Annotated in this window: 83 protein-coding genes and 4 tRNA genes (2 of these 87 cut by a window edge); 44 read left to right on the top strand and 43 right to left on the bottom strand. The window is 62.1% G+C overall.

What is annotated here, in order from left to right:
- Together C1878_RS16790 and C1878_RS00965 are read right to left on the bottom strand one after the other, a co-directional pair.
- Nucleotides 1-2,021: the 5' portion of a carbamoyltransferase HypF gene (locus C1878_RS16790; RefSeq protein ID WP_241963553.1), read on the bottom strand. Its footprint begins 709 nt before the window's first position; only the first 2,021 of its 2,730 coding nucleotides appear in the window; the start codon lies at nt 2,019-2,021; its stop codon lies beyond the left edge, outside the window.
- A gap of 18 nt (nt 2,022-2,039) precedes the next feature.
- A complete protein-coding gene (locus tag C1878_RS00965) occupies nt 2,040-3,752 on the bottom strand; it encodes a glucose-6-phosphate isomerase (RefSeq protein WP_114599839.1) in 1,713 nt (570 codons plus the stop codon).
- Between the two features lie 292 nt (nt 3,753-4,044).
- Here C1878_RS00965 and ngr point away from each other — a divergent pair, with 292 nt between their 5' ends.
- Nucleotides 4,045-4,791 carry a nigerythrin gene (gene ngr, locus C1878_RS00960; protein WP_241963552.1) on the top strand — a complete coding sequence of 249 codons (747 nt, stop codon included), beginning with the start codon at nt 4,045-4,047 and terminating at the stop codon, nt 4,789-4,791.
- 310 nt (nt 4,792-5,101) lie between these two features.
- Here ngr and C1878_RS00955 read toward each other — a convergent pair whose 3' ends face one another.
- The 3 genes from C1878_RS00955 to C1878_RS00945 form a co-directional block, all read right to left on the bottom strand.
- The gene (locus C1878_RS00955) at nt 5,102-5,815 is read right to left on the bottom strand and encodes a LytTR family DNA-binding domain-containing protein (RefSeq protein ID WP_080144027.1); all 714 of its coding nucleotides are present in this window, start codon (nt 5,813-5,815) and stop codon (nt 5,102-5,104) included.
- Between the two features lie 157 nt (nt 5,816-5,972).
- On the bottom strand, nt 5,973-6,854 hold the full coding sequence (locus C1878_RS00950; protein WP_114599837.1) for a tyrosine-protein phosphatase: 882 nt from the start codon (nt 6,852-6,854) through the stop codon (nt 5,973-5,975).
- Between the two features lie 171 nt (nt 6,855-7,025).
- On the bottom strand, nt 7,026-8,438 hold the full coding sequence (locus tag C1878_RS00945) for a Sapep family Mn(2+)-dependent dipeptidase (protein WP_114599836.1): 1,413 nt from the start codon (nt 8,436-8,438) through the stop codon (nt 7,026-7,028).
- Nucleotides 8,439-8,747: 309 nt separating this feature from the next.
- On the opposite strand from C1878_RS00945, the gene C1878_RS00940 reads away from it, so the two are divergent.
- A tRNA-Leu gene (locus tag C1878_RS00940) sits at nt 8,748-8,830 on the top strand.
- Between the two features lie 157 nt (nt 8,831-8,987).
- Here the strand turns inward: C1878_RS00940 and C1878_RS00935 are convergent.
- The 6 genes from C1878_RS00935 to C1878_RS00910 form a co-directional block, all read right to left on the bottom strand.
- Entirely contained in the window at nt 8,988-10,232 is a 1,245-nt protein-coding gene (locus C1878_RS00935) for a Fic family protein (protein ID WP_114599835.1), read from the bottom strand.
- Between the two features lie 311 nt (nt 10,233-10,543).
- Complete coding sequence (locus C1878_RS00930) at nt 10,544-14,308, bottom strand: phosphoribosylformylglycinamidine synthase (RefSeq protein ID WP_114599834.1); 3,765 nt, start codon at nt 14,306-14,308, stop codon at nt 10,544-10,546.
- An 11-nt stretch (nt 14,309-14,319) separates the two neighbouring features.
- Nucleotides 14,320-14,970, bottom strand: a complete 651-nt coding sequence (locus C1878_RS00925; protein ID WP_114599833.1) for a hypothetical protein — start codon at nt 14,968-14,970, stop codon at nt 14,320-14,322.
- Nucleotides 14,971-15,044: 74 nt separating this feature from the next.
- Nucleotides 15,045-15,917 (bottom strand): phosphoribosylaminoimidazolesuccinocarboxamide synthase, encoded by an 873-nt coding sequence (locus C1878_RS00920; protein ID WP_114599832.1) that lies wholly within the window; start codon nt 15,915-15,917, stop codon nt 15,045-15,047.
- An 85-nt stretch (nt 15,918-16,002) separates the two neighbouring features.
- Nucleotides 16,003-17,592, bottom strand: a complete 1,590-nt coding sequence (locus C1878_RS00915) for a cell wall metabolism sensor histidine kinase WalK (RefSeq protein ID WP_241963551.1) — start codon at nt 17,590-17,592, stop codon at nt 16,003-16,005.
- 54 nt (nt 17,593-17,646) lie between these two features.
- Nucleotides 17,647-18,357, bottom strand: coding sequence for a response regulator transcription factor (locus C1878_RS00910; RefSeq protein WP_015539178.1), 711 nt, complete (start codon nt 18,355-18,357; stop codon nt 17,647-17,649).
- Between the two features lie 154 nt (nt 18,358-18,511).
- Between C1878_RS00910 and C1878_RS00905 the strand changes: the two genes are divergently transcribed.
- Nucleotides 18,512-20,104, top strand: a complete 1,593-nt coding sequence (locus C1878_RS00905) for a Tat pathway signal protein (RefSeq protein WP_241963550.1) — start codon at nt 18,512-18,514, stop codon at nt 20,102-20,104.
- Between the two features lie 85 nt (nt 20,105-20,189).
- Here the strand turns inward: C1878_RS00905 and C1878_RS00900 are convergent.
- Nucleotides 20,190-20,266 (bottom strand) — tRNA-Met (locus tag C1878_RS00900).
- Between the two features lie 252 nt (nt 20,267-20,518).
- On the opposite strand from C1878_RS00900, the gene C1878_RS00895 reads away from it, so the two are divergent.
- Complete coding sequence (locus tag C1878_RS00895) at nt 20,519-21,310, top strand: amidohydrolase family protein (RefSeq protein WP_114599830.1); 792 nt, start codon at nt 20,519-20,521, stop codon at nt 21,308-21,310.
- Between the two features lie 129 nt (nt 21,311-21,439).
- Here C1878_RS00895 and C1878_RS00890 read toward each other — a convergent pair whose 3' ends face one another.
- From C1878_RS00890 to C1878_RS00870, 5 genes are all read right to left on the bottom strand, one after another.
- Nucleotides 21,440-22,771: a hemolysin family protein gene (locus C1878_RS00890; RefSeq protein ID WP_114599829.1), complete on the bottom strand. Its 1,332-nt coding sequence runs from the start codon at nt 22,769-22,771 to the stop codon at nt 21,440-21,442.
- Nucleotides 22,772-23,183: 412 nt separating this feature from the next.
- Nucleotides 23,184-24,632, bottom strand: a complete 1,449-nt coding sequence (locus C1878_RS00885; RefSeq protein WP_114599828.1) for a uracil-xanthine permease family protein — start codon at nt 24,630-24,632, stop codon at nt 23,184-23,186.
- Entirely contained in the window at nt 24,629-25,207 is a 579-nt protein-coding gene (locus C1878_RS00880; protein ID WP_114599827.1) for a xanthine phosphoribosyltransferase, read from the bottom strand. The genes C1878_RS00885 and C1878_RS00880 overlap by 4 nt, the downstream gene beginning before the upstream one ends.
- Before the next feature lie 268 nt (nt 25,208-25,475).
- Nucleotides 25,476-26,669 carry an acyl-CoA dehydrogenase family protein gene (locus tag C1878_RS00875; protein ID WP_241963549.1) on the bottom strand — a complete coding sequence of 398 codons (1,194 nt, stop codon included), beginning with the start codon at nt 26,667-26,669 and terminating at the stop codon, nt 25,476-25,478.
- A gap of 85 nt (nt 26,670-26,754) precedes the next feature.
- Nucleotides 26,755-28,848, bottom strand: a complete 2,094-nt coding sequence (locus C1878_RS00870) for an NAD(P)/FAD-dependent oxidoreductase (RefSeq protein ID WP_147272879.1) — start codon at nt 28,846-28,848, stop codon at nt 26,755-26,757.
- Between the two features lie 291 nt (nt 28,849-29,139).
- On the opposite strand from C1878_RS00870, the gene C1878_RS00865 reads away from it, so the two are divergent.
- The 3 genes from C1878_RS00865 (at nt 29,140) to C1878_RS00855 (ending at nt 33,112) form a co-directional block, all read left to right on the top strand.
- Entirely contained in the window at nt 29,140-29,916 is a 777-nt protein-coding gene (locus tag C1878_RS00865; protein WP_114599825.1) for an electron transfer flavoprotein subunit beta/FixA family protein, read from the top strand.
- A 63-nt stretch (nt 29,917-29,979) separates the two neighbouring features.
- Nucleotides 29,980-30,963 (top strand): electron transfer flavoprotein subunit alpha/FixB family protein, encoded by a 984-nt coding sequence (locus C1878_RS00860; RefSeq protein ID WP_114599824.1) that lies wholly within the window; start codon nt 29,980-29,982, stop codon nt 30,961-30,963.
- Between the two features lie 91 nt (nt 30,964-31,054).
- Nucleotides 31,055-33,112, top strand: a complete 2,058-nt coding sequence (locus C1878_RS00855) for a heterodisulfide reductase-related iron-sulfur binding cluster (RefSeq protein ID WP_114599823.1) — start codon at nt 31,055-31,057, stop codon at nt 33,110-33,112.
- A gap of 40 nt (nt 33,113-33,152) precedes the next feature.
- Here C1878_RS00855 and C1878_RS00850 read toward each other — a convergent pair whose 3' ends face one another.
- From C1878_RS00850 to C1878_RS00840, 3 genes are all read right to left on the bottom strand, one after another.
- Nucleotides 33,153-33,803, bottom strand: a complete 651-nt coding sequence (locus C1878_RS00850; protein ID WP_114599822.1) for a TetR family transcriptional regulator — start codon at nt 33,801-33,803, stop codon at nt 33,153-33,155.
- A 107-nt stretch (nt 33,804-33,910) separates the two neighbouring features.
- Nucleotides 33,911-34,942, bottom strand: a complete 1,032-nt coding sequence (locus C1878_RS00845) for an MBL fold metallo-hydrolase (RefSeq protein WP_158539644.1) — start codon at nt 34,940-34,942, stop codon at nt 33,911-33,913.
- Between the two features lie 183 nt (nt 34,943-35,125).
- On the bottom strand, nt 35,126-36,391 hold the full coding sequence (locus tag C1878_RS00840; protein WP_114599820.1) for an MFS transporter: 1,266 nt from the start codon (nt 36,389-36,391) through the stop codon (nt 35,126-35,128).
- A gap of 249 nt (nt 36,392-36,640) precedes the next feature.
- Between C1878_RS00840 and C1878_RS00835 the strand changes: the two genes are divergently transcribed.
- From C1878_RS00835 to C1878_RS00820, 4 genes are all read left to right on the top strand, one after another.
- On the top strand, nt 36,641-37,789 hold the full coding sequence (locus C1878_RS00835) for an acyl-CoA dehydrogenase family protein (protein ID WP_114599819.1): 1,149 nt from the start codon (nt 36,641-36,643) through the stop codon (nt 37,787-37,789).
- A 32-nt stretch (nt 37,790-37,821) separates the two neighbouring features.
- Nucleotides 37,822-38,427: a gamma carbonic anhydrase family protein gene (locus tag C1878_RS00830; RefSeq protein WP_114599818.1), complete on the top strand. Its 606-nt coding sequence runs from the start codon at nt 37,822-37,824 to the stop codon at nt 38,425-38,427.
- A 176-nt stretch (nt 38,428-38,603) separates the two neighbouring features.
- Nucleotides 38,604-39,398: an enoyl-CoA hydratase/isomerase family protein gene (locus C1878_RS00825; protein WP_114599817.1), complete on the top strand. Its 795-nt coding sequence runs from the start codon at nt 38,604-38,606 to the stop codon at nt 39,396-39,398.
- A 68-nt stretch (nt 39,399-39,466) separates the two neighbouring features.
- Nucleotides 39,467-40,885, top strand: coding sequence for an NAD(P)/FAD-dependent oxidoreductase (locus tag C1878_RS00820; RefSeq protein ID WP_114599816.1), 1,419 nt, complete (start codon nt 39,467-39,469; stop codon nt 40,883-40,885).
- A 525-nt stretch (nt 40,886-41,410) separates the two neighbouring features.
- On the opposite strand, the gene C1878_RS00815 is transcribed toward C1878_RS00820, so the two are convergent.
- From C1878_RS00815 to C1878_RS00805, 3 genes are all read right to left on the bottom strand, one after another.
- Complete coding sequence (locus C1878_RS00815) at nt 41,411-42,976, bottom strand: class I adenylate-forming enzyme family protein (RefSeq protein WP_114599815.1); 1,566 nt, start codon at nt 42,974-42,976, stop codon at nt 41,411-41,413.
- A gap of 141 nt (nt 42,977-43,117) precedes the next feature.
- A complete protein-coding gene (locus C1878_RS00810) occupies nt 43,118-43,693 on the bottom strand; it encodes a nitroreductase family protein (RefSeq protein WP_114599814.1) in 576 nt (191 codons plus the stop codon).
- A gap of 63 nt (nt 43,694-43,756) precedes the next feature.
- Nucleotides 43,757-46,156 carry a CaiB/BaiF CoA-transferase family protein gene (locus C1878_RS00805; protein WP_158539643.1) on the bottom strand — a complete coding sequence of 800 codons (2,400 nt, stop codon included), beginning with the start codon at nt 46,154-46,156 and terminating at the stop codon, nt 43,757-43,759.
- A gap of 295 nt (nt 46,157-46,451) precedes the next feature.
- On the opposite strand from C1878_RS00805, the gene C1878_RS00800 reads away from it, so the two are divergent.
- Complete coding sequence (locus C1878_RS00800; RefSeq protein WP_114599812.1) at nt 46,452-47,411, top strand: hypothetical protein; 960 nt, start codon at nt 46,452-46,454, stop codon at nt 47,409-47,411.
- Between the two features lie 64 nt (nt 47,412-47,475).
- Here C1878_RS00800 and C1878_RS00795 read toward each other — a convergent pair whose 3' ends face one another.
- From C1878_RS00795 to menB, 3 genes are all read right to left on the bottom strand, one after another.
- Nucleotides 47,476-49,035: a basic amino acid/polyamine antiporter gene (locus C1878_RS00795; RefSeq protein WP_241963548.1), complete on the bottom strand. Its 1,560-nt coding sequence runs from the start codon at nt 49,033-49,035 to the stop codon at nt 47,476-47,478.
- A gap of 101 nt (nt 49,036-49,136) precedes the next feature.
- Nucleotides 49,137-51,950 carry an o-succinylbenzoate synthase gene (menC, locus tag C1878_RS00790; RefSeq protein ID WP_114599811.1) on the bottom strand — a complete coding sequence of 938 codons (2,814 nt, stop codon included), beginning with the start codon at nt 51,948-51,950 and terminating at the stop codon, nt 49,137-49,139.
- A gap of 57 nt (nt 51,951-52,007) precedes the next feature.
- Nucleotides 52,008-52,847 carry a 1,4-dihydroxy-2-naphthoyl-CoA synthase gene (menB, locus tag C1878_RS00785; RefSeq protein WP_114599810.1) on the bottom strand — a complete coding sequence of 280 codons (840 nt, stop codon included), beginning with the start codon at nt 52,845-52,847 and terminating at the stop codon, nt 52,008-52,010.
- Nucleotides 52,848-53,107: 260 nt separating this feature from the next.
- Here menB and C1878_RS00780 point away from each other — a divergent pair, with 260 nt between their 5' ends.
- Together C1878_RS00780 and C1878_RS00775 are read left to right on the top strand one after the other, a co-directional pair.
- Nucleotides 53,108-54,133 (top strand): hypothetical protein, encoded by a 1,026-nt coding sequence (locus C1878_RS00780; RefSeq protein WP_114599809.1) that lies wholly within the window; start codon nt 53,108-53,110, stop codon nt 54,131-54,133.
- A 139-nt stretch (nt 54,134-54,272) separates the two neighbouring features.
- On the top strand, nt 54,273-54,830 hold the full coding sequence (locus C1878_RS00775; RefSeq protein ID WP_114599808.1) for a TetR/AcrR family transcriptional regulator: 558 nt from the start codon (nt 54,273-54,275) through the stop codon (nt 54,828-54,830).
- A 63-nt stretch (nt 54,831-54,893) separates the two neighbouring features.
- Here the strand turns inward: C1878_RS00775 and C1878_RS00770 are convergent, their stop codons facing one another.
- The 4 genes from C1878_RS00770 to C1878_RS00755 form a co-directional block, all read right to left on the bottom strand.
- Nucleotides 54,894-55,844, bottom strand: a complete 951-nt coding sequence (locus C1878_RS00770; protein WP_114599807.1) for an alpha/beta fold hydrolase — start codon at nt 55,842-55,844, stop codon at nt 54,894-54,896.
- Nucleotides 55,845-56,166: 322 nt separating this feature from the next.
- The gene (gene menD, locus C1878_RS00765; RefSeq protein ID WP_114599806.1) at nt 56,167-58,101 is read right to left on the bottom strand and encodes a 2-succinyl-5-enolpyruvyl-6-hydroxy-3-cyclohexene-1-carboxylic-acid synthase; all 1,935 of its coding nucleotides are present in this window, start codon (nt 58,099-58,101) and stop codon (nt 56,167-56,169) included.
- A complete protein-coding gene (locus C1878_RS00760; RefSeq protein WP_114599805.1) occupies nt 58,098-59,372 on the bottom strand; it encodes an isochorismate synthase MenF in 1,275 nt (424 codons plus the stop codon). The genes menD and C1878_RS00760 overlap by 4 nt, the downstream gene beginning before the upstream one ends.
- Nucleotides 59,373-59,402: 30 nt before the next feature.
- Complete coding sequence (locus C1878_RS00755; protein WP_114599804.1) at nt 59,403-59,753, bottom strand: TIGR04076 family protein; 351 nt, start codon at nt 59,751-59,753, stop codon at nt 59,403-59,405.
- A 211-nt stretch (nt 59,754-59,964) separates the two neighbouring features.
- On the opposite strand from C1878_RS00755, the gene mscL reads away from it, so the two are divergent.
- Complete coding sequence (mscL, locus tag C1878_RS00750) at nt 59,965-60,426, top strand: large conductance mechanosensitive channel protein MscL (protein ID WP_114599803.1); 462 nt, start codon at nt 59,965-59,967, stop codon at nt 60,424-60,426.
- A 27-nt stretch (nt 60,427-60,453) separates the two neighbouring features.
- Here the strand turns inward: mscL and C1878_RS00745 are convergent, their stop codons facing one another.
- On the bottom strand, nt 60,454-61,938 hold the full coding sequence (locus tag C1878_RS00745) for a helix-turn-helix transcriptional regulator (RefSeq protein WP_114599802.1): 1,485 nt from the start codon (nt 61,936-61,938) through the stop codon (nt 60,454-60,456).
- A gap of 420 nt (nt 61,939-62,358) precedes the next feature.
- Between C1878_RS00745 and C1878_RS00740 the strand changes: the two genes are divergently transcribed.
- Nucleotides 62,359-62,739, top strand: a complete 381-nt coding sequence (locus tag C1878_RS00740; protein ID WP_114599801.1) for a response regulator transcription factor — start codon at nt 62,359-62,361, stop codon at nt 62,737-62,739.
- 209 nt (nt 62,740-62,948) lie between these two features.
- Here the strand turns inward: C1878_RS00740 and C1878_RS00735 are convergent, their stop codons facing one another.
- Complete coding sequence (locus tag C1878_RS00735) at nt 62,949-64,187, bottom strand: hypothetical protein (protein WP_114599800.1); 1,239 nt, start codon at nt 64,185-64,187, stop codon at nt 62,949-62,951.
- Nucleotides 64,188-64,540: 353 nt separating this feature from the next.
- Here C1878_RS00735 and C1878_RS00730 point away from each other — a divergent pair, with 353 nt between their 5' ends.
- Complete coding sequence (locus tag C1878_RS00730) at nt 64,541-66,214, top strand: amidohydrolase (protein WP_158539642.1); 1,674 nt, start codon at nt 64,541-64,543, stop codon at nt 66,212-66,214.
- A 72-nt stretch (nt 66,215-66,286) separates the two neighbouring features.
- On the opposite strand, the gene nhaA is transcribed toward C1878_RS00730, so the two are convergent.
- On the bottom strand, nt 66,287-67,786 hold the full coding sequence (gene nhaA / locus C1878_RS00725) for a Na+/H+ antiporter NhaA (RefSeq protein WP_114599798.1): 1,500 nt from the start codon (nt 67,784-67,786) through the stop codon (nt 66,287-66,289).
- Nucleotides 67,787-68,266: 480 nt separating this feature from the next.
- Between nhaA and C1878_RS00720 the strand changes: the two genes are divergently transcribed.
- From C1878_RS00720 to msrB, 5 genes are all read left to right on the top strand, one after another.
- Nucleotides 68,267-70,831 (top strand): molybdopterin-dependent oxidoreductase, encoded by a 2,565-nt coding sequence (locus tag C1878_RS00720; RefSeq protein ID WP_241963547.1) that lies wholly within the window; start codon nt 68,267-68,269, stop codon nt 70,829-70,831.
- Nucleotides 70,828-71,535 carry a 4Fe-4S dicluster domain-containing protein gene (locus C1878_RS00715; protein ID WP_114599796.1) on the top strand — a complete coding sequence of 236 codons (708 nt, stop codon included), beginning with the start codon at nt 70,828-70,830 and terminating at the stop codon, nt 71,533-71,535. Before C1878_RS00720 ends, C1878_RS00715 begins: the two co-directional genes overlap by 4 nt.
- A 4-nt stretch (nt 71,536-71,539) precedes the next feature.
- A complete protein-coding gene (nrfD, locus tag C1878_RS00710; protein ID WP_114599795.1) occupies nt 71,540-72,799 on the top strand; it encodes an NrfD/PsrC family molybdoenzyme membrane anchor subunit in 1,260 nt (419 codons plus the stop codon).
- A 178-nt stretch (nt 72,800-72,977) separates the two neighbouring features.
- Nucleotides 72,978-73,664: a Crp/Fnr family transcriptional regulator gene (locus tag C1878_RS00705; protein ID WP_080144059.1), complete on the top strand. Its 687-nt coding sequence runs from the start codon at nt 72,978-72,980 to the stop codon at nt 73,662-73,664.
- A 134-nt stretch (nt 73,665-73,798) separates the two neighbouring features.
- The gene (gene msrB, locus C1878_RS00700) at nt 73,799-74,968 is read left to right on the top strand and encodes a peptide-methionine (R)-S-oxide reductase MsrB (RefSeq protein ID WP_114599794.1); all 1,170 of its coding nucleotides are present in this window, start codon (nt 73,799-73,801) and stop codon (nt 74,966-74,968) included.
- A gap of 112 nt (nt 74,969-75,080) precedes the next feature.
- On the opposite strand, the gene C1878_RS00695 is transcribed toward msrB, so the two are convergent.
- From C1878_RS00695 to C1878_RS16785, 7 genes are all read right to left on the bottom strand, one after another.
- The gene (locus tag C1878_RS00695) at nt 75,081-75,350 is read right to left on the bottom strand and encodes an ACT domain-containing protein (RefSeq protein WP_114599793.1); all 270 of its coding nucleotides are present in this window, start codon (nt 75,348-75,350) and stop codon (nt 75,081-75,083) included.
- 26 nt (nt 75,351-75,376) lie between these two features.
- Complete coding sequence (gene folE / locus C1878_RS00690) at nt 75,377-75,946, bottom strand: GTP cyclohydrolase I FolE (RefSeq protein ID WP_114599792.1); 570 nt, start codon at nt 75,944-75,946, stop codon at nt 75,377-75,379.
- A 166-nt stretch (nt 75,947-76,112) separates the two neighbouring features.
- Complete coding sequence (locus C1878_RS00685) at nt 76,113-76,970, bottom strand: exodeoxyribonuclease III (protein ID WP_114599791.1); 858 nt, start codon at nt 76,968-76,970, stop codon at nt 76,113-76,115.
- A gap of 657 nt (nt 76,971-77,627) precedes the next feature.
- The gene (gene rlmH / locus C1878_RS00680; protein WP_114600098.1) at nt 77,628-78,098 is read right to left on the bottom strand and encodes a 23S rRNA (pseudouridine(1915)-N(3))-methyltransferase RlmH; all 471 of its coding nucleotides are present in this window, start codon (nt 78,096-78,098) and stop codon (nt 77,628-77,630) included.
- Nucleotides 78,099-78,310: 212 nt separating this feature from the next.
- Nucleotides 78,311-79,141 (bottom strand): arylamine N-acetyltransferase, encoded by an 831-nt coding sequence (locus C1878_RS00675; protein WP_114599790.1) that lies wholly within the window; start codon nt 79,139-79,141, stop codon nt 78,311-78,313.
- A gap of 1,121 nt (nt 79,142-80,262) precedes the next feature.
- Nucleotides 80,263-81,840 carry an LCP family protein gene (locus C1878_RS00670; protein ID WP_199519256.1) on the bottom strand — a complete coding sequence of 526 codons (1,578 nt, stop codon included), beginning with the start codon at nt 81,838-81,840 and terminating at the stop codon, nt 80,263-80,265.
- A gap of 143 nt (nt 81,841-81,983) precedes the next feature.
- The gene (locus C1878_RS16785; protein ID WP_241963546.1) at nt 81,984-84,341 is read right to left on the bottom strand and encodes a MurT ligase domain-containing protein; all 2,358 of its coding nucleotides are present in this window, start codon (nt 84,339-84,341) and stop codon (nt 81,984-81,986) included.
- A 793-nt stretch (nt 84,342-85,134) separates the two neighbouring features.
- On the opposite strand from C1878_RS16785, the gene C1878_RS00655 reads away from it, so the two are divergent.
- The 3 genes from C1878_RS00655 (at nt 85,135) to C1878_RS00645 (ending at nt 88,297) form a co-directional block, all read left to right on the top strand.
- The gene (locus C1878_RS00655) at nt 85,135-86,256 is read left to right on the top strand and encodes a polysaccharide deacetylase family protein (protein WP_241963577.1); all 1,122 of its coding nucleotides are present in this window, start codon (nt 85,135-85,137) and stop codon (nt 86,254-86,256) included.
- A 151-nt stretch (nt 86,257-86,407) separates the two neighbouring features.
- Nucleotides 86,408-87,682 carry an ArsB/NhaD family transporter gene (locus tag C1878_RS00650; RefSeq protein WP_114599788.1) on the top strand — a complete coding sequence of 425 codons (1,275 nt, stop codon included), beginning with the start codon at nt 86,408-86,410 and terminating at the stop codon, nt 87,680-87,682.
- Nucleotides 87,683-88,221: 539 nt separating this feature from the next.
- Nucleotides 88,222-88,297: transfer RNA gene (locus C1878_RS00645), tRNA-Thr, on the top strand.
- A 246-nt stretch (nt 88,298-88,543) separates the two neighbouring features.
- On the opposite strand, the gene C1878_RS00640 is transcribed toward C1878_RS00645, so the two are convergent.
- Together C1878_RS00640 and C1878_RS00635 are read right to left on the bottom strand one after the other, a co-directional pair.
- Nucleotides 88,544-89,755, bottom strand: coding sequence for an NUDIX domain-containing protein (locus C1878_RS00640; RefSeq protein WP_158539641.1), 1,212 nt, complete (start codon nt 89,753-89,755; stop codon nt 88,544-88,546).
- A gap of 294 nt (nt 89,756-90,049) precedes the next feature.
- Complete coding sequence (locus C1878_RS00635; RefSeq protein WP_114599786.1) at nt 90,050-90,547, bottom strand: HsmA family protein; 498 nt, start codon at nt 90,545-90,547, stop codon at nt 90,050-90,052.
- Nucleotides 90,548-90,795: 248 nt separating this feature from the next.
- Here C1878_RS00635 and C1878_RS00630 point away from each other — a divergent pair, with 248 nt between their 5' ends.
- The 8 genes from C1878_RS00630 to C1878_RS00595 all read left to right on the top strand — a co-directional run bounded on the left by C1878_RS00630 (nt 90,796) and on the right by C1878_RS00595 (nt 98,284).
- A complete protein-coding gene (locus C1878_RS00630) occupies nt 90,796-91,629 on the top strand; it encodes a stress response protein nst1 (RefSeq protein ID WP_114599785.1) in 834 nt (277 codons plus the stop codon).
- A 190-nt stretch (nt 91,630-91,819) separates the two neighbouring features.
- Nucleotides 91,820-92,305, top strand: coding sequence for a universal stress protein (locus tag C1878_RS00625; protein ID WP_114599784.1), 486 nt, complete (start codon nt 91,820-91,822; stop codon nt 92,303-92,305).
- Between the two features lie 219 nt (nt 92,306-92,524).
- Nucleotides 92,525-93,223 carry a response regulator transcription factor gene (locus C1878_RS00620; RefSeq protein ID WP_114599783.1) on the top strand — a complete coding sequence of 233 codons (699 nt, stop codon included), beginning with the start codon at nt 92,525-92,527 and terminating at the stop codon, nt 93,221-93,223.
- Entirely contained in the window at nt 93,220-94,986 is a 1,767-nt protein-coding gene (locus C1878_RS00615; protein WP_114600095.1) for a HAMP domain-containing sensor histidine kinase, read from the top strand. Before C1878_RS00620 ends, C1878_RS00615 begins: the two co-directional genes overlap by 4 nt.
- A gap of 57 nt (nt 94,987-95,043) precedes the next feature.
- A complete protein-coding gene (locus C1878_RS00610) occupies nt 95,044-95,859 on the top strand; it encodes a TVP38/TMEM64 family protein (protein ID WP_114599782.1) in 816 nt (271 codons plus the stop codon).
- A 195-nt stretch (nt 95,860-96,054) separates the two neighbouring features.
- The gene (locus C1878_RS00605; protein ID WP_114599781.1) at nt 96,055-96,426 is read left to right on the top strand and encodes a demethoxyubiquinone hydroxylase family protein; all 372 of its coding nucleotides are present in this window, start codon (nt 96,055-96,057) and stop codon (nt 96,424-96,426) included.
- A gap of 164 nt (nt 96,427-96,590) precedes the next feature.
- Nucleotides 96,591-97,403, top strand: coding sequence for a family 1 encapsulin nanocompartment shell protein (locus C1878_RS00600; RefSeq protein WP_114599780.1), 813 nt, complete (start codon nt 96,591-96,593; stop codon nt 97,401-97,403).
- Nucleotides 97,404-97,456: 53 nt separating this feature from the next.
- Nucleotides 97,457-98,284: a hypothetical protein gene (locus C1878_RS00595; RefSeq protein ID WP_114599779.1), complete on the top strand. Its 828-nt coding sequence runs from the start codon at nt 97,457-97,459 to the stop codon at nt 98,282-98,284.
- 87 nt (nt 98,285-98,371) lie between these two features.
- On the opposite strand, the gene C1878_RS00590 is transcribed toward C1878_RS00595, so the two are convergent.
- Nucleotides 98,372-100,150 (bottom strand): AarF/ABC1/UbiB kinase family protein, encoded by a 1,779-nt coding sequence (locus C1878_RS00590; protein ID WP_114599778.1) that lies wholly within the window; start codon nt 100,148-100,150, stop codon nt 98,372-98,374.
- 122 nt (nt 100,151-100,272) lie between these two features.
- Between C1878_RS00590 and C1878_RS00585 the strand changes: the two genes are divergently transcribed.
- From C1878_RS00585 to C1878_RS00535, 11 genes are all read left to right on the top strand, one after another.
- A complete protein-coding gene (locus tag C1878_RS00585; protein WP_114599777.1) occupies nt 100,273-101,250 on the top strand; it encodes a DMT family transporter in 978 nt (325 codons plus the stop codon).
- Between the two features lie 314 nt (nt 101,251-101,564).
- Entirely contained in the window at nt 101,565-102,863 is a 1,299-nt protein-coding gene (locus C1878_RS00580) for a DUF3662 and FHA domain-containing protein (protein ID WP_114599776.1), read from the top strand.
- Between the two features lie 55 nt (nt 102,864-102,918).
- Nucleotides 102,919-103,332, top strand: a complete 414-nt coding sequence (locus C1878_RS00575) for an FHA domain-containing protein (RefSeq protein ID WP_080144081.1) — start codon at nt 102,919-102,921, stop codon at nt 103,330-103,332.
- Entirely contained in the window at nt 103,332-104,588 is a 1,257-nt protein-coding gene (locus C1878_RS00570; protein ID WP_114599775.1) for a Stp1/IreP family PP2C-type Ser/Thr phosphatase, read from the top strand. The genes C1878_RS00575 and C1878_RS00570 overlap by 1 nt, the downstream gene beginning before the upstream one ends.
- On the top strand, nt 104,585-107,350 hold the full coding sequence (locus C1878_RS00565) for an FtsW/RodA/SpoVE family cell cycle protein (protein ID WP_114599774.1): 2,766 nt from the start codon (nt 104,585-104,587) through the stop codon (nt 107,348-107,350). The genes C1878_RS00570 and C1878_RS00565 overlap by 4 nt, the downstream gene beginning before the upstream one ends.
- Before the next feature lie 90 nt (nt 107,351-107,440).
- On the top strand, nt 107,441-109,426 hold the full coding sequence (gene pknB / locus C1878_RS00560; RefSeq protein ID WP_114600094.1) for a Stk1 family PASTA domain-containing Ser/Thr kinase: 1,986 nt from the start codon (nt 107,441-107,443) through the stop codon (nt 109,424-109,426).
- A gap of 184 nt (nt 109,427-109,610) precedes the next feature.
- Nucleotides 109,611-110,312 carry a LemA family protein gene (locus C1878_RS00555; RefSeq protein ID WP_114599773.1) on the top strand — a complete coding sequence of 234 codons (702 nt, stop codon included), beginning with the start codon at nt 109,611-109,613 and terminating at the stop codon, nt 110,310-110,312.
- A gap of 339 nt (nt 110,313-110,651) precedes the next feature.
- Nucleotides 110,652-111,770, top strand: coding sequence for a C40 family peptidase (locus C1878_RS00550; protein WP_114599772.1), 1,119 nt, complete (start codon nt 110,652-110,654; stop codon nt 111,768-111,770).
- Between the two features lie 122 nt (nt 111,771-111,892).
- Nucleotides 111,893-111,968, top strand: a tRNA-Arg gene (locus C1878_RS00545).
- Nucleotides 111,969-112,360: 392 nt separating this feature from the next.
- Nucleotides 112,361-114,352 carry a putative Ig domain-containing protein gene (locus tag C1878_RS00540; protein ID WP_114599771.1) on the top strand — a complete coding sequence of 664 codons (1,992 nt, stop codon included), beginning with the start codon at nt 112,361-112,363 and terminating at the stop codon, nt 114,350-114,352.
- Between the two features lie 336 nt (nt 114,353-114,688).
- Nucleotides 114,689-115,343, top strand: the 5' portion of a protein-coding gene (locus C1878_RS00535) for a hypothetical protein (protein WP_114599770.1). The gene runs 71 nt beyond the window's last position; the window shows 655 of its 726 coding nt (coding positions 1-655); its start codon is at nt 114,689-114,691; the stop codon falls past the right edge of the window.

Genomic DNA, 115,343 nt, shown 5'->3' with positions numbered 1-115,343 from the left:
TGCTCGCCCAAAGCCGCCAGCGTATCCGCCGCAGCCGGGTGCTCCAGCAGATCGAACGCCCAAAGCGCACCGTAGGCCATGCGCTGCGGGTGCTTCACGCACGCCGCGCCGCCGGGCATGGGCACGTAGGCGAAGTTGGCGAAACGCTCGTACGCGCGCAGGTTGCTGACAAGCACCTCGCCGCCCCAGATGGCACCGTCTGCGCCGTAGCCCGTGCCGTCGAAGGCGATGCCGCATGCGGGGCCGGACAAGCCGTGCTCTCCCATGACCGAGACGACGTGCGCATGGTGGTGCTGCACCTCCGCCACAGGCAGTTCCTGCTCATGGGCCCATTTCGACGTGAGATACTCCGGATGCAAGTCGCAGGCGACCAACGCGGGCTTGATTTCGAACAGGGTCTCGTAGCGGTTCTTCGCGTCGAGCCACGCGTCGTAGGTCTCGGCGTTCTCCATATCGCCGATGTGCTGAGAGACGAACGCCTCGGCGTCGCGCGTGAGCGCGAACGTGTTCTTCTGCTCGGGCCCGGTTGCGAAGATAGAGGCCCTGTCATCCTGAGCGGAGGCGCAGGATCGGTCTCTGTCATCCTGAGCGGAGGCGCGAAGCGCCGTAGTCGAAGGATCCCGTTTGGCGTCAGCCAAAAGCGCCCCCGCTGGCGCCGCACGGGATCCTTCGACTCGCTGCGCTCGCTCAGGATGACAAGCAGGCTGCTCCACTCGCTCAGGATGACAAGCAGACTGCTCCGCTCGGTCAGGGTGACAGGCGACCGGCAACGCCAGCGGCAAGGGGGCGTAGCCGCGGGCTCGCCGCACGAACTGGACGGCTTCGCCGGCGCTTCCCGCGGCGATGACGCGCACGACCGAATCGTCGTAGCGTGCGCGGATGGCGCGGTTGTGCCCGAGAAAGGCGTCGGCCACGCCCGCCAGCTTCTCGTACGCATCCTCATCGTCGATGACGATGGGCTCGTCGTGGATGTTCCCCGAGGTCATCACCAGCATGCCGCCGCCCCCGGCCGCAATGAAGTCGTGCAGCAGAAGGTGCTGCACCGGCGTGTAGGGCAGCATGACGCCCAGCTCGGGCAGCCGATCGGCCAGTCCGGGCGCGAACGCGGCGCCGGGAAGCTTCCTCAGCAGCACGATGGGGCGCTGCGACGCCTCGAGCACCGAGCGCTCAATCTCGTCCACCGAGCACACGCAACGCACCGCCTTCGCGTCGGCCATCATCACCGCGAACGCCTTGCCCTCGCGTCGCTTGCGCGCACGGAGCTTCGCCAACGCCTCGGGGTTCTCCGCGTCGCACACCAGATGGAAGCCACCCAGCCCCTTCACCGCCAGAATGCCGCCCGTCAACAGCACCTCCACGGCGCGGGTGAAGATGGCGTCACTTTCCTCGCGAGTGGAGCCCCAGCTCGTGGGAGCGAGCGGCGCTTCGATATCGCCGCCCTCGTGCTCCCTCCAACTAATATGGGGGCCGCATTCGAAGCAGGCGTCGGGCTGCGCGTGGAAGCGGCGGTCGAGCGGGTCGCCGTACTCGCGGGCACACCGCTCGCACATGGGGAAGTCCTTCATCGATGTGCTTTTGCGGTCGTAGGGCAGCTTCTCGATGATGGTGAAGCGCGGCCCGCAGTTCGTGCAGTTGATGAACGGGTAGCGGTAGCGTCGGTCGTTCGGGTTGAACAGCTCGCGGGCGCAGTCGTCGCACGTGGCCAGGTCGGGCGACACGAGCGTGGTCTTCTCCACGGCGCCCGCGTCGGAGAAGCGTATCTCGAAGGTGTCGAAATCCTCCAAGGGCACCTCTTTGAGCGTGATCTCGTCCACCTGCGATGCGGCCGGCGGATTCTCGGACAGCTCGATGACGAACTCGTCCAGCAGCTTCGCCTCGGCCTCCGCATGAATGAACACGCCGTCGGTGGCGTTCAACACCCATCCGTTGACCAGGTACTTCTTCGCCAAACGATAGACGAAGGGGCGGAAACCCACCCCTTGTACGATACCTTTGACCTGTATGTCGAGCGCTTCTATCATGAACACGCCTCCCCGAGCCTATCGCGCGTCAAGTTCCTCCAGAATGCCGGTGACCACCTCGGCCAGCGCACGCAGGGTCACGCCCGAGTTGTCGGGCAGGTGCAGATGCACGCAGCGCCGCCCGCGTTCGGCCAGCGTCATGAGGTCGCCCGATGCCTGGGCCTTCGCCAACGACCCCAAACTCTCGGCCTCCTGCCCCAGCGGAATGTCCTTCAACTCGTCGGCCGAGAGGATGAGGAACACGCCGCAGTTCGGGCCGCCCTTGTGCAGCTGTCCCGTAGAATGCAGGTACCGCGGCCCCACCTCCAGGCACGATACCACGCCGCGCTTGTCGGCCACGCCGTGGCGGATGGCTTCGAGCGCCTCGCGCCGGCCCTCGCCGGTGAACGGCAGGAACGCGTTGAGCGCGAAGAAATCGCCCGGCTGGATGCTGCCCAGAAGAGCGCGCAACGCGCCGTAGATGTCCGTGCAATCCTTGAAGCACGGCGCCAGGCGCACCTCGGCCTCGCCCATGAGCACGTCGCCGATGAAATCCTGCACGAAATCGGGCTCAGGCTGGCCCTCCTTCAAGATGTCGAGCACGACGGCCTTGGCCGATGCCACGTCGGGCTGGTCGAAGGGGCACACGCGCATGAGGTAGCCGCACATGGCGATGGCGTACTCCCACATGACGAAATGCTCGGCCAGCTCCTCGACGGAGTCGATCCGGTAGTTCTGGCGCGGGATGGCCGGATCGATGTAGGACAGGCTCATCTCGAAGTTGCGGCGCTCGTCCCATAGGTCGGTTTTCGTGAGGTAGGTGATGACGCTGCGATCGCCCGGATCCTTCGTGAGCAGCAGCGTGTCCACTTCGATGTTCGGCAGGATGCCCTGGCCCTCTTTGCCCAGGCTCTCGGCCACCAGCTGCTCGATCCATAGACCAAGCACGCGCCCGCGCTTCTGCGTGAGGAACGAGAACTTGTTGCGTCCCTGCAGGTAGTTGTCGTACAGGAACGCCGCCAAGACGATGGCGGGATTGTCGATGGCGTCTTCGCTGCAGCGCCGTTCGGCCTCGACGGCGTGCTCCATGAGCTCCTCGAGGTCGATGCCCACGAGCGCGGCAGGCAGCAAGCCGAACACCGACAGCGCGGAGAAACGGCCGCCCACGGACGACTCGCCGGGCAGCACGGCCGCCCAGCCTTCCTCGCGCGCCTGCCGTTCCAAATCCGAGCCGGGATCGGTGATGGCCACCAAATGCTCGGCGAGTTCCTCGTCGGTCATCGCGTCGCCCACCGCATCGCGCACGGCGCGCAGGGCGAGACGCGGCTCGATGGTGCCGCCGCTCTTCGACGAGATGATGAACAAGGTGCTCTCGGGCCTCGCCTCGGCCAAGATTGCGCGCACGCGGACGGGCGAGTCGGAGTCGAGCGTCTTGAACGTTATCTTCGACGAGTCGGGCTTGTTGTACTTCGTGATGGTCATGGGCGCCTGGGTCGAACCGCCCTGCCCTATGAGCACCACGGTGTTGAGGCCTTGGGAGATGATCGAATCGGCAAACGCCTGGATGTCGCGCAGCGGATACGGCGGATTGCTGGCAAGGTCCGTCCAGCCCATGTAGCGCTCGGCGCACGACTGCGCTTGTTCGGAGAAATCGTACAGGCTCGCGTCCTTGGCGTGGACGCGGCTGGCAACGCATTCCTTCACGAGCGTTTTCGCGGAGGGATACAGTTTTTCCATATCACCGGAAATCATGGAACCTTCTTTCAGGGTAGTTCCGCTCATTCTAGCAAACGGCGAGAAGAAGCGCCCGCGATTGCCCCAGCTTGTGATGGAGTTGTGTACGTGCGGTCGTTAAGCGGCGCTTCAAAAATATCATCATTTTGCTGGTATTTCTTATTGATTTTTATTACTAATTAATATATTGTATCAAAACATAAGCGAGCGCGTGAAACGAACGCTCGAACGGATTGCCGATGCGCGCGACGAGGCGGGCATCGCAGGAACAGGAGGGGTTTCCATGTCCGACATCTCCAGGCGAAATTTCATGAAGAACGCCGTCGTGGGCGCTGCCGCCGTCACGTCGCTCGGCCTGCTGGCCGGCTGCTCGCCCAAGCAGGAAGAGCCCGCGCAGGCGAACGCCGACACCGCCATGGGTGACGACACCATGTCCGCGACAGCGAACGTGCTCGACCCGAAGACGATGCCCGACGCCGCCACGGCCAGCAACTTCAACGTGGTTGAGGAAAGCGCCACCACGGTGGGCACCACGCTCGACAACCTGAAGACGGCCATCACGGGCGAGACGGGCGCCACCACGAAGTACGCCGCTTGGGCCAAGGTTGCCGAGAAAGCGGGTTACGACCACATCGCGCGCCTCTTCAACTGCACGTCCGATGCCGAGAAGATCCACATCGAGCTGGAATACAAGCTGGCCCAGAAGCTGGAGCCGGGCTACCAGAAGCCCGAACCGCCCGAGGTTCCCGAGCACACGGTCGACCTCAACCTCATCGCCGGCGCGAACGGCGAGATCTACGAGACGTCGGACATGTACCCCTCGTTCATCAAAGTGGCCCAGGAAGAGGGCAACAACGAGGCCCTGCAGGTGTTCACCCGCGCCAAGCTGGCCGAGGCGTACCATGCCGAACGCTACCTGGACGCGTACAACACCATCGACACGCCCACCGACGACAAGTACTACCTCTGCCCCATCTGCGGCTACATCCACAAGGGCGAGAACTTCACCGCCTGCCCCATCTGCCTGGCCCCGAAGTCTTCGTTTACGGAGTACTAGGCGTTTCAATTCCCTCCACGGGATCTCTCCTTCGAAGGACCGGCTGCGTGAACGCGCAGTCGGTCCTTCCCATGCGAACGGATGTTTCACGTGAAACATCCGAGGTCGAGAAACGATTGGCCACGGACTGTACCCGAAAACGATTGCCTGCTGGGGCAAGCATGGAAACAGATTGCCCGAAATTCATGACTGAAAAAACGATCGCCCCGAATTCCGGGGCGATCGTTTTTTCATTGCGCGTTTTTCGCTTGCACGGGACGGGGTTTCTCGCTGCCCAGCATACAGGCAGGCTCGCATGCTGGACGCGAAGCTACAGCCCCAGCGCCTTCTTCAGCGCGGACACGCGGCGACGGGAAACGGGGATCTTCTCGTCCACGGCGTTCAGCGTGAGCAGCAGCGTGCCGCCGGACACCGATTCGATCTCCTCCACCATGGACAGGTTCACCAGGTAGCCGCGGTGCACGCGGAAGAACCCGTGGCCGTCCAAGCGCTTCTCCAGCTGGGCCAGGCTCACCGTGGAGAAGTAGCGGTCCGTGTCGGTCTGGAGGTACGCGTAGTCGTCGCGCGCCATGACGAAGCGGATCTTGTCGATGCCGATGAGTATCTTCTTCCCGCCCTTCTCGACGGGGATGCGCTCGGACTTCTGGGCGGCGACGTGCAGCGACACGTGCTCGCGCACGCGCGAGATGGCCTGCGACAGACGCTCCGTCTCCACCGGCTTCACCAGGTAGTCGATGGCGCTGACCTTGAACGCCTCAAGCGCGAACTCGCTGTACGCCGTGACGAACACCACGGCGGGCGGGAACTTCAGGTGCTGCAGCGCCTCGGCAAGCTGCAGGCCGGTGGCTTCCGGCATGTTGACGTCCAAGAACATGACGTCGACCGGATACTCTTTCAGCTTCTCGATGGCCTCGCGCACGCTTGCGGCCTCGGCCACGACCTCGGTTTGCCCCAACTCGTCCAGCAGGAACTTGAGTTCAGAGCGCGCAGGAGCCTCATCATCGACGATCATGGCTTTCAACACGTGAACCTCCTCGTTTTTCCGAACCCCTCATACTTGAGCCTCATTCGAAGCCATTATAAATCAAGCGAGCCGGAAACAGCGGAGAAGCCCGAATATAGAAAGTAACCAAACCGTTTTCTTGCGCGAACGCAACGAAAAGCATCGAAAACGGCTTCGACTACCCCTGCGGATCGTCGGTCAAGTACTGCTCCCGCAACGAAGCCTTTTTCTCGCCGGAGACGCCGACTGCCCGTTCGACATAGGCGTCCAGCCCCCCGTACTCCTTTTCGATCGCGTCAAGCGCCGCCTGCATGAAGCGCGGATCGGCGGAGTTTATCACCTGGATGCTGGCATCCAGCTTGCCCGCCAGATGGTAGGTGGCAAGCGCGTTGGCGATGTCCTCGGTGCGCGATGCCACGTAGCGGTTCGTAGCCTGATAGTCTTTCATGATGTCGTCGCGCGAGGCGCCCAGCACATGCAGCATCAGCATGGTGGCCAAACCCGCGCGATCCTTCCCGATGGTGCAGTGCCACAGCACCGATCCCTCTTCGGTGGCCAGCACGTCGTCGAAGAACGAGGCGAAACCGCGCTGGCTGGCCTCGTCCAGCACCATGCGCTCGTAGATGTCCATCATGATCTGGGCGGGGTTGTCCTGCACGGCGCGCAGCATCTTGAGCGCGCCCTTGATGCCGCCTTCGCGCGTGACGCCCAGCGTGGAGGTGTTGAGCACCGGCGCGTTCTCGAAGCGAACGCCCATGAGCTCGTCCTCGGGGTCGGGCTTCTCGCGCCGCTCCTCCTCGGTTCGCAGGTCGACCACCGTGCGCAGATTGTAATCGTCCGCGAGCACGGCCAGGTCGCGCGCCGTGGCGCCATCCAGCGCGCCCGAGCGCAGCAGGCGCGCGTGCTTCACGTAACGGCCGTCGGCTGCGGGGATGCCGCCGATGTCGCGGGTGTTCGGCAGCCCCTCGAGCTCGATGCGGCCGTCGGGCGCATCCTCGAGCCCCTCGGCGTCGGCGATGCCGAGGACAGGCGAGAAATCGTCGGGCACGGTGTCCACCATGGTGGCCTTCCTTTCGATGGTGCGGAAACGGCGCGCCCGCCGTGCTCCCGGCGGGCGCTAATAGTCGTACGGGTTCGAGTGCGCTCGCCGCGCGGTTGCCTTTGGCGAAGGCGAGCGCACCGGGCGGGCAGCAGCCCGCCCCTACGGGGATACGCCCCGCAACGATGAGCCCTACTTCAGGTCGAGCCCCATGAGCTTGTCGATGGTGAGCGCGTAGATCTTGAAGGACTGCTTCAGCAAATCCTCGCTCACGCCCTCGTCCGGGCCGTGCATCATGCCCACCCACTCGGGATCCTTGATCCACGGCTTCTCGGGGCCGAAGCTCGCGCCGCTCTTGAACTCGCGGGCGTACGTGCCGCCGCCCATGGTGAAGGGCTTCGCGTCCTCGCCGGTGGCCTCGTTGTAGGCGTTCAGCAGCGCTTGGATGACCGGGCTGTCCGGCTTCACCAAGAACGGCTCCATGAGCAGCGTGTTCTCGAACGTGCCGCCGATCTCGTCGGCGAGCTGCCGCAGGCGCTCCGTGATCTCGTCGGCCGTGATGGACGTGGGGAAGCGGCTGTCGAGCGTCTGGACGAAACGGTCGCCCTCCAGCTTGATGGTGCCGCCGATCACGGTGAGCGGGCCGAAGTACTCGTCGGCGCTTTTGATGCCGACGCCGCTGCCGTCCGTGTGGTTGAGCAGCTTCTGGTCGAGCTCGAAGAAGGCGCGCTCGTCGGCACCGCACAGGCCGTTCTCCAACAGATAGTCCACGATGAGGCCGATGGCGTTGATGCCCTCGTCGGGCGTGGAGGCGTGCGCACCCTTGCCGGCGGCCTCGATGCGCGCCAAACCAGGGCCGGCCTCGGTCACCGTGATGCGCTCGGCGGCCGGCAGCTGCGCGGCGTCGGCCTTCACCACGGCATGCGCGATGCCGGGCACCGCGTTCGTGGCCGCGCCGCCCTCGAACTCCGCCACCACGCGCGCGCACTCCGCGATGGGCTTGCTGGCGAGCGTGCCGTCGTAGCCGCCCTTCTCGCCGTAGCACACGGGGAACTCGGCGTCGGGCGTGAACAGGAAGGCAGGGTCGTCGTAGTGCTCGTGGTAGTACGCCACGTCGGCCATGCCCGATTCCTCGTTCGCGCCGAACAGGAAGCGGATGGTGTAGGGGAACTCGGCTCCCTGTTCCTTCCAGAACTTCATGGCATGCAGGGCCATGACGCTGGGACCCTTGTCGTCCAGCGTGCCGCGGCCCATGAGGTAGCCGTCCTTGCGCGTGACGTCGTAGGGTTCGAACGTCCAGCCGGGGCCGGCCGGCACGACGTCCATATGGCCGATGATGCCGATCTGCGTGTCGCTTTTGCCGGGGAAGTCGGCGAAGCCGATATAGCCCTCGGCGTCATGTGATTCGAAGCCCATGTCCTCGGCCATCTTGAGCGCAGCCGTGAGCGCGGCCTTGGGGCCGGGGCCGAACGGGGCGCCGTCGGCCTTCTTGTCGTCTTCTTGGAAGCTGGGAATGCGCACGAGCGTGGCGATGTCCTCCACCATGGCGTCCCAGTTGTCGTCGAGGTACGCGTCTATTTTCTTGGTCAGTTCGGTTTCTTCCATACGTGACTCCCGCCTCTCGGTTCGAGCGTGCGTTTGCGGGTCGCAGCGGCGGCGTTTCCGCCCCTTGGCGACGTTGGATCCATTATGCGCCAAGCGGCATCGGCGCGCCAGATCATCATATATATGTTAACCGGCCGTCGCCCGTGCGGGGCGCTCGAGCCGGGACGCTTCTTCGCGAAGCGAGGACGAAAAGTCCGGCCGGAGTTCGGATGCGGCGGAAACTCCCATGCGGAAGATCGGATTCGAAGCGCGGATGCTGCGTTTTCGTACTCGACGGCGCGCGGGGCATCCGGTATACTTTCTTTTTGCGCCCGAGTGGCGGAATGGCAGACGCGGCGGTCTCAAAAACCGTTGTCCTAGACGTGCGGGTTCAAATCCCGCCTCGGGCACCATCCGCAAACAGTTCGAACTCGCCGAGGAGATCTTCGCTTTGGCGAGTTCGTTGCTTTTCTCCGAAAATTCGTCTTCCCCCCTATTGGAAGTTTCCTATTCGATATCAGGGTGCAATATAAGCGAGCGCCCGCACCAGCCATATCATCCAGCGGCGATCTAAGCCGTGATCGGCAGTTCCAAATCCTTCACGGCCGCATCGCTCAAGGTGAACTTGAGGGGCCGTTTCGAAACGATGGCAACAAGGCCCCCCTCTTCCAGATCTTTCAGATACTTCCGAGCCGTCTGCACGCTCACCTCCGCATGCACTGCCACGTCCTGCAAAGGGACCTCGGGAAAGGCTCCGAACAAGTAAGTTTGAGCCATCATGAAGAGTGCGGTCATCGCCGTTTCGGCAAACCCGTGCTGCGACGCAAGCCCCTTGATGCGCGCCCGCGCTTCATCCAATTGAACCTTCTTGAGTTCAAGATCATCGATGAGCGAATCTTGGGCAAGTCTGATCAACTCCATGATCTGCATGACGAAGAACGTCGCCTCCGCACGGTTCTTCGGCCGCTCCGTTGCATCGAACGCTTTGTAGTATTTCCCCTTGTTCTCGGCGATCACCCGAGACAACGAGAGCACCGTTGGTTTGGACAGCGGCTCGCTCAGATACAGCGCCAGCAGATACCTCCCCGTTCTTCCGTTGCCGTCGTAGAAGGGGTGGATGTATTCGAACAAGAAGTGCGAGACGATGGCCGCGTAAACCTGGGGCATCTCGGGAGACTCCACCAAGCGTATCATTTGGTTGATCATCTCTCGTATGCGCGCCTCGGGAAACACTCCTTTATGGAGCGTTCTCTGACTTGCCGATTTCACCTCAACCGGTTCAGTCCTGAAAAGAGCCCCATCGGGAAGATCGCCTTCGTTGATGGCCCCGGCAACCACCTTATCGTAGATGCTCCGAATATCAGCCGGTGTCTGGGGATACACGCGATGCACGTTCGTCAGCTCAAGATACAGGCTGGCGAATTCCCGAAACAGCTTTGCCTCTTTCGTTGGCCTCTTCGCCTCCGCGCTCTCCAGCGCCTCCTCGATCTGTCGCCGGGAACTGTGCACGCCCTCCATTTCGTTGGTCGACACGATCTCGTCCATGATCAGATTTCGCACGTAAGCCCACTGCGCGATACCGGGCAAATCGCGCCATAACCGCGAAACTTTGCGCTCGACGCGAAGCATCTTCTCATTGAGCACGGACAGTTCCCGAGGCGTAGCGAGAAAGAGCTCTCCCGTCTGCGTCTCGATGCCCGTTCTGAAGGTGGAGGGATTATCGAGACGATGTTCGGCTTCCTCGCTCACCCGCTCTTCACGATCGGGCGACGTGTCCGAATAAAAGAGCTTTTCCAATGGCAGGTAGTCGCTCATGCGCGCTCCGATCCGGCAAGAGTATCAAGTAGGTTCTTCAGTATACTCTCTTATTTATAAAAATCGCTATTTTTATAAATAAGAGAGTGGTATTCGTTCCCTTATTGATAAATATTTCAACACCTGTCGCACAAGCACCATGGCAGGCAGAGCATCGTCGCCCGGAACGGTCGCTTTCGGCGCAGATTCCGACCGCTTCGGGCGACGATGCGCTTGCCGACGCGGCGAGCGCGCCCCATCCATGCTGCCACGCAAAACGCGGCGCACCCGGAGGTGCGCCGCACGGAGGCAACGGGCTATGCGATGCTCACCTAGTCCGTGAAGTAGCCCACGCCGCCTTCGAACAGGGGCTGGAACAGGTTGCCGGGGACGTTTTTGTACAGGCCGTAGCCGCGGCGCTCGCTGTGGCCCATCTTGCCCAAGATACGGCCGTCGGGACTCGTGATGCCCTCGACAGCCCATGCGGAGCCGTTCGGGTTCACGTCCAGGTCCATGGACGGCACGCCCTGCTCGTCGACGTACTGGGTGGCGATCTGGCCGTTCGCCTTCAGCTCGGCCAGCAGCTCCGGCGATGCGACGAAGCGGCCCTCGCCGTGGCTCACGGGCACCGTGTGGATATCGCCCACCTCGCAGCGGCTGAGCCACGGCGACAGGCTGGACGCCACGCGCGTGCGCACGAGGCGGCTCTGGTGGCGGCCGACGTTGTTGAACGTGAGCGTGGGGCAGTCCTCGTCCATGGAGCGGATGTCGCCGTAGGGCACCAGGCCCAGCTTCACGAGCGCCTGGAAGCCGTTGCAGATGCCCAGCATGAGGCCGTCGCGGTTCTGCAGCAGGTCGCGCACCGCCTCCGTCACCGCCGGGGCGCGGAAGAACGCCGTGATGAACTTGGCGGAGCCGTCGGGCTCGTCGCCGCCGGAGAAGCCGCCCGGCAGCATGACGATCTGGCTGTTGTTGATGAGCCGCACCAGCTCGGCCGTGCTCTCGGCCACGGCGTCGGGCGACAGATTGTTTATGACGAACGTCTCGGCCACCGCGCCGGCGGCTTCGAAGGCGCGGGCGGAATCGTACTCGCAGTTGTTGCCCGGGAACACGGGGATCACCACGCGCGGGCGCGCGATGGTTCCGTTGTACGTGAGCGGGACGGCGTCGGCGCAGCCGACGGCCTCCACCTTCTCGCCGGTACCCCTATACGGGAACACGGGCTCCAGCTGGGCTTCCCAGGCCTCCTGCAGCTCGGCGAGATCGATAACCTCGCCGGCGGCGGCGAATTCGTAGGCCTCGGTGGTCTCGCCCACCTCGTCCACGCGCAGCACATCGGTTGCCGCAGGCGGCTCCACGCACGGTGCCAGCTCCACGAGGAAGCTGCCGTACGCGGGTGCGAAGAGGCCATCGGCTATCGCCGCACGGGATCCTTCGGCTCGCTCCGCTCGCTCAGGATGACAAAGCGCCGCATCGTCCAAGCGCACGCCGATGCCGTTGCCCACGCACATCTTGAACAGCGCCTCGGCCGCGGCCCCGTAGCCCGGCGTAGACACGGCCAGCGCGTCGCCGCCGCCGATGAGCCGCTCCACGACCGCAAGGGCCTCCAGCAGCCCGGCGGCATCGGGCAGCACGCCGTCGTAGGCAGCGGGCGCGATGCGCACCACGCGGCTGCCCGCCTGCTTGAACTCGGGAGACGTCACGCGATCGACCGGGCCCACCGCCGTGGCGAACGACACCAGCGTGGGCGGCACGTCGAGCTGCTCGAAGCTGCCCGACATGGAGTCCTTGCCGCCGATGGAGCCCACGCCTAGATCGATCTGCGCCTTGAGCGCGCCCAGGATGGCCGCCGCCGGCTTGCCCCAGCGCTCGGGCTCGTCGCGCAGCTTCTCGAAGTACTCCTGGAACGTCAGGTACATGTCCTCGCGCTTGAAACCGGCGGCCGCCAGCTTCGCTACGCTCTCCACCACAGCCACGTACGAGCCGTCGAACTGGTTGGCCTCGGTGAGGTAGGGGTTGAAGCCCCAGGCCATGCCGCTCACCGTGGTGGTCTCGCCGAACACGGGGAGCTTCGCCACCATGGCCATGGCCGGCGTGAGCTGGCGGGCGCCGCCGAACGGCATGAGCGCCGTGGCCGCGCCGATGGTGGAGTCGAAACGCTCCGACAGGCCCTTGTTCGAGCACACGTTCAAGTCGGTGACCAGCGCGTGCAGGCGCTCGCCCAGCGTGTCGCCCGCCCACGTGCGCTCGTAGGAGCCGCCGCGCAGCACGTGCACGTCCTGGTGCTTCGCCGCGCCGTTGCTGTTGAGGAACTCGCGGCTCACGTCCACGATGGTCGTGCCGTTCCACTCCATGCGCACGCGCGCCTCTTCCGTGACCTCGGCGATGGGCGTGGCCTCGAGGTTCTCCTCGTGCGCGAGCGCGATGAACGCGTCCACGTCCTCGGCCGCCAGCGCCACGGCCATGCGCTCCTGGCTCTCGGCGATGGCCAGCTCCGTGCCGTCCAGGCCCTCGTACTTCTTCGGCACCTTGTTCAGGTTCACGAACAGGCCGTCGGCCAGCTCGCCCACGGCCACGGACACGCCGCCCGCTCCGAAGTCGTTGCAGCGCTTGATCATGCGGCACGCGTCGCCGCGGCGAAACAGGCGCTGGATCTTGCGCTCCACCGGCGCGTTGCCCTTCTGCACCTCGGCGCCGCAGCTTTCCAGCGAGTCCAGGTTGTGCGCCTTAGACGATCCCGTGGCGCCGCCGATGCCGTCGCGGCCCGTGCGGCCGCCCAGCAGCACGATCACGTCGCCCGGCGCGGGCGTCTCGCGCCGCACGTGGTCGGCCGGCGTGGCGCCCACCACCGCGCCGATCTCCATGCGCTTGGCCGCGTAGCCGGGATGGTACAGCTCGTTCACCTGGCCGGTGGCCAGGCCTATCTGGTTGCCGTAAGACGAATAGCCCGCCGCGGCCGTGGTCACCAGCTTGCGCTGCGGCAGTTTGCCGGGCAGCGTCTCGCTCACCGGCACCAGCGGGTCGGCCGCGCCGGTCACGCGCATGGCCTGGTACACGTAGCTGCGCCCGGAAAGCGGGTCGCGGATGGCGCCGCCCACGCACGTGGCCGCGCCGCCGAAGGGCTCGATCTCGGTGGGATGGTTGTGCGTCTCGTTCTTGAACAGGTACAGCCAGTCCTGCTCCTCGCCGTCCACGTCCACCTTCACCTTCACCGTGCAGGCGTTGATCTCCTCGGACTCGTCGAGCCCGGTGAGGACGCCCTTCGCCTTCAGGTAGCGCGCGCCGATGGTGCCCATGTCCATGAGACACACCGGTTTCTCGTCGCGCCCCAGCTCGTGGCGCATGGCCAGGTACTGTTCGAAGGCGGCGCGCACGGCCTCGTCGTCAATGACGATGTTCTCCAACTCCGTGCCGAACGTGGTGTGGCGGCAGTGGTCGGACCAGTAGGTGTCGATCATCTTGATCTCGGTGATGGTGGGGTTGCGCCCCTCCTCGGCGAAATAGCGCTGGCAGAACGCGATGTCTGCCGCGTCCATGGCCAGGCCGCGCTCGGCGATGAACGACGCCAAGCCCGCCTCGTCCAGATCGAGGAAGCCCTCCACCGTCTCCACCATGGGCGGCACCGGCTGCTCCATCTTCAGCGTGTCGCGCGGCTCCAAGGAGGCCTCGCGCGCCTCGATGGGGTTGATGACGTAGTGCTTGACGGCGACCACGTCCTCGTCGGACAGCGTGCCCTTCAGCAGGTACACCTTCGCGCTGCGCACCTCGGGGCGCTCGCCTTGGCTGATGAGCTGAATGCACTCGCTGGCGGAATCGGCACGCTGGTCGAACTGGCCGGGAAGGTACTCCACGGCGAACACCGCCGCACCGTCGGCCTCCGGCAGCTCGAACGCGGCCACGTCGGACTGCGGCTCGCTGAACACGGTGGGCACGCATTGCTCGAACAGCTCGTCCGATATGCCCTCCACGTCGTAGCGATTCACCAAACGCAGGCCTTCGAGCCCTTCGATGCCCAGAATGTCGCGCAGCTCGTGAGCGAGCTGCTGCGCCTCCACGTCGAAGCCGGGCTTCTTCTCCACATACACGCGAGAAACCATGGGTGCCTACCTTACTTCGTCGAATCCTTCTCGGTCTTCTCGGCGCCTTCGCCGGCTTTCGCCTCCTGCTTCTCGGCCTTGGCCTCCTCCGCCTTCGACAGGCGGAAACCGCTGCCGAACAGGCCGCGCTTCTTCGGCTTCTCCTCTTCGGCGGGAGCCTCGGCCTCGATCTTCTTGGTTTTCTGGGCGGCCTTCTGCTGCTTTTCGATGGCGCGCTGCTCCTTGGTCTTGCGGCTTTCCATCTCTTCCTGATAGGCGCGGCGCACCTTGCGGATCTTCGAGAAGTCGACGTAGAGCGCGCCGATGATGCAGATGTAGGCCAGGCCCAGCATGACGTAGCTCACCGGATCGGGGAACCACGAACGGCCCAACCACGACAGGGCGGTGGCCGCGATGGCGCCGATGAGCAGCGCCCACCATATCTTGCGCAGGCGCTTGTACTGCGGCGTGGGCGGGTTGTAGTACTTGCGGTCGAGCTCGTTCTGCTTTTGGCGAACGACCTTCTTCTCGGCCTTCTTCTGCTGCTTCGTCTTTTCCTTGGGCTGAACGCGCACCGTCGCGGCCGCCTTCGATTTCGGCTTCATGGACGCGGCGCTCTTGCGGGTCTGGCCCTGGTGCTCGTCGGTCTGGTACCGGTCGTTCATGGGGTTGCGTTGGCTCATGGGTTATTGCTCCTTCAACGACGGAATGCGCGCAGCCCTCTCGGCCGCACGCATTCCGCTGACATGCACTGGTATTAGTACGCGAACTTTCTACCAGTGATCTTCTCGTAGGCCTGGATGTACTTCTCGCTCGTGCGGTCGATGACGTCCTGGGGCAGGCGGGGCGGGTTGCCCTGGCGGTCCCAGTTGGCGATGAGCCAATCGCGCACGAACTGCTTGTCGAAGCTGGGCTGGTCCTTGCCCTCGGCGTACTCGTCGCCCGGCCAGAAGCGGGACGAATCGGGGGTCAGCACCTCGTCGGCCAAAATGATCTGACCGTTCAGGCGGCCGAACTCGAACTTCGTGTCGGCGATGATGATGCCCTGCTTCTCGGCATGGTCGCGCGCCGTGGTGTACACCTTGATGGACAGGTCGCGCAGCTGGGACGCGTCGTCCTCGCCTATGATCTCGACCAGGCGCTCGTAGCTGATGTTCTCGTCATGGTCGCCGATCTCGGCCTTCGTCGAGGGCGTGAAGATGGGCTCGGGCAGCTTCGACGAGTTCACCAGGCCCTCGGGCAGCTCGATGCCGCACACCGTGCCCTGCTTCTGGTACTCCTTGAGGCCGCTGCCGGCCAGATAGCCGCGCACGATGCACTCGGCGGGGAACATGTCGGCCTTCTTCACCAGCATGAAGCGCCCGCGCAGGTAGTCGGCGTACGGCTGGAACTGCTCGGGCAGGTCGGCCACGTCGGCGGAGATCAGGTGGTTCTCCACCACGCCGTCCAGAAGCTCGAACCAGAAGCATGACAGCTGAGTGAGCACCGCGCCCTTGTGCGGGATCTCGTCTTCCAAGATGTAGTCGAACGCGGAGATGCGGTCCGACGCCACCAGCAGAAGCCTGTCTCCCAAATCGTAGAGATCGCGCACTTTGCCTTGCGCGTCGGGCTTGATGTCCATTCCGGTCATGGTCTGCTCTGTCCTTTCATCGACACGCCGCGCGCCCCCCGGCAGCCGGCGTTTTCCATACGCGCTTCATTATCGCGCAGTTTGGCTATTTGCGCCCCTTGGGCCGCGACTTTTGCGGCTTTTCTTTCGCCCTCGGCACCTTCTGCTGCTTCTGCTGGCGCACCTTCGGTTGACGGCCTTCGTCGTACAGCGGAATATGGATGGTGAAGCAAGCGCCTTCGTCCTTGCGGCCCTCCACCTGCACCCAACCGCCGTGTCGGTCCACGATCTCCTTCACCACGGCCAAGCCGATGCCCAGGCCGCCGCTCTCGCGGTTGCGGCCGGCGTCGGCGCGCCAGAAGCGCGAGAACACCATCTTCGCCTCCTCGGGCGAAAGGCCGATGCCCGTGTCCCGCACGGCGATGGACGCCATGAGGTCGCCGCGCTTCACCTGCACGGTGATGTGGCCGCCCTCGGGCGTGTAGCGCACGGCGTTCGAGATGAGGTTGGCCGTGGCCTGGCGAATCATGTCCGCGTCGCCCAGCACGCGCACGTCGTCGTCCGCCTGGTATTCCAGCGTGAGGCCCGAGTCGGTGACGAAGGCGTCGTGCGTGGCGATGATGCCGGAGATGAGCTGGCCCACGTCCACGATCTCTTCCTTCATGGGGTTCGCGCGGTTCTCCAAGCGCGACAGCTTCAGCAGCGAGTCCACCAAACGGCTCAGGCGCTGCACTTCAGAGTTCACGGTTTCCAGATGCTCGGGGTCGGCCTCGAACACGCCGTCGACCATGGCCTCCACCGTGGACTGGATGGCCATGAGGGGCGTGCGCAGCTCGTGCGCCACGTCGGTGGTCAGGCGCCGCTCCAGTTCGCGGTCCTTCTCCACCGAGTCGGCCATCTCGTCGAACGTCTCGCCCAAGCGCGCGATCTCGTCCTCGCCGTGCAGGTCGGTGCGGGCGGACAGGTCGCCCTCCTTGATGGCCTTCGCCGTTTTCGTCATGCGGTTGATGGGGCCCACCAGGTTGCGCGCGAACAGGAAGCCGATGCACGACGCCAAGAGTATGGCCATGGCCGCCGCGAAGAACATGGCCTGGTAGGATTTGTTGCGGAACTCCTCGTCGGTCGAGCGCAGCAGCGTGTCGGAGCCGAGCACCCACACGCTCACCGACCCCACCGCCTGCTCGTCGTTGTTGATGACGATGGGAACCGTGACCATTTGTTCGGGCTTCGCCTGTTTCGGAGCCAGCGAAAGCCCGCCAACCGCCCCGTCGCCCTCTTCGTTCTCTATCCGCGAAGAGTCGTAAGGGACCGACTCCTTGCTGTCGGGATCGAAGGGCACGAGGTTGTTCGTGACGCGCATGCCGATGCTCGGCGTGGCGCTCACGGTGTAACGGGCGGGTGCGAGCGTTTGCTCGTCGAACATTCCCGTTTCCTGATAGTTCTCCGCGATCTTTTCTGCCGTCGTCTCGGCCACGCTCAACATGTTGTCGCGCGTGTAGGTTTGGAAGTGCTGTTCCCACACGAACGAGACCACGCCGATGGCAACCAGCGCGGTCATGGCCGCGATGAAGGCGAACGCCGCCGTCACGCGGGTCGTGTACGAAAGGTTGTCCCAGCCCGGCCGCTTGTGGGCGCGCGCGTCCGCGTCGTCCGCGCCCGCCTTGCCGATGGGTCCGGTCGTCGCCGAGTCTTGCACGCTTCGATCCTCCTGCACGGTTACGCGCTCACGCTCAAGGCGTTCACGCGATGCTTACTGCTGGACTTTGGTCGGGTCTTCGAAGCGATAGCCCACGCCGTGCACGGTGTGCAGCCACTTCGGGCTGCGCGGGTTGTCGCCGATCTTCGCGCGCAGGTTCTTCACATGCGAGTCGATGGTGCGCTCGTAACCTTCGAAGTCGTAACCGAGCACCTTCTCCACCAACTCCATGCGCGAGTACACGCGGCCCGGGTAGCGCGACAACGTGGTGAGCAGCTTGAACTCGCTGGCCGTGAGGTCGATCTCCTCGCCGTTGACGAGCACCTTGTGGCCCGACACGTCGATGGTGAGCTCGCCGAACTCCAGCACTTCGCGCTGGGGCTCCGAGTCGGCGTGCACGCGGCGCAGCAGCGCACGGGCGCGAGCCACGAGCTCGCGGGGGCTGAAGGGCTTCACCAGATAGTCGTCGGCACCCAGTTCCAGGCCGATGATGCGATCCTCCACCTCGCCCTTGGCGGTGAGCATGATAATGGGCACGTCGGAGTTGTCGCGGATGGCGCGGCACACGCGCTCGCCCGGCACGCGGGGCAGCATGAGGTCGAGGATGACCAGGTCGAAATGATGCTTCGAGAACTCTTCGAGCGCCTCTTGGCCGTCGCCGACCGCCGTGACCCAGTAGTTCTCGCGCTCCAAGTAGGCCGTCACCGCGTCGCGGATGGCCTTTTCATCTTCAACAAGCAGTATACGTCGCGTTTCGTTGCTCATGGATACCACCTCAGGTCGTTACCGGCTCGGATTCTTTCCCGGACGCGTATCCTATACGCGCTCCCTTCCGAGCGTTCAGGTCGTGTTTGCGTTTATTGTAGCAATTACCCTCGAAGCAGCTGGAACCCGTGCGGGAAATGACACAATATCCACCATGGTAACCCGCAGATCAACACATGCTAACCACGCTAAACCCGGTGGCGCGGCCAAGCGCAGCGCACAGCGGCGCGGCGCCGCCTTGGGAGGCGGCACGTACGTCGGCGGCAAATCGAGCACGCGCGGCGGGCACGTGGGCAACGTCGGCAGCTTCGGCGGCGACCTGGGAGGAGCGGGCTCCTCTCGGCCGACGGCGCGCAGAGGCGCGGCCGGTTCAGGGCGGACCGGGCAGAAAGCCTCCGTGGGGCCCGGCAGCGTCTTGGACTCGGGCGGCGTGCATCGGCGCGGCGCGTCGAACGGCGGATCCGGCGGCGTTCGCGTTCCCACTCCGAGCGGCGGAGAGGTGCTCCTCACCCGCCGCCACTTCCTGTTCGGCGCCGCCGGCGTTGCCGCGCTCGCCGCTGCGGGAGGCGCGGCGTCCGTGATCATCAAGCAACGGGAAGAGGCCGCCGGCGACGTGACGGTGCTCGAGGTTCCCTCGTCGTCGGTGACCACGTTGAACACCGCCGACACCGAAAGCTCGTTCACCTTGATCGAAGACGCCGCCGCCCGCATGAACCTGGTCACGCGCTTCGAGCTTCCCTACGGTTCGCTCGTTTGGGCCAGCGGCGACAGCGTGGCCGCCTGCCTGCTGCCCACCGACCAAGGAAGCCCGCTCGCGCAGGTGGCCCTGCTGTCTCTTGGCAGCGGCACCCAGGCAACCGTGCTCGAGCAAGCCGTGGGGCAGGACGAAGGGTTCGACATCTACGACGTGCGCGCCACGGGTTCGGGCGTCGTATGGACCGAGGCCGACATCCTCGACGGCGTTTGGCGCGTGTACACCGCGCGCTCGGACGGTGCGACCCTCGGCGAGCCGCACCTGGTTGACGAAGGCGACAGTCAATGGGAAACGCCCACCATCGCAGCGGCGGGCCCCTACGCTTTCTGGCAGGTCATGCCGAAGCTCGACGGCGATTACAGCGCCGAGGACTCGCTCGTGAAGCGTGCGACGATGGCGTCGGGGGCAGCCGAAACCGTCTACACGTCTCACGGCAGGCTGTGCACGCCGCCCTACGCGCTGGACGATTCGGTGGTCATCACGCCGCGCGCGGAAACGACGGGAACGTACTATCAGCTCACGCATATGGACGCGGCCACGGGCAACGTTCTGGACACCATGGTGCTGCCGCGCTCGATGAGGCCGCTCGAAGCAGGATACGGCGACAACGGGTTCTCGTTCTCGTTCGACGCCTGGTACACCTACGGCGACGGCATCGCCAACATCGGCACGTACACGCCCGCCTCTCGGGTGACGGACGGAAACTACAGCGGCGCGCCGTGGTTCTCGTTCGGGCTGTCCCCTACGGCGGCACCGGCCTGGTGCGGCGGCTACTTCATCGTGAAATCGAAGCGCACCGTGTGCGGCATCGACTTGGCAACGAGCGAGTACTTCGCCCTGCAGCCCGAAAACGGTTCGGACGATTACGGCGAGTACCTGGCATCCACCGGATCGAACGACCTGGTGGTCACGTACGCCAACATCGACGACAAGCCCATCGACGGCGAGCCGAAGAAGTACTGCCTTGTAAGGGTTTGGTCGCCGACGAGCTAAATCATGCTTGCATTTCCCCATCAGCCTCCAACACCTGCTTGAACGAAAAAGGCCGGAAGCGAATGCTTCCGGCCTGTAAGTTTCATGGTCGCGGGGGCAGGATTTGAACCTACGACCTCCGGGTTATGAGCCCGGCGAGCTACCAGACTGCTCCACCCCGCAACGTTTGCGCCTGCCCCTCCTGTCCGGTATACAGCAAACAGGAAAAGCGGCAAGATTGAATAATACCTGCGTTCATCAGCGCGTGCAAGATTTTTCTTCCCCTCCACAAAACGTCCTCATATCAACAAAACGAATTCTCGCTTAGCCCAACAGGTTGCTTAGACTGATTAACGCATGCGCAACGGGGATGCAGTACAATCGGAAGCGAAACCATACGCACTGCGCATTGAAAGCAATTGAGGAGCGCCCACTATGACCGTCATCGACGTGCATGCCCATATCTATCCCGAGAAGATCGCCGAGCGGGCGGTCGATGCCGTGGGGGACTTCTATCTAATCGATATGTACGGCGAAGGCACGGCGGCGCATTTGCTGGCATCGCAGGAGCAGGCGCCCATCACGCATTTCGTCGTGCACTCCGTGGCCACGAAGCCCAGCTCCGTGGCCACCATCAACGACTTCATCGCCGAGCAGTGCCGCATCCATCCCGAGTTCATCGGCTTCATGTCCATGCATCAGGACCTCGAAGACCCCGAGACCGAAATCGAGCGCGCCATCGGCCTGGGCCTCAAGGGGGTGAAGCTGCACCCCGACACGCAGAAGGTGAACATGGACGATCCTCGGCTCATGAACGTGTACGAGGCGATCGCGGGACGCCTGCCGCTCATCGTTCACACGGGCGACTATCGCACCGACTTCTCGCACCCGCGTCGCCTGAAGAACATCCTGCACACCTTCCCCGACCTCGTGGTGGACGCGGCGCACTTCGGGGGCTGGTCGGTTCCCGAGATCGGCTACGACGTGTTGCACGACGAGAACGTGTTCATCGACGTGTCCAGCTCCATGACCTTCGTGGGCAACCGTCGCACGAAGGAGCTCGTGGGCATGTGGGGAGCCGACCGTGTGATGTTCGGCTCCGACTTCCCCATGTGGGATCCCGCGCGCGAGTACGACACGTTCACGTCGCTCGGCTTCTCCGACGACGACCTGGAGAAGATGCTCTGGAAGAACGCCGAGCGCTTCACCGGCGTGAGCGTTTCCTAACCCGTCGACCCGGCAAAACCGGCGAGGAACACAGCCGCTGAAGATCCTTCGACTGCGCTCACTGCGTTCGCTTCGCTCAGGATGACAAGCCGGAAGCTTTCGGATTCGCTCGGACGGCATCCCGAGGGACTAGCGGTCCTTGTCCGCGCTTTCCCCTTCAGGCTCTGACTCCAGAACCACGCGCACCTTGTCGATGCGGTGGCGGTCCATGTCCACCACGGTGAACGTTGCCTTGCGGTCGTCGTGCTCGACGGTCACGGAGTCGCCCTCGGCGGGAATGCGGTCGAACAGCGACAGCAGCAGGCCGCCGGTCGTCTCGCACTCGGAAGCTTCCTCGGGCTCGAAGCCGATGAGCTCCTCCACGTCGTCGATGGGCATGGAGCCGTCCACCAGGTAGCTTCCGTCGTCCAGCTTCACCACGTCGTTGGCGTCGCCGTGCAGGTACTCGTCGTCGATGCGGCCCACGATCTGCTCCATGATGTCGCTCATGGTGACGATGCCCGACGTGCCGCCGTGCTCGTCGATGACCACGGCGATCTTCGTGTGCTTCGCCTGCAGCGTTTGCAGCAGCTTCGCGATGGGAATGCCCTCGGGCACGGCCTCTATCGTGCGGATGCGCAGGTCGTCCACCGTGCTGTCAGGCGGCATGGTGTACAGGTCCTTCACGTGCACGAAGCCGACGATGCGGTCTTTGTTGCCCCGGCACACGGGATAGCGCGTGTACTTGTACTGGGTGATAAGCGCCATGTTCTCTTCGAGCGAGTCCTCCAAATCGAGGCAGATGACGTCGGTGCGCGGCGTCATGATGGCCTCGGCGTCCTTGTCGCCCAAGTCGAAGATGTTGTCCACGTACTCGTTCTGCTCGGGGTCGATGAGACCGCTTTCGGTGCTCTCGTCGATGAGCAGCATGATCTCCTCGTCGGTATACACCTCGTGCTCGTTGGCGATGTCGTGCCCCAGCAGCTTCATGACGCCGTTCGTGATGGAGTTGAACAGCCACATGATGGGATACGTTATACGGTAGAACCACACAAGCGGCGTGGCCGTGAACAGGGCATAGCGCTCGGTGGAGAAAATGGCGAGCGACTTGGGGATCAGCTCGCCCACCACGATATGCAGGGCAGTGATAACGACGAAGCCGATGACGATGGCGATGCCGTGGATAGCCGCCTCGGGTAGGCCGAGAAGCAGAAGCGGGTCTTCGATAATCTGGGATACAGCCGGCTCTCCCAGCCAGCCTAGAGCAAGCGAGGCAAGCGTGATGCCCAGCTGGCAGGCGGAAAGGTAGGCGTTGACGTTGTCGGCAACGAGCTTTGTGTACTTGGCGCCGGAGCGACCCTCGTCGACAAGGATCTCCACTTGGGACTTTCGCACGCGCACGAGCGAGAACTCGGCGGCAACGAAAAAGGCGTTCATGAGCAGGAAGAACAGGACAAGTACAAGGCTTAACGCAGGGTGCATTAAAGCAGGTCTCCTTAGGTTCGGTTGTCAAGGCCTGCCGATGCGGATTGCCGTGCCGCGTACAAGGTGGCAGGTTTTGGCTGTCCTTGTAATTTGTACCATCCCTCAAGGCCACAGCCGGGAAAAACTACTCTATATACAGAAGTTGACACCGTTTTGCAACGTTGCCATCGAACCCCGGCAAACCAACGACAAGGCCAACGTGACGCGAACGTAAGCGAAAGCAAAGGCGCGTGCAAGGTTGCCGCAAGGTGCAGCGGGTATGGTGGATATCGAACGTAGCCCCCTGCGAAAGGAACCCTTTATGAAGAAGATGCTCGTGACCTTGGCAACGCTGGCCGCGATGGGAGGCCTGTTCGTCTACGTGGCCCTGCAAGCGCCGCGCTTGGAGAAGGTCCGCTAGCAAGCGGGCCTAGGCGCGCGCCAGATCGCCCTCTTCGACCCCCGGCGCGGGAACGTCCGTCGACGGCGCGGGATCCTTGCGGTCGTTCGCCGACACGGCAGCAGGCCCTCCGCCTTCCCGATCGCCCGCGTGCGCTTCCGCCGGCGCGTCGCCGGCTTCCGCGTCGCGCGGCAGCACGAGGTTCGCCACCACGGCCACCAGGAACACCACGGCCACGCAGTTCTCGGCGAACACGCTTTGCACGATCTCGGGGAACACGGCGAACAGGGCCGACGCCTGCGTGAAGCCGATGCCCACGGCCAGCGACAACGCCGCGATGGTGATGTTGCGCTGCGTGAAGCCGGCCCGCGCGATCATCTGGAAGCCGCTCACGATGATGTTGCCGAACATCATGATGGTGCAGCCGCCCAGCACCGCCTCGGGCAGCGACGAGAACAGCACGCTGATGACCGGCAGGAACGCCGCCAGCACCATGATGACGGCGCCGGTGGCGATGGCCTTGCGGTTCACGACCTTCGTCATGGCCACCAGGCCCACGTTCTGCGAGAACGACGTGATGGGCAGGCAGCCGAAGCACGCGGACAGCGAGCTGACGAAACCGTCGCAGGCGATGGAGCCGGTGAGCTCCTTCTCCTTCACCTCGCGGTTCAAACCAACCATGGCCAGCGCCGAGGTGTCGCCGATGGTCTCGGTGGCCGACACCAGGAAGATGAGCGTTACCGACACGATGGCACCCACGTTGAACTCGGGCGTGAACGGCATGAGCTGCGGCAGGGCGAACAGCTGCAGGCCCGCGAACCCGCTGAAGTCCACCGCGCCCAGGCACAAGGCAACCGCATAACCTATCACCAGGCCGAACAGCACGGAAAGCTGCTTGGTCTTCCCCTTGGCGAGCACCTGGAACACCAGGCACGACACCAGCGAGATAGTTCCCAGCACCAAGTTCTGCGGCGATCCGAAGTCGGGCACGCCGCTGCCGCCGCCGAACGACGTGGCGCCCACGCCCAGCAGCGAGAAGCCGATGGACGTGACCACGACGGCCGCCACGATGGGCGATATGATGCGTCGCCAGTACTTCGCGAACAGGCCCAGCACGCCCTCGATGACGCCGCCCACCATAATGGCGCCGATGGCCGTGCTATACCCGTAGGTGGCCACGATGCCGCACAGCACCGTGACGAACGTGAAGCTGATGCCCATGACGATGGGTAGCCCCGAGCCGATGCGCCACAGCGGGAACAACTGGATGAGCGTGCCGATGCCGGCTATGAGCATGGCGCTTTGGATGAGCGTGCCCGTTTGGTCGGCCCCGAGCCCGGCCACGCCGGCCACGATGACGATGGGGGCGAGGTTGGCAACGAACATGGCCAGGATATGCTGGATGCCGTAGGGAACGGCGCGCAGCAGGGGGATGTCGCCGTCGAGCTTGAACAGCTCCTCGTGCTTGAACTGCTTCATCGGCGAAACTCGATCGCGCCGGTTTCCGGATCCATGGCGTCCACGATGGCGAGCGACTCCAGCCGGTAGCCGCGCTCGCGCAGCTCCGCCCCGCCGGGCTGGAAGCCCTTCTCGACCGCGATGCCGATACCCTCGACGGTCGCTCCGGCCTCGTCGACGAGCTCGATGAGCCCGTTGAGCGCGCAGCCGTTCGCCAAGAAGTCGTCGACGATGAGCACATGGTCGTGCGGCCCCAAGAACTTCTTGGACACGATGACGTCGTACACGCGGCCGTGCGTGAACGACTGAATGCGCGTGGTGTACATGTCACCGTCCAGGTTGATGCTCTGCGCCTTCTTCGCGAACACCACGGGCACGCCGAAGTGGCGGGCGGCCACACAGGCGATGCCGATGCCCGACGCCTCGATGGTGAGGATCTTCGTGACAGGCGCGTCGGCGAACAGGCGCTTGAACTCGGCGCCCATCGCGTCGAACAGGTCGATGTCCAACTGGTGGTTCAGGAAGCTGTCAACCTTTAGAACGCCTCCCGACTTCACCACCCCGTCGCGCCTGATGCGCTCCTCCAGCAATTCCACGTTCTGCCTCCATCCCCTTTATCATCCTGAGCGAAGAAAGCCGAAGGGCCTTTGCGCTTGCGTTAGATTCCTTCGATGCTTTTTCGCCGCACGGCAAAACCGCGCGAAAACCCCATGCCGAACAGTGTAAAGGACGCGCGCGTTGCTGAAAACGGCAAAATGTCGTTCACCGAGAGAAACAATTCCGCTATCGCAGGCAAAAGAAGGGTCCGGCACCGTTGCCGAACCCCTCGAAGCCGTCTCGCTTTGTGTTTTCGTTGCGAACGAATCAGAATTCGTACTCCGCCCTGCCTTCGTCCTCGGCCAATTGCGCATACTCCTTGACGATCGGACGGTTTGCTATATGGCTCATGATCTCACGAGTTCCTCCGCCCAGCTGGTAGCCTCGACAATCGAGGAACGCACGGCCAACGCGCGTTTCAGTGGTAAACCCATGACCGCCAAAAATCTCAAGAGCATCGCTCGCGACCTGCGTGAGCGTTACCGAGCCATAGCGCTTGAGCAAAGCCGCATCGGCGTTGATAGGTAGGTTGTTGTCCATCTTCCAAAGCGTCTTATAGAGCATTTCGCGCGTCGTGCGCAAACCCATCTCCATATCAACGAGCATCTCCTGGACAGCTTGATAGCGCGCGATGTTCTTTCCGAAAGCCATGCGCTGATTCGCGTACGCAGCAGCATCCTCCAAGGCGGCTTGAGCCTCTCCGAGAATCATGGCGATGATGACGCAGCGTTCGAACTCGAAGTTCTTCATCAGGTTCATGAAGCCTTGGCCGCGCTCACCGAGATGCTGGCTTGGATCAAGCACAACGTCGTCAAAATGGATGCGAGCAAAAGGAGATATCTGATTGCCGATCTTGTTGAGTTGAGTGACCTCGATGCCAGGGACATCCTTGGGGGTGGTCCACATCGAAATGGATTTGTTTTCGCGAGAAGGATCCTCTTCTTTAGCAAGAACGATGAGGTGAGGGAAATGCTCGCCATTGGTCACAAACGTCTTGTCGCCAAACAGGTGGATCTTTCCGTCGATCTCCTTGGTGTAAGTGGTCATGCCGAAGTTGTCACTGCCACCGACAGGCTCCGAAATAGCAAGGGCGTAGGGCGGACGACCGGTCTCGTAATAGGTGTCCATGCAGAATTTGATCTGCTCAGGGCTGCCGAATTCGAGAACATCGAAGATGATCAGGGTGCTCGAAACGAACGGGACGGTCGTAACCGTAGAGTGGCACAGCTCCTCCATCATGACTCCCAAAGTCACGAAGTCGCAGGGAATTCCGCCGTATTCCTCTGGAATACCCAGTCGGACGAAATCTGTCTGGGCCCACGCTTTGTAAACCTCGTCGTCCATACCGCGTTCTTCATGCCAGCGAATCACCTTCTCTTCGGGCATGTGCTCTTTCGCCCATTCGTGAATGTCCTTCTTGAGTTGAATCTGCTCATCCGTAAACGAATAGTCCAGTGCCATTGTTCCTCCTTAAAGAATTTACCGCTCGTTGTTCCGCGTTATCGCCAGCTCCTCAGACGCATCGCGCCAAAGGAGCCTATGGCCCCTAAAGCCCCATCCCCACATTGAACCCATCGCGAACAGCCTCGCGGATTCTACGCGCGAGCTCCCACTCCGGAACAGGGCGTTCGCCCTCTTTCGCCTCGGGAGCCGGCTGCGCGCCAGCACCGTCGCCGATGAGGTAAACGCTTTCGAACTCCTTTGATAGCTCATTGAAAAGCGTCGTGTTCTCCTGCACGCCAAGCGACGGCATGACGGTGTCGGCGGAGACTTTAATTTCTTCGCCAGTCTTGGTATTGACGGCAAGAACTCCAGTCGGGAGCACTTCTTTGACCACAGTGTCGGTCATGATGGTAACGCCGCCTTTTTTGAGCAAATCCAGCTGCGTCCCCTTGGTCACCGGCCCCATATCCCTCAACGGCCGTGAACTCGGTTCGAGTACGGTCACGCGTCGACCTTTCATCATCGAATGCGCCACCTCGCAGCCCGCAAATCCGCCGCCAATAACAACAACGTTCTTCTTTACCGGCCAGGGCAAGGACATGCCCCATCTCATGAATTTCTTATTGTTGCCGAACAGACCGGTTCCCACTGCCGCGCACTTCCACATAAGTCCCTTTTTCGGAGCCTTTCCGGCAACAAGACCTTTTAGCTCGACCGATCCGATAATATTTTTACCATCGATACCGGGAATATCCGGAACTATCGCTTCACCGCCGGGAGACACAACGACAGCATCCGGTTTCAGGCTGCCGACAAGAGCGGCGGAAGCTTCTGTTCCGAGCATTGTCGTAACAGAAAGATTGCGAAGCTGAAGCGCATACCAGTCAATCACCGGCTCCAAAAACTCATTCAACACAGCCGCAAGATTGAGAAGTCCGCCGAGATGCTTTCCCTTATCAACGAGCGTGACGTCATGCCCTCTTATTGCTGCAACGCGCGCCGCTTCCATACCTCCAGGACCCGCCCCGATAACAACGACCTTCTTCTTTTTCTCAGCCGGACTCCTTTCCGGAAGACCCAGATCAGAAGCAATGTCGGCGTTCATTGAGCACGTCAACTTTCGCCCCACGAACGTGCTGTCCAAACAGCGGCAGCAGCATATGCAAGGCCGTATATCTTTTTTGTTGTTCGACTCCATCTTGCCGACAAAACAAGGGTCCGCCAAAAGAGCTCGACCCATGCCGACGATATCGGCCTTGCCGGAGGCGATGATTTCTTCACACGTATCCGCCCTTGCAATGCGATAGCCCGCGATCACGGGAACGTGCGCGAGCTTTTTCAACTCATAAGTCATATCGATAAGAGGGGCCTCAGGCACGAACTGGTTGACAAGTGGACGCGTTGCTTCATGGAATCCAGCCTGAATACTGAACGCCGCCACGCCGCATTTCTCGAAAATCGAAATAAGAGCCTTGGCATCATCCATGGTGTTTCCGCCTGGCATGTAATCATCCGCGTTGAAACGACACACTATGGGGAAGTCTTCACCCGCCTTCTTTCGACAGTTCTCGATAACCTCGCACACGATGCGCGCCCTGTTCTCGATTGAGCCGCCGTATTGATCGGTCCGACGATTCGAAAACGACGACAAAAACCTGCAAAGGAGATACCCTATACCTGCATGTATCTCCACCAGGTCAAATCCTGCTTCTTTGCATCTTCTGCAAGCGTCTCCAAATTGCTCGACGATTAAATGAATCTCGTCAATTGTCAGCTCTCGCAGCTTTTTGACAAAGGGGCCTCCCGGTCCATCCGAAGGGCCGACGGCCTCGAATGGCTTACTTCCATCGGCCCTCCATTCATAGTGAATGTCAAGCTGCGCACACGACAAAGCGCCGCCTTCACGAATGCCGTCTGTCAGCTTCTTGAGTCCCGGAATGAAGTCATCGCTCCAAGCGCCAATAGAGTGGCTTCCAGCAGGATACTGATGGGACACGTTGCTGCAATCGCACGGTATGACTCCCCCGACCGTGATCATGCCGATACCGCCCTTGGACATTTGGGAATATAGATCGACGAGCTTATCGGACATGTAATACTCGTCCACCTCCATGCCCATGGGCAGCAATGCCGTTCTGTTTCGTAGCTGCTTATTCCCAATCATGATAGGTTCAAAAAGCATATCTTTTTCTGCCACGAAGCCTCGTCTCCTTACATCATCCAGTGCGATTTATGCAGCAGTCCTCACACCAGTCCCTAAATTTTCTTAAAAATAGTCAATGGGACGGAGCGGGAGAATGCTCAAAACAAGAATGTGTGGCTATGCGACGGGGTAAACCCTCAATCATAGAAACTGGGGTCTGCAAAATCTGCTCACATCGAAAGAGTGTTGGTTCGATCGGCTTCTACAACTCAATATCATTGTTGAACAAAGAATAGGGAAATTGGACTGACGCTCAACGCTCGTTCGCCGACAGGAGGTTATCGTATGAGAATTGTTGTCTGCATCAAGCAATGCATCGATGCTGAAGCGATCACGAAAGTCGACGACCACGGCCAGGTGATTAAGGAAGGCCAGTCGCTGGTCATCGACCCCTATAGCGAGTTCGCTGTAGAAAGAGCCTTGCAGGCAAAAGACTGCGGTGAAGCGGAAACCATTGCGCTGGCGATTGGCGGCCAGGAAGTTATGCCGACCATCCGCCACGCATTGGCCATGGGCGTAGATTCCGGCTGCCTCGTCGACGACCCGGCTATAGACCTGGACGACCCTGTTGAAAAATCCATCGTGCTCGCCAAAGCGCTGACCAAGCTCCAGCCGGATCTCATCATGGGAGGCTATAAATCTGGCGACACCTCCCAAGCACAAGTAATCCCAAGGTTAGCCACTTTTTTGAAGATACCCTACGTTGGCATCGTCACCCATCTTGAGATCGGCGAACATGCGGTAGAGGCTACGCACGAAACCGATGACGGCTTTGAAATCATACAGGTGGAACTTCCGGCGGCCATCGCAGCGCAACAAGGACTCGCAGAACCGCGATACCCGTCCGTGCGGGGCATCATGCAATCCAAAAAGAAACCTGTCGAGATATATAACTTGGAAGATATCGGCCTCTCGCCATCAGAACTTGACCACCCAAAGCCATGCGTCCTCCCGTGTCGCCCGAAACCAGCACGCAAGGGGGGACGCATTATGAAGGGCGAGCTGTCTGTTGTGATTTCAGATGTGGTTGCCGCCTTGAAATCCGATGGTGCTATCTCGTAACGACCTTGTCGCAAATATCTCCACGGCAAAGAAGCGTGGGGATGGCCAGAATGGAGGAGGAGCATGTCTGATATCTGGGTTTTTTCTACATATAGGAATTCCACGTTCAATAAGGTTTCGTATGAAATGATTGCCAGCTCCCGAAAGCTAGCGACTTCTTTGGGAGGCAGCACAGCATCAATCGTGTTCGACAGCATCGTGCATGAAGCCGACCTCGTCCCTTTGGCCTATTACGGTGCCGACGATGTTTTGATTCTCGAGGATCCCAGCCTGTCTCCCTATACGACAGACGCCTATGCCAATGCGCTAACCGCTCTCGCGGAGAAATACAAACCCTTGGCTATCTTTTTCGCAAATGACGCAGTCGGCCTCGATATGGCCCCTGTCGTCGCGCAAAATATCGGAGCGCCTTTACTGACCGACGTCATGGATATGACGGTCGAGGGCACCAAGCTTTTGCTATCTCGCGAAGCCTATTCCGGCAAGATCGTCCAAGAGTTCGCCCTCGACCCAGGGCGGCATCCCCTCATAGCCACGATCCGTGCCGGGGCTCTTGAAGCGGCGCAATGCGACGAGACTCGTCCCGTCCACGTCACCAGAACACAGATTGAGGACTTCGGCACGATACGACAAGTTGTAAAGGACGTCGTCAGAAAAACCTCTGCACGCGTCGATTTGACCGAGGCGCGTTGCGTCGTCGGAGGCGGGCGGGGCATTAGGGGCGAAGCAGGGGTTAAGCTCATCGAGGATCTAGCCGACGTCTTGGGCGCAGCAGTCGGAGGCTCACGCGCCGCAATCGACGAGGGGTGGATTGAAGGTCAATATCAAATAGGACAGACCGGAAAATCCATTGCTCCCGATCTTTACATAGCATGCGGCATATCGGGCACCATCCAGCATATGTCAGGCGCTTCGGCGGCTAAATGCATCGTCGCCATCAACAAAGACGAGGAGGCAGATATTTTCAAGGTTGCCGACTACGGCATAGTCGCTGATCTCTTCACTGCAATTCCCCTTTTGATAGAAGAGCTTCGACTGCAAAACTGACTTCGCGCTTTTCGGAAAACCACGTTTCCTCGTTTTCCGATCGAGAATTCACCAAACACGACTACAAGCAGAGCACACAACGGGAGATGGTATGGAAGCAGCCAGCGCAACTCGCGAATATCTATGGAACATCAACCAAGAATGGATCATGTATCCGTGTTTTGTTTTCGCCTTGGCAGTCAGCGTCTATTTTTTTTACAGACGATATCGTCTTTGGAAGGTCGGACAGCCGGAAAACCGTTCCGACCATCGAGGCCAACGTTTGTCGGGTGTGATTAAAGATGCTTTTCTCCAGCTGAAAGTCTTGCGCGTCAAAGGAATCGGCATCGCTCATTTGGGGATGTACGCGGGCATGGTCATATTGCTGATAGCAACCGCATCCATCGCCGCTCAAGTGGATCTGGGCCTCGACTTTGCCCATGGCTACTACTACCTCATCGTCATCGCCCTCGGATCCGATTTTGCCGGCCTTGCCTTTTGCCTGGCAATAGCATTCTGCATTATCCGGCGCATTGCAAACAAGAAGCTCGACACAAAACCGAGCGATATCGTTGTGCTCGTGCTCCTTCTTACTGTTGGCGTGGGCGGTTTTGCCGTCGAAGGGCTTCGCATCGCTGGGGCAGGAGATCCTTGGCGAGACTGGTCGCCAATCGGCAGCCTCGTTGCTCTTGCTTTCGAAAACCTAGACGCCAACCAGATCGCCACCGCGCACCGAGTCCTCTGGTGGAGCCACATGGCGCTTGCTTTCGCCTTGATCGCATATTGGACTTATTCGAAACTGGTTCATGTTCTGCTGATTCCCAGCAGTATCTATCACCGTTCGCTCAAGCCGGCATCCTCGCTTCCTTTCGTGGATTTCGAAGACGACAACCTGGACACCTTGGGTGTGGGATGCCTTGAAGATTTTACCTGGAAAGACCTTTTCGACACCCAAGCATGCATTCGGTGCAACCGCTGTCAAGAGAACTGCCCAGCCTATCTGAGCGGTAAGCCGCTCTCCCCAAAGGCGCTTATGGACGACCTGGGAGCGCATCTTGAAGAACGCGGTGCGCTTATCCTCGACATGCGGGCAAAGAAGAAGGGCGCCCTGACGCAAGAGGAACAGGCAACACGGAAGCCAACCGATGAGCAACGTGACATCATGGCCAAAACCTTGGTCGGCGACACCGTCAAACCAGACGCCCTCTGGGCATGCACCACCTGCGGTTCCTGCATGGAGCAGTGCCCGGCATCATTGGAGCACGTGCCTAAAATCGTGAAAATGCGCACGTACCAAGTTTGCACAGAAAGCGTTTTTCCGTCGGAATTGCATTCAACTTTTCGCAACATGGAAACAAACGGCAATCCATGGGGGCTTGGCTGGGAAACGCGAAGTGAGTGGATGGGCGATTGCGATCTTCCCTTGATCGATGGCAACCCGAATGCAGAATACTTGTTCTGGACAGGGTGCGCAGGCGCGTTCGACTCTCGAAACCAAAGGGTTTCCAGGGCATTTGCCCAGATTATGAGTCGGGCCGAAATCGATTTCGCCATTCTAGGCAACAAGGAGCGATGCTGCGGCGATGCCGCGAGAAGGTTGGGAAACGAATATCTTTATTACACGCTCGCCAACGAAAACATAGAAACGCTAAAGCGCTATAAATTTAAAAAAATAGTAACGACGTGCCCGCATTGCTACAACGCCTTCAAAGTCGACTACCCTCAACTTGGAGGATGCTTTGAAGCGGTGCACCACACCGAGCTCATCAAAGAGCTGATCGAACAAGGTAGAATCGCACCTCGTTCCCTTGAACCGGAAATGCGCTCTTCGATAACCTATCAAGACTCATGCTATCTTGGCCGTTATAACGGCATATACCAAGCCCCCCGAAAAATACTCTCATCTCTTCATCTCGATATCGTAGAGATGAAGAAGTCGCAACAAGACAGCCTCTGCTGCGGGGCGGGCGGTGGCCGTATATGGTTAGACGAGCAGGAAACGCAGCGTGTCAGCACCCTACGTACAGCGCAGGCGCTTGAAACGAGTCCGGAGATCGTCGCCACGGCATGTCCCTATTGCCTCACCATGCTCTCAGATGGCATGAGCATGAGAGACGCGCCGACGCCAGTAAAGGATGTTGCCGAGATCGTCTTGGCTCATATCGGATAAGTAATTGTGCGTCGCAAAAATATTATGATCTGATCTGCGATTATTTATTTACGATAGCACTAACGGTTCCTTTAACGCTATCGTAAATAAGGTTATAGCAGTTGCTCATCAAATCTTTCGGAACGTTTTTTGACGAGTTGAGGACGCAGTCAAATATCCATAAGACGGAGTTGTTCGTATAAAACGTTGCCAGCCAATTGAGCGTTTCGGCATTAAGATAGCAGTTGCTTTCCTGAAAAAGGCTTTCGATATCCTTGCGCAGGGCAGGGCGATAAATAAGCAGCAGATAGCGCCTAAAGTTTGAATATACTTCCTCGGTGCTCAACTTTCGATAGAACTCCCGATACCCCATGAAATACTGCCCCATGGACTCGAAGAAATCACCTTGCTTGAAGCCCTTTTCAGACTTGGTGAAAAAGGGCATATAACGGTATTTGTCGTCCTCTATCTGCGTATCGCAAATCAACCGATCACCATTGAAACGCGCTTCGAGATGCAGTGCAAACGTACTGCGAAACACATATTTCACCAGATCGCTTTTGCCGTAGAAGTGATAGTAAAAAGTTTTTCTATTGATTCCCACAAGGTTTACAAGATCATGTACGGTTATTTTATTGAACGGCACATCCTCCAACATCTCGAGAAACGCGTCTACAATTAAATCCTTTGTATGTACTTTCGAATCCTTCATTCAATCACGCTCCCAATCCGTTTCAAATGTTTGTCGGATGTGGTAAAAAGTCGATTCAGGATTATTGACAGCTACCTGGAGCCGCTCTCCGCGATTCCCGCGTTCTTCTAGGTATGGTAGTAAAGCGCCGTGCCCATGCCGTCAATTCGGCGTGAAACGCGTTTATTGTCATACAGATATTCGCAATACGAGAATATTTTTATAGCCCTCCTTCCTCGAGAATCCATACTCTTCGAATCCGTATCGCTATAGTAAAGTTTCTCAATATCGACAACGCTGCATGCACCCGATGCGGCGCAAAGCGTCTTGAATATGTTCTCGATTTGTCGATTTTGATATGCCCACGCATCTTCGAAGGCCCGCCGCGCGGCATCGACGCCCCAAAGTGGAAGCATATGACTCGAGAAAAGCGATAGGGGAGCCATCTGGGCCATCTTTTTCAGAGATCTTCCATACGAGACCATCGCATGGGCGTCGATGTCGTCCGCACAACATATTGGAGCGTATTTTTCGAGCACCATATCGCCGCAGAACAAGATCCTCTGGCTTCTCTCAATCAAACCAGAATGCTCGGCAGCATGGCCGGGAAGGTGTACCACTTCAAGCTGATAGCAATCGAGATCGAAGACAAATCCATCTTCGACCTCGATTGCCGGATAATCAATGTTGCATGACGCTTCGAATGTTGCGAGATAACCAGCATATGAACCGTTCAGGCATGCCGCGCAGGCACCCGATAAATAATGGAATCGAGCAATATTGGATTCGTCATACTTGATTCGCCCCGCCGTGCTGTAGACCGGCACGCCCTTTTTATAAAATTCTCGCGCGAACCCGCAGTGGTCACGATGAAAATGAGTAACGAAAAGCGCCGCATTATCCCAAGAGAGGCCGTATTCATCAAGCATCGCCTGAAAGACTCGAAAATTCGTCACTTCGGGGCAGCCTGCGTCTATGAACAGAACCTTCTTGTCTGACCGCACCGCATAAACTTCCAGCTCGTCGAAAGCCCATTCCGCACCTGCCTTGAACGAGGTCCTAAAGATATTGGGCAGCACCTCGAGGTTAAACACTCCCACATTGTCTTCCGCTAGCGCGCGATCATCGAACCGGTAGGCTGTAGAATAACCGATCGACATAGTATTGCTCCCCATCAGGAAAAAGCCGTCAATGCCAAGAAAAACTTGCCGTTTAAAATCGTGCTCTCATAAGGCTAGGAACCTCCCCGTGGTTCCTAGCCTTCTTATCGGGCATGCTCAAAACAGAGAAATAAGATCTCGAGCCACACCAGCATCATGAAACGTGAATGACGCACATGCGGTTCACTCGGTCCATTCGAACTTCTTTCCTGCCTTAATGGCATAAGCACCGAGCAGCCATACAAGAATCGCCAGCGCGATGCCAATGATGAACACCAACGAGAAGCCAGTCGCATCGATGATGAAGCCCCAGATAGTAGCGGCAAAAGCGGCGCCGAGAGAAGAGACCATCGATATTCGGGAATAGATGCTGCTGTATTCACGCTGACCGAACACCGACGCGGTGAGAATCGGCATTTGCACGGTAGCAGACGCATAGTAGATGCCAAAAACGAAGGCGCCGATCATCATCACAACCACCTGCGAAGGGACCAACCACATGAGAACCAAACCGATGATGCCCGAGATGACGCCAACGCTCAATCCCAGAAGAACGCCCTTGTCGTTGATCCCGCCCAAGGCTATCTTTCCAAGCGTCTGTCCAAGCATGGCGGCTGAGGCCAAAGTCGCAGCCATCGCGGCGACCGTTGGAGCTATTCCCTCCAAAGAAACGGCATACGAAGGAATAAACTGGTAAATCACCGTATCGAACCCGATGAAGCCCGCCACGATGGCAATCGCGTAGAAAACGGGAGAACGCATCGCCACGGACGCAGACACACCGGTCGGGGCTGCCAGCTGCGTCGCTTCACCAGAATTCGTCTGGGACTCTTCGTACCCGTAAGGAAGCAGGCCCTTGTCGGCGGGATAGCTACGAATAACGAATGCCGTGAACGGAAGCGCAAGGACGAGGGCAATGATGCCAAACACTAGGTAGCCCATTCTCCAACCTTCGGGACCGGAGGCAATCAAGCTCCCGCCCACCATGTTGAAGACGATACCGCCAACGCCAGTGAAGGCCATGCTCAGACCAATAAAGAAGCCGTTGCGCTTTTTAAACCACCGATTGATCAGAGTAGGTGTAGCGAGGTACAGCAAAGCAGAATCTCCGCATCCCATAAGTGCGCCGGAAATATAAAACTGCCAAACCTGATCGTAAAACGACATCGCGATCAAACCCGCGCCTACCAGACACGCAGCTACCGACAAGACCACGCGTGCATCCCTTTTGTCGATGAGCTTGCCCATGAACGGCAAGGAAACGGTCATCGACAGGCACAAAATGGTCATATAGATGGCAAAAACGCCTTTGCCAACACCCAGATACTCGCTCACAGGCGCGTAAAAAATACCCGCACAGCTAAACGTCAATGCGCACGGGCCAAAACAACAGGCAATGCATGAAGCAACGATCAGAAAACCGTAGTGGAACTTGCCTTTTCCAGCCAACGTACCCTCCTATCCGTCACCCTGGCAGTTCGCCGATCCGGCTTCTGCAAAAGCGTTAGGGTAACTCGTCCTCAACTGAACCCCGAAACGGCTTTTTGCCCAAATCCATATTTACTTTATAAATTAGCAGCCGGAATGCACATGCCCATACTCTGATTCTGTTGGTTTATCGAGGAGTCTGAAGGACGATAGAATTTGAAAATATGTGCAGTCGCCTGTCACGAAAACCGAGCGTAACGAGGTGTCAAAATGTATGATTTCACAAAAGAAGAGCAGATGATCCTGAGTATGGTAGACGATGTCTGCCACGATAGGATCGGCCCTGTTGCCGCAGAGGTGGACGAAAGCGACTCTTTTCCTTGGAAGCTGCAGGAGCTGTTGGCCGAAAGCGGCATCATCTCGATGCTGTTCGAAGAGAAGTACGGAGGCGCAGGGGTAAGTCTGAATTGCTGGCTTCGCTGCATAGAACGCATTTCTCAGGAATCCTGTTCGGTAGCGTCCATCGTGACAACGGCAACCATGGGATCGAGGCCCCTTTTGCTGGCCGGCTCCGAAGCCCAGAAAGACCGATTAATTCCTGACATTGCCAGCGGAGATGTTCGAACCTGCTTTGCCCTCACCGAACCGCAAGCCGGAACGCATGTTGCGAATATCGCCACCACGGCCACAAAAACGAATGATGGCTACGTCATCAATGGAAGCAAGGTATTTGCCACAGGAGGATCCGTTGCCGACATTTTCACGATTTTTGCCCAAGTCGAGGAATCCGGAACCAAGAAGCTGACTTGCTTTTTGGTTGACAGAGACGCCGACGGCCTTTCCATAGGGCGAGACGAGGATAAGATGGGCATGCGAGGATCCGCATCGTGTCCGCTCTACTTCGACAACATGGAAGTGCCGGAATCTGCCGTCGTAGGGAAAGTCGGAGATGGATTCGATATCGTATATGGCACTTTGTACGGCGGGCGTCTATGCGCAGCAGCATTTGGCATCGGGCTTTCAAAGAGAGCCTACGCCGAAGCCTTGGCCTATGCGAACAGCCGTGTCCAGTTCTCGCAAACTATTGGAAACTTCCAGGCAATCAGGCTCAAGCTTGCCGACATGGAAATTGGCATAAAAGCGGCCGAGCTGCTTATCGACCACGCAGCAACTCTTTATATGAAGAACGATCCCGAGCTGAGAGCATACTCGTCGTGCACAAAAATCTTTTGCGCGGAGCTAGCCAACAAGGTGACTGCAGATGCTATCCAGATATTTGGCGGATATGGCTATTGCAAGGACTATCCCGTTGAAAGACTGTACCGGGATGCGCGCATTTTGACCATCTTCGAAGGCACCAGCGAGATACTGCGCACCACACTCGCGAAAGCCGCGCTCAACGAAAACAGAAAAGCATAGCTTTCCCTTTCCCAACATCAAAGGAGACTGCCATGGATTATTTCCAGGTGTCCGTTGAAGAATCCGCACGCATCTCGCCCCGAGCTTCAATCGCGGGAAACGTTCGCATAGGCAAAGACTGCACCATCTTCGACAATGCAACGATCAGGGGAGATTATGGGTCATTCATAACACTGGGAGATAAAAGCAACCTGCAAGAAAATTGCTGCATTCACGTGTCGGACGACGCTCCGGTCGTCATAGGATGGGGCGTCACCATAGGACATGGAGCCATCATCCACGGCTGCACGATAGGCGATGAAACCCTGATCGGCATGGGAAGCATCATTATGGATCATGCCTGCATCGGGAAACACTGCGTTATTGGCGCAGGCGCGGTCGTCACCGAAGGCACCGTCATTCCCGATGGATATATGGCGTATGGCGTACCGGCAAAACCCAAACGCCCTCTTACCGAGAAGGAAATACAAGATATTTGCATACTCGCCTGGCAAGACTACGAAACAATTGGCGTCGACATGGCTCGACAGGGCCTTATGTATTCAGGCGATAGCCTTCGCGCGCACAGCGGAATAGCACTGAGAGAGCCCGCCTCTCTCGATACCGTCAATGGCCGGGTTTGTGGTAGTGCCATTTAAAAGCTCATCCGTAAAATAAGAATCAGCTTTTTGCTCCAAATCCATCTTTGCACGACCCGACAGGGTCACACCTTGAATCTCTGCAAAAGAGTTTAAGGCTGCCTCTACCGGGCTTATCAGACAAGCCCCATCTTTGTGATAGCGGGCAACCGAAAATCGAAAGGAGACGGTGTTTTATGGATCTTGAGCTTACCTCAATGAAGCTCGGCTTCCAATCCGGCCTCGCAACAATTACTTTCACGCAGGCCAAACGTGGTAACCCGATTGATGCAACATTCTGTACCGAAATGAACCAGGTGGTTCAAAGCCTGGCAAATCTCGAAGGGCTACGCGCCATCCTCCTCCTCGCGGAGGGCAAGAGCTTTAGCTTCGGCGGAGACCTTGTAGGTTTCAAGCAAGCCGGCGACCAGCTTCCTGGGCTCGTCCGTTCGATGCTGGCTGACATGAACGTTGCGCTTTCTCGTCTCTACCGGCTTCCCGCTCCGACGGTAGTCGGTATCCAGGGATTCTGCATGGGCGGAATGATCGGCCTGGTGGCAGGGTGCGACTACGTCGTTGCAGGAGAGTCCACCAAACTCGGCGCAGCGTTCTCGGGAGTGGGCTTCAGCATCGACACGGCGTCGAGTTCGACCCTCACCATGCGCATGGGAACGGCACGCGCGCGCAGGTTCGAGCTTATGGCGGAAATGCTGACAAGCTCGCAAGCAGCCGAAGCCGGCCTCGTCGACGAGATCGTTCCCGACGACGACGTCGTTGCAAAGGCAACCGAAGTGGCGACTCGTCTTGCATCAGGACCGACTCAAGCATATGCCGGAATCAAGGAGCTTTTTCTGGCCTCCAGCGGCATCCACCTTGAGCAGCAAAGCGAGCTCGAAGCGACCATCCTCGCAAAGGTCTCCTCGTCCGAGGACTCCAAAGAGGGCGTCAACGCAATGTTGGAAAAGCGCAAGCCGTCATTCAGCGGCAAGTAAGCGGCAAAGCGCTCTACACCATCGCGTAAGCAAATGAAGCACTGGGTAAGTATCGAAAGGAGCTTATAATGGCAGAAAAGTACGATGCAGTAGTTATCGGCGCAGGCCTTGGCGGGTTGGTTTCCGCCGCACTCCTCGCAAACGAGGGCTACAAGGTCGCCCTCGTCGAGAAGATGAAGGGTCTTGGCGGCGCAGCCGTTGCCATCCCCATTATGGACATTGAAACCGAGTTCGGTTTCCACGGGGTTACCAACGGGGGCAGCCTCGTTCGCGTCCTTGACGCGCTGGGCCTGTCCGAAGCGTGTCCCATGATCACCCTTTCCCCCAACTTCGCCATTTATCGCGACGGCACGATCTATGACGCTCCGAGCAAAATCGAGGATTACGCAAGCTTTGGCTATATCCCCGAAGCCGACCGTCCGGAGCTCATGAAGATCCTCGAAGAGATCAAGGCGACCAAGTTTAGCGACTGCGAAGCCTACGACCTTACCAGCTGGCATGATTGGGTCAACAAGCGCACTCAGAGCCAGGCCGTTAAGGATTGGCTGGGGATCCTTGCGAACATTCCCCTGACCGAGGAGCATCTTTCGAACATCTCGGCCGGCGAAGCGCTGCGTACCGCCGGCGATGCTCTGCGCGTGGGCGAATGGTCCGTCTATCCGAAGAACGGCTCTCTCAACGAGATCCATCGCACGCTTGGCAAATTCATCCAGGAAAAGGGCGGCGACATTTTCCTGAAGACTTCCGTGCAGGAGATCAAAATTAAAAAGGATGTCGCCTGCGGCATCATTGCAAGCAATGCGAACGGAATCCTCGACATCGACGCCGACATCGTCGTCGACACGCTCCCCGTTTGGGAAGTTCTTCGTCTTGTCAACAGCGAGGTGTTCCCGCGTTGGTTCGTTGAGCGCCTGCACTTCCTTGAGGACCATCTTCAGGATGCCCCCAGTGCCAGCTTCGGCATTACCTGCGTCTGCAAGAAGCCTCTCAACGAGTACAAGACCTCTGTGCTGCTCGACGGCACCGAGACCACTATGGCCGCCGCACCGAGCTATCTCCGTTGGCTCGCGTGTCCGACGAACTGGTATCCCGAGGAAGCCCGCCATGGACTGCATCTGTGGCAGTACGGTCCCGTTACTCCTCGCTCCTATGTTTCGTTCCTGCGTCAGCGTCCTTCCATCTTCGAGAAGGAGAAGGCGAATCTTTGGAAAGAGATCTACACCATGTTCCCCGATTTCAAGGAAGAGGACATTGTCTGGAGCGGTGGCGGCCTGATCGCCCGCACCGATTGCACGCTGAAGTTCCCGGGCAACGCCTGGAACCAGCGTATCGATGTTGAAGCTCCTTTCGTCCGCAACCTTTACTTCGCCGGCGACACCGTGCGCGGTTGGGGCGTAGGCATGGACTCCGCCGCCTCTTCGGCCATTCTCGCATCGCAGCGCATCACCGGCAAGGATCTTGGCCTCTGGGTCGTTCCCGAAGACTAAGCTGCAATCCCGCCAAGGTCTGACAAGCTGGCAACTACTCAAGCGGCTACAACAAAGCAACTTGAACAGGGCGAGGTCAAATCGACCTCGCCCTTGTTTTATAGGGGTTTGGAATAAAAGCCTGCCGTGCGCAAAGCGGATGCGCAAGCATCACGCTTCGCCCGTGTCGACCCGCGGCAGGGTCGACAACCAGCACTGCGGTTTCGTCGGATGAGAAGCTCGACAGCGATGCAGCCATCTGCCGTTAAGCCAAATCGACATGCCCCTGCACAGCGCCTGATGCCGATCCGACGCTGCACGGTCCGAACAGGCTTATGCGGTTTTGGATTAATGGATGCGGCCGCAAAAAATGGAGGCAACCAAGACCGTCTGGTGCCTGACCATGCATGAATTGAACCATGTCCGTCGATCCGGTCAAGCTGAACGGACACGAGGAACATGTATGCTATAGCGTGCGCTTTTGGCACGCAAAGGCATCAACAGTCGAACGGCTGCCGATGCCTTTGCCCCACCCATACCCACCGGTCACGAATTCGCTTGCTCCGCTTCGAGAGACTGGCGCAGCGAAACGATATCGTGCTTGCCGCTTGGCAGTTCGGGGATTTTTTCAAGTACGACGACTTTATCGGGAACTGCGAATTTAGGAACCTTACCTCGCGCATATTCGCGAAGCTCTTCGGAATCCGATTCAACATGATCCTCGAGAACAACGTAGACGCAAATCGCCTCGCCGAACTTCTCATTGCCATATCCGACAACGCAAACATCTTTGACATCGGCCCGATCTAAATAAATCTTCTGCAGATCCCGAGGGTCAATATTGTTGCCTCCTCGAATGATCAAGTCTTTTATGCGACCGTGTATCGTGATATATCCTCGCTCGTCCAGGGAAGCCAGATCGCCCATATGAAGCCAACCCTCTGAATCGATTACGAGATCCGTCTCTTCTGGCATGCGGTAGTAGCCGAGCATGGTGCCATAACCTTTGTACGCCAACTCTCCGCTCTCTCCAAGCGGCACAGGATTGTTGTTGGCATCTACGACACGTACCTTGTTTCCATCGAACACCCGTCCAACCGTGCACGTACGACTTCGCAGATCGTCTTCAGGCAACGTAGTGCTTATCGAAACAGCTTCGGTTGAACCGTATCCGACTAAAACATCGATACCCATTTCATCGCCAATGCGAATCATGAGATTCTCAGGGCAGAAAGCTCCCGCGACCATGCCTGTCTTCAATGACGAAATATCCGCTTTCTTTTCCTTTTGAACATCGAGTTCGTAAATAAACATTGTCGGCACACCGTAGATCACCGTAGCATGCTCTTTTTCTATAAGCTGCAAAATTAGAGAAGGACTATATCGTTTAGGCAAGACGATGCGCGCCCCGAATAACAAGGGCAACAACATGCCTACGACAAGCCCGAACATATGTGTAACCGGAAGCGGCACGACGAACACATCCTCTGAGCTCACATGCATTCGATAGCCGATATTCCGTGCAGCCCGGAAGATGTTCTCGGCTGTCAACATCGCGCCCTTGGGATTTCCCGTAGAACCGGATGTGAAGGCAATGAGGACAGGATCTTTCGTAGCGTCGTATTCGCAGCAACTCACGCTGCTGGCATCAATTTTCCCAACAGCAAGAACATCTTCCAAGAAGAACGTGTTTTCAGTAACCGGCTCGCTCCCCTCCTTGGAAAAGACCAAGGTTGCCGATACGCTTTTGAACTCTTCGGCTCTGCACAACTCATTTGCTTCCGAGAATACCGCAATTTTGGGACACGAAAACCCAGCTCTCGATTTGACAAGCTCCGGCTCTATCGCCGTATCGCAGGCAATGAACACCGCCCCTATCCGAGTAACCGCAAAAAACAGAGAAACAAAATCAACCGTGTTCCCTAGAACAACCAGAACATTGTCGCCTTTTCGAAGGCCTTTATCGACGAGAAAAGTCTGCAGTACTTCCGTTTCATGACATAGCTCGCCATACGACAATCGCCTATCCGCACCATCGAACACCGCTTCTGCATTTGGGGTGAGACCCGACCAATAGTTTAAAAGACTCAAGTAGTCTTTGCCTGCATACATTTTCCCCTCCTCTTATCGCAACTGATTGAGCGCTCAACAAACAAGGCCAGCGCAATCCAAATAAAAGGCGTCCACACAAGCCAAGATTCATCTTGCCTGAATGGACGCCTCTGCTTTAAAAAGCAGGATCAAGCCTTTCGTTTACCTGAACGTGACACGCCCATCTTTTCTTCGAACATCCCGAGAGGCTTCCTCCGGATAACCCAAAGTGATGGCTGATATCATGAACCCGTGATCGGGAGCGAAAGCATGCTCCATTTCAGCCGAAACGCGCAAAGGAGCAGTCATCCAACACGAACCTATTCCCTTGTCCCAGGCAGCCAAGATCAAGTTTTCGCATGCTGCGGCAGCACTCTGGATTACATCCCATTCCCAATCTTTTCGGTACTCTGCCGAATATGCAAAGACAAGAACCAAGCAGGGAGCTCCTCCGAACGCACTCAAAAACGTCATCGTTTCATCTACGATTTCCGGATTGTTTACAAATCTTTCAGCGAGCTCCCGTTTCATCGTTGCAGAACATCCCTGCATTATTCGGGAAGCCTCATTCATTTCTTCGCCGTCAGTCAGAACCACGAAATACCAAGGTTGAAGATTCTTCGCAGACGGAGCGCTAACCGCCGCGCTCATAATCTCGTGCAGCTGATCCATCGGAATAGGATCGGACTTGTACTTCCTTACGCTTCTCCTGCTTTTTAGAACCTGCAGCAGCTCCATTTCACCCTCCCATTCATTAACGGGGCGCGCATGCGCGCGCTACGCGCCCCGCCGAGGCCGACCTTAAAGCACTGCGTTCTCGTTTCGAAGACGACTGAACTCTTCTTGGGATTTGCCCATCATGCCAATTAGTATCTTCCCGGTATCCTCCCCGAGCTCAGGAGCGGGCTTCTTCACGCGACCGGGAGTTTTAGATAGCTTGACCGGAGTATTCAATGTATAGACAGGGCCCAGGCCGGGAATCGGATGAATAAACTCGAGGTGCATCTCCCTATCCGCAAATGCCTCATCATTGAGGTGCGCAACCAAATCCACGGGAACTGCGGCAGGAACGCCGTGTTCATCGCACAAATCGGCAACGTCCTGGGCCTTTTTATCTGCAACCCATGAACCGATGGCATCGTCAATCATTTCGCGATGAGCAAAGCGATCCGACGGCTTCTCGATGACCGCGCGAAGACCGTCAGCAGCCGGCCCCATGACATCAAGAAGAGCAAGCCATTGATCGTCGCTCATGACACCGATAACGACCATATCGTCCAACGCATGATATCCGTTGTAAGCAACCGCGAACGGGTAGGTGTTCCCATAATGGCTCAGCACCTTCCCTTCGGTGAACCACGCGGGCCAAGCGGAATACGTCAAGAACGTATCCACGTCTTGCATTGCCGCGTCCATGTACTGACCTTTACCGGTCTTGCGACGATAGCAAAGCGCCGAAAGTATCCCGATCATCGCTACGCGAGGAGTGACCGTGTCAGAGAACGAATCAGCTGTTCTCGTAAACTTCCCCTTCTCCCACCCACTCAAGCTTAGAAGGCCGGACTCGCACTGAACTTGCTGGTCCATGGCGAGTAGATGCGACTTCGGACCGGTTTGCCCATAGCCGGATAGAGAAGCGTAGATCAAAGCGGGATTCTCTTCCTTCAACTCACGGTACGTGCAGTGGTACTTCGTCATAACGGATGTGGAGTTGTTCTCAATGACAACGTCGAACGTGCTCTTCACCAAATCATGGACAATTTGCTGAGCATCTTCGTGGGCAAGGTTCAAAGACATGCATCCCATGCCTGCATCCAAGAGGTGGAAAATATAATTTCGTGTTCCGCCTTCGACATACGGAGGCTGAAGCGTGATAGCGTCGCCCGCAGGAGGCTCGACCTTCACCACGTTGGCCCCGTAAGCGGCCAAGTACACACCGAGCAAAGGCGCGGCCAGGTAGCGGCCGAAGTTCAGAACGTTGAGCCCCGACAAAGGACCCTCGCCAGGACGCTTTGGATGCTTTTCCGCGGGAACTACCGGAACATGATTGCCGAAGAAGTCCTCTGCCTTGGCTTCTGCGAATTTCGGGGCAGGCCCCCTCACCACACCGGGCGTCTCGGACAGCGAGAACATGGATCCGGGCAGGTACACCTCCCCTTCGTCGGTCGCGAATTTCGTAATCATACCCCGCCCGATAAGCTGCTCATCGTTGACGACCTGATCGATATAGTTGACCGAACCAGCGGCAAGCTTGTACTCCGTCAGCATCGGGACCAGCTCTTCGTTGGTCTTGTCAGCCATCCAGTCAATAACTTGCTGATTTGTGAAGTCTTGGTAATTGTTAATACGATCGTAGACCTCTGCGGTTCGAGGATCGTCGATCAAGTCCTCGCGATTCATGCATTTGCACATGAGAGCCCACTGGGGATTGCCTGAAACCCCCGTGGCAATGTAGCCATCCTTAGTCGGAAACACACCGTAGGGCGTCGAGGTGGGATGCGACGTGCCGCTGCGCAGAGGTCGCGTGCCCTTCGCCAGCATCCACTGCCAGGTATTCCCATTGGTAAAATCGAACGAATCCATTGCGGACACTTCGACTAACTGTCCCTCCCCGGAATCGAGGCGACTATAGTATGCCATCACGCTACCCAGAGCCGCATCGAGCGCAAGCACGTATTCGGAATAGGAGGCACCCGATTTTGTTGGAGGATCGCTCTCGTACCCCATCATGTACATCGACCCTCCGCGCGCTTGGATGGCGATATCGCTCCAAGGTTTGTTCGCGTAAGCGCTGTTCACGCCGAAACCGCTTATAGACGTGTAGATCAGTTCGGGGCACATCTCGGAGATGGTCGGGTAGTCCAACCCAAGTTCAACGACAGTATCGAGTCGCTGGTGGGCCTCGATGAAGAAGTCGGCAGATTCGATGAGCTTGATAAGCTTATCGTTGTCTTCCATTTTGCGGACATCCAGGGTGATGCTGCGTTTCCCCACGTTGAGCATCTCGAAAAGATAGCTCGTGCCAACCTCTCCGTCTTTCGATGGCTTAAGAACAGGGGGGATGCGGCGAAGACCGTCCCCTTTTGGGCCCTCGACCTTAATGACCTCGACCCCCAGCTCGGCAAGATACCGACCCGCAAGCGCCAATCCCTCACCTTCGCCGAACTCGATTGCCCGTAACCCCTGCAGAGCTGACTCCATAACGCACATCCTTTCGTCAAAATCCCTCGATTACTAAGACCGACCACGAAGAAAATGAATACGACCACGCATGGATATTTGACTGAAGTATAGAGTCTGGCTTACTAACCGTACCTACCACAAAGAAGTCATCTGTTGGGTGACGTAGGAAGGGTTTTTTCGATATTGTTAATTTTTAGCATTAACGGCTGAGCAGCTCGAAAAGCAATTTGCATGATCCGCAAATGAAAGAGCGGCCTGTTTTGGATTGATCGCGGCATCGCCGCCAAACGAGAGAACGCAGGAGAGGAAGGGCATGTCCGGCTCGAACCAGCGCAAAGCTTTCTCAATAGATAGGGCAGCATTACTGAAAACCGGCAAAGTCGAATTAGGGTTATGGACGGACGCCTATATTGATGCATTGTCGAACAGCCTTGATAACCTGTCCATCCTAACAGGCTGCGAGCCCCTTCAAAAGGGCCGCGTTATCGCAGTGAGGCAAACAGATCAGGGGCGTCTGTTCAGCGCGTTCAAGTCTTCCCTGTATCATGGGAAATACGACGACATGCAAAATATCGACCGCTTTCTCACTAAAATCGTACCCGCCCACCACTCCTATGAACCCATCAGGGGAGAGACCATCCTTTTCTTGTTCGTAGGAGTAAGCAAACTCGTTTACGACAACCTTGTCACATTCACAAGCGGCAGACCAAGCCGCATTGCCGGCGGTCGGCACCACACTGTTCCCTGGGGTATCGAGGCTCCCTGCAAATTGGCAAAAGATGATGTCTACATCCGGGAGAATATGCAACGTGTTCAAAACGTAGTCGATCTCATGCAGTCTGGAGACTTGACAAAAGACAAAAAGATCCGACTCGAGATGGCAATTAACGAGCTTCCCGTAAATCATATCATGGCACCGTTTATGTTGGAGTTTTCTGAAGAAACACTCGTCACTAAGGTTTTCAAGCAGAGGCTATGGGAACGCGCATCTCACAAGAGGGCTTCTTTCGACATCGTTCGCAACATGTGGGAGTGCTGTCTAGAATTGGATGCGGCAAAATATCAGACGCTCTACGATTACCATGGCCCCCAAAATACAATATGGACAGATTTGATGCGCACCCTGAGAAACGAGCAGACGACTCTGTACGATCTGCTTGTAAAGCAAGACATCCCATCGACCGTCGAAAATGGAACGATATCGGCTGATTGCTCCTTGAAGGTGTACGAACTATTGATGATGTATGCAGAGAAATCAGTCGACGGAATCTGAACGTCTTTCCTAGAGGAAGGTGCGCACGTAGTTAGATGCGGACGCGCATCGAAATAGCGGCGACCTACAGCACGACCTGTCCGGTTGCGATGAGCACGATCGACGTCACGGCGGCGATCAGAATGATGGCGACGACGACCTTGTCCAGCGTGCTGCGAAGGTACGGCTCGTTGCGCTCCTTCTTCCCCTTGACGTACATGAGGATGCCCGGCGCGTACAGCAGCGACATGATGGTGAGCCCCACCGCGCCGCTGGCGAACGCCAGGAAGAAGCTGTAGACCACGCCGAATATGCCGAACACGCGCCAGAGCGCGATACTGCCGCCCAGCTTGCCCTTGAACGCCTGCGGCTCCGTGAACGTGAGCTTGGCGAAGTACGCCGCCGACAGCAGGTACGGCAGCAAGATCATGCCGGCCGAGATGGTGTAGAAGAACTGGTAGGTGCTGTCCGAGAACAGCATGACAACGAGGAACGCCTCGATGATGATGTTCGTGACCACGAGCGTGACGATGGGCGCGCCCTTCTTGTTCGTCTTGGCGAACGCCTTGATGAACACGCCCTGCTCGGCCGCCTCGTAGGGCGATTCGCTCGACAGCACCGTATAGCCCAGCATGGCGCCCACCAGCGACAGCACCACGCCGCAGTTGATGAGGACGGCCCCCCACTGTCCCACGGCCGCCTCCATGACGCCCGCCAGCGCCGGATTGCCCAGCTGAGACAATTCGGACAGCGGCATAACGCCCATGGACAGCACGCTGACCAGCAGGTAGATGGTGAGCACGCACACGAACGCGATGACCGTGGCCTTGCCCACGTCGCGTTCCTTCTTCGCGCGGCCCGAAATGGCCACCGCGCCCTCGATGCCCACGAACACCCAGATGGTGACCATCATGGTGCCGCTCACCTGATCCCAGAACGGCAGGCTGGGATCGGCGCCCGTGGTGAGGTTCGCCATGAAAATGCCGAGGTCGAACTTCTGCAGTAAGATGATGGCCGTGATGGCCACGAAGATGGGAACGATCTTCGAGATGGTGATGACGGCGTTGACGCCGGTGACTTCCTTGATGCCGCGCGACACGAGGAACACGTAGAACCATATAAGGCAGCTGGCCCCGATGATGGAGGGAAGGTTGTTGCCCCCGCCGAAGACAGGGAAGAAGTACGACAGCGCGCCGAACAGCAGCGCCGAGAAGCTCACTGTGCACAGAAGGGCGCTGATCCAATAGCCCCAGGCGCTGTTGAAGCCCAAAAAGTCGCCGAAACCGGTGCTCGCGTAGCTGTAGATGCCGCCCTTGAGCTGCGGCTTGATGCGCGTGAGCGCGAAAAACGTGAGCACGAGGCACAGCACGCCCACCGCCGAGATGCCCCATGCCGTGAGAATGGCCGCTCCGCTGGCACCGCCCGCCGCCTGGTCGCCGGCCAGCGTGAACACGCCGCCGCCGATGATGAGCGTGATAACGGTGGTGACGAGGCGGAAGATGCCCAAACCGCCCTGGGGGCGGGGAATGTCCGGAGAACCGGAGCCCGGTTCGGCGACAAGACCGCCTTCCGCCGATGCGGCCGACATGGCCGCAGGGGCCGCCTGGGCCGTCGATGCGGATTGGTGCGATGCGGAAGCGCTCATGAAACCACCGTTCCTCGTCGGGTTGACCGCACCATGATACCCCACCGACCTGCATTACATCAGAGCGTTATGCAATATTTTGAATGCCGTTAACGAGGGCGTCAGCGTTGCCGTTCGACGACCCTGCGGTCCACCAGAACGCCGGCCAGAGAGGCGCGGTTGAGGTCGCAGCCGAGACCGTGCGCATGGCCTGCGCGGTTGAGCGTGACCACGCCGCGCTCGGCCGTGTGCGGCGGGTCGGTGACGTCGACGAAGAAGTAGCGGGCCGTGGCCCCGATGTCGCCGGGAGCGTCGATGCCCTCCAGCGTTTCGAACGCGGCGTGCAGGCGCTTGGACACGCCGGTGTCGTACATGCCGCCCATCCACACGGCCAAACCGCGCGAGCGTGCAAGACGCAGAAAGTCGAGCGACGGCTGAACACCGCCCATTTTGGCGATTTTGAGCGCGTAGCAGCGAAGTTCGGGGCGTTGCAGCGCGCGGACCAGGTCGTGCGGCCGGGCGATGGACTCGTCCAAGCAGATAGGAGTGCTCAGGCTGCGCTGCAGACGGGCAAGACGGTCGAACACGTCGGTCGGTCCGACGCCGGGCGGGCGATGCGGATCGAGCGGCTCCTCGATCCAAGCGGCTCCGCACTCGTCGAGCGCGCGAAGCTCGTCCATATCGCGTTCCGCAAAGCTCTGGTTCGCATCCAGCGTGATCATAAGCTGCGGATAGGCGGCGCGCACCGCCTGCACGGCGGCCAGCGAACCTCCGGGGGCGACCTTGAGCTTCACGCGCCGGTACCCCGCCTCCACGCTGCGATGAACGGCGGCCACCGTCTCGGACACGGTGCCCATGCCCACCACGGCGCCGGCGAACACGGACGCCTGTCCGGCCGCAGGACCCCGCGAAGCCGTTCCTCCTATGAGCTGCCAGAGCGGTTTGCCCACGATCTTGCCGTACAAGTCCCACAGCGCCGGTTCGAGCGCGCCCTGCGCAAGCGGAAGCGACGCGGCTTCGGCGCACGAGGCGAACGAGGCGCTGACCTCGGACGGATGCAGGTAGACCTCGCTCAGCACCAGGGGCGCGAGCGCGCTTTCGATGGCATGCACGTCTTGGTCGAGCGTTTCGGGCAGGTACCAGTCCGTCGAGAACGCGACGCACTCGCCCAAGCCCACGCGCCCGGCGTGGTCCTCCACCTCCACGATGACGGACTCGCGATCGCGCAGGAAGCCCTTCGCCGTTTTAAACGGGCGCGTGAACGGCAGGCGTACGCGGTACAGCGTCACGCGCACGACCTCTATCCGCTGCTCGTAAAGCGCCTGCAACGCGGCGCGGTCGATCTTCCCGACGCCCGTGCGCGGGAACTCGTCGAGCACGCAGATGCAGCGGGGCTGGTAGAGCTTGGACAGGCGCGTGCCCAAGCTGGCGCGCACCGTGGCGGCGAACTGCTGCGGCGTGTCGATCGCCGAACGGGGCGACCCGGCGGCGCGCTCCCGTTCGACAAACGCCACGGGGCGGCGCCCCCAAACGGCATCGGGGGCGCCGAACACATAGGCCTCGGCCACGCCGGGCACCCGCACGAGCTTGTCGCGGATCTCCGCCGGATAGACGTTCTCGCCGCCCGACACGAACATGTCGGCCGTGCGCTCCTTCACGTAAAGCCGCCCCGCGCCGAGCGCCGCCGTGTCGCCCGTAAGGAAGAACCCGTCCACCGTGTAGGCCGCCCGCGCGTTCAGGTATCCCTCGAACACCCCGGGGCCCTTCACGGCCAGGCGGCCGAAACCCTGCGCGTCGGGGTCGACGATGCGCACCTCGTAGCCTGGCAGCAGCCGCAGACCGCCGTCGAACGATGCCGTGACCTGCGCGTGGGCAATCTGGCTCGACGTCTCCGTCATGCCGTAGCTCGCGTACACGCGGGCTCCGACCGCCGTGGCGCGCGCGAGCGTGTGCGGGTTCGACGCGGCCCCGCCCAGCAGGATGCAGCGATAGTCCTTCAGCGTGCCCGCATCGTCCTCGTTCAGCAGGTCCTGCAGCATCTTGTCGACCACCGACACGTGGGTGACGTGGGAGCGCGCCGCGTCGGAAAGCAGGCGCGCCGCATCGAAGCGGCGATAGAGTATGAACGGCACGCATCCCAGCAGGCTGCGCACGATCACCTGGAACCCGCCGATATGGTACAAGGGCAGCGCCGCTTGCCACATCCCAACTCCCGGGCTGTTGAGCGCGGCGTTCGACGCCTCGGCGGCGCGGCAGAGCTGGTCCCAGGAAAGGGGCACGGCCTTCGGCTTGCCCGTCGTGCCCGACGTGAACATGACCAGCGCCCGCGTTTTCGCATCGAACACGTGCGCGGAACGTTCGGCGAAATGGATGATCTCCTCGAGCGCGTCCTGTCGCTGCGTCTCGTCGCGCCGACGGCGCGCCGCGCGATTGGAGGTCACTCGGCCCAGACCGCGCGATGAGCGCGGCGCCGCCGTTGCGGCCGCTGCCCGCGCGGTGAAGCTCGGGCGCGCCGCGTGGGCCGCGTTGGCGTCGTACCGGTCCTCGCCCGCGAGCAGCGCGGCGGCACGTTCGAGCAGCCTTTGCGCGTCCCGCTCCTCCACGCGCACGGCGATACGCGCGCCCAGGCAACGCTCCAGCTCCAGCAACCGGCTGAGCTTCTCGTTCGAGGTAAGTCGGTTGTTCACAGCCACGATGGTGAAGCTGCCGTAAGCTGCGGCCAGGATGAGCAGCACGTACAGGGGGCAGTTCGGCAGATCGACCGCAATGCAGTCCCCGCGCTGCACGCCCCTCGCCTGCAGATGGCGGGCGAGCGCCGCCGCGAGCATGCGCACCTCGCGGTACGAGTACGGCGCCTCCTCGCCCGCTTCGTCCACGTACGTGAAGCACGTCCTTTGCGGGTATCGGCGAACCATGCTTTCGAATGCGCTGATCATCGCCTGTCTGCTTCTGCCTTCCAGCGCGCCCGTTCGAACGAACGCGCGATCTAACCCTTAGGGGAACTTCGGGAACTGCGTGAAGTCGGGCGCACGCTTCTCTTTGAACGCGTCGCGGCCCTCCTTCGCCTCGTCGGTGGTGTAGTACAAGAGCGTCGCGTCGCCGGCTAGTTGCTGGATGCCCGCCAAGCCGTCGGTGGCGGCGTTGAACGACGCCTTCATGAAGCGCAGCGCCGTGGGCGACAGCCGCAGCATGTCGCGCGCCCAGCTCACGCACTCGGCCTCGAGCTGCCCGAACGGCACGACCTTGTTCACCAAGCCCATGTCCAGAGCCTCGGCGGCCGTGTACTGGCGGCAGAGGTACCAGATCTCGCGCGCCTTCTTCTGGCCGACGATGTTCGCCAGGTAGCCCGCGCCGTAACCGGCGTCGAAGCTTCCCACCTTCGGGCCCGTCTGGCCGAACTTGGCCGTCTCGGCCGCGATGGAAAGGTCGCACAGGATGTGCAGCACGTGGCCCCCGCCGATGGCGTAGCCGTTCACCATGGCGATGACGGGCTTGGGCACCACGCGGATGAGGCGCTGCAGATCCAGCACGTTGAGGCGCGGGATGTTGTCCTCGCCCACGTAGCCGCCGTTGCCGCGGATCTTCTGGTCGCCGCCGGAGCAGAACGCCTGGTCCTCGGGCTGACCGTCGTGGTTGGCGCCGGTGAGGATGATGACGCCGATCTCCGCGTCGTCGCGCGCGACGGTGAACGCGTCGTACAGCTCGTTCACCGTGAGCGGCGTGAACGCGTTGCGTCGCTCGGGTCGGTTGATGGTGATTTTGGCGATGCCGTCGCTGGTTTCGTACATGATCTCGCGATACGCTTTGCCCGCCTGCCACGCGGTTTCGCCCATGGCCGTCCTTTCATCGCGCGCCCGAACGTCCGAGCACGCCTGCTATGGAAGATGTTCGGTAGGATGAGCATATACTACCGCGACGCGCGGCCAAGAGCTACCGGGCGCAGAATATTCCCGAAAAGAAACGAGGTCAGTCAACGAAAATGCGATGCTGCCGATCGGTTCGTCCTTCTTTTCGAAACATTTTATAGTCTCTTGTTTATTTAGTAACATTAGTCTATAATATAAGACAGGGCGACGACCGTAGGAGGTCGACGATGGATGCAACTGCAACGCTGACGCGTACCTGCCTTGGCCGATCGATAAAGCTTCGCTGCTTCTCGCAGGAGCGCGGTTCGTATTTCGACTATGCGGATGTCGGGAACCTGGGCCTGTACGTCCACGTCCCCGAGGAGGCGCCCGAACGCTCTCGGCACCGGCGCCTCCCCTCGTCGGACCGACGCGATGCGGCCGCTTGCCGCGAACTGCTCGTTCGCGAGATCGAGGCCGTAGGCTCGACCTCCTGGCGCAACCCCATCAGCCTCTCAGTGCGGTCGACCTTGGAAAGCGGCTCGTTCCGCACGCGCGGTGCGGAAATCGCAACGAAGAAGCGCATCACCACCCTCCACTTCGGAGGAAGCACCGCCCAGCTGTTCGACGGCAACCTGGTCGAGCTGGTGCAAGCGGCCGAGCGGCACTTCGAGATCGCCGAGGGCATCGGGTTCGAGCTGCAGGTTGCCGACGCGACGCAGCGCAACCTGCGCGCGCTGCACGGCGCGGGCGTGCGCCACCTCGTTATCATGGCAAACGGCATTTACGACGCAAGTTCCGGTTCCGCTTCGACGGCGCGCGAGCTGGAGCGGGCGCTCGCAACCGCAGGGAGCGTGCCGTTCGAAACCGTGTCCGCAGCGTTCGCGTTCGGAGCCCGATCCCAAACGGTCGCGCGGCTGCAACAAGACATCGACCGAGCCTTTGCCTGCGGAGCGAACCATGCGTCCATCCGGCCCTGCGCGCCCCGCATCGCTTCGCGGGGAAGGCGCCCCGAACGCGGTCGCGATCGGGGCGAAGCGGCGCACGTCGCATACGGCTGCTCGGCGACGGCGTTCCTCGAGGGTCGGTTCGAGGTTGCCGCGTTCTCCCTCGCGGAATACGCCGAACTTGTGCATCAGAGGCGCGCGCCGGCGGCGCTCACGCTCAAATTTGTCGAGCGCGAACGCGTCTTGCGCTTCCTTGCATGGGCGAACCGTCAATGCAGGGACGTCGTGGCCCGCAAGCGGCCGCGCTTCTCCATCGCCCGACCTTAGTGGGCACGCAGTCAGAGGCAGAGGCTGCGATCTTGCGAGAAAGGTCGGCTTTTTGCACTGCCGCCTGGAGGAAAAAGCTTGGGAAGCCGTACAATAATGCTCGATACCGCAAGCGCGACCGCCCGAGCGAGGAGACCCGATGTACGTCGAACCGAAGGATTCCCGGCAACGCTACACCAAGCAATGCCTGTTCGCATCATTCGAACGCGCGCTGCAGGACAAACCGGTTTCCGGCATCACGGTGAGCGAGGTCTGCGACGACGCGGGCATCTCGCGCAAGACGTTTTACAAGTACTACTCCGATCCTTTCTCCCTGCTGCGCGCCATGCAAGACGACCTGTTCGCGGGCCTCGAGCAGCGTTTGGCGACGCTCCCTCCCAACGTGTACGCCATCTCGTCGGCCGTCATCGACTTCGTGGCCGAGCATCGCGTGGTGATGAAGGCGGTGTTCGAGAACCGCGGCGAAGGGAACCTCGTCGACCGCGTGCTCGACCAGCTGTACGTCACGTACCACGAAAGCTGGGAGCAGGCCAACCCGGACATGCCGAAAGAAGACGTGGAATTCCTCTTCCACTATGTAACCTCGGGCTGGGTCGGCATTGTCAGGCTCTGGCTGTTCAAGCACCCCGGCATGGATGCCGAAGAGGTGAAGGCGCAGGCCGACTCCCTCATGAAGCTCACCACGCCGCGCGCCTGAACCGAGACGGCGACCGCACCCCCGTCTCGCCGGGCTCAACATGCTCCCCGAAAGGGCTCGAAGCTACGCGCGGGCGAGAAACTCCTCGAGTATGTGCGCGTAGGTTGCAGGGTTTTCGAGATGCACGTTGTGGCCGGCGCCTTCGACGATGCGAACCGGGCAGGTTCCGCCGTCGCGCAACCGCTCTGCGAGGGAGCGGTACTTCTCATCGTGCGACCCAGCGAGGTAGAGCACGGAGGCACCGCCACGTGCGAGGGACTCCAAGGCCTCGAGCACCGTCTCGCGATTCGGCATGGCGTGCTGGCCGGCACCCTCGAACGTGAGCGCCAACGCCTCCGCGTCGTTGTCCAACCGACCGGCGCGCAGGCGGGCGCGCGTCGCCTTCGGCAGATCGCGTTGCGAGGCGAACAGGGGAAGCCGCTCCCAGGCGTCCATGAAGGCATCCAGACCGTCGTTGCGCAGGGCCGCCGCATTGCGCGCGTCGCGCTCGGCCGATGCCGCCCGCTCGCGCTCGTCCGTCGGGCCCAAGCCGACGCTCTCCAGCACAAGGCCGCCGAACGCCCGAGGGTTGCGGCAGGCTGCGGCAAGCGCGACGCGGCCGCCCATGGAGTACCCTACGACCAATGGCTCCGGGCCTTTCACGCCGGGCTTTTTCGCTTCCTTCGAGCTAGGCGCGCGAGAAGCGCCGAGCGAGCCGGAGCCCTGCGCGTCGAGCGCACAAGAATCACCGCACGCCACGAAGGCGAGGAATGCGAGCAGCGCCTCGGCTTGGGCTTCAAGCGCGTAGGCCGCCACGTCGTCCGGCTGATCGCTGCCGCCATGGCCGACAAGGTCGAGCGCGACAACGGAGCGCTCGCGGCATAGAAGCCCGGCGACGCCGTCCCAGCTGTCGGCGCTCTGTGCGAAACCGTGCAGCAGCACGACGGGCGCAGCTTTGGCGGCGTTGCGCTCCCAGGTAAGGAATCGGTAGCGCACGCCGTCGTGTTGGAAGAATCGTTCCTGGTTCGCCATCATGCGGCCTTTCTTCGCTGCGGTGCGCGTGCGGACAAGAGGCAGTGGACAAAACACGAGGCTATGGTAAAAAACTCTCGCGATACTTGCGAAGTTTTGCCGCCTGGCGTTTCAGAGCAAGATGAAATACCAGATCAGCGGATTGCCTTCTCATTCTAAGTGTATTCCCTTTGAAAAAACTTTCCATATCCTTCGATTTTGTCCATGATGATATAACTTATATATTAGCATCGCCCCGTTTCCGGGAACCCACGGCCAGCAGAGCACGAAACCGCAGGACGCGAGCGGCGCTTTGCGGAAAACATCTCCATGCGGCGACGCCGGATCACGACCAGTACGGCGCGTAGCGTTCCTTCAACCCGGACAGCGGCACGGCAACCTCGATCAGGTTGATGCCGGGAACTCCCAGCATCGAACGGTACGCCTCGTCGAACGCCGCCACCGTGCCGACGGCCCGATACGGCACGCCGAACGCCTGCGCCGCTGCGCCGAAGTCCACGTCTTGCGGGGTGAGGAACAGCCGCTCGAAGTACGGATCGTCGGATTGCTGGGGCAACATGTCGAAGATGGCGCCGCCGTTGTTGTTGAACAGCACGATGACGATGCTCGGATCCGCGTCGGACGCGCCGGCACCGCGCACGGCCGCGGCCTCCCGCTGCACGCGCAGCTCGCGTTGAAGGGCAAGGGCGTTCAGATCGTGCAGCAGCGTGAGGTCGCCGGTGAGAAGCGTGGTCTGGGCGAAGCGCTGCGCCGCGCCCAAGGCCGTGGACACCGTGCCGTCGATGCCGTTCAAGCCGCGATTGCACAGCACGATCTGGGGCCGGCCGCCCTTGAGGTAGAACGTGTCGAGCGCGCGCACGCTCATGGAATTCGCCGCGAAAAGGCACGAATCCGCAGGGGCCAGCTCAACCGCGCGCCGGACGAAGGCGCCCTCGAACCCGGCGTCCATGTCGTCCACCGCCGCGATGCGCGCGCGGGCGGCGTCGTTCGCGGCGATCCAGGCCGCGGCGAAGGCGCGCTGCCCCGTCCCGCCCGCATCGTTCGCCCCATCGCTTTCTCGAAGGAGCGAGCGCGCGAAGTCGGCGGGGGCGCAGGCGACGAAAACATCCGTCGCGTCGTTGAAGTCGCGCGTCTCGATCGGGTCGACGACGATCTGGAGCGGACACCCCGCCGCGAACTGCGCGGCCCTCTTCGACACGGGGTAGCGTCCGAACCGCACGACGACCTCGGGGGCGAGCATGCCCGCACGCTTCGGATCGCCGAGCACCGTATCGTAGTTGTCCACCACGAGCTCGTCGTCGAAACGCCGCAGCCCGGACAGCGGGTCGGCCAGAAGCGGCAGACCGAACGCACGCGCCCACGACAGCACGGCGTGCGCTTCCTCCGCAGTCGCGCACGACCCTTCGCCGGCGAGCACAAGCGCCTTTCCGCCCTCAGCGACATCGCGTAGACGTGCCGCCTCGCGCGGCTCGAGGTTCGTGCACGGCCGAACGCAGCCTGCGCCGGCCGGCGCGCCCGCGCGGCGGCCGGCCTCGAACAGACCCTCGACCGCGAGGTCGGGTTTGAGCGGCTCGTCGAACGGGAAGTTCAGATGCACGGGCCCGCCCTCGCAAGCGCCCGCGATGCGAACCCCGGCACCGGCGTCGCCCTCCCCGCCAGCCGCAATGCACGCCTCGCGGGCCGCTTGGCGGGCGAACGCGAGCGCCGCGTCGTCGGCGGTCGGCAGCGGCATCTGGCGAAACGCGCGCGCGTGGTCGCCGTACGCCTTCAGCTGGTCGCAGGTTTGCGGCGCGCCGAGGCCCTGCAGGCGCGGCGGGCGGTCGCCCGTCAGCACCACGAGCGGCACGCGCGACGATTCGGCCTCCAACACCGCCGGATAGTAGTTCGCCACCGCCGTGCCCGACGTGCACACGAGCGCCGCCGGACGCCCGCTCGCCTTCGCAAGGCCCAGTGCGAAAAACGCCGCGCCACGCTCGTCCACGTCCACGAACAGACGCAACCGCTCCGGAAAGCGACGCGCCAGCTCGTAGGCCACCATCGCCAACGGCGTCGACCGCGACCCCGGGCTCACCACCACCTCGCGCACGCCCCAGCGCGCCAACTCGTCGAAGAACGCTCCCAGGAACAGGGCGCTGGCCATGCCGGTTGGCACCGCGCGGGATCCTTCGACTCCGCGCTGCGCGCTCCGCTCAGGATGACAGGCGGGGGGCTGCGCGCCGGGTTCGGGATGGCGGGCGCTGGCGGTGGGATCGGTGTTCATCGAGCGGCTCCTTCCGCAGCTTCCTTCCCGTCGAACGCGCTCAGCACGGTTTTCAACTTCATGCCTATCTCGTCGTACTCGTCGTCGGCCACGCTGCCGGCCACGATGCCGCAGCCCGCGTACACCCAGCCGATCTCGCCGTCGAACACGCCCGTGCGCAGCGCCACCGAGAACTCGCCGTCGCCGTCGCCGTCCACGTAGCCGCACGCGCCCGCGAAGAAACCGCGGTTGTACGCCTCGATGGAACGGATGAGCATCTTCGCCTCGCCCACCGGCGTGCCGGCCACGGCCGGCGTGGGATGCAGGTCGCCCTTCATCTCCCACAAATCGACGCCCTCCAGAATGCGCGCACGGGCCGGCGTGCACAGGTGCTGCACGTGCGTGAGCGTCAGGATGCCCGGCTCGGCGGGCACGTCCACGTCGTAGCACGTGCGGCGGAACACCTCGCGGATGAACCGCACCACGTAGTCGTGCTCGGCGCGGTTCTTCGGATCGGCCATGAGCTCGGAGGCCAGCCGCTCCCGCTCGATCTCCGACGCGCCGGCCGGGCACGTGCCCGCCAGGCACATGCTCTCCAGCTCGTTGCCCGTCTTGCGCACGAGCAACTCGGGCGTGCACCCGCAGAAGAACACGTCGGCGTAGCGGTACAGCAGCACCGTGCCGCGCGCCGGGCCGTCGATCAGGTTCACCAGCAGGTCCTTCGACGAGAACGGGCGCTCGGCCACCAGCCGCTGGCGGCGCGACAGCACCACCTTGTCCACGCGCCCCGCCTCGATGGCGGCCAGCCCCGCGCCCACGGCCGCGCGCCACGCCTCGCGCGAGTCGGGCTCGACGGAGTACGGCACGCTCTGACGGCGGCGCGGCGGCGCGGCGAGCGCCTGGCGCGCGAACCGCTCGATACGTCCCACGTACACCGGCCCGAGCGAGTTCACCTGCAGAAGCGTGCCGCGCTCGTTCTCGATGAGCACGATTTCCGGCAGCATGAACTTCAAACGCGGGAACGCCTCGAACAGCTCGTCGGTGAGCGCGGGGTTCTCGGCGTCGAAGCGGTTGAACGAGAAGTACACGGGGGGCTGCCCCACCGGGCCCTCCAGCTCGCTCTCGGCATCGTCGAGCGTCGGCAGCGCAATGCAACGCCCCAGCCCCATATAGCGGCATGCGCGCCGCTTGTCGTAGTAGACGAACTGGTCGGTGAAGCCTTTCTGCAGCATGCAGAACGCATCGACGATATCGGCGTCGATGGGTCGCGTATGCGAGAATATCCTGGTCATAGCACTCCTTCGCCGTCCAAGCAGCGTGGCTTACCGCACTGGTTCGTAATCGAGCGTCGAGACGGTGTCGGTGGCCTCGAGTTTGAAGATGACGGGCCGCAACCCGTCGTTGCAGCTGCAAACGGCCACGCCCGGCCGCTTGATCCAATCGCCGTAGTAGAACAGGCCGCCGTCCGCGCCCACGCCGTGGGCCAGCGCGAACACGTACTGGTAGACGGCCTTCCACGCCTCGTCGCAAAAGCCCTCGGGCTTCGCGTAGTCGGCCAGAAACTCCTGGCCGGCCTTCAACATGGGGCACGGACCCAAGCCGTCGGCGCCGTACTCGGCTGCCAGCTCCTCGTCGAACGTCGTCTTCAGCACCGTGATCTTCACTTTGTTCATGAACGCCCTCCGATCGTCGGGAACCGTCCCGCACCCGTCGCCAACGCACGACCGTATAGTATACCCGTCCGCAGCCCTCCACCCCGCAAGGCATCGGCGAGCACGCGGTTGAACAAGATGCAAGACAGTCAACAACTCCGTGGAGGTTTTGCGCGCAAGCCCTACGGCTCCTATACTGGGCAAATAACTTGCCGAGGGCGAAAGGTCCGACATGAAGAAGTTTCTCCAGGAGTTCAAGGATTTCATCAACCAGGGCAACGTGATGGACTTGGCCGTGGCCGTGGTCATAGGCGCCGCGTTCACCGCCATCGTCAACTCAGCCGTGAGCGACCTCATCATGCCCCTCGTCGGCGCGCTCACCGGCGGCGTGGACTTTTCGGACATGAAGCTGTACCTGCCGCTGGGCGCCGGCAACTCCGCCATCGCCTACGGCAACTTCATAAACGCCGTCATCCAGTTCGTCATCATCGCGTTCGTGGTGTTCCTCATCGTGAAGGCCCTGAACAAGGCGCGCTCGCTCGCGATGCGCGGCAAGCAGTCCGAGGAAAAGGAAGCCCCGCGCTGCCCGTACTGCCTGGAAGAGGTTGCAGAGGGCGCCACGCGCTGCCCGCACTGCACGGCCGAGCTGCCCGCCCCGGCCGCGCCCGTCGTCAAAGCGCCGGCGAAAGCATAGGGCCGCAAGTCGAACGGCCCGCGCGCGTCACAGCTCTTCGGGGGGCAGGGGCGCCTCCTCTTCGGTGGAGAACATCTTCTCGCGCCTGGCCACGAACGCCTTGAGGTCGCCCTCCGAATGGATGTCTATCTTGCCGTAGAGGTTGTGCAGGTGCGTCTTGATGGTGTTTTGCGTGATGAACAGGTCCTCGGCTATCTCCTTGCGCGTCTTGCCCATGATCACGCTGTGCATGATCTCCAACTCGCGCTGCGTCAGCCCGTAGTCCTGCGCGATGACCTCGCAGGTGCGGAAGACGTCGGTCTCCTCTTCGGGGTTGCCGGGACGCACGAAGCCCCACCCCGTGCGCATGTTGGCGTTGTTGGTGAGCAGCAGCGCGGCGAGCAGCACCAAGAAGGCCAGCACGCAGAAGAACACGATGGTCTGCTCCGAGCTCGCGAAAGCCTGCAGGGCCACGCTGCCTATGACCACGCCGAGCGCCCGGCCCGTCATCAACGCCGTGCTGGGACACGAGGCAACCCAGGTGGCCGGCTGGTCGCAGCTCTTGATGAGGTACGATCCCAGCGCCCACAGCACCAGGTCGAGATACAGAAAGCCGGTCGTCTGCAGCACGCCCGCCACCACGGACGACGGCCCCAGCACCCCCACGGCCAAAAGCCCGAGCCCCGCCAGCGGAAACCCTATCTGGTAGATGGAGCGGTTGAAGTCCATCTGAAGCACCAGCGCCACGAGCAGGGCCAGCAATGCCGCAAGGAAGTAGCCTGCGGAATCGGGCATCGGAACGAGAAGGCCCGAGAAGCTCATGAAACCCAGGGGGATGCCCAGCGCCAGCCCTTGGGTGATGGACGTGGCCATGAAGCGGTACGGAATGAGCAAGTCGTTGGTGGATTCGCGATACAGCACCTTTTGATCGGGAAAAGCCTTCTCTTTCGAAAAGTAAAACGTCAACACGATGAACGCAGGGGACACGAAGGCTATAGCCCACTTGACCCACGGGTCGAGAAACGAGATCCCCAGCGCCAACAGCGCCGTGGCGAGCGCGGCCGCGATGCCGAACGTCAGCGTGGGCGTCACGCCGAGCATGCCGAAAATGCGCCCCAGCTCGATGTGGATGCCCATCGTGCCCACGGCCAGCATGACCATGCCCAGCGCCAGCGACGCGAGCCTGAACGGCTCGTTCGCTATTCCCGCATGCGTTTCCATAAAAAGGAAGAATATCCCCAGCGTCATGCTCGTGACGAGGAACCACAGGTACCCGTTCTTGTCGAACACCTTTATTCTCTTGAACCGAAACGCGAAGAACAGGCACACGCCCGCGCAAACGAACATGAACGGAACGATAGTGGAAAAGGTGAAGCCGGCCACCTGGAACGAGTCGGGGAAGAAAAAGCCCTCTATAAACAACAGAGCCGCGAACGTCCTGTACCCGACGAAGCAAATGAACAGCGTCGGCTGCTCGCGCACGTCGTGAACGACTTTGCGTATACCGCCGCGATGAACGCTCTCAGCTTCCATATTGGTCCCCCGATAACCAATCGCCTCATATGAGCGCGCGCACGGAGGATCGCGAAAACAAACGCGTTGCCCCCTTCGCGCTTCGGTGAGTATACCTAATACTCACCTGAAAACATCTAATACATGAGGGGTGAGATGCCCCGTCGAGACAAACCACCTCGGGTGGAGGATGGCGCTCGACCGGGTGAGAACGCATGATTCGAAACAGCACATGCGCCATGCCCGGCATTTCCGAGGAAGGAACGTGGCAAGGAGGTGAACAGGGGACGGGCATGAACATGAGCGCATCACCACTCCAAGGTTTCTAGTGTTTTAAGCTGAAGTTTCGCAAGAAAGCGGAAACCAAGGTGTCACCCCCTGCCCCTCCTTCGGGTCGCTCCCGAAGGAGGGGCAACCCCAAGAAGGGAGGCGTCGTTCGACATGGCAAGCCAGACCCCCGCACAAGGACAAGATCGCTATCTGGACTTCACGAACGCCCAAGGCCTCTGCTTCCGCATGCAGGTGGAAGACGACCCCGTCGACGCCTGCTCATTCACCGTACGCGTCACTCCGTTGTTCGAGCAGAGCGACCAAGACGCGAGCCGCTCCTCTTTCCAGCAAAACGGCTTGCTGTCCAACCTCACGTCGCGCGAACGCGACGTTGCGCTGCTGATAGCCGAAGGGTTCACGAACGAGCAGATAGCCCTTCGCCTGTGCATCAGCCTCTCCACCGTGAAATCCCATATCCAGAACATTTTCGCCAAAGCCGGCGTTGCGAACCGCACGGCGCTCGTCGCCCTGCTGCACGAAACCGCGCGCTAAACTTCGTTGCCAAGACAAGGCGGATCAAGAGGCCGCATCGAAGCCACTGGAACCTGCGTTCGGCGGCCGCCCCGTAGAGGGGCGGAGCTTGCCCCGCCCTGCTCGCGCGCTTCCCGAAAGCCAAAAGCCCCCGCCGCGGGGACTGAATGCGGCGGGGGCTTGGGGGTGGGAATGTCGAGCGCGCTGTCGGACGCGCCGCGACCGAGTGGTTACGCGAGCATCGGCATGACCAGGTACATGACCGCGAACGACCATGCGGTGCACACCGTGAAGATGGAAACCTGGATCAGGCAGATGGGGTGGTAGGTTCCCTTGAAGCGGAACACCTTGAGCACCCACTCCACCAGCGGCGCGAACACCACGGCGCCGATGAGGATGGTGGGGATGACGATGGCCCAGCTGGGCGGATAGGTGCTCACGATGGCGGAGGCGAACACGATGCCGGCGAACGTGAAGGCCATGCCGGTCTTCTTCCACTTCGGGTACCAGATGAGAATGGCCAGCGCACCGGTGACCACCTGCACCAGAATGAGCAGCGGGAAGTTGCCGGAGCCGTAGGCGGGGTGCAGCGGGTTCATGATCCACGACACGATGCCGCCCACGTACATGCCGATGGTCGCCCACGAGCTGCCCCAGATGGTCAGCTGGCCGATGTCGCCGAAGATCTGGTGCACGAAGAACTTGCTCTTGTTCTGATCCGTGGGGTTGGGGGCCTCGGCCGGTGCCGGGATGGTCATCCACGGCATGAGGCGGAATATGAGCGAGCAGAGCGGCACCACGACGGCCACGCCGGCGGACACGGCGATGAACAGCGGAAGCCCCAGCGGGGAGACGATGCCGTAGAGCAGGGCGTAGCACACCGGGCAAGTGACGAGCGTGCCCAGGATGAGCGACGTTGCCACCTTCTTCAGGTCGGCGCCGTAGAAGATCACGAACACCTGCACGGTGAGCACGGTGGCGAACGTGGGGATCCAGCCGCTGGCGAACAGGCCGCCGTAGATGAGCTGGCCCAAGATCAGCGACAGGCACGTCGTGACGAACATGGTGGTGAAGATATGGCCGTTGCCCGCCACGCCGGTGCCGGCATGGGCCGATTTTTTGCGCTCGAGCGCGGCGGCCACGAAGCCCATGATGATCATGCCGATGGAGGCCGGAAGCGCCGCGATGAACGAGCCTTCGGTCAAATCGGCGAAGAACCAGGCCACGCGGTAGAGGGGCGACCCCTCGATGCAGCCGGTCATCATGGTGCCGAAATCATAGATGAAGTCGTTGTCCATGAGCATCGGCTGCACGTAGCTCATCAGAGCGTACAGCGCGATGGCGGCAACGACGGTGATGCAGAACGCCGGCAAGATCTCCTTGCGCGATCCTGCCGTCGAAGACGCTTTCGACGAAACGGGTGTTTCTGCGACGACGGACGCATCCGCGTCGGCAAACGTATTTTCCACGAGGGCACCTTCTCTCGTATCCGATGAATAGATCCGTGCAGAACCCCCGACGAAAAGGGCGGCGCATCGCGCCTGTCGTTTCTGCACGCTATGGATGGACCGAGGAAGGATTGGCTTGGAGCCATCCTATCCTAGTTCGCCCGCCGTTGAGAATCGGTCGAAAGTACGATAATCCCGTCCGATATCGTCCTTCCGACCGGTGGTGCGCCGCACGATTATTTCCTATGCTGTGCAACGGGGATGATACAAGGGTTTCGAGGCGGTACCGAGCAACGCGGCTTCGCTGCCGCAGGCCGGCTGACGTCCTTTCCGCTTTTTCGCGAACAGCGACAACGGAAGAGGAGAACCCCATCATGAAAACATGGTATCCCGAGGCCGATCTGGTCATCCAGCACCCGAAGGTCTACACCGTCGCCATCACCTGCGACGAGGTCAAAGAAGGCAAGACCGACTTCCCCATCATCGAAGACGGCGGCGTGGCCGCCAAGGACGGCAAGGTCATCGCCGTGGGCACGGCCGCCGACGTGGAGCAGTACATCGGCGCGCACACCAAGGTCGTCGACGCCTCCGGCAAGATACTCACCCCCGGCTTCGTCGAGTGCCACATGCACTGCAAGTGGACCGGCGAGCAGATGCTCAACCTCGACTTCAACGGCGTGACCAGCCGCCAGGCCATCCTCGACGCCGTGGCCGAGAAGGCCGCGAGCATCCCCGACGGCGTGTGGATCGAGGGCGACGGCTGGAACGAGCTCATCTGGGAGGACAGCCAGGAGGTCATCACGCGCCGCGAGCTCGACGAGGTCGCCCCGAACAACCCGGTCATCCTGCTGCACATGTCCGTGCACACCATCGCCGCGAACTCGCTCGCGCTCGAAGCGTGCGGCTACACGAAGGACACGCCGCAGCCCGAGGGCGCCGAGATCGGGCATTACGACGACGGCGAGCTCGACGGCCTGCTGTACGAGAACGGCGCGCTCCAACCCATGCTCAAGACCAAGCCGCCGCTGACCGACGCCGAGCACCTCGAGAGCCTCGTGCTCATCGGACAGCGCCTCAACTCCTTCGGCATCACGAGCGCCATCGACGCGAACCTCAACTACAAGCAGATGCACATCTACAACGAGGCGAGGAAGCAGGGCAAGCTCACCTACCGCGCCAACCTCATGTTCTACCTCGACCCGCAGTTCGGCTCCTTCGAGGACAACCTGCGCCGTCTCGAGGAGATGGACTGCGTCACCGGCTTCGGCGACGAAATGCTCAAACTGAACGGCTGCAAGGTGACGCTCGACGGCATCACCGCCGCCTTCACCGCCGCCATGAACCGCCGCGAGTACCGCCAGCGCCCGGGCTATTACGGCGACACCATCTACACGCAGGAGGAGATCGACGCCTTGGTGTGCAAGGCCACCGAGCTCGGTTGGCAGTTCGGCATCCACACCATCGGCGACATGAGCGAGGACCGCGCGCTGCACGCGTTCCAGGAGGCGAACAAGATCCGCCCGGTCAAGGAGCTGCGCCACTACTTGATCCACTACCAGCTTCCCTACGAGGACCAGTGGCCTATCATGAAGGAGCTGGGCGTGGGCGTGTGCCTGCAGCCGACGCTCGTCTCCCAGATGGGCGAGGAGCCGCTGTTCTGGCCCGAGCAGGTCGAGCGCTTCCAGTCGCCGGGCCTCATGTTCAAGAACGGCATCCTGGCCGGCGGCAGCTCCGACTCGCCCGTGGTGTCCCCCAACCCGATGCTCGGCATGTACTACGCCGTCACGCGCCTTGACGAGACGACGGGCAAGACGCTCTCCAAGGGCGACGAGTCGAAGGTCACGCCCATCCAGGCGCTCATCATGTGGACGAAGAACTCCGCGTTCTTCAGCCACGACGACGACAAGATGGGCTCGGTGGAGGTGGGCAACTTCGCCGACTTCGCCATCCTCGACCGCGACTGCTTCGCGTCCGACGATCCGACGGACATCCGCGACGCGCAGGTCACCACGACCGTGCTCGGCGGCGAAGTGGTGTACGAGGCCTAGCCCCTCGTTCGCATCGCACCGCGCAAAGCGCCTTGGCCCACCGCGGCCAAGGCGCTCTTTTTTCTCGCGGCGTCACGCCCTGCTTTCCCGCGCCGCGTCCTCGTCGGCGACCGCCTCTTCCCCGTCGTCGGTCACGTGGCGCAGCACGAAGAAGCCCGCGATGCCGGCGATGAGCGAGGCCGCCAGAATGGCCGCCTTCGCCACGGCGATGGTGTTCGGGTCGACGAACGCCAGGTTCGTCACGAAGATAGCCATGGTGAAGCCCACGCCGCCCAGCACGGACACGCCGGCGATGTGCCCCCAGTTCACGCCCTTCGGCAGATCGCTCAGGCGCAGTTTCACGGTAAGCCACGTGGCCAGGAAGATGCCGAGCGGCTTGCCGAACAGCAGGCCGCAGAACACGCCGATGGTCACGGGGTTCGCGATGACGGCAAGCGGGTCCATGCCCACGAGCACCACGCTGGCGTTCGAGAACGCGAACAGCGGCAGGATGACGAAGTACACGGGGATGTGCAGGCGGTAGTCCAGACGCGTGACGGGAGGGATGGCCATGCGCGACACGCGGCCGATCTCGTCGAGCTCTGCCAGGTACTCCTTCTGCACGATGTCGGGCTCGCCGGGGTCGTAGCGCTCGTCGGCCTTGCGCGCCCGCGCCGCGAACCAGCCCGGCGCCCGGTCGAGCTTCACCTGCGATTGCGCCGGGATGGCCAGCGCCAACAGCACGCCCGCGATGGTGGCGTGCACGCCCGACAGCAGGAAGCACACCCACATGGCCAACCCGATGAGCACGTACGGCCAGAGGTCGTACACGTGCAGCCGGTTGATGACGAGCGCGCCGGCGAACAGCGCCAAACCGCCCATCAACCACGCGATATCGAGGTCGGCCGTGTAGAACACCGCGATGACCAGGATGGCGATCATGTCGTCGGCAATGGTGAGCGTGGACAAAAACGAGCGCAGCCCCGCCGGGACGCGGCTGCCCAGCAGCGCCAAGATGCCCAGGCAGAACGCGATATCGTTCGCCATGGGAACGCCCCAGCCCTGTTCGAAACCGCTGCCCGCGTTCACCGCCGTGTACACGACAGCGGGCACTACGGCGCCGCCGGCCGCGCCCAAGATGGGCAGCAGCGCCTTGCGCGGGTTGCGCAGCTCGCCCGCCGTGAGCTCGAACTTGATCTCCAAGCCCACCAGCAGAAAGAATATGGCCATGAGGAAGTCGTTGATGAAGTGCTCCAACGACAGGTGCGGCGCGAAGCTTCCCAGCGAGAAGCCCAAGTCGAAATCGTGCCAGAACGAGGCGAAGTACGGCAGCACCGGCGTGTTCTCGATGACGAGGGCCGCCACGGCCGCCGCCAGCATGAGCATGGTCGCGCGTGTGGACGAGTGCGTGAACTCGAGGAACTTGCGCTTGCGGCGATGATGGTGCCGCACTTCCGGCTCGAGGATGCGCTCGGTAGGCGAGCAGGCAGGGTCGCCGGTCAGGCAGGCACCGTCGGCAGGCTGTTGAGGGGGCCGCCCTCCGTCGGAGGCTGTATCTTGCGTCGCGCGCCTATCGTTACAAGTCTCGGTCATGATGCAAGTATACGAAAACAATTTTCTGAACCAAACACGACAAGGTAACAAACGGAAAGAATCGTGGCCAAGCGTAGGAGCATAAGAGGTTTGGCTTGTTCTGAGGGCATAGGTAAATTGTATTTAAAACTTAAAACGCCTGGTTGTCTGCCATGAATGCAGCAAAAATCGAAATAGTTGTGATTTAATTGTGTTGATTTCCAATTTTTTGAATTTCTCACTTGCACTTCTTGCGAAGTCGAAATAGCCCGCATATACTCGCTCGCAAGGGGGCAGGTAATTCTGTATACAACCAAAAGCGCGCGCTGATTGCCCTGGCATTCCCGTGTCCAAATTCACTCCATCGAAGGCAAAAAGCCTGGTGGGATATTGGACCATGCAAAAAAGTCAAACCGAGAGGAAGGTGCGACCCGCATGAAGGAGCACAATGCACGCGCACAGGGGATCGAACACGGTCCGCGCCAAACGCGCAGGGGATTCTTGAAAACCACCGCGGCGGCGAGCGTAGCCGCCTGCGCAGCCGGCAGTATCACGCCGCTTTCGCAGGCACTTGCAGACGACATGATGGGCGATTCTGCTATGGGGACCGACGGAAAGGCGCTGTCGCAAGTCCGTTCCACCTGTTCGCCCAACTGCACCGGTGCCTGCGGCATGGTCGCAGCGACGTACGACGGAAAGGTGAGAACGCTCATTCAGGCTGCCGATTACGGCGATGACGGCTACAATCCGCGCGGCTGCCTGAAGGGAACTTCGTTCAACACCATGATGTACGGCGACGACCGCCTGCTGCATCCCATGATCCGCGAAACGCCGTACAAGGACGGCGGCCAACTGCGCGCGTGCACATGGGACGAGGCGCTCGACTTCGCAGCGAAACGCATCCGCGAGATCACCGAAAAGTACGGCGCCGACTCGATCGCCGTCGACTACCAGGTGCCGCCGCTCAATTACATCAACAAGGGCACGTTCATCCGCTTGGTGAACATGAGCGGCTGGACGAACTTCCCCGGCTACGAAATGAACGGCGATCTTCCGATGTTCTTCCCGGAAACGTTCGGTTGCCAATGCGAGGAGCTCGAGAGTTACGCTTGGGAGGATTCTCGCCTCACCTTGAATTTCGGCTCCAACATCATGACCACCCGCCTTCCCGACTCCCATTTCCTCACGAAATCGCAGGAGGCCGGGGGCAAGGTGATCTACTTCGACCCGAACTACACGGTCACGGCCTCGAAAGCCGACGAATGGGTACGGCTCGCCCCCGGCAGCGACACGGCAGTGGCCCTGGCCATGGCCAAGGTCATGATCGACGAGAAGCTCTACGATGAAGCCTTCGTCAAAACGTACACCGACCTGCCCCTTCTCGTGAACACCGCCACGGGGAAGCGTATCCCAGCATCCGCCGTGAACGGCCTCGAGCGGCCGCAGGACACGCCCGAGAAGCGCGAGGCGTACATCGCCGTCGTCGACGGGACGCCCGTCGTGATCAACCCCACACGCCTCGAAGCGCCTTCGTCCGTCGAGCTGGAAGGCTCGTACCGCATCGAGCTCAAAACCGGGGAAACCGTGGAGGCGAAGCCTGCGTTCCAGCTGCTCAAAGAGCTCCTCGACCGCGACTACACCGCGGCAAAAGCCCAGAACATCAGCGACGTTCCCGCCGAGACCATCGAGCGGCTCGCCCGCATGACGGCCACCATCAAACCGGCCCACATCATCTTGGGCGGATCCGCCCACCAGTACCATCACGGCGATCTCAAGGGACGTGCGCTTTCCCTGCTGGCGGTGATCACCGGCAACGTGGGCACGTTGGGCGGCGGCATTTCCGACTACATCGGCCAGTACAAGGTGCGCTTCAAGCCGGCGTCCTGGTTCATGCCCGCGAACGCGAACGCCACGTCCACGCCTTACCATTATTTCGTGAACGGCCCCACCGAAACGATGACGGCGCCCTACCCGAAAAACGGCTTCCATGCCTTGGTAACCGGTTGGGCCAACCCCTTCGACCAGCATGCGGTATGCGACGTGTTGCGCAAACGCGTGGAAAGCGGGGAGCTGGAGTTCATTATGACCTGCGACTTCCTGCACACCACCACCGTCGATTACGCCGACGTCGTGCTCCCCGGCTGCGCTTGGTACGAGAAGACTGACGTGTGCACCACGCCGCTGCACCCCTACATCCAGCTGCAGCAGAAAGCGGCGGATCCACCGGGCGAAGCGCGTGCCGAGATTTGGATATTCTCGGAGCTGGCGCGCCGGATCGACCCCGCTTGGGGCGAGCAGTTCCCCGACTTCCCGCCCGAGGATTCCGAGAAGCAGATCGAGGCGGTGCTGGCGAAGTTCCTGGAAACCGGCGGAGACAAGGTGGCGGGCATCACGGTGGAGGACCTGCGCCGCGGCCCCGTCAAGATGAAGCACGCGAACCCGGAAGAGAAGATGATCCCCTTCTGGGACCAGATTCACAACCACGTGCTGTTCCCGCCCCCGTCGCTGCCGAACGCGCCGGGCTCGACCGACCATTTCGTGCCGACCGGACGCATCGAGTTCTACAAGGACCACGATCGCTTCCTCGAGATGGGCGAGCAGCTGCCCGTTTGGAAGCCGTTGTTCGAAGACACCGAGTACGCGCTCGACCCGTCCGCACGTGAGAAGTACCCCTTCAACTACCTCACGCGCAACAGCCTCTATCGCGTTCACTCGAACTACTCGAGCAATCCCATGATGCTCGAGTTGCAGGACGGACTCCCGCGCGTATGGATGAACCCCGACGACGCGGCGGCGAAGGGCTTGGCGGAAGGCGACGAGGTCGAAGTGTTCAACGACCGCGGCCACGTGAACGGCAAGCTCGTGTACGAACCGGGCCTTTATCCGAAGCAATGCATATTCGAGATGGGCTGGTGGGCGCGCTACACGGAAGACTCGTCGTACAACACGCTCATCTACCCGTTCATCAATCCCATCCATGAGATCTACTTCATCGGCGCCACGTGGTCCACGAACATGGCCTGGAACGAATGTCTCTGCGATGTGAGGAAGGCAGGTGCGAAATGAAGTTGGGAATGGCAATCGACCTCGACCGCTGCATAGGCTGCAGAACTTGCATGGTCGTATGCAAGAACCATAACGCCCAGCCGGAGGGCATCTGGTGGAACCGCGTGTTCACCATCGGCAGCGACGAGCACCAGGTGGCAACAGGCACGAGGGGCGCCGGTTACGAGATGGCCTTCATGCCCGTTTCATGCCAGCATTGCGAGAACGCCTCGTGCGTGAAGGTGTGCCCCACCGGCGCGAGCTACACCGCAGACGACGGCACCGTGCTCGTCGACTACGAACGCTGCATCGGCTGCCGCTACTGTCTGGCCGCCTGCCCTTACGGCGTCCGGCAGTTCAACTGGGAGGATCCCGCGAAAACGAAGGGCGTGGACGAGGACCGGTACTGCTACGGATACCCCTTGGACAGCCTCGACGAGGGCCGGCTCGTCTACACGCGCGATCGGCCGCAGGGCGTTGCCGAGAAGTGCACCTTCTGCCATCAGTACCGCGTCGAGGGGGAGAAGCCCGCGTGCGTCCGGGGCTGCCCGGCGAATGCCCGCATATTCGGCGATCTGGACGACCCGAACTCGGATGTGAGCCGCTACCTTGACGGCCGGCCGACCTCTCGACTGCGGGAGGAGCTTGGCAACGATCCGAAGGTGCTCTACGTCCAAGCAGGAGCCAAACAGAAGCCGCAGCTTGTCTACGGAGAGGGGATGTGATCTCATGAAGCGAATTCCGCTCGTTATCGGATTGGCGGCCGTCGTGGTCGGTGCCGCCGCGTGGGTCTACCAGCTGATCGGCGGGTTGGCGGTCACCAATATGTCGAACCTGTTCAGCTGGGGATTCTACATCGGCTGCTTCGTGTTTCTCGTCGGCGTTGCTGCAGGAGGCATGATCATCTCGTCTTCCATCTATCTGTTCGACGTGCAGCGGCTGAAGCCGTTCGGCAAGATAGCGTCGCTTTCGGCGTTCGCCTGCATCTTGGCCGCCGGCTGCATGGTCATCGTGGATTTGGGACGCGCGCAGAACATCGTCCAGATGCTCGTCCACCCGAACTTCTCGTCACCGCTCGTATGGGACATCGTCGTTATAACGCTGTACCTTGTCCTCACGTTTCTGAGCGTGTACTTCCAGTTGCTGCCCGATTGCAAGCGTTCGGGAAAACGCTTCTTCAACCGCTGGATAGAGAAGCGCACCGAGGCGGAAGTCGATGTCGTATCGCACCGTTGGTCGCGCATCGTGGCGCTCGTGGCGCTACCGGTGGCCGTCCTCATCCACACGGTCACCGCGCTCATATTCGCCACGCAGAACGGCCATCCTTGGTGGCATACCGCCATGCTGCCTGCCGATTTCATCGCCATGGCCGTTGCCTCGGGCGGCGCCCTCGTGCTGCTCATCGCCTTGGCCGCCATCGGGCGTGCGCATTGGCGCGAGCATATGGTCGGGCTTGCCACCATCGCGCGTATATCCGCGGTCGCGCTGGCCGTCCACTTCTTCTTCGTCGCGGTCGAGCTTGTGCTGCTCGCTTGGACGGGAGGCGGGGAATCGGCGGCCTTGCTTCAATCGCTCACCGGAACGTACGGGATTCTTTACGCCCTCGAGATCGTGCTCACGGCAGCTGCCATGGCGTTGTTCTTCACCAAACCAGGAACGAACAGGCCGGCTCTGCTTGCAACCGGATCGATCATAGCGTTGGCGGGCACGCTTATCCATCGCCTTATGCTGTTGTATCCGGAATTCGCCTCTTCGAGTCTCTCATTCACCACGGCTACGGGCACAGAATGGCTCTACCCGCTCTCAACGGGTCGATATCTCATGACGGGGCAGGCTTTCGCCTCAACCTACGCCTATGTGCCGAACATTATCGAAGTGGCGGTTGTGCTGTTGCCCTTCGGCATCCTGCTGTCGGTTCTCGCGCTTATCGCAGGACGCTACCCCATGGTTGGCGCCCCTGCGTCGAAGGCAGACAGCCCCCTGCGTTAGCATCCCCCTCACCGAGCGGTAACGCTCCGGCAAACCTGATCGGCCCGGCATCCTCCCTTGTCGGGTCGATCAGATAGGATTGATACGAAATTGGCGGGCACCCTGCAAGCACCCCTCCCCCACGTTCGTGCCCGGGCTCGCGCCACCAAGCCCAAGCGCTTTCGCGAAAGGACGATCAATGCAGTACGCCGATTTGCAGCTCATGGCGAAAACGCCGCTGTTCAAGAACCTCACGCTCGAGCAAATCGACTACCTTGCCGAACGGAACCGAGGATACACACGCAGCTATAAACGTGGCGACATCCTCCTGGTTGCCGGAGACCCCATCGAAACGTGCGGTCTTCTGCTCAAAGGCAAGGTGAAGATCATGACCGAGAGTTATCAGGGCAACCAGTCGATCATCGCCGACATCGGGCCCGGCGAGTTCTACGGTGAGCCGTTCAACTGGCTTTCATATCCTCGCGTTCCTATAACCGTGCAGGCCAGCGTCAGTACCACCGTGTTTTTCATTGATCTCCGTACGTTCATACGACCGACCGGGGGTGCCGATCCGGAAATCGATCAAATTGTCCTCCGCAATATTGTTACCTCGTTTGCCGAGAAGATCATCTTGTTCCGCAACAAAGTAGAAGTGCTCAGTCAACGCGGCCTGAGGTCGAAAATTCTCATGACGGTACGGAAATTCGCTGAAAAACAAGGCACGGACACTCCCATCATCCCTTTTTCGCGCAAAGAGTTTGCCGAATACCTGTGCGTCAACCGCAACTCGCTCACTCGCGAACTTAAAGAAATGGAATTGGCCGGCGACATTGTGGTCATAGGAAAGCGAATACGATTCTGCCATAAAGAAGAACTGCTTCTCTGACGTTGCCGTGGGAACAGTAGGCAAATATCGTATGCTTTAATGCTGTTATTTTTGTAACAGTTAAGGAAACCGTTCGGCGAGGGAACTCGATACCGATAAAATCCCACTATATTAATAGGTTGAAGGAGGCTGCCATGCTGGGACGTATCGGGCGCTTCGTTGTTTCTTTCGCCGCCTTGGCGGCGTTGGCGCTCGTCGGCCTTGCCTGCACCTCTCAGAATTCCAGCGAAGGAGGTTCAGGATCCATGTTTGCCAACTTAGGGAACGACCTCACCTACGGCGAAGCCAAAGCGCTGCCGCTGAAGCACGTGGACATCGACCGCGACAACCTGCACGAGGTGTACTTCGCCGGAGGTTGCTTCTGGGGTGTCGACGCCTACTTCTCGCTCGTGCCCGGCGTCGCCGGCACGGTTTCGGGCTACGCCAACGGCACCACCGAGAACCCCACCTACCATGATGTATGCCGCGGTAACACCGGTTTCGCAGAAACGGTGCGCGTGCGCTTCGACCCCGCCGCCGTGTCGCTCGAGACGCTCGTCGAGCAGTATTTCGGACTCATCGACCCGCTGAGCGTAAACCGACAGGGAAACGATGCGGGGACCCAGTACCGCACGGGCGTCTACTACACGGACGATGCAGACCGTGCCACGCTTGAAAAAGCATTCGAGAACGAGGAGACGAAAGTCGGGCAGGGCATCGCAGTGGAACTCGAGCCCTTGGCGAACTTCTACGAAGCCGAGGAGTACCATCAGGACTATCTCGACAAGAACCCCGCCGGCTACTGTCATATCGACTTCTCTGGCCTGAAAGCGTTCGCGGAAGAATCTGGCAGCACAAGCTCGCTCGACCCGGCCCGGTACCAGAAGCTCGACGATCCGGCGCTGCGCTACCAGCTGACGAAAGAGCAGTACGACGTAACGCAGAACGCGGGCACGGAGCGGGCGTACACGGGCGCGTACTACGACAACCACGAGCAGGGAATCTACGTGGACATCGCCACCGGCGAGCCGCTGTTCTCTTCGGCCGACAAATTCGACTCGGGAACCGGATGGCCCAGCTTCACGAAGCCCATCGATCCCGACGTCGTGGTTAAACGCGAGGACGGCAGCTACGGCATGGTCCGCACCGAGGTGAGCAGCCGTGTGGGCGATTCGCACCTGGGACACGTGTTCAACGACGGACCCATCGACAAGGGCGGCCTGCGCTACTGCATCAACAGCGCCTCCCTGCGCTTCGTTCCTCTCGCCGACATGGACGCCGAAGGCTACAGCGACCTGAAGCCGCTGGTGGAGAACGCGGGATAGCATCCGCTCGACGGCTCTAGCCAAAAGAGCCAAGGGGCGGGTGGGGCCGGCATCGGCTCGACTCGCCCCGTCCACGCGGCCCCGTTAAGGGTTTCGCATTACCAGTCAAAGCCTAGATCTTGTACATGTACTGGAACACGTCCTCGCGCTGGATGATGATCTGCATCCCCACGTCCTCGCCCACCTTCTCCAGGCGCTCCTGCACCGTGTTGAAGTCGGCGACCTCGGTGTCGAGCGTGGTCAGCATCGTCATGGAGAAGATGTCGTCCAGGATGGTTTGGCTGATGTCGTCGATGTTCGCGCCGCAGTCGGCCAGCGCCGTGGCGACGGCGGCCACAACGCCGCTGCGGTCCTTGCCCAGAACGGAGATGACGCACTTCATAGGTTGGTTCCTTTCCTCTTGCTCGGTTAATCCCTGCGGGCGAATATGAGCGACAGGGCCTCGGCGCGGGTGGCCTGGCTGCGCTCGAACACGCCGCGCACGGCGCTCGTGGTGGTTTTCGCGCCCGGCTTCTTCACGCCGCGCATGCTCATGCACAGATGCTCCGCCTCCAGCACCACGATGACGCCCTGGGGGTGCAACTGCTCGATGAGCGTGTCGGCGATCTGCGACGTCAGGCGCTCCTGCACCTGCGGGCGCTTCGCGAACACGTCCACGAGGCGCGCGAGCTTCGACAATCCGCAGATGCGCCCGTCGGCCGCCGGGATGTAGGCCACGTGAGCCATGCCGAAGAACGGCACCAGATGGTGCTCGCACATGGAGTAGAACGGGATGTCGCGCACCAGCACCATTTCCTCGTGATGCTCGTCGAACGTGGTGGCGAAGTGCTCGGCCGGATCTTGCTCCAAGCCCGCGAACACCTCTTGGTACATGCGCGCCACGCGCGCCGGCGTCTCGCGCAAGCCCTCGCGCTCGGGGTCCTCGCCCACGCCTTCTAGGATGAGCCGCACCCCCGCCTCTATTTTCGCTGCGTCCATAACCGTCTTTCCTCGTCGTTGATCGAATGCATGATAGCACGACGCCTTGCGCCGTCCCGCCCGCAGGGGGCGTCGCGCACGGAATCGCCGCGTTCGGAAACGCACGCGACGACGCAAGGCGCAAGGAGCGGCGAGGCGAGCCGAGGCAGATCGCGCCCGAACGCGACTACAGCGCCAGCTCCAGCCCCACGGGGCAGTGGTCGCTTCCGTAAACCTCGTCGTAGATGCAAGCGCTTTCGATCTTCGGCGCCAACTCGTCGCTCACCAGGAAGTAGTCGATGCGCCAGCCGGCGTTCGTCTGCCGCGCCTTGAAGCGGTAGCTCCACCACGAGTACGCGCCCGTGACGTCGGGATGCAGGTGGCGGAACGTGTCCACGAACCCTGCGTCCACTAAATCGGTGAACTTGCCGCGCTCCTCGTCGGAGAAGCCGGCCTTGCCGCGGTTGGGGCCGGGGTTCTTCAGGTCGATCTCCTGGTGAGCCACGTTGAAGTCGCCGCACATGACCACGGGCTTCGGATCGGCCGTCCGGCCGGGCTCGGTGAGCGGCAGCTCGGAGATCGTGGGATGGCCCTCGCCCGGCGCCGGCTGCTCGAACGGAACATCGGCCGGCAGCACGCCCTCTTCGAGCCCCTTGCAGAAGTCGCGGAAGGCGTCGTCCCACTCCATGCGGTGGGCGATGCGTGCCAGCTCGTTTTGGGCGTTCGGCGTGTAGACGTCCACGAACCAGAAATCGGGGAACTCGAGCGCCACGACGCGGCCCTCGGCGTCCAGGTAGTCGCTGCCCAAGCCGTGCAGCACCTGCAGCGGCTGCTGCTTGCTGAACACGGCGGTGCCGGAGTAGCCCTTTTTCTGGGCGTAGCTCCAGTACTCGCGGTACTGCGGCAAGTCGAGCGTGGCCTGGCCTTCCTGCAGCTTAGTCTCCTGCAGGGCAACCACGTCGGCGTCGAGCTCGCACACGATGTCCTCGAAGCCCTTCTTCATCACGGCGCGCAGGCCGTTCACGTTCCACGAAACAAAACGCATGGGCGCTGCCCCCTTTCATGCGCCGCTCGCAAACGGCGCCTTCATGTTTGCGACCAAGTATAGCGGATTGAGGTGCCTGTTTGCCGCGTGCGAAACGGATCTCGAAAGGGTCGGAAGGCCCCTCGCGTCCGCCTGGAATGGAAACGCGCCGGGAATACGTTGGGTGCGTGCAATGTCCGTGCAAGGTATAGATGGTCAATGCGTTAGGTCTGGGCAAGGTCGGGACGGTTCCGCGACGGCTCGATTACGGTCGGTCTGCAAGGTCGCGGCTGTAGGATGGATGCACGGACGCGGAGGCGGCGCGGTGCCACATCCCTTCCCACCTATGTTCCCTCTTGAGGGGCCTTACGGAGGGAGGTGGCAGCCATGACCGATTTGGTTTTGATTTCGGCAGTGCTTCAGCTGATAGCCAGTGCGGTGTACCTTGCCGCGGTGATACTGGAGCGGCTCCCGGCCCGCAAGGACAGGGAGCCGTAAACAAGACCAAACCGCCGAAGCGATTCGAGGGTCGTGGGGAGTTCACAGCTCCCTGCGGCCCGCCCGCATTATAGCAAACGTAACCGCTTCGTGCCACTTATAGCAGCGCGGAAACCTGCTTGCTTCCCTAAAGCGACCAACCGAAAAGGTTCAGGATGCCCGCACGTCTCGCCGATTCCCTCACTTGTGATACGGCTCGCCCCGCGATATCTTCTGGGCGCGGTACAACTGCTCCAGCAGCACGACGCGGGCCAGGTTGTGCGGAAGCGTGATGGGGCCGAATGAAAGGGTCTCGTCCGCACGCGCGCGCACGGCCTCGCTCACGCCGTCGGAGCCGCCGATGACGAACGATATGTCGCTTGCGCCCCCCAGCTTGAGCGCGTCGATGCGCCGCGAGAAGCCCTCGCTCGAACGCTCTTTGCCATCGATCGCCAGCAGTATCACGTGCGTTGCGTCGGAGAGGACCGCAAGGATCGCGGCGCCTTCGCGCTCGCGTGCGGCATCGATGCCGCCGACGCGCGCAGGGTCGACGTCGGCGACCTCCTTCACGACCGTTTTCCCGTACGGCTGCAGACGCTTGAGATACTCGGCGCAGGCGTCCGCCCAGAACCGCTCCTTCAGCTTCCCCACCGCCACCACCGTGAATTTCATGAACACCCCGTTCGCTTCCGTTGCGTGTCCCACCATCATACCGAAAAAGAGAGAGGGCTCCTCTCCATCGCGCAAACCGCCCAAAGCGAACAAGAAGGCCGGGGCTTCGTTTCGGAGCCCCGGCCAACGTCTACCGTGCCTGGAAAACCTAAGCAGCATGTCGGCCGCCTGCGCAAAGGGGGCCTGGCGAAGGGCCCCGGCAGCCGCAGGGGCTAGTCGGGCAGCACGATACCGAAATGTTCCTCAAGCAGCGAGCGGAACTCCTGTTCCGACGCGATGATCCTCGTCTCCTTGCCCTCGGGCGTCGTCCGCACGAACTGGTCCTTGGTGATGGAGACGTTCCCGTCCTCCGTGCGGCGGTTGACCATCCTCCACTGCGTGAACACGGAATCGGGGTGCGTCGAGCAGTAATAGGAAAGCGGCACGCAATCGGTCAGGGCCGCCGGAGCATCCAGAAGGGCGAACACCGGCGTGGAGGCGACGGCCTCCCCGCGCTCCTTTGCGGCCGCGAGCTTCGCGGCGGTTCCGCAGTAGATGACGTGCCACCAGCACGAGTCGTGCAGCTCCACGCGGAACACCTGCCCGCGCGACTCGAACTCCGCTCCGTCGACGAGGGGAATGGCGCAGGCTGGCGTGGGTCCGCCGTAGCCGACCTCGGCGATGTAGCGCCGCCCGCCCACCGTCGCGATGATGCCCCGATGTAGTATGGGGTACACGTAGCCGCGATCCTTCAGGCTGCGCCCCAGGCACGTCATGGTCTCGACCCCCGCGTCTTTGAGCAACGCGTCGAACAGCGCGTTGAGCTCGAAACAGTAGCCTCCCCGCTTGCCCGCAATGATCTTCTCGAACAGGTCCGGTATGCCAAGCGATATGGGTCGGTGATAATCGCAAACATCCAGGTTCTCAAAGGGGATGCTACACTGGTGCGCGAAGATGATCCGGTCGAGATCGTCTTTGGCGAGGGGCGCCTCCGGTCGGTCGATGCCCAGCTTTTCCCAGTACCGATCGACATCTGGCAGATCTTCGTACAGCTCCTCGTACATCTAACGCCCCTTTCGACAAACGCCGCACGGCCCTTACCATCTTGGGTCCGACGACGATCCCCTTGCCATCGTAGGGTCATTTTACGGCGGAGGGCCGGGGGCTCGCTTCCTTCCACAGGGTCTAATAGTGCCGACAGATCGGTCCAGAAGGCTGAATTTCACCAACGGGCCTTTCGACCTCGTTGGAAGCCGAGCCGTATCAACAAAAGCTGTCGAAACGCACGTCATCTGCAACCCCTACGTTTATCCACCGCTGGGCCAATACCCGATCGTCCTTGCACCCTTGCACCCTTGCGCCCCTCGAGGGGAAGCGGCCCCGGATGCTCCGTCGCTCGGCCAAGAGGGTTGCTCGAGCCGGATTCCAGAACGCTCCCGACAGCCCGAAGTCGACCCGAAGGCGTGCGTCGACGGCGGCTCTGCATGGAATACCACCGTCCGCTGTCAAACCGGAATCGGCATAGCCCAGGTCGGCCCGTCCCGCGAAAACCTCGCCGGCGGCTCGGAAGCCCTCTTCGGCCGTCGGCCGGGCCCCCATCCCGCCCGATCGCAAGCCGTCCGATCGGGAAAGCGGCGCGCGGCGGCGCATGCCGATTCCGGTTCGGCGGCGGATTCTGTCGATCGCGGTCAAAAACGCCGGAACTGCGTCGCTCCACCGGCCCTTGCAACGCCTTCCGATTCCCGACGATCTCGCGAGCAGGGAAAACGCGGATCAAGGCGCCGCCGAGCGTCCTCGCGAGGCCGCGCGGCGACGAACAACCGTCAAAAACGGCCGCGAAAGCCGGAATCCGCCGTCAAACCGGAATCGACATAGGCCCGTTCGAGGCTGCATGGCGGCGGATCGCCATCAGGCGCGACGCGGGGGCGTGTCGATGGTGGCTTAGCAGCGGACGACCCGAAGGCGTGCATAACCTGTCCGTTGGCGCACGCCCGATCGGCCTTGCGTCAACGTCTATTGCACTCCCCGTTAAAAACGACGCAGTGGGAAGGGACGGGGACGTTTTTAAGCTGGGTGCGAAGCGTTGATCATGCTGATCTCACGGCATCCGGCCGCCTCGTGGGAGAACTTTGCAAGAGGGCCGCCGCCATCGCGGCCGCGCACGCCGGGACAGCCCGGGACGGCACTACCCTTCCCAGTCGGCGCCGAGCACGACGAGGAAGTCGCCCTCGAACGCGTACTCGCCGTTGTTCTGCTGGGCCTTGCCCACACCGATGGCGTTCGCGATCTCCCTGGCCTCGGTGGCCTGGTCGCCGCGTTCGTACACCACGATGGTCTGCGAGTAGTCGAAGCTCTCGGCATTGCCCGTATCCACGGTGTAGCCCAGCGCTTCCAGCTTCTCGGCCGCCTCGGCCCCTGCTCCTGCCAAGCCGTTGCCGTTCTTCACCGTAACCGTGCTTGACTTCTTCGTCGTGGAATCGGAAGACGAGGACTGCTTCTCCGCGTTCGCCGCGCCCGATCCGGTGGTGGCGAGCACGGTGCCGGACGTCTCGTCCACCTCGTCCTCCTCGGTGGGAGGCAGGCCCTGGTCGACGCGCGACATCATGGTCTTCCATGCGGCCGTGTCGAGGTACTCGTACCAGCCCCCGTTGATGTAGGCCGACGTCGTGGGCTCCATGGCCGTGTAGATGTCCTTTTCGGGATCGAGGCCGCGCAGGCCCGCCGCGATGGAGAGGATGTCGGCGATCTCGAAATCGGTGGTCACGTACTGGGAGAGCGCCTGCACCGAGCTCACCATGGTGGCGGCGTCGGACGAGAGGATCTTCTTCGCGATGGCGGAGAGCACGAGCCGTTGGTTCGCCGCGCGGTAGCGGTCGCCGTCGCCGAACTCGTCGTAGGCGTGGCGCGCGCGGCATAGGATGAGCGCCTGGTCGCCGTTGAGCGTTTGCAGCCCTTGGGCCACGTAACCGCCCGCGTCTTCGTCGTCGATGGTCATGGGCACGTCCACCTCCACGCCGCCCAACGCGTCGACGATGTCTTTGAAGCCGTCAAAGTTGATTTCGGCGTAATGGGTGATGGGGACGCCGGCCAGCTTCGAAACCGTCTCCACCGTGTACGCCGCGCCGCCGATGGAGTGCGCCGCGTTGAGCTTCTGCTGCCCGTTCTCGCCCATGTCGACCAACGTGTCGCGGTGCAGGGACACGAGCGTGACCTTCTTGCCTTGGGGATCGATGCGCGTGAGCATCATGCTGTCGGAGCGGAACTGGTCACCCGCGTACTCCTCGGACGCCTCGCGGTCGGAGGATCCGTCCGTTCCCATGAGCAGCATGTAGAACGGGCCGCCGTCATAAGGTTGAGAGGCTTCGGCCGCGTTGAGCGCGTCGATCAGCTCTTGGTCGAGGCCCGCGTGCAAATTGTTCGACACGGTTTGGTAGTAAGCGAACGCGGCACCCGCTCCGCCCAAACATAGCACCAGAGCCACGACGACGGCCACGAGCGCGATGCGCTTGCGTTTGGCGCGCTTGCGGCGTTGGGTGTACTCGGCTTGGGAGACACGCCGCGCGTAAGGGCTGCCGTCGTCGCGCGCTTCTCGCCGGGCTTCGTCGCGCGTGCGCGCGGTCGACCGTCCGTAAGACGACGGGTCGAACGAATCGCGGCGCGTGTACGCACCGTTGCGGGAAGCCTCGTCGGAACGACCGTCGAGACCGATGGAGTCGGGCGGTCGGCGGACGGGGCGGCGCTGATTGCTTCTTCTGCTGCTCATAACCATCTATTCTGACAAGCGTTCCGCAAGGGGGCAAGGGCTGAGCGATGTTTCTAAGAAAAAGCCATAGGCTCGTTCCCTATCTCGGGTTTTGGCGTTGTTTTGCCGTCTATGGCACGGACGGCTCGACGCAACGAGCCCGGCTACCCCACGTTCAGCCGCTGGCAAACGTACCCGTTCGCCGCGTTCTCCACGGAATCGTCCAGTTCGCCGAGGGCGGGGGCGGGCAGCCCTGTGCGCCGCGCCCGTCGCTCGAGCGCGCGCGCGAGCAGGGCATCGGCCACTTGGGGGTTCTTGGGCAGCAGGGGTCCGTGCAGATAGGTGCCCACCACGTTTCGATAGAGCACGCCGTCGCGCTTGTCGTCGTCGTTGTTGCCGTGGCCCGAGGACGAGACCACTTCGCCGAACGCCTGCACGCCGGCGCCGAGGTGCGTGCGCCCCGCATGGTTCTCATAGCCCACGACCGGGCGCGAGGCGAGCGGCGAGCGCAGCACGATGTTGTCGATGAGCCGGTTGCCCGACCCGCCCGGAGCGCGCTCGGTGGTCATGTCCACCAGGCCCAGCCCCTTCACCACTTCCTCGCCGAGAAGCCACTCGTGCCCGAGTATCTGGTAGCCTCCGCAAATGGCCAGCAACACGCCGTCGTCCTCCACGAAGGCGTGCAGGTCGTCTCGCATGCCCATGAGGCCTTCGGAGGCGAGCCGTTGCTCGCGGTCGGGGCCGCCTCCCAGGAACACCAGGTCGGCCTCTGCCAAATCAACCTGCTCGCCATGGTTCACGCGGCGAACCTCCACGGGGATGCCGCGGTCGAGCGCGCGGCGCTCGAGCACCTTCACGTTGCCGCCGTCCCCGTACAGGTTGAGCAGGTCGGGGAACAAGTGCACGATGACGAGGGGGGATGCGGTCGGGTCGGCCTGCGCGCGCGGAGACGACACGCCGTCGGGAGCGCCCGTAGGGGCGGCCTGCTGGCCGCCCGCGGAATGCGAGAGAGGAGCGTTCGTCGCGGCGGACGCCCGGTCGGGAGCGTTCGATGCGCTCGCCGCATCGTCCACGTTGTCGGACGACGTTGCGCCGGGCGGGCAGCAGCCCGCCCCTACGGAGGCCTCCGGAGTTGCAGGTTGGTTGGATGCCGCAGGCGCGGAGGGTGTCGGAGTTGCAGGCTGGCTGGGCTCTGCGGCGGCGAGCCTTCCCAGCTCCGCGTGCACGGCGGGCAGCGCCGTGTAGTTCGCGATCACGTAGGCGCGCGTCGAGACAGGGGCGTCGCCCAACCGCGCGAACATGCCGGCCGCGTCGTCGACGAGCGCCGCGTCCAGCCCTGCGTACTTCAGGCGCACCTGCACGTCGTTTTTGCGGATGCCTCCCGCGAACACGTGCAGGTCGGCCTTGGCGGCGAGCTCCTCGAAGTCGATGTCCCACAACCACGACACGTCGCGGCCGTCGCCCTCCTTGTCGTTCACGAAGAAGGCCACCGCCTTGGGGCCTTCGTCCTGCAGGATGATCTTGATGTTCTGGTTGAAGCCGGTGGGGTTCTTCGCCAGGTTGAGCAACGTGCGCCGGCCCTCCACCGAGAACTCCTGCAAACGCCCGTTGCGCGGGTCGAATGCGTCGACGGCACGCTGCAGCGCCCCGGATTCCACGCCCACCAAATCGGCCGCCGCCCAGGTGGCCAGCAGGTTGTACACCATGTACGCGCCGCTGAAAGGCGCCTGCAGCCCGGCGTCGTGCTTCGGGCCCCGCGCGGCGAACGCCAGCCCGTCCGCACCCAGCCGCACGTCAACGGCTTCGCAGTCCAGCGCGGGGCGCGCGAACCCGCACGTGGGACAACTGTAAGAGCCCAGCTGGCCGTACTGGCGGAAGTCGTAGTCGAGCATGGTGGCGCAACGTTGGCACATCTGCGCGTCGACCACCGTGTTCTGCGGGAGGCGCAGGTCCTCGCCCACGCCGAAGGCAACGGTGGGGTTGCCCACGCGCTCGGCAATGGCGGCGCACAGGGGGTCGTCGGCGTTGAACACAAGCGTGGTGTTCGGAGACGTCGCCAGCGCGCCCGCGATGCTCTCCTGGATGCGATCGATCTCGCCCACGCGGTCCAGCTGGTCGCGGAACAGGTTCAGCAGCACCACGTAGTCCGCCTGCAGGTGCGGCAGTATCTTCGCCAACCACAGCTCGTCGCTCTCGAACACGCCCCAATCGGCTTCCTTGGCGTGCAGAAGCGCCGTGGCCACGCCGGAATCCAGGTTCGCGCCCGTGCGGTTGCACACCACACGCTGTCCGGCCGTCTCCAGCGCGTCGGCCAGCAGGTTCGTCACCGTGGTCTTGCCGTTCGTGCCCACCACGCACACCGAGCCCTTGCGCAAGCGGGGAGCGAGGTCGGCGATGACGCGAGGGTCGACGTACAGGGCGATTTTCCCCGGGAAATTCGCGGCGGGACGGTGGAACACGTGCTTCAACCCCCACGTGGACATAGCGCTGACGGCGCGCGCGCAGGCGAACTGCAAGCCCATGAGCAATCCTTTCGGTTCGAGTCGCGCCCCAGTATAACCCTTTCGCCCGACGCGTCCGAATCCGCCGCGAACCGCCACCGCGTTCCCTCCATACAAATTTCAGTAGAACGCCCTTCGAGGCCTTCTTGGTGCTGGTTTGGTAGTGCTATGGTGTTAAATTGCCGACAAGCATAAGGCCATTCGCAGCGGAACGGCTCCGCACGGGCCTTTTACCACCCGTTTTCCGATAGAATACGCAGGAGACGATTAACGGCAGGCACGTGGACGTTCGATCGCCATGGGGGCGGAAATGCACGATAACTACGGTGAACACCCTGAGCGCAGCGCAAACGGCGGGCCGATGCCCCGGCCGGACGGTCGAGCGCGCTCCGACGACGGGCGCGGCGGCGCCTCCGGAGGCCGCCGGAGTCGCGAGAGCGGTGCCTTCGCAAACGGCAACGGACGCAGCTCCGAACGCGGCGGCGCGGCGGCGCCGGGGGAGCGCGGTGCCGGGCGCCCGGTGTCCTATCCTTCTTCGCGCGGTGGAGGCAGGCCCGCCCACTCTGGGCGAATCCCCCCGCAGAGCTCGGGACGCCTTCCTCGGCAGGGTTCGGGACGCGTCTCCCAGCAAGGCAGGAGCTCGCGCTACGCCTCGACGTCGGGAGCGCAAGCGCGTCCGCGCCGGGCGAACGACGCCTCATCCGTCCGCAGCCGCGACGCGCACCCGGCTCCCGGTCAAACGCCGTACCAAGACCGCGACCGCTACCTGCGCATTTCCCAGAAGCCGGAACGCAAGGGCCGCCGCTTGGCCGGCGTGCTGGTCAGCCTGGGCGTGGTGGCTGCCGTCGTGCTCGGCGCAGTGCTGTTCGTGCAGAGCCTTCCCGCCAACATCACCCTCAACGGCGCCAGCGTCGAGGTGCACGGCGGCAAGACGCTGGCCGACGCTCTGTCCGCCAGCGGCATCAAGCCCCAACCGGGCGACCTCCTCGCCGTGGACGGCAGCGTGCTGGAAGCCGGCAAGGGGAAGCCGTTCCATGCCACGGTGAACGGCGCGGTGGTGGAGGACTTGGACAAGAAGCTGGCCTCGGGCGACGTGGTGGAGATCGGCAACGGCGGCCCCATCGAGGAGCCGTCCGACGCCGTTGAGCAGGCCGTGCCCTGGACCGTGACCGCCGAGGGCACGGGGGCTATTCACCTGATAGAGGGCGAAGGCAAGGACGGCGTCAAAGCCACGAAGACCGGCCACCTGTCCGGCATCACGGCCGAACAGGTCACGCAGGAACCAAGCAATCTCGCGCGCCGCAACGTCACGCCGAACGTCGGCGACGACAAGGTCATCGCGCTCACGTTCGACGACGGCCCGTGGGGCAACCAAACCGGCGAGGTGCTGGATGTATTGGCCTCCAACGGCGCAAAGGCCACGTTCTTCACCGTGGGCGATCGCATCGAACGAGACGACGGCGCCTCGTTCGTGAAGCGGGCGGCCTCCGAAGGCCATCAGGTGTGCACGCACTCCTACGACCACGCCTCGGGCAGCGGCCAGAGCGTGAACCTGGGCTACATGACGCCCCAGGAGCAGGTTGCCGAAATAGAGAAGGGCTACGCCGCCATCGAGGCCGCGACCGGCACCGAGGCCAGCCGCATCTTCCGCGCGCCCGGCGGCAACCTCGGCGAGGACGTGGTGAAGAACATCGGCCCGCTCATCAAGGCCGAGATCGGCTGGAACATCGACTCGGGCGACTGGCGACGCCCGGGACCTCAAGCCATCGTCGACGAGCTCATGGGCGCCTGGCCGGGCGCCATCGTCCTCATGCACGACGGAGGCGGCGACCGCTCGCAAACCATCGAGGCGCTCAAAACCGCCCTGCCCCGCTTGAAGGAGCAAGGCTACCGCTTCGTCACCATCGACGAGCTCATGCAATACCCGCTGTCGTAACCGTTGCCTTGCTCGGCGATTCTCCCCTACTCCCCCATACGTGATATTGCTATAGTGGAGCGATCGGGTCACGAGGCCGCGTGCAAGCGACCGGGAGCGGAAGGGATCGCAGTGGAAATCGCACAGCTCGGTTCGCAGGGGGCGCTGCGCCATGGACGTTAGCCAAATCGTATCCGTCGCCGTGTTCGTCGTGGTCATGGCGGCCATTATGACCGAGAAGCTGCACCGCTCGCTCGCGGCCATCGTGGGCGCCATGGTGGTGCTGGCGCTGCACGTGCTCTCGTTCGACGCCGCCATGGAGCACATCGACTTCAACACGCTGGGCGTGCTCTTGGGCATGATGCTGTTCGTGTCCGTGGTGAAGCTGTCGGGCATGTTCGAGTTCCTGGCCATCAAGTGCGCGCGCCTCGCCAAGGGCGACCCGTGGAAGGTCATGCTCCTGTTCGTGCTGCTCACCGCCGTGCTGTCGGCGTTTTTGGACAACGTGACCACGGTGCTGCTCATCGGGCCCATGACGCTCACCGTGTGCAAGCTGCTCGACGTGAACCCCATCCCGTTCTTCATGACCGAGATACTGGCGTCCAACATCGGCGGCACCGCCACGCTCATCGGCGATCCGCCCAACATCATGATAGGCTCGGCCGCCGGGTTCACGTTCTTCGACTTCATCGTGTACGATGCGCCGGCCGTCGTGGTGATCCTTGCCGCGGTGCTCGTGGTGTTCTACTTCCTGTACGGCCGGAAGATGCACGTGAACGACGAGCATCGCGCGCAGATCATGGAGCTGGACGAGCACGCGATGATCAAGAACAAGCGCCTGCTCAAGCAGAGCTACGTCATGATCGGGCTCGTGGTGGTGGGCTTCATGGCCCACGGAGCGCTGGGGCTGGAATCGAGCGTCATCGCGCTCGGCGCGGCCGGCATCATCATGCTCATATCAGGCGAGAGCATCGAAGAGGCGCTCTCGCAGGTGGAGTGGACGACGCTCGCCTTCTTCGCCGGCCTGTTCGTCATCGTGGGGGCCATGGCCGAGACGGGCGTCATCGAGATGCTGGCGCACGCGCTCATCGGCGCGACGGGCGGCAACGTGTTCGTCACCATGCTCGTGCTGCTGGTAGGGTCGGCCGTCATCTCCAGCTTCTTGGACAACATCCCGTTCGTCGCCACCATGATCCCCATCCTGCTAGCCATGGAATCCACCGGTATGGATGTCACGCCGCTGTGGTGGGCCGTGTCGCTGGGCGCGTGCCTGGGCGGCAACGGCACGCTCATCGGCGCGAGCGCCAACGTGGTGCTGTCCGACATCAGCAAGAAGCACGGCCACGAGATCACGTTCGTGCAGTTCTTCAAAACCGGCTTTCCCATCATGCTGCTCACCGTGGTTATCGCGGGGCTGTACCTGGTGGTGCGCTTCCCGCCGGCGTAGAGTCATTGGCGGAGCTTGCACGACGTCATTCGCCATGATGCGGATACCTTCGTGCGGCGCGGGTTTCGGTTCGTGCGAAAACCCGAATCGCCAAGGCTGCTAGATTCAATCGATTGATTGCCCCTTATTTCAGGGAAATCGCTCGATTTCGTCAGTTTTTGCTAAAAAATGACGTTTGTGAACGACTTTTTGATTGAATTAATATATATGTAATAACATCATTATATAAAACTCCTGGTGAACAAGCTACCTTTTTAATTATCCTCTAATATGATCATGCACAAACGTTCTTTTTTAGCAAAAACGCGAGTCGAGCGGCGTTTTAAGGCGGCAGCGCTTTCCACGCGCAGTCGACGAGACGTCGACGCAGCTTCAGCGATAGCGCCATCACCCTTCCGCCACGTATTCGGCGGGCGCTTCTCGCATGTCGGGCATCCCACATCGGACGGTCAAGAAATCTGAGGATTGCGCGTCGACCTCTTGCAGGTGGAAGCGCCTTTCGGTATACTTCATTCTCGCGCTTCGTAAAGAAGCCGTTTGCCAACGTGGCTCAGCTGGTAGAGCAACGCACTCGTAATGCGTAGGTCAGCGGTTCGAATCCGCTCGTTGGCTCCAGAAAAAGTGCAGGTCAGATGGTGAAAGCCGTCTGACCTGTTTCTTTGTTCTCGGGCGGTTTTTCGGCCGGGTAAAAAATCGGGTCGAATTCTCCGAAAAGACCAAATCCACCGTAAGCACACGACAGAAACGTCCTTACAGGCCGCTGAGGCGCTCAGAGGCTTGACGCCTGGGTGCGTTAAGCCTCTGAGCGCGATATCTGCGGTCGCGCGAAACACGACCACGGTAAATTGACGGCGCCTACAGCTATAAATCTTCCTGGGCCTTTTCCAGCAAAGCGGCCCTGTCTTCATCGCTGTCGAGCACATGCATCTTGCGGTGGCAATTCGGGCACAACGCAACCGTGTTTTGCACGGAGTCCGTTCCTCCTCGGGAAAGCCACTCCACATGATGGCATTCCAAATACGCTTCTCCGTTGGGCCTCTTAAAGGGCGCCGCCTTTCCGCAAAGCTGGCAAACACCGTGCGCCCGTCGTTTCGCATATTCCGCGACATGCGGGTCGCGAACGTACTCTTCAGATATAGCCCTGCGTCGGCTTGCCTTTCCGGTGCCTTCCGAAACGAGGGAGGCAAGCTCCTCGTTCGTCTTCTTTCTTGCCCTGCGGTCCCTTTTCTCAAAAGTTTCTTTGATAAATTTCTCCGGGACCGCGCCATCGCTTTCCATAAGCTCAAGCGGAAACACCCACACTAAACGAACGTTCCCTTCGCGGTCCTTTTGATGCTCCCGAAAAGGCTCGTCAATCAGATGGACTCTGCCGCGATAGAGGTAACCAACGTTTTCAAAGAACTCGAAGAGATGCACCTGAACCCCGTTTGTCTGAGACTCCTTGAGGGTGAGGTTCTGCCTGTCCATCTTCTGATCGCCGACTTGGCCCATCCCCGTGTAATACAAAACATCGTCTTCCCAACGATCCTCGTACACGACGTCAGTAGAATGCTTGCTGATCAAACATAAGGTTCCCGTACGCCTCGAGCGGCACATCCCGCTTTGGAGGCTGCAAAGGAACTCCTCCTCGATCTCGGCGCCAGTCACGATCTTGCCCACTTCGAACGTGGTTTTAAAGTTAAGGAAGAAGTCCTTCGTTTTTTCGGCTATCTCTATATCCGCAGGAGCTAGCTCCTTGAGCTCCAGCGAAGACAGGTCCGTCCATTCATACCGATCATGGACGCGCAGCTCAAGGTCGTCCAGCGTGTGGGGTTCGAATAGAAGAGCGCGCAAAAGGATCTCGCTTCCATCCTCGCAAACGCAGCGAGATTGGGCAATGAACCTCCTAGCACGCCCAAGCAGACCGAGCTCCTCTTTGAGCTCGCGTTCAAGGCATCGTTGCTCGGTCTCGCCTTCTTCAATCTTTCCACCGGGGAATTCCCAGAGCCCGGCATGCGGTCTTCCAGGCCCACGCCTGGCAAGGAGCACTTTCCCTTTCTTTTCTATGACTCCAGCGATTACTACGGTAGGCATCGCGGCTCTCCTTCGCGAGGTTGGTGAAGATAGGCCAAATTGCTTGCCATGGCCCGTATGGATGACGATTGTTGTCTTGAATGGTCTCTCAACGTATTGTAAACCTTCGGTCGCGCTTCGGAAGCATCCCGCCATAATGCGCTTCAGCAGCGCCTCCTAAGACCGGGCAGTGCTTCTTCCGTCTTTCTTCAAAACTATCTCGATCGCATGCTTGGTCGAATTGCCGGGGCGTCGTCCCGCAACCCAGAAGGCCGGCACGGCAAAAACTTGTCTGGCATTCCAAAGCCCACCGCTTCAGGCGCGATGCGAATGATGGTGCTTGCGGCCGCGCAGGGCGGTGAGGGCGACTGCGAGGCCGGCGGCGCCCACCACGGCAAGGGAGCCTATGCCGGCCTGCAGGTTGGCCAGGTGCAGCATGGGCACGCCCTGCAGGACGCCCAGCGTGTACGGCATGAGCCAGAACAGCCACACCACGATGCTGAACGTGTGGAAGCGCTGCTTGGCGCGCTCGCTGCCCCGAACGTAGGTGACGGTTGCCCAGGTGGCGTGCGCGGCCATGAGCACGATGGCGAGCACGCCGGAGGCGGCGTGCATTCCCAAGGCGGCATCGCCGCCGTTTTGCGCCATGAGCGTCATGATGGTGGTGCCCGTCGTGTCGAAGGCGAATCCCGTCCAGAACAGGACGAGGTTGCGCTTCGTGAGCGAGTGCCGACGCTCGTCGAACACCCCGATGGTGTAGAACACGAGCGCGAGGCTGATGGTGGCCGTCGCCAATATCAATTGAATGGACATGGTAGATCGCTTCCTTTCATAGGGCAGGCTCTGGGAGAACAGGCCTTGGTCGTGATTCTTTGCTTCAAGATGAACATTGTTCACTTTTCTGAACGGCGTTCATTATAGCGGTGGCGCCGAAGAATGCAAGCGCTTTATGAACATTGTTCATTTCATGGCGTCATCGCCTTGAGAACAGGCACGTGACGCCCGCTGCGTCATGGAGTCGGGGATGGTACCATCGTCGCTTCCCGATGCGAGGAGCGCGCATGAAACCGTACTACGAAGGTTGGTACATGAAGCAGCAGCAAGGAGACGACGTCCTCGCCGTCATCCCCGGCCGCGCTCAAGACGAGGCGTTCATCCAGGTGGTCACGGCGAGCGGCGCCCGTTACGTGCCCTACGCGCTGGAGGACTTCCGCCTGACCAAGAACCGCAGCATGCGAGTGGGAAGAAGCCTGTTCTCGCCGCGCGGCATGATGCTGGACGTGGACGCGCCGGGCATCCGCCTCTCCGGCCGCCTGCTCTACCGCGAGCTCGCCCCGCTGCGCTCCGACATCATGGGGCCGTTCGCCCTCCTTCCCATGGAGACGAAGCACACCGTGTTCAGCATGAGGCATCGCGTCGACGGACAGGTGGAGCTCGATGGCCGCATGCTGCGCTTCGACAAGGGCAAGGGGTACATGGAGGGCGACCGCGGGCACAGCTTCCCCCGCGGGTACACGTGGATCCAAAGCTGCGACTTCGACTGCGCGGCCTCGGTCATGCTCGCGCTGGCCGAGATACCCCTGGCCGGCGTGTGCTTCACCGGCTGCATCGGCGTGGTGTGGATCGCGGGAACCGAGCACCGGTTCGCCACGTACCGCGGCGTGCGCATCGTGGAAGCGAACGATGCGCTGGTGGAAGTGAGGCAAGGCGACATGTCCCTGCGGGTGGAGCTGCCGAAGGCGGAGGGGCATCGTCTGCAGGCACCAGCTCAGGGTTCCATGGAGCGGCCCATCCGGGAAAGCCCCGCCGTGCCCGCGCGCTTCCGCTTCGTCAAAGGAGGGCGAACGCTTCTCGAAGCCGAAGCGTGCACAAGCTTCGAGCTGGTAACGCCCTAGGCAGCCCCCTCCCTCCGTCGGCGCGCCCGAAGCGGCGCACGGCAACCGGCGCCTGCTTCACCGGCGGGCCCCAACCGCAGCACCCCGACCGTCGCATCGGAAGCGGCCCACGGCACCAGGCGCTGCTGCTATACTGGACGCAACATGATCGAGCGCCCGCAACGGCGCCTGGCGGAAAGGGGCTGCGTCCATGCTTTACGACAACATCCTGGTTCCCTACGACGGATCGGAGTCGGCGCAGGCCGCGCTCGCGGAGGCCGTGCGCTACGCACGTGAAGACCCGGGAGCGGCGCTGCGCATCATCCAGATCGTCGACACGGAGCAGCTGGTTATCGAACGGCTGGAGAAGGAAGGGCGCAACACCACCGACGAGCTGTCCTCCGTGCTGCTGCACGCCCATTACGACGAAGCCGTGAACGAGGCCGACGCGGCCTTGCACAAGAAGATCGACCGCCTGCTCAAAGGCCTGATGAACGAGATAACCATCGAGCTTCTGGAGGAAACGGTTCCCGGCGAGCAGATCGTGGCCTACGCCGAAGACCACGCTTGCGACCTGATCATCATGGGATCGCGCGGCCTGGGCGCGCTGCGCGGCATGCTGGGCAGCGTGAGCAGCCACGTGCTGCGCCAAGCGAACGCGCCCGTGCTGGTGGTGAAGCAGCGCACGGAGGGCTAGTCGGAGTCCCCGCCGTCGTTTCGGCACCCGATGACCCATGTCCCAAAAGGGAATGATCCCTTTTGGGACGCATGAGATCCATCGACGCCTGTGCCGGCCCGATTCTCGCTTATCCGTGCAAGGCGACGGCGTTGATGGTTTGTCGACATTCTCGTGCTATGCTCGGCCTTTGAGCGCCCGCAGGCAGGGCGAACCGATGCCACGAAGGAGCGCGCGACCATGACCGAACGCGAGCGCGAGCGCCAAACGACGCTGCTCGTCGCCGACGACGAACCTGAAATCGTTGAGATGCTGGCCGAGTACTTCACCGGTCGGGGTTTTCGCGTGCTCGAAGCGGGCAGCGGCCAAGAGGCGCTCGAGCAGGCCGCGCACGCCCCGGACCTCGTGCTGCTGGACGTGGGCATGCCCCTCCTCGACGGATTCGAGGTGTGCCGCCGTCTGCGCGAGCACCTCACCTGCCCCATCCTGTTCCTCACCGCGCGCGTGGAGGACGTGGACGCGCTCGAGGGCTTCGCCTGCGGTGCCGACGATTACGTGCTCAAGCCGTTCTCGCTGGCCGTGCTGGGCGCGCGCGTGGACGCCCATCTCGCGCGCGACCAACGCCAGCAGGTGAAAGCCGAAGTGCGCTTCGACGGCGACGTGGCCGTCGACTACCGCACCCGCACGGTTGCGGTGGCGGGCGCACCTGTAGACTTCACGCGTCGCGAGTTCGACATCGTGGCGTTCCTGTCGAAGCATCCCGGCCAGGTGTTCGACCGCGACCGCATCCACGAGCGCGTGGGCGGCTGGGAAAGCGAAAGCGACTCGCAGGTGGTCACCGAGCACATCAGGCGCATCCGCAACAAGCTGGCCGCGGCCGGCGTCGAGCGCGATCCCGTGGAAACGGTATGGGGCATGGGCTACCGGTGGCGCGCATGAGAAAGAACCGCTCGGGTGCAGGGCCGCAGGCCGCAACGGCAGCGAGCAGCCCGCCGACGACGCCGAACGCGGGAACGCCGCCTGCCGGGGCGCCCGTCGGGCGAACGCCGGGTAGGCGCCCCGGGCGCATCGCCCGTTTGCGCGAGCGGTGGCGCAACGCCTCGCTCAAAACCTCGTTCATGGTGTACATGCTGGCGTTCCTGCTGGCCGCGCTCGTGCTTTCCACCGCGACGGGATCCCTGTTCGGCGGTTTGCAGAACGAGGTGACCGCAGATGCCTACGAGGTTTCGGGCCTCTACCTCTACGACAAGGACGCCGACGCCCTCGTGCCCGCCCGCACGATCGAGATGTCGATCGACGGCAGCTCGGCGTTCGTGCAAACGATGCGCAACGGCATGGAGTCGATCGCCCGGGAAGACCTGTCCGCCGAAACCGGCGTCACGGACGCGAGCGACTATTCGTTCTCTTCCAGCTCCTCCGAGTCCGGCTCTTTCGGGCCCGGTTACGGCGAAGCGTCGAGCGAAGGAGGCTTCGGCTCGGACGTTACCGTATCGAACCTGCCCGCTTACGACGCATGGGCGCGCGAGCAGTTCGACGCGTGGCTCGCCGAAAACCCCGACAGCCCCTATGCCGCGTTCTTCTCGTCGGAAAGCGCAGGCGACGGCTCGACGGAGGGACTTATGACGTCGGCCGTCGGCTACTACCTGAGCACGCCGCCCTCGCCGGGCGCGCAGGCGCTCAACACCCTGTTCGGCCTGTTGTCGTTCCTTATGTTCCCCCTGTGGTTCGGCGTGTGCATCTTCGCCGCAGCGCGCCGGTTCTACCGCATGCGTCTGGCTCCCGGCCTGACCGTCCTGGACGATGCGGCAGCCAAGATAGCCGACCAGAACCTCGACTTCACCGTTTCGTACGACCGCGACAACGAGCTGGGTCGGTTGGCCCGCTCGTTCGAGACCATGCGCGCGTCGCTGGCCGAGTCGCAGCGCGCGCTCTGGCGCACGGCCGAGGAGCGCAAGCGTCTCAACGCCGCGTTCGCGCACGATCTGCGCACGCCGCTCACTATCCTGAAGGGCAAGGTGGAGCTGCTGGACGCGCGCCTGCAATCCGGCAACGCGTCTCCCGAGCAGCTGGCGTCTTCCGCGGCCTCGCTTTCCGTGCAGGTGGAACGCCTGGAGCGTTACGTGGCGGCGATGAGCGGGCTGCAGAAGCTGGAGGACCTCATTGCCGAACCGACCGTGCAGCCGTTCGATGCCGTGGCCGGCGCCGTGGACGACATCGGCCGGGCGCTGTGCCGCAGGGAGAGCGAAGCGCCGGAAGGCGCAGGCAACCCGGACGCAATCCACGCCGAAGCGCAGGCAGAACGCATTGACTTCGCGCTTTACGTCAGCGCGCGCTGCGACGTCGGCCGACCGGCCCTCGCCGTCGACCGCTCCCTGGTGGAGGAAGTCGCGGAAAACCTCGTGGGCAACGCCGCGCGTTACGCCGCCGGGCGCGTCGACGCTCGGCTGGACGTGCGCGACGGCTTCCTCGTGCTCGCAGTGGAAGACGACGGACCCGGGTTCTCGCCCGAGGCGCTGGCGCAGGGTTGCGCGCCGTTCTTCAGCGAGACGCCGTCGAAAGACCACTTCGGTCTGGGTCTCAACATCGCCGCCCTGCTCTGCGACAAGCACGGCGGAAGCCTGAAGCTGGACAACCGAGCCGAGGGCGGTGCGCGCGCGACGGCGTACTTTGCCGTGAATTTTCCTGCCGTTGACAAGCGGTAGATATTTGCCCCGTAGCATCGGAAGCGTACCGAACGCACCCGAGAAACGGAGCATCCTATGGAAGACACCGCCACAACCCGTGCGCCTCTCGCACCGCGCCCGGTGCACGCGTCCCGCGCACCGCAGGCCGCGCACGGCCCTGCGGCGACGGGATCGCCGTCTGCGGCGAGCGCCCGACCCGGCGACGGACACCGCTCGCTCGTACGCAAGCGCGCAGCCGTCATCGTGGGCCTGGTGGGCATCACCGCCGTGCTGGCCGCGCTGTGCGTGCGCTTCGGCCCCGAGCTGCTCGCGTTCGTGAGCGACGCCGCGCGCTTCCGCGCCTGGGTCGACGAAACCGGGGTCTTGGGACGCGCGCTGTTCGTGGCAGCGAACACGGCCCAGGTCGTGTTCGCGTTCCTGCCAGGAGAACCGCTGGAGCTGGCGGCCGGCTACGCCTTCGGGTTTTGGGAGGGCACGTTGTGGTGCCTCGTGGCCAGCGCGTTGGGAACCGCCATCGTCATGCTGCTCGTGCGCGCCTTCGGCATGCGCGTCGTGGGGTTGTTCTTCCCTCCCGAGAAGATAACCTCGATGCGCTGGCTGCGCGACGCGCGGCGATTCGAGCTGCTGCTGTTCCTGGTGTTCCTGATTCCCGGCACGCCGAAGGACCTGCTCACCTACGTCGCCGGTCTGGGCTCCAGCCCCGTGTGGCGCATCGTCGCCCTCACCACGGTGGGGCGCATCCCCTCGGTGGTTTCGTCAACGCTGGCCGCAGGGGCGCTGGGCGACGGCAACTACGTCGTAGCGGGCGTCACCGTGGCGGTCACCCTCGCCCTCGTGGGCGTCGGCGTGCTGGCCTATCGACGGCTGGCGAAGCAGCAAGGTGAAGTTTAAATTGTGCTTATTGAGAGAAATTATCGATAAGGGGAATGATTTGACAAGACTTTCGATGATATCGGGAGTACCATATCCGTAAAGGTAAGAGACGAATCGCCGCTCGACACGTCGCTCGCACACGGAAAGCACGTCGCACCTCCGAGAATCGGGCCGATAGCGCCGAGAACGGCACATCGAAAGAGAGGGAACACCATGCCCAGTTTTGCCAACCCGTTCGCCGGGAACGTCGACCGCAAGATGACCAACGCCGAGCTCATGCAGGCCTTGCGCCTGGACATCGCCGGCGAGCTCGAGGCCATCTACCTGTACGAGTCCCACTACCTGGCCACCGACGACCCCGCCGCCAAAGCCGTGCTCGGCGACATTCGCGACGAGGAGAAGGCCCATATGGGCGAGCTCATCACCCTCATGCGCCATCTCGACCCCAAGGAGACGGAGTTCTTCCTGGACGGCGAGGGCGAAGTGAAGGAGATGCTCGAGGACCTGGGCATCGCGACGGACGGCGAGATCACGCCGGCACCGGCCGAGCCCGCCGCAGCCCCCACCGTGGGCGACCTGTCCTAGCACTATCGCCGCGCCCCGCGCTCGCCGCGCTTTCCCCAGCTTCGCGTTTTCAATGCAGGGGGCACGCAGCGCGCGTCGAATGTTTCACGTGAAGCATTCGTTCGCATGGGGCGCAGAAAACCGCTTTTTCGCACATCGTATTTATCGAGCGAAAGGACTTCATCATGGATTACCTGGCTAGAGATTCAGCAGACCTGTCGGTCGAGCTGTGGAACCGTATCGACGAGACCGTTATCGGCACGGCGCGCAATCAGCTAACCTGCCGCCGCTTCCTGAAGACCTACGGGCCGCTGGGCGCGGGTGCAACCACCGTCGCCGTGGACGGCGTGGGCAAGGACGAGGTGCTGGAAGACGGCATCGGCCGTATCGTGGGCCGCACGCAGCTGGAGCTGCCGCTGTTCTACGAGGACTTCACCCTGCTCGGCCGCGACTTGGAGCTGGCCGCGCAAACCGGCATGCCGCTCGACCTGGCCCCCGCCATCGCCGCCGCCAAGAAGGCCGCGCGCCGCGAGGACGACCTCGTGCTGAACGGCAACGCCGCGTTGGGCACCTCCGGTCTGCTCACCGTCAAGGGCTCCGCGAAGGTGAAGAAGGGCGACTGGAGCAAGGGCGAGAACGGCTTCTCCGACGTGGCAGCCGCCGTGTCGCAGCTGGCCAAGAACGGCTACCTGGGCCGATACGCGCTGGTCGTGTCGCCCGACCTGTTCTTGGACCTGCAGCGCCTGCAGCCGAACACCGGCATGCTGGAGATCGACCGCGTGCAAAAGCTCATCGGCGACAACGTGTACATGACCAGCGTCATGGGCCCCGGCAAGGCCGTGCTCGTGTGCGCCGAGCCTGAGTACCTGGACCTGGCCCTGGGCCTGGACCTGTCCGTGGGCTACCTGGAGCTGGCGGATTTCAACCACACGTTCCGCATCATGGAGACGGCCGCCCTGCGCGTCAAGGACCCCGCCGCCATCGTCGTGCTGGCATAGGTTCGCGCGCCGAACGCGCAGCGCAACAACCGATCATCGAAGGGACGCCCGTAATGGGCGTCCCTTTTTGCGCGCCGGCGCGGGAGCCGTTCGGACCGGCGCAAGCCAACGAGAAGGCGCGAGTCGAGAAGGACGGGAGCTCGGAAACATCGAAAGCGCAAAGCGGGGTTCATTCTGCCCAATTCGATGCGAACCTATTTGCCGGGGCTTCTTTTGCGAGTACGATGGAACCGTCGGTTTTGCAGCGCATGAAAGGTACCGCCATGAACGAAAAGGCATTTCGCCGAACGGGATGGCTTCGCATCGTCCTGACGCTTCTATGCATAACGGTTGCGGGAGCGTCGGTCAACCTGCTGACAGGATGCGCTTCGGACAATATCGTGACCGTGGGCAAACTGACGATGTCGTATCCCGACGATCTTTCGGTTCACCGAGAAGACGCCAGCGTGTCGTACCTGCCCGACGGCATGACGATCACGACGGGGACCACGTTGACGAATGGGAACGCCTCCATCTTGATCGAGCTAGCGGAAGTGGATGACCCCGACGGTCGAGGCATCAAGGCGCTGGAAGAATATTGGCGCGAAGCCGCCGCGAATCTCGCCAGCGAGGAAAAAATCGCGGAGACAGACGCGAAGATGCCCGGCATGCGCGAGATGATGGAGGGCACCGTGCTGGGCGAACCCGAACGCATCGTGCTGAACGGCCGAGATGCCCTGACAGTTTCCTTCACTATAAAAGACACGACGAGGGAAGTATGCTACTACGTCGAAGCAGACGACAGGATAGTCGGCGCCGCACTAGGGATATTCCCGGTACAACTCTATGAAAACGACCCGGAGTACTTCGACAGCATGTTCTCCAGCATCCACATTGCATGATGCGCTGATTCGTGCTGCGCGTAAAAAACGGCCACCCCGGTTGGCGAAGTAAGTTAGCGAGGGCGGCCGTCAGGCCGACGGAACCGCCTACTCCACCTTCTCGTCGTTGCGCTGCTGGTGGCGGGTGAGCAGGACGCGCCAGATCACGTAGACGCCCAGCACGAACGCGCCCAGGTACCCCAGGATGCCCAGCAGCGGCACGCCCAGCAGCTTCGGGTCCATGTTCGTCTGGGCGATGAGGCTGGAGCCCACGAACAGGCCGGCCGAGATCAGCGCCAGGGCCACGATGCCGCTCACGGAGTAGAGCGCCGCGGTGAAATCTCTCGGCACATGCAGGTCGGCGCCCACCTTCACCTGCCCGCGATCGAGCATGTCCAGCGTGTGCGACACCTGCGTAGGCAGGCGCGTGGCCGCCTCGGCGGATGATGCCGTGGCGGTGAACAGGCTTTTCGCCTTCGCCTCCATCGCGTCGAGATTGAACATCCGACGCCGAACGTGGTTCGAGATGATCTCCACCACGCTCGTTTCGGGCGCGATGTCCACCAACACGCCCTCGATGGTCATCATGCCGCGCGCGAGCATGGTGAGCGACGGAGGCAGCGTGAGGTTCTGCGTGCGCATGACCTCGATAACGTCGAGCAGGGCCGTGCCCACGTTGATGTCGGCCAGGTCGGCCGACGCGTACGAGTCCAGAAGCGCGCTTATCTGGCTCAGCAACAACCCGTGGTCCACCGGACCGTGCGCCTCGGCCAGCGCGAGCAGCGCGTCCTTGAGCGCGAACGCGTCGTTTTGAGCGACGGCGGCGAACAGCCGACCCACGATGGCCTGCTCGGACGACGAGAGCGACCCCGTCATTCCCAGGTCGATCCACACGATATCGCGGCCGCGCACGAGGATGTTGCCCGGATGCGGATCGGCGTGGAAGAACCCGTCGTCGATGACCTGGGTCACGTAGCTCTCGGCCAGCCGCTTCCCCAACGCCGCCGGATCGTCTCCTTGCGCGCGCAGCGCGGGCACGTCGTTGATGTGCACGCCGTCGACGTACTCCATGACCAGCACCTCGTCGGTGCTGAACGCGGGATACGGGCGCGGGCTGCGCACGTGCGGCTGGTCGGCCAACTCGTCGCCGAAGCGCTGCAGGTTGCCCATCTCAACCGAGAAGTCCAGCTCCTCGGCCGTCGTGCGCGCCAGCTCGTCCACCAAATCGCCCAATGTGAGCATGATGCCGTCGGGCACGTGCGTGAGGTCGGCCAAGGCCAGCGCATGCCGGATGAGCGTGATGTCCTCGGCCATCTGCTCCACCACGTTGGGCCGCCGCACCTTCACGGCCACCACGTCGCCCTCTGCCGTCGCGGCGCCGGCGGAATCGTCGTCCGCGTTCTCTTCCGAGCCTCCGCCCCCGCTTCCAACCGCTCCGCCAGCCGCAGGCCGCTCCTCCTGCGCGCCCGCGGCCACCGGGTCGCCCAGCCCCTGCGCCAGCCGCGCGCGGTGCACCTGTGCGACCGAAGCCGAACCCAGCGGCTGCTCCTCGATGTCGGCGAACGTCTCGCGCCACGGATGCCCCAGCGATTGCTCGATCGTCTCGACGATCACCGAGAACGGCACGGGAGCCACGTTGGCGCGCAACGTCTTGAACGCGTCGGCGTAGGCCTTGGGGATGACGTCGCTGCGGTTCGAGGCAATCTGGCCCATCTTCACGAACGTGGGCCCCAGGTCTTCCAAGATGGCCGTGGCCTTTTCGGGCGTCAACCCTGAGAACGCATGATGCTCGCGCAGTATCTTCTCGATTTCGTGCATGCGATGGCCGGACGTGTTGTCGTGCAGCGTGATCTCGGCCGCATGCAGCACTTCGCGAAATGTGGGCATGGCTCCGCCTCCTCGTCGTTACAGCCGCCCCATCGTAGCATGCGGCGCACGCGCGCACTACCCGGCCCCTTCATTCAACAGCAAGCTGAAAACTGGCGAGGGCGTGGTATGATGCAGCGGCAATGGCCCGCATCGTGAAAACATCCTCCTCTTTGCCGCTTTGGACGTACAAGGCGTTCTTGCTGGTGGCTGCGGCCATCTGGGGACTGGGCACCGTGGTCATCAAGTCGACGGTCGACGCGTTCCCTCCCGCCTGGATCGTGGGCGTGCGGTTCACGGCCGCGGGCGTCATCCTGGGCATTATCATGCTGCCCCGTTTCAGAAAAAAAGTCGATGCCGACCACCTGCGCAAAGGCGCGATTTTAGGCGTGCTGGTGTTCCTGTCCTATTGGAGCAACTCCACCGGGCTCACCGACACCACGGGCTCGAACAGCTCGTTTCTCACCTCGTTGTACTGCGTCATCATCCCGTTTCTAGGGTGGGCGCTGCATGGCCCGAGGCCCACGCGCTTCAACATCGCCGCCGCCGTGGTGTGCGTGGCGGGCGTGGGATGCGTCTCGTTCGCAAGCGGGGTCGGGTTCTCGCTGCGGTTCGGCGACCTTGTCACGCTGCTGTCCGCCTTGTTCCTGAGCTTCCATGTTATCTATACGGCGAAATTCGCGCCCGGATGCGACATGACGCTGCTCACCGTCATCCAGTTCGTCGTGGCGGGCGTGCTGGGCCTTGCGGCCGGCCTCGCCTTCGAACCCATGCCGGACTTCGCCGCACTCGGCGCGGACACATGGACGAGCCTGGCTTACCTGGCCGTGTTCGCCTCGTGCGTGGCGCTGCTGTTGCAGAATCTGGCGGTGGCCCACGTGGACCCGGCGCCCGCCTCGCTGTTCTTGGCCACCGAGTCGGTGTTCGGCGTGCTGTTCTCCGTGCTGTTTTTAGGCGAGCTGCTCACAGCGCCGCTGTTCGCCGGCTTCGCCCTCATCTTCGCCGGCATCGTGGTGAGCGAGTACCTGCCGCAGCGCGCCGCGAAGAAAGCCGCGGGCGAAGCGGAAGATGCGCCGGAAGCAGAGCAGAGCGACGCGGACTCCCCGGCAAACCGTCCGTAAACGGCTGCAGGGCTTTCATGCCGGCTCGGCTCGCGGTCCGCACCCCGCCGCACGAGACCCGCACCTGAGTATTCCCCTTAAAGATTAATGACGATTGCGTAAAGGACGCCCAGAATAAGAGGGCTTTATGGCAAGATGGAACATTGCATAGTCATATGCAGGGACACACAACGACCACGCTCGCGCGCACGGCACGCGAGCCGGCGATGCGGGCGCGCGAAACCCGCCGGCGTTCGACCGCTTGCGCACAACACTGCGACCCCGCAAGGCGATCTCACCCGGTCGAGACGCGCGCGATAAAAGGAGAAACTACGATGGGCTTTCTTTCGAGATTCGAAGGCAAGATGGAAGACACGTTCGAGGGAGCGGCCGACCGCATGGTCAACGCCCCCATCTCGCCCGTGCAGATTGCCAAGAAGGCCGAGAAGCAGATGCGCCGCGAGAAGATGGTGGGTGCCGGGAAGCAGTACGCCCCCACGCTCTACACGGTGCTCGTGAACCCCGAGGACGACCAGCGCCTGTTCGGCTACTATCCCACGCTGGCCGGCGAGACGGAAACGTACCTTGCGGCAAAGGCCGCCGACGAGGGGCTGGTCATGGACGGGCAGCCCCTCGTTCGATTCATCGTGGACGAAGGGCTGAAGCACGGCAAGTTCGACGTCATCGCCGAGCCGGTAGCCGCCCCCATCATCGCCCAGTTGCGCGCCGAGGAGATGCAGCGCTACGGCATCGGCGGCGGAGCGGCTCCGTCGGGATACGGCGCACCGGCCCCCGCGCCGGGATACGGAGCGCCAGCCCAGCCCTACGGCTACGGCCAACCCGCGCCCGCGGCGCCCGCCGGCGGATACGGCTCGAACGGCGCCGCGTTCTCCGGCTACGCCGGGGCGGGCGACCAGGAGATCGCCCCGGCGGGGCACCCGGGGGCGGGATATCCGGCAGCGGGTGCCGCGGGCGCATACGCCCAACCGCAGCCCTATCAGGACCTCGACGCAGGCTTCGACGAGGCCGCGAGCTACGACGGCTTCGACCAGAACGGCAAGCCGCCCCTGCCCTACGTGCCCGAAGACGAGATAGACTACTCCGTCGACTACGGCGAGTACACGTTCGACAGCCAGGACTTCGACGACTACCGCCAGAACGGCCGCTCGCAAGGCGCGCCCGTTCCCAACGGCGCCGCCGCAGCCGGCGTCGCAGCCGCTGCCGGCGCGGCGGGGGCCGCAGCCGGCTATGCAGCCCAGGCTCCTGCGGGAGCGCCCGTCGCCGCCGACACGGTGGTGTTCGCGGGCGGAGCCGGGCAGGCCAACCCCGTGCCCGACCAGCGCGCGGTGCGCGCGAGCCTCATCGACACCACGAACAACCGCACCTACACGCTGGCGACGGCGCGCCTGCTCATGGGCCGCGAGTCGAAGAACGACATCGTGGTCAACGACATCAACGCCAGCCGCACCCACGCCGAGCTGCGTTTCGAGCCCCAGGGCGTATGGACCATCACCGACCTGGGCTCCACGAACGGCACGCTGGTCAACGGCGCCGAGATAGCCACCCAGCCGCTGTACGAGGGCGACCGCATAACCATCGGCATGACGAACTTCGTGTTCACCCAGGCGCAGTGACGCAGGAGGACGCGCGGATGATAGTTCCTGACCGCATAGAGCGAGGAGTGCACTCGTGATCGACGTCGTACTGCTGATCGGACGCCTGCTGTTCGTGGCCCTGCTGTACCTGTTCCTGTTCGCCATCATGAAAACCGGCATCGGCCTGGTGCGCGGACAGCGCAAGAAGGAACGCACCTGGAACCTGTCGGTGGAGCGCGGCCCCAAGGAGCTGCGCGGCGTGTCCATCGTGGTGCGCGGGCCCGTCATCGTGGGCCGCAGCCCCGGTGCCGACATCGTGGTGGGCGCGGGATACGTGTCGGGCCGCCATGCCCGCTTCTCCCTCATGGGCCAGAACCTGTTCGTCGAGGACCTGGGCTCCACGAACGGCACCGCCGTGAACGGCCAGCTCATCGGCGAGCCGGTGGCCCTGAAGAACGGCGACGTGGTCAACGTGGGCGACGTGGCCATCCGCGTGAGGTTCGCCTGATGGCCGCCGAGCGCTCGTACAAGTCGACCCCCCATACGCGCAAGGGGGCCACCACCACGTTCGGCAGCCGCACCGACATCGGCTGCTTGCGCGACCACAACGAGGACAGCCTCATCGTCACGCCGCCCCTGTTCGCCGTCGCCGACGGCATGGGCGGGCACGCGGCCGGCGAGGTGGCCTCCGAGATAGCCGTGAACGTGCTGGCCGAACGCGCGCCGGCGCATCCCGACCCCGAGGCGCTCGGCCGCGCCGTGGAAGAGGCCAACCGCGCCATCATCCACGCAGCGCACGAGGGACGCGGGCGCGAGGGCATGGGCACCACCGTGACCGCCGCCATGCTGGAAGGCGAGCGGCTCATCGTAGCCCAGGTGGGCGACTCGCGCGCCTACTTGCTGCACCAGGGAAAACTCCAGCAGCTCACGCGCGACCACAGCCTCATGGCCGACATGATAGAGGCCGGGCAGCTCACGCCCGAGGAGGCGCGCACGCACCCGAACCGCTCGGTCATCACCCGCGCGCTGGGCAGCGACCCGCATACCCAGCCCGATCTGTACGAGATCAACGTGGAGACGGGCGACCGCTTGCTCGTATGCTCCGACGGCCTTTCGAGCATGGTGCGCGACCAAGACATAGAATCGGTGCTGGCCCGCGTGCGCGACCCGCAGCGCTGCGCGTCGCAGCTGGTGAACGAAGCCATAGCGGCCGGAGGCCACGACAACGTCACCGTGATCGTGGCCGACGTCACGGGCTTCGCCGAAGTGCGCCGCAAGAAGATGGCCCGCAAGACGAAGTTCTCCATCGCGCTCGTGCTCGTGCTGTTCGCCGCCATCGTGGGCGCCACGGCCTGGGGCACGAACGAGTACCTGCACAACGCCGCCTACCTCGTCGATCAGGACGGCAAGGTGGCCATCTACCGCGGCGTGCCGGGCAACGTGTTCGGTCTGAGCTACTCCGAGCTGGTGAAATCCACGGACGTGGCGGTGAGCGACTTGCAGCCCGGGTTCCAGGAACGGCTGAAGGACGGCTGGCGCGTCGACAGCGTGGAGGCCGCCGAGGAGCTGGTCAAGGAATACCAAGCGGATATCGACGCCAAGGCGAAACAGGACAAGGACGGTGCAGCGAGCGGCAACGCTGCGAACGGCGGAGCTTCCAACAGCGCAGCAGCCGCCGAAGAAGGCGGAGGGGCCGACAGCACCGGCGGCACGCACGACGCGAACCCGCCCGCTCCTGCCGACACCCAAGGCGGCGCCGCATGACGCGCCGCAACATCGAGCTCATCCTGCTGTGCGTGGCAGCGCCCATCGTGGTGCTGCTGTTCGCCATGCTGGCCATCAACAAAGGGCAGAGCCTGGACGCCACCACGCTGGGGGTGCCCATCGGCATCTTCGCGGCGTTCGTCATCGCGCACCTGGCCACGCGCAAATTCGCGCCCAAGGCCGACCCGGCCATCCTGCCCATCGTGTTCGCGTTGTCGGGTATAGGCATCTGCTTCGTGGAACGCCTGGCGCCCAAGCTTGCTTTGGGCCAGGTCATGTGGCTGTTCTTGGGCGTGGCGTGCATGGTGCTGGTCATGGTGCTGGTGCGCAACCTGGACAAGGTGGCCAAGTACAAGTACACGCTCATGATCGTGGGCTTCCTGCTGCTGCTCTCGCCCTTGGTGCCGGGAATCGGCCAGGAGATCTACGGCAGCCGCATCTGGCTGTCCATCGGCAGCTACTCCTTCCAACCCGGCGAGATCGCGAAGATCGTCATCGTGCTGTTCCTGGCCGGCTATCTGGCGCAGAACCGCGAGATGCTCTCCGTGTTCACGTGGCGCGTGGGGCCGTTCAAGCTGCCCGACATCCGCGTGCTGCTGCCGCTTCTGCTCATGTGGCTGGTGGCGTTGGTCATCGTGGTGTTCGAGAAGGACCTGGGCAGCGCGCTCGTGTTCTTCTTCCTGTTCCTTATCATGCTGTACGTGGCCACCGGCAAGAAGTTCTTCCTCGTAGTGGGCCTGGGACTCATCGCCATCGGCGGCGTGGGAGCCTATATAGGGTTCGACCACGTGCAGGTGCGCGTGCAGAACTGGCTCGACCCCTTCGCCGACGCGCAGGACACCGGCTACCAGCTGGTGCAGGGCATCTACTCTATAGCCGACGGCGACCTGTTCGGCGTGGGCATCGGGCGCGGTTTGGCCGAGAACATCCCCGTGGTGGAGAGCGACTACATCTTCGCGGCCATCGCCGAGGAGATAGGCCTGCTGGGCGCGGCCGGCGTGCTGCTGCTGTTCCTGTGCCTGGCCATCCGCGGCTTCGTGACGGCGGCGCGCGCGAAGAGCGACGTGAGCTCGTTCGTCGCCGTGGGCCTCACCACCATGATCGTGCTGCAGGCGTTCATCATCGTGGGCGGCATCACCCGGCTCATCCCCCTCACGGGCCTCACGCTGCCCTTCATCAGCCAGGGCGGCTCGTCGCTTCTGGCCAGCTTCATCGCGGTAGGCTTCCTGCTGCGCTGCGGCGACGAGGCCACCGGCGTGGGCTCCGAAGTGGCCAGCGCCACCAGCTCGCTGCATGCGAACAGCGTGCTGGGGCGCGTGTCGCTGGGCAAGCGGCTCACGCACGCCATACTCATCCTGTCCGTGCTGTTCGCGCTTCTGGTGGCGAACCTCACGCTCATCATGGTGGTGCAGGCGAACTACTACCAGAACATGCCCGGCAACAACCACACGCTGGCGAAGGAGGCGCGCACCGAGCGCGGCACCATCTCCACGTACGACGGCACGGTGCTGGCGCAGAGCGTGGAACAGGAGGACGGCACCTACGAGCGCGTCTATCCGGCGGGCGACCTGGCCAGCCAGGTGGTGGGCTACGCGTCCACGCAGTTCGGCACCTCCGGTATCGAGGCCGCCGAGAACGACACGCTGAAGGGCCAGCAGAACTTCGCCAGCTGGACCGACGTGCTGAACTCGCTGGCCGGCATCGGCGGCGTGGGCAACGACGTCACGCTCACGCTGAACTCCAAGATACAGCAGGCCGCGCAGGACGCGCTTTCCGGATACGCGGGCGCGTGCGTGGTTCTCGACCCCGACACGGGCGCCGTGCTGGCCATGGCCTCGTCGCCCACCTACAACGCGGCCGATTTCGCCGCCGAGATCGAGAAGGCCAACGCCAACCCCGACGGCGTGAGCACGCTGCTGAACCGCGCGATACAGACGCGCTACGCCCCCGGCTCCACGTTCAAGATCGTAACGCTGGCGACGGCGCTCGAGGACGGCGTGGCGAAGGAGGACACCGTGTTCTCGTCGCCGGGCACCATGGACATCGGCAATGCGAACATATCCAACTTCAACAAGAACTCCTACGGCGACATCACGCTCGCCCGCGCGACCGAGTTGTCGAGCAACACCGTGTTCGGCCAGTTGGGCGTCGAGATGGGCGCCCAGAAGCTCGTGGACGGCGCCGAGAAGTTCGGCTTCAACAAAGAACTCGACTTCACGCTGGACACCGCCCTCATGTCGCTTATGGCAGACCCCAGCGAGATGACCACGTGGGAAACCGCCTGGGCCGCCGCCGGCGAACCGGTGAACCCCACGAATCACAAAAGCCCCGCCGGGCCGCAGGCCACGGTGCTGGAAATGGCCATGGTCGGTTGCGCCATAGCCAACGACGGCACCATCATGAACCCCTACCTGGTTGAGGGCGTCTACAACGCCAACGGCGAGCGCAGCTTCACGGCCACGCCGAACAAGTTCCTGCAAGCCGTGAGCAAGGAGACGGCGAACCGCGTGAAGGACGTGCTCAAGGGCGTCGTCACGAACGGCACGGGCACCGCAGCCGCCATCGACGGCGTGGAAGTGGCGGGCAAAACCGGCACGGCCGAAAAGGAAAACAGCAACGACAGCTGGTTCGTGGGCATGGCGCCCGCCGACAACCCGCGCGTGGTGGTGGCCATCAACCTCGAGGATGCCGGCGAGGGCATGGGCACCGAGCGGGCGCAGAATGTGTTGAAAACGGCCTTGCAGGTGCAAGGGCTTTTGTAAATAAGGTATGCTTATGGCAATCGTATCAACCTTGACACGCAGTACCGCCATGAGCATGTGACCTAAAGGAGCAGAAACGTGACCGGAAACATGACAGGCAGGGTGTTCAACAACCGCTACCAGATAACCGAGCGCATCGGTATCGGCGGCATGGCCGAGGTGTATCGAGCGCAGGACAACGTGCTCGGACGCCTGGTTGCGGTGAAGGTCATGCTGCCCCAGTACGCCGCCGACCCCAACTTCACCCAGCGCTTCAAGCAGGAGGCCGCCGCAGCCGCCAACCTGCAGAGCCCGTACATCGTGAACGTGTACGACTGGGGCCAGGACGACGGCACGTACTACATCGTCATGGAATTCGTGCGCGGAAGCGACTTGAAGACGGCCATCAACGAGCGCGGCGCCATCAACCAGCGCAAGGTGGCCGAGATAGGCTCGCAGGTGTGCCAGGCCCTCACTGTGGCGCACAACCTGGACATCATCCACCGCGACATCAAGCCGCAGAACATCATGGTGCAGCCCGACGGCAACGTGAAGGTCATGGACTTCGGCATCGCGCGTGCCAAGAACTCCGTGATGACGCAAACGTCGTCGGTGCTGGGCACGGCGCACTACATCTCGCCGGAGCAGGCCCAGGGCAAGGAGCTCACCGCCGCCAGCGATATCTACTCGCTGGGCATCGTGCTGTACGAGGCCGCCACGGGCAGGTTGCCCTTCGACGGTCCCGACGCCGTGAGCGTGGCCATGAAGCAAGTGAACGACCTGCCGGCCCCGCCGCGCGAGATCAACCCCGACATCGATCCCGGCCTTGAGTCCATCATCATGCGCGCCATGGCGAAGAACCCCGCCGAGCGGTTCGCCACCGCGCAGGACATGCGCTACGCGCTGAACGACTACCTTGCCGGCCGCCCCGTGAACGCGGGCAGCTTCACCAGCGCCGAAACGGCCGTCATGGGCGGCGTGGTTCCCCCCATGGCCGTGGCCGACGGCACCGCCGTCATGCCCGCCATGGGCGGCAACGGCGTGAAGCCGGCGGGCACGTCGAACGGCGGCAAGAACTTCCGCGTGGACGACGGCAAGAAGAAGAGCAACAAGAAGACCATCGGCATAGTGATCGGCATCATCGCCGCGTTGGCCGTGGTGGGCATCGCGGCGTTCGCCCTCATGGGCGGCTTCGCCACGGGCGACCCCGTGCCCGACGTGACGGGCAAGACCGTCGAGGAGGCCACGGCCGAGCTGAAAGCCGCCGGCTTCGAAATGGGCACGACCGACCAGAAGTACGACGACAAGGTCGAAGCGGGCAAGATCATCAGCCAAGATCCCAAGGCCGGCGACAAGCGCGAGAAGGGCTCGAAGATCAACGTCACCGTGTCGCAGGGCGTGCAGCAAATCGAGGTGCCCGATTTGACGGGCAAGTCGCTGGAAGAGGCGAAACAGGCCCTGAAGGACAAGGGGCTTATACCCAGCGCAGGCGAGGGCAAATACTCGGACTCTGTTGCCAAGGGCCTGGTCATGGGCACGAATCCCGCAGCAGGAACCAAGGTCAACAAGGGCGACACCGTCGAATACTATCCGTCGCTCGGCTCCGAGGGCAGCGAAGTGCCCAACGTGGTTGGCAAGTACGAAGGCGATGCCGTGGCCACGCTCAACAACGCCGGGTTCAACGTCACGACGGACTACGCTTCCAGCGACACCGTCGCCGAGAACATGGTTATCAGCCAGAACCCCACCGGCGGCAAAACGCTCAAAGACGGCGAGACCGTCAACATCGTGGTCAGCACCGGCAAGGACAAACCCTCCAGCTTCACCGTGACCGCCTCGGTTTCAGGCGAGGGCGGCTACGTGTCCCCGACGTCCATGAACGTCGACGAGGGCGGCAGCGTCACCTTCACCGTCACGCCCACCAGCGGCTACACGGTATCGTCCGTCACCGACACGAACGGCAACACCTACACCGTGGCCGCTAGCGGCGGCAGCTTCACCGTGAGCAACGTGAAGAACAGCATCGCCGTCACCGTGGTGTTCAAGCAGTCGACGCCCACTCCCACTCCCACGCCCAGCGGGGACACGACGAACTAACCGCAAGCGCAAGCAACGAGAAAGCCGCCGGTTGGCGGCTTTCTCGTTTTCGGACGACATACTCTGCCCACACGCCCTATCGTGCAGTTGCCATCGCAACAACAGGTGCCTGCACGTTCTGTCTCATGGCCCCGCACCGTCGTACACTGGATGGATTGCCCGCAAATCCGAAAGGTCCTTCGGAATGAACCACATTCTTATCCCCCTCGTCCTCGCAACCGTCATCGTCGCCGCCGTTTGCCTGGTTTCCATAGCGAACCTGAAGTCGCAGCAGCACGACGTCGAGACCGCTTGGCGCCACCTGAACGAACTGAGGCAGCGCGGGATCGAAGCCGTGCCTTCGTTCGTCGCCGCCGTCGGGCGAGACGAGGAGGCGTCGCGGGCGTCGTCCAACGCCCCAACCCCGCTGCGCCGGGCGCTGAACGACGTCGAGTCCGCCTCGCGGGCCGCCGTCCAGGCTGACGGCCCGCGTAGTGCCGCAGCTGCCGACGACCGGCTCGTGCGAGCCATCGAGCGCGTCTACGCGGCGGCGGAGGTCGATGCGACGTTCGTGGCCGGCACCACCAGCCGCCAAGCGAGTTCCAAGCTCGATTCCACCATGAGCGCCATCTCCCAAAAGCAGCAGATATACAACAACACAGCCACCATCGCCGCCAACGCGCGACGCTCCTTTCCCGCCGTGCTCTTCGCCAAGCGCCTGGGGTTGAACGAGCCCGAACGCTACGAATCGGAAGCAGCCGTCCGACGCGCCGCGCTCGACTGGACTCGCGAAAGCCTCCCCTCGCTCGCCGACGCGTCGCCCCATGTCATGAGCCCCCAGATGCTCTGGGTCTCCAGCATGGCCGACCTTGCGCTGGACGACCGCACCGCCGAGCGACGCCGCTAGCACACGACCTCCCAGCGCTTTCTCACTCCTGAACATCGCGCGCCCCTGTCACCCAGACAAGCGATCCCGCCCTCTGTCATCCTGAGCGGAGGCCGTAGGCCGGAGTCGAAGGATCTTCAACAGCGCAAGACCCCTTTCGCCGAAGATCCTTCGACTCCGCGCTTCGCGCTCCGCTCAGGATGACAGGGGGTAAGCCACCCCTGCAAAGCCTTCCAACACCGCAACGCCCCTCCCCCGTATCTGAACTTTTGACGTGCATTTTCGTCATGCATGGGTTGCGTGCTATGATATAGGGCACATTCGCTCAACCATGCCCCAGGCCCATCAAGGAGGTACCGCATGCAAGAGCCCGCACCCGCCCTTTCCCGGCGCTCGTTCGTCGGCGGCGCTGCCGTCGTAGCCGCCGCTTCCCTCGCTTGCCCCTCGACCGCGTTCGCCGTGACCGCTGCCGAGAAGCAAGCCGAAGCCGACGCCGTGCGCAACCAGCTGGTCGGACTGAACGCCGATCTCGAGGCGGCCGCAGAGCGCTATTACGGAGCGCTCGACGAGCAGGACGCCGCACGCACGGCCATGGAAGCCGAGCAGGTCAAGATCGACGAGGCGAACGCCCGCATCGGCGACTTGCAAGACCACCTGGGCACCCGCGCCCGCAGCATGTACCGCTCGGGATCCGCCACGTTCCTCGACTTCCTCATGGGAGCCACGACGTTCTCAGAATTCACCCAGAACTGGGACATTCTGAGCGGGCTCAACGAGAACGACGCGCAGATGGTCGCCGAGACCAAGGACCTGCGCGAAAGCGTGGAAGCATCGAAGGCCGAGTACGCCAAGCAGGAGAAGATCGCCGCCGACAAGGCCGCCGAAGCCAAGACCATCAAAGACGAGGTCGAGGCGAAGATCGAGCAGGCCGACGCGCTCATGAACTCGCTCGATGCCGAAGCGCGCGCCTTGCTCGAGGAGGAGCAGCGCGCGGCTGCCGCTGCGGCAGCCGCCCAGAAGCAGGCCGAGCTGGAAGCGCAGCAGGCACAGCAAAGCCAAGGCGGAAACAACGACAGCGGCTCCGATATTCCCAACACGCCGAGCGGGGGCGGCGGCAACGGCGTCGAAGTACCCTCGCAGGGATCCGTTGCCGATTTCGCCATGAGCCGCATTGGCTGCCCGTACGAATGGGGCGCGGAAGGGCCGAACTCGTTCGACTGCTCCGGCTTGGTCACCTGGGCCTATCGTCAGGTTGGCATATACGTGCCCCATCAAAGCGAGTCTCAATACAGTGCCGCGCGACAGCGCGTTTCTGTCGCCGAAGCTCGCCCCGGCGACGTGCTTTGGCGCTACGGGCACGTGGGCATCGCCGTCAGCAACGGGGGCACGCATTACGTGCACGCACCCGACAAGGGGCTGCTCGTGCGCGACACCGATTCGCTCTCCTGGTCGGGATTCACCTGCGCGCTGCGGTTCTAGCATCGGCCGCACAACCAAGAACGCAACGATCGCCCGGGCAGCGCCCGGGCGATCTCATAGTCTCGCCACGCATCGTCCGTCTCGCGCCACAGGTTGAAAGGTAATGCTACAATAGCAGCCATGCCTCCGTAGCTCAGGGGACAGAGCACCGCTCTCCTAAAGCGGGTGCCGCGCGTTCGAATCGCGCCGGGGGCACCATTGAAGCTCGCAAGCCATCGGCCTTTATCGGCCGATGGCCCATGAATGCCTCGCATCTCTTGCTAAAGCGGTTTCGACCTGCCATAATCCATGCATTAAATCAAAGTGATACGATTAACTTTGAGCTTGAGGAAGAGGCAGCCATGGGAATCACGCCCCCCCCCCCCGTCGCCCGCATAACTCGCTCGACCTCCCTGTCATGATAGCACGTGCGCCGCATGGAGGCTCAGACGCAGTCCGAGGTGTTCGGGGGAGGGGCTTCCTCGCTCTTCTTCTAACGCTCGTTCTAGCGGCGGGCCTCGTTCCGACAGCGCCGTCGCAGGCTTTCGGAGCTGTTTTGCATTTTTGGCACCGACGGCGGATGCACCTGGACATACGATGACTACACCCATGTGTTGACGATAAAGCTGACGGATGGCGGAAACGGAAAGCTGGACCCGTACGACAGCAGCACGCAGCGAGGATGGCTGGTCTGCGCCAACCTTGCTACGAACATCACCGTCGAGGCTGGCGTGACCGCACAAGGCGATATGCGATCTCTGTTCGCCGGAATGGTCGCTGCGACGTCGATAAGACTGCCCCCGAACTTCGATCAGGGCATCACGAACGCGCAGGGCATGTTCTCCGACTGCAAGGCACTCGGCTCCTTTACGGCGACCTCCGGATTCGGCAGATCTATCGTGAACGCGAAAAACATGTTCTCCGGTTGCGCGGAGCTCAATGACATTACGCTGCCCGACAACTTCGGCGACACGAACATGCAAGCAGACGACATGTTCACCGGTTCCGCGCTCCTTTCCGTACACCTGGAACAAAACTGCAACGAGAACATTCTGGCCCAGGTTCCTGCCGACACCCGGGACGGGTACCGCGACACCTGGGTCCGCCTCGACCGGAGCCTTGACTACGACGACGGCAAGCTGCCGAGCAAACTGCCGGACGACTACAAGAGCGCAGGGTGGCCCGATTCGTTCTACGTACGCCAGCATGCCGAACGGGACGCGCCGCCTGAGCCTATGGCGGTCACCCCGGTGAGCGCCACTTGGATCGGGATTACCATCACGACGGAGAGACCCGCCGACGTTTTCGTATCCTATAGCCTCGACGGCAAAACATGGCAGACCAAACCCTCTTTTTCGGGGCTCGTTCCCTACACAACCTACGACAAAATAAAAGTCCGGTACTCAGGCCCCGCCTACAAGACCGGTTCGGAGAAACCTCTCTCCGCCACGACGTGCGGGCTTATAACCTACGACCCCAACGGCGGCTCGGGTACCATGGCGTCCACCGAAGGGGTTCCCGGAGACTCGACCGCCCCCGCGCCAGAATGCGCATTCACGCGCGCGCCATACGAGTCCACCCAATACAAGTTCAAGGAGTGGAACACCTCCTCAGACGGCACAGGGACGTCCTACCAACCCGGCGAAGCGGTCGACTTCGAGAGGGGCGGCAACACGCTTTACGCCGTCTGGAAGGAGTACCGGCCTCCGCATATCACCACCACCGATCTTCCCTTCGCAATGACAGGAGAACTGTATAGTCAGGCGCTTGCCGCTTCGGGAACCGAGCCCGTTGCGTGGAGCGTTGCCTCAGGCGAACTGCCTGCGGGACTCTCGCTTTCCGCCGACGGCATCATCTCCGGCACGCCGAGCACTAAAGGCGCATCCTCCTTCGCCGTCGAAGCTGCAAACGACTACGGTGCCGATACCGCCGATTTCTCGATCACCGTGGTGGGCCCGCCTGTCATCACGGTCTCGGACACGCTCCCCGCGGGCGAGACGGGAAAGCCCTACCGCTTCAGCTTCGCCTCCGACGACAACAGCGCGTCGTGGAGCGCCGAGACGGACGCGCTGCCCGACGGGCTTTCCCTGGCACCCGACGGCAAGCTTTCCGGCACGCCGCATGATTCAGGTTTCTATACCTTCTCCGTCAAGGCGACCAACGAACACGGCTCCACCACGCAGGCGTTCCATCTCGCGGTGAGCGGTCACCCTGTTATAACCACCTCCTCGCTTCCCGATGCCACGACCGGTTTGCCGTACCGCCAAAAGCTGTCCGCAGCCGGCTATCCCGAAACGTTCACCTGGACCCTCAAGCCGGGATCAACGCTGCCGGAGGGGCTTTCGCTTTCCGCCGACGGCATCATCTCCGGCACGCCGCACGCCACGGGGACGGCAACCTTCACCGTGCAAGTCGCCAACGGCTTTGCCCCCGATGCTGCTAAGGAGTTCTCGCTCAAGGTGAACGACCGCAAGACCCCCGTCGCCCTCGTTGCCACGGGCGATGACGTCGCCGGTCCGACCGCAGGCTTGGTGACCCTGTTGCTTTTCTGCGCCGCAAGCATAACCGTCCTTTCCCTGCGCCTTCGCACGCGCAGGCGCTAGGCCGGTATCCGCCTTTTGCCCCGTAAGCTTTTCACATAAGGTCTACGGGGCAACTTGTTTGCTTCGATCTGTGGATGCGGCGAAGCACCTCGCCCTTGAAAGCACGCCGGAAAGCCGGGGATGCGAGCCGCGGAAGGTCCGCCCCGCCGCTTCAGCGCCCGTCCCGGCTGCCGGGAGCGCCCTCGAAACGCACCGCCCTCCAGTCAATCCTTCGCTGCAGGCCGACCGTTCACCGTCTTGCCACCAACGCCAGCTGCGAAAGCGGCCGCATGCGGTAGGCTCCAACCATTCATCGAGTGTCCGCGCGAAGGGGCGCGGGCAAGAGAAGGAGGCACCATGAAGAAGATCGTGGCCATGGGCGCTGCGGCGGCGCTGGCCCTCACGTTGGCGGGCTGCTCCGGCGGCACGGCCGACCAGCAGCAATCCGGCGAAGGCGCACCGAGCGTTTCGCAGGACGCGGAGAACGCCGCGCCCGCGAAGGAGAACAAGCTGACCGTGACCGACTCTGGCTGGTCCGTGGACGACCAGGGTTACGTCCATTACGGCATCATCATCAAGAACGAGGGCTCCCAAGGCGCCCTGTTCCCCACCATCAAGGTGACGGGCAAGGACGAGGGCGGCAACGTGGTGTCGTCCGACCAGCAGACACTCATGTCCCTGCGCCCCGACCAGGAAGTCGCTTGGGGCGGGCAGGCCGGCAACGGAACGGCGCCGGCCACCGTGGAGTTCGAGCTGAGCGTGGGCTCCAACAGCTGGCAGGACTCCGACGCGAACATCGACATGTTCAAGATCGACGGGGTGTCCGCCCAGGACAGCGGCTACGGCACCGTGAACTTCGTCGGCGAGATAACCAGCCTGCTCACCGACACCGACATGGACCAGGTGGCCGTGAGCATCATCCTGCGCAACGGCGACGGGGCCATTGTGGGCGGTTACACCGGCTTCGCCGACAATCTGGCCGCCGGTGCCACCACGTCGTTCGACGTGCTGG

This window comes from Gordonibacter sp. 28C (genome assembly GCF_003339845.1).
In the GTDB taxonomy this organism is placed as follows: Bacteria; Actinomycetota; Coriobacteriia; order Coriobacteriales; family Eggerthellaceae; genus Gordonibacter.
This window is presented reverse-complemented; position numbering and strand designations above follow the sequence as displayed.

What these genes read in the sequence shown, in the direction of transcription:
- C1878_RS00925 (WP_114599833.1), bottom strand. Translation starts at nt 14,970, where the DNA reads ATGAGCCAACGCAACCCCATGAACGACCGGTACCAGACCGACGAGCAC.
- C1878_RS00780 (WP_114599809.1), top strand. Translation starts at nt 53,108, where the DNA reads ATGGATGCAACTGCAACGCTGACGCGTACCTGCCTTGGCCGATCGATA.
- C1878_RS00565 (WP_114599774.1), top strand. Translation starts at nt 104,585, where the DNA reads ATGACGCGCCGCAACATCGAGCTCATCCTGCTGTGCGTGGCAGCGCCC.
- C1878_RS00910 (WP_015539178.1), bottom strand. Translation starts at nt 18,357, where the DNA reads ATGAGCAACGAAACGCGACGTATACTGCTTGTTGAAGATGAAAAGGCC.
- C1878_RS00580 (WP_114599776.1), top strand. Translation starts at nt 101,565, where the DNA reads ATGGGCTTTCTTTCGAGATTCGAAGGCAAGATGGAAGACACGTTCGAG.
- C1878_RS00800 (WP_114599812.1), top strand. Translation starts at nt 46,452, where the DNA reads ATGTCCGGCTCGAACCAGCGCAAAGCTTTCTCAATAGATAGGGCAGCA.
- C1878_RS00650 (WP_114599788.1), top strand. Translation starts at nt 86,408, where the DNA reads ATGGACGTTAGCCAAATCGTATCCGTCGCCGTGTTCGTCGTGGTCATG.
- C1878_RS00600 (WP_114599780.1), top strand. Translation starts at nt 96,591, where the DNA reads ATGGATTACCTGGCTAGAGATTCAGCAGACCTGTCGGTCGAGCTGTGG.
- C1878_RS16785 (WP_241963546.1), bottom strand. Translation starts at nt 84,341, where the DNA reads ATGGGCTTGCAGTTCGCCTGCGCGCGCGCCGTCAGCGCTATGTCCACG.
- C1878_RS00845 (WP_158539644.1), bottom strand. Translation starts at nt 34,942, where the DNA reads ATGTCGATCGGTTATTCTACAGCCTACCGGTTCGATGATCGCGCGCTA.
- C1878_RS00740 (WP_114599801.1), top strand. Translation starts at nt 62,359, where the DNA reads ATGGCAAGCCAGACCCCCGCACAAGGACAAGATCGCTATCTGGACTTC.
- C1878_RS00775 (WP_114599808.1), top strand. Translation starts at nt 54,273, where the DNA reads ATGTACGTCGAACCGAAGGATTCCCGGCAACGCTACACCAAGCAATGC.
- C1878_RS00590 (WP_114599778.1), bottom strand. Translation starts at nt 100,150, where the DNA reads ATGCCCACATTTCGCGAAGTGCTGCATGCGGCCGAGATCACGCTGCAC.
- C1878_RS00855 (WP_114599823.1), top strand. Translation starts at nt 31,055, where the DNA reads ATGGAAGCAGCCAGCGCAACTCGCGAATATCTATGGAACATCAACCAA.
- msrB (WP_114599794.1), top strand. Translation starts at nt 73,799, where the DNA reads ATGCTGGGACGTATCGGGCGCTTCGTTGTTTCTTTCGCCGCCTTGGCG.
- C1878_RS00850 (WP_114599822.1), bottom strand. Translation starts at nt 33,803, where the DNA reads ATGAAGGATTCGAAAGTACATACAAAGGATTTAATTGTAGACGCGTTT.
- C1878_RS00820 (WP_114599816.1), top strand. Translation starts at nt 39,467, where the DNA reads ATGGCAGAAAAGTACGATGCAGTAGTTATCGGCGCAGGCCTTGGCGGG.
- C1878_RS00935 (WP_114599835.1), bottom strand. Translation starts at nt 10,232, where the DNA reads ATGAGCGACTACCTGCCATTGGAAAAGCTCTTTTATTCGGACACGTCG.
- C1878_RS00615 (WP_114600095.1), top strand. Translation starts at nt 93,220, where the DNA reads ATGAGAAAGAACCGCTCGGGTGCAGGGCCGCAGGCCGCAACGGCAGCG.
- nrfD (WP_114599795.1), top strand. Translation starts at nt 71,540, where the DNA reads ATGAAGCGAATTCCGCTCGTTATCGGATTGGCGGCCGTCGTGGTCGGT.
- menD (WP_114599806.1), bottom strand. Translation starts at nt 58,101, where the DNA reads ATGAACACCGATCCCACCGCCAGCGCCCGCCATCCCGAACCCGGCGCG.
- C1878_RS00630 (WP_114599785.1), top strand. Translation starts at nt 90,796, where the DNA reads ATGAAACCGTACTACGAAGGTTGGTACATGAAGCAGCAGCAAGGAGAC.
- menC (WP_114599811.1), bottom strand. Translation starts at nt 51,950, where the DNA reads ATGATCAGCGCATTCGAAAGCATGGTTCGCCGATACCCGCAAAGGACG.
- mscL (WP_114599803.1), top strand. Translation starts at nt 59,965, where the DNA reads ATGAAGAAGTTTCTCCAGGAGTTCAAGGATTTCATCAACCAGGGCAAC.
- C1878_RS00610 (WP_114599782.1), top strand. Translation starts at nt 95,044, where the DNA reads ATGGAAGACACCGCCACAACCCGTGCGCCTCTCGCACCGCGCCCGGTG.
- C1878_RS00890 (WP_114599829.1), bottom strand. Translation starts at nt 22,771, where the DNA reads ATGCACCCTGCGTTAAGCCTTGTACTTGTCCTGTTCTTCCTGCTCATG.
- C1878_RS00595 (WP_114599779.1), top strand. Translation starts at nt 97,457, where the DNA reads ATGGGCGTCCCTTTTTGCGCGCCGGCGCGGGAGCCGTTCGGACCGGCG.
- C1878_RS00625 (WP_114599784.1), top strand. Translation starts at nt 91,820, where the DNA reads ATGCTTTACGACAACATCCTGGTTCCCTACGACGGATCGGAGTCGGCG.
- C1878_RS00905 (WP_241963550.1), top strand. Translation starts at nt 18,512, where the DNA reads ATGGTAACCCGCAGATCAACACATGCTAACCACGCTAAACCCGGTGGC.
- C1878_RS00755 (WP_114599804.1), bottom strand. Translation starts at nt 59,753, where the DNA reads ATGAACAAAGTGAAGATCACGGTGCTGAAGACGACGTTCGACGAGGAG.
- C1878_RS00895 (WP_114599830.1), top strand. Translation starts at nt 20,519, where the DNA reads ATGACCGTCATCGACGTGCATGCCCATATCTATCCCGAGAAGATCGCC.
- C1878_RS00795 (WP_241963548.1), bottom strand. Translation starts at nt 49,035, where the DNA reads ATGAGCGCTTCCGCATCGCACCAATCCGCATCGACGGCCCAGGCGGCC.
- C1878_RS00830 (WP_114599818.1), top strand. Translation starts at nt 37,822, where the DNA reads ATGGATTATTTCCAGGTGTCCGTTGAAGAATCCGCACGCATCTCGCCC.
- C1878_RS00670 (WP_199519256.1), bottom strand. Translation starts at nt 81,840, where the DNA reads ATGAGCAGCAGAAGAAGCAATCAGCGCCGCCCCGTCCGCCGACCGCCC.
- C1878_RS00810 (WP_114599814.1), bottom strand. Translation starts at nt 43,693, where the DNA reads ATGGAGCTGCTGCAGGTTCTAAAAAGCAGGAGAAGCGTAAGGAAGTAC.
- C1878_RS00875 (WP_241963549.1), bottom strand. Translation starts at nt 26,669, where the DNA reads ATGGCACTGGACTATTCGTTTACGGATGAGCAGATTCAACTCAAGAAG.
- C1878_RS00605 (WP_114599781.1), top strand. Translation starts at nt 96,055, where the DNA reads ATGCCCAGTTTTGCCAACCCGTTCGCCGGGAACGTCGACCGCAAGATG.
- pknB (WP_114600094.1), top strand. Translation starts at nt 107,441, where the DNA reads ATGACAGGCAGGGTGTTCAACAACCGCTACCAGATAACCGAGCGCATC.
- C1878_RS00770 (WP_114599807.1), bottom strand. Translation starts at nt 55,844, where the DNA reads ATGATGGCGAACCAGGAACGATTCTTCCAACACGACGGCGTGCGCTAC.
- C1878_RS00945 (WP_114599836.1), bottom strand. Translation starts at nt 8,438, where the DNA reads ATGGAAGAAACCGAACTGACCAAGAAAATAGACGCGTACCTCGACGAC.
- ngr (WP_241963552.1), top strand. Translation starts at nt 4,045, where the DNA reads ATGAAGAACGCCGTCGTGGGCGCTGCCGCCGTCACGTCGCTCGGCCTG.
- C1878_RS00695 (WP_114599793.1), bottom strand. Translation starts at nt 75,350, where the DNA reads ATGAAGTGCGTCATCTCCGTTCTGGGCAAGGACCGCAGCGGCGTTGTG.
- C1878_RS00805 (WP_158539643.1), bottom strand. Translation starts at nt 46,156, where the DNA reads ATGGAGTCAGCTCTGCAGGGGTTACGGGCAATCGAGTTCGGCGAAGGT.
- C1878_RS00835 (WP_114599819.1), top strand. Translation starts at nt 36,641, where the DNA reads ATGTATGATTTCACAAAAGAAGAGCAGATGATCCTGAGTATGGTAGAC.
- C1878_RS00635 (WP_114599786.1), bottom strand. Translation starts at nt 90,547, where the DNA reads ATGTCCATTCAATTGATATTGGCGACGGCCACCATCAGCCTCGCGCTC.
- nhaA (WP_114599798.1), bottom strand. Translation starts at nt 67,786, where the DNA reads ATGACCGAGACTTGTAACGATAGGCGCGCGACGCAAGATACAGCCTCC.
- C1878_RS00675 (WP_114599790.1), bottom strand. Translation starts at nt 79,141, where the DNA reads ATGTACGAGGAGCTGTACGAAGATCTGCCAGATGTCGATCGGTACTGG.
- C1878_RS00860 (WP_114599824.1), top strand. Translation starts at nt 29,980, where the DNA reads ATGTCTGATATCTGGGTTTTTTCTACATATAGGAATTCCACGTTCAAT.
- C1878_RS00620 (WP_114599783.1), top strand. Translation starts at nt 92,525, where the DNA reads ATGACCGAACGCGAGCGCGAGCGCCAAACGACGCTGCTCGTCGCCGAC.
- C1878_RS00815 (WP_114599815.1), bottom strand. Translation starts at nt 42,976, where the DNA reads ATGTATGCAGGCAAAGACTACTTGAGTCTTTTAAACTATTGGTCGGGT.
- C1878_RS00705 (WP_080144059.1), top strand. Translation starts at nt 72,978, where the DNA reads ATGCAGTACGCCGATTTGCAGCTCATGGCGAAAACGCCGCTGTTCAAG.
- C1878_RS00685 (WP_114599791.1), bottom strand. Translation starts at nt 76,970, where the DNA reads ATGCGTTTTGTTTCGTGGAACGTGAACGGCCTGCGCGCCGTGATGAAG.
- C1878_RS00760 (WP_114599805.1), bottom strand. Translation starts at nt 59,372, where the DNA reads ATGACCAGGATATTCTCGCATACGCGACCCATCGACGCCGATATCGTC.
- C1878_RS00640 (WP_158539641.1), bottom strand. Translation starts at nt 89,755, where the DNA reads ATGCCTACCGTAGTAATCGCTGGAGTCATAGAAAAGAAAGGGAAAGTG.
- C1878_RS00745 (WP_114599802.1), bottom strand. Translation starts at nt 61,938, where the DNA reads ATGGAAGCTGAGAGCGTTCATCGCGGCGGTATACGCAAAGTCGTTCAC.
- C1878_RS00865 (WP_114599825.1), top strand. Translation starts at nt 29,140, where the DNA reads ATGAGAATTGTTGTCTGCATCAAGCAATGCATCGATGCTGAAGCGATC.
- rlmH (WP_114600098.1), bottom strand. Translation starts at nt 78,098, where the DNA reads ATGAAATTCACGGTGGTGGCGGTGGGGAAGCTGAAGGAGCGGTTCTGG.
- C1878_RS00555 (WP_114599773.1), top strand. Translation starts at nt 109,611, where the DNA reads ATGAACCACATTCTTATCCCCCTCGTCCTCGCAACCGTCATCGTCGCC.
- C1878_RS00585 (WP_114599777.1), top strand. Translation starts at nt 100,273, where the DNA reads ATGGCCCGCATCGTGAAAACATCCTCCTCTTTGCCGCTTTGGACGTAC.
- C1878_RS00965 (WP_114599839.1), bottom strand. Translation starts at nt 3,752, where the DNA reads ATGATTTCCGGTGATATGGAAAAACTGTATCCCTCCGCGAAAACGCTC.
- menB (WP_114599810.1), bottom strand. Translation starts at nt 52,847, where the DNA reads ATGGGCGAAACCGCGTGGCAGGCGGGCAAAGCGTATCGCGAGATCATG.
- C1878_RS00825 (WP_114599817.1), top strand. Translation starts at nt 38,604, where the DNA reads ATGGATCTTGAGCTTACCTCAATGAAGCTCGGCTTCCAATCCGGCCTC.
- C1878_RS00885 (WP_114599828.1), bottom strand. Translation starts at nt 24,632, where the DNA reads ATGAAGCAGTTCAAGCACGAGGAGCTGTTCAAGCTCGACGGCGACATC.
- C1878_RS00570 (WP_114599775.1), top strand. Translation starts at nt 103,332, where the DNA reads ATGGCCGCCGAGCGCTCGTACAAGTCGACCCCCCATACGCGCAAGGGG.
- C1878_RS00920 (WP_114599832.1), bottom strand. Translation starts at nt 15,917, where the DNA reads ATGACCGGAATGGACATCAAGCCCGACGCGCAAGGCAAAGTGCGCGAT.
- C1878_RS00930 (WP_114599834.1), bottom strand. Translation starts at nt 14,308, where the DNA reads ATGGTTTCTCGCGTGTATGTGGAGAAGAAGCCCGGCTTCGACGTGGAG.
- C1878_RS00950 (WP_114599837.1), bottom strand. Translation starts at nt 6,854, where the DNA reads ATGGTGGACACCGTGCCCGACGATTTCTCGCCTGTCCTCGGCATCGCC.
- C1878_RS00730 (WP_158539642.1), top strand. Translation starts at nt 64,541, where the DNA reads ATGAAAACATGGTATCCCGAGGCCGATCTGGTCATCCAGCACCCGAAG.
- folE (WP_114599792.1), bottom strand. Translation starts at nt 75,946, where the DNA reads ATGGACGCAGCGAAAATAGAGGCGGGGGTGCGGCTCATCCTAGAAGGC.
- C1878_RS00550 (WP_114599772.1), top strand. Translation starts at nt 110,652, where the DNA reads ATGCAAGAGCCCGCACCCGCCCTTTCCCGGCGCTCGTTCGTCGGCGGC.
- C1878_RS00715 (WP_114599796.1), top strand. Translation starts at nt 70,828, where the DNA reads ATGAAGTTGGGAATGGCAATCGACCTCGACCGCTGCATAGGCTGCAGA.